Below are 113,552 nucleotides of genomic sequence, written 5' to 3' on the forward strand. Positions count from 1 at the left end.
CCGGAGGTCTTCATCCCGGCATTCGCGCGGGCGGCCCTGCAACCCCAACCAGCGATGCCGCCCGCGCTGGCGCCACGACCATCATTGCACTAACAATCAAATTGGACCCGTCCGTGGGGGCCGATCACGCGTGGTGGGCAAGAAGATCGGCGTCACCTCGAAAGCGGTGCAGGATATGCTGGGCGTGCACCAGCCGGACTTCGGGTTCCTCACCGATCGCATGTGGATCGACGGCGAGACCATCGACATCGCCGCTCACGGTCTGATCCAGCCGCGCGCGGAGGCCGAGATCGCCTTCGTGCTGGGCGCCGACCTCACCGGACCGGGGGTCACCGCCGCCGACGTGCTGGCGGCGACGGCACACATCGCGCCGTGTTTCGAGATCGTTGATTCGCGCATCGCCGACTGGAAGATCGGCATCGTCGATACGGTGGCCGACAATGCGTCGTGCGGCGTGTTCGTGCTGGGCGCGGCGCGGGCCGACCCGCGCGATCACGATCTGCCGGCGCTGAAGGTGACGGTGCGCAAGAACGGCCAGCCGCTGTCGGAAGGGCTGGGCAGCGCGGTGCAGGGCGACCCGGCCCAGGCGGTGGCGTGGCTGGCCAATACGCTGGGGCGCCACGGCGTCACCCTGGCGGCCGGCGACGTCATCCTGTCCGGCTCGCTGGTGCCGCTGGAGCCGGCGGTGGCCGGCGATGTGTTCGAAATGACGCTGCACGGCGTTGGTGACTGCGTGGCGCGATTTGTCTGAAGGAGTGCGCATGGCACGGGTGAAGGCGGCAATCATCGGCTCGGGCAATATCGGCACCGACCTGATGATCAAGATGGTGAAATACCCGCAGAACATGGAACTGGCGGCGGTGGTCGGCATCGATCCCGACAGCGAGGGTCTGGCGATGGCGCGCGCCCGTGGTGTCGCCACCACCCACGAGGGCATAGAGGGCCTGCGCCGGCTGCCGGACTATGCCGACATCGGCATCGTGTTCGACGCGACGTCGGCCTATGCCCACAAGGCGCATGACGCCGCACTGCGGGCCGACGGCAAGCAGGTGGTGGATCTGACGCCGGCGGCGATCGGGCCGTTCACCGTGCCGACGGTGAACATGGAGGCCCACCTCGACCAGCCCAACGTCAACATGGTGACCTGCGGCGGCCAGGCCACCATTCCGATGGTGGCGGCGGTGGCGCAGGTGGCCACGGTGCGCTACGCCGAAATCGTCGCCTCGGTGTCGTCGCGCTCGGCCGGCCCCGGCACGCGCGCCAACATCGACGAGTTCACCCGCACCACGGCGCGGGCGATCGAGGTGGTGGGTGGCGCCGAGACGGGCAAGGCGATCATCATCCTCAATCCCGCCGAGCCGCCGATGATCATGCGCGACACCGTGTTCACCCTGTCGGAAGGGGCGGACGAAGCGGCGATCCGTGCCTCGGTGGCGGCGATGGTGGAGCGGGTGCAGCAGTATGTGCCCGGCTACCGGCTGAAGCAGGATGTGCAGTTCGAGCGCTACGGCGACAACAACCGGCTGCACATTCCCGGCCGCGGCGACTTCACCGGCATCAAGACCTCGATCTTCCTTGAGGTGGAAGGGGCCGGCGACTATCTGCCGTCCTATTCCGGCAATCTCGACATCATGACCGCGGCGGCCAAGGCGACCGGCGAGTTGCTGGCGGCGCGGATCATGGCACGCAGGAGCGCGGCATGACCTTCGACGTAACCCGGGACAAGCTCTACATCCAGGACGTGACGCTGCGCGATGGTATGCATGCCATTCGTCACATGTATGGGCTCGACCATGTGGCGGCCATCGCCCGCGCGCTCGATGAGGCGGGCGTCGATGCCATCGAGGTCGCCCACGGCGACGGCCTGTCCGGCGCCAGCTTCAATTACGGCTTCGGCGCCCACACCGACTGGGAGTGGCTGGAGGCGGTGGCCGCCGTGCTCACCCGCTCGGTGCTGACCACGCTGATCCTGCCCGGCGTCGGCACCGTCGAGGAACTGAAGCGCGCCTGTGATCTCGGCGTGCGGTCGGTGCGGGTGGCGACCCACTGTACCGAGGCGGATGTCTCGAAGCAGCACATCGGCATCGCCCGCGATCTCGGCATGGACGTGGCGGGCTTCCTGATGATGAGCCACATGATCGAGCCGGACGCGCTGGCGGCGCAGGCGCAACGGATGGAAAGCTACGGCGCGCAGTGCGTCTATGTCACCGACTCCGGCGGCGCGCTGGACATGGACGGCGTGCGTGCGCGCCTGGAGGCTTATGACCGGGTGCTGAAGCCCGACACCCAGCGCGGCATCCATGCCCACCACAACCTGTCGCTGGGGGTGGCCAACTCGCTGGTGGCGGCCCAGGCCGGCGCGGTGCGCATCGACGCCAGCCTGGCCGGCATGGGGGCGGGCGCCGGCAACGCGCCGCTGGAGGTGTTCATCGCCGCCGCCGACCGCAAGGGCTGGAACCATGGCTGCGACCTCTACAAGCTGATGGACGCGGCGGAGGAACTGGTGCGCCCGCTGCAGGACCGGCCGGTGCGCGTCGACCGCGAGACGCTCAGCCTCGGCTATGCCGGCGTCTATTCGAGCTTCCTGCGGCACGCCGAAAAGGCGGCGGTGGATTACGGCCTCGACACCCGCGCCATCCTGGTCGAGCTGGGCCGGCGCAAGATGGTCGGCGGTCAGGAGGACATGATCGTCGATGTCGCGCTGGACATGCTGAAGGCGCGTGCCGCCGGCTGAGGTCGTGCCACCGTTGGGAACGGGAAGGAGGACGCCATGCCGGCGGATCGTCTCGATCATCTGTTGTCGCCGGGCAGGATCGGCGGCCTGACGCTGCCCAACCGGATCATCGTCACCGCCATGGGCGTCAATCTCGCCGAGCCCGACGGCACCTGTGGCACGCGCATCCGCGCCTTCCATGAGGAGCAGGCGCGCGGCGGCGCCGGTCTGATCGTCGTCGGCGTCGCGGCGGTGGCCTGGCCGACCGGGGCTGTGAAGCCGTGGCAGGTGGCGATCTCGGAGGATCGGTTCATCCCCGGTCTTGCCGCCATGGGCGAGGCGGTGCATCGCCACGGCGCGAAATTCGCCATCCAGCTGCAGCACGGCGGGCTGGTCGCCATGCAGGACATGCTGGAGGGCCGGCCGGTGTGGACCCCCTCGCTGCCGGAGATGCCGGAAGGCGACTTCACCCAGGCTTTCCTGCTGGAGGAATTGCAGGCCGCGCCGTTCAGCCGCATCACCTCGGTGGACTTCAAGGTGATGACGGTCGAGGACATCCGCCACGTGGTCGGCCAGTTCGCGTCCGCCGCGCGCCGGGCGCGCGAGGCCGGGGCCGACGGCATCGAGATTCACGCCGGCCACGGCTATCTGATTTCGTCGTTCATCTCGCCGCGTACCAACAAGCGTACCGACGCCTATGGCGGCCCGCTGGAAAACCGCCTGCGCTTCCTGCTGGAAATCCTGCGGGCGGTGCGCGAGACGGTGGGGCCGGAGTTTCCGCTGTGGTGCAAGCTCGACGCCGAGGAGGTCGGCCGCCAGGGCGGCATCACGCTGGCGGACGCGGTGGCGTCGGCGCGGCTGGTGGAGCAGGCCGGCGTCGATGCCATTACCGTCACCGCCTATCACAACACCGCCCACGGCAAGCTGCACTCGGCCTCCAACATCCCGCACGAACCGGGCTGCAATCTGCCGGCGGCGGCGACCATCCGCCGGGCCGTCGGCGTGCCGGTGATCGCCTCGGGGCGCATCGAGCCGGCGGTCGCCGAGGGCGTGCTGGCGCGCGGCGAGGCGGATTTCATCGCCATGGGCCGCAAGCTGCTGGCCGACCCGCATCTGCCGCGCAAGCTCGCCGAAGGCCGGCCGCAGGACGTGCGGCCGTGCGTCTATTGCTACACCTGCGTCTCCGCCATCTACACCGGCGAGGCGGTACGCTGCGCCGCCAACCCGCGCACCGGCTACGAGAGCGAGCTGCCCGAGCCGCAGCCGGCCGCCACGCCGCGGCGGCTGGTGGTGGTGGGCGGCGGCCCCGCCGGCATGGAAACCGCGCTGCGGCTCGACCGCATGGGGCACGCGGTGACGCTGATCGAGCGGGCCGAGCGGCTGGGCGGCACGCTGCGGGTGGCGGCGCTCGCCTATGACGCCAACGAGCGGCTGCTCGACTGGCTCATCCGTCAGGTCGAGGCCTCCGGCATCACCGTGCGCACCGGCACCGAGGCGACGCCAGCGCTGCTGGCGAGGCTGGCGCCCGATGCCGTGGTGGTGGCCAGCGGCGCGCGGCGCGACCTGCCGCCGATCCCCGGCCACGACCTGCCGCACGTGTTCAGCGGCGACGACATGCGCCGGCTGCTGTTCGGCGAGACCAGCGATTCGCTCAAACGCAAGACCGGCTGGGCGACCCGGCTGGCGACACGGGTGGGCGCGGCCAGCGGCATGACCGCCAATCTCGACTTCGTGCGGCAGGCGACCCGGTGCTGGATGCCGCTGGGCAAGCGGGTGGTGATCGTCGGCGGCGAGCTGGTCGGGCTGGAGCTGGCGGAGTTTCTCCACGAGCGCGGCCGCCAGGTGACGGTGGTCGACGACGTGCCCCGGCTGGGCAAGGGCCTGACGGTGGTGCGGCGGATGCGGCTGCTCGACGAGCTGCGCGAACACGGCGTGGTGTTGCACGCCGGCGCGCGCGACATCCGCATCGAAGCCGATGCGGTGCGCTTTGTCGACGCCGGCGGCGAGGCCCGGGCGGTGCCGGCCGATCACGTCATCGTCGCCAAGGGCGCGGCGGGCGACGCCACGCTCGCCGACAGCCTGCGCGCCGCCGGCCTGACGGTGCACCTGATCGGCGACGCCGGCGGTGTCGGATACATCGAAGGCGCCATGCGCGACGCCGCCCGACTGGCGGCGACGTTCAACTGAGCGGCCCAACCGGGCGCCAGGGCAAAACGACAAGAGGCAGGGACATGAGCGATCTGGAACAGGGCGTGGCGGTGCTGGAGCGGAGCGGGGTCGCCCGCGCGCGGCCGCTGGTTGTGGCGCTGGGCGGCACGCTGTCGGCCGGCAGCTCGACCGAGAAGGCGCTGCGGGTGGCGCTGGCCGGCGCGGCCGCCGCCGGGGCCGACGTCGAGATCATCAGCGGCGCGGCGCTCGACATGCCGCTCTACGCCTGGGAGCGCAAGGAGCGCACGCCGGCGGCGGCACATCTGGTGGCGACACTGCGCCGCGCCGATGGCGTCATCCTCGGCTCGCCCGGCTACCATGGCGGCATCTCCGGGCTGGTGAAGAACGCACTCGACTATACCGAGGACATGGCCAGGGACGACTGGCCCTATTTCCACGGTCGCCCGGTCGGCGCGGTGGCCACGGGCGCCGGCTGGCAGGGCGCGGTGGCGACACTGATCGCGCTGCGCGGCGTCGTCCATGCCCTGCGCGGCTGGAACACGCCGCTGGGGGTGGCGATCAACACCTCCGAGCGGGTGTTCGACGCCGAGGGCGCCTGCGTCGATGCCAAGATCGACGCCATGCTTCAGGCCATGGGCCGCGAAGTGGCCCAGGCGGCGCGGGTGCGCGCCATGATGCTGCAGGCCGACGCGCCGACCCCCTGAGCCTCCTGACCCCCTGAGTCTCCTGATCCCCTGAGTCTCTGGCGGCCTGTCTCAGGGCCAGCCTCCTGACCATCGGGTGAGGCGGTGCGGCCCCTGGCGCCCAGAACCCCGGCGCCCGATACCCCTGTGCCGGATACCCCTGCGCCCGCTCCCCTTGCGCTGTCTCCATATATTCATTATATGCGAATATATTGAAATATACAGAGACCGTGCCGTCCGGCGTTGCAGGAGACCACCCGATGACCGACCAGACCCTCGCCACCGCCACCCGCCTTGTCGAGGCCGCCGCAGCGGCGCCGGCGGTGGTGCGCAGCTTCTTCGACGAGGCGACGTTCACGGTCACCCATGTGGTCTCCGACCCGGCGACCGGTCAGGCGGCGATCATCGACAGCGTGCTCGATTTCGACCCCGCCTCCGGGCGCACCAGCACCACCTCGGCCGACCGGGTGATCGATTATGTGCGTGCCGAGCGGCTCAGCGTCGCCTGGCTGCTGGAGACGCACGCGCACGCCGACCATCTGTCGGCGGCCCCCTATCTCAAGGAGGCGCTGGGTGGCACGCTGGCCATTGGCCGGCACATCCAGACGGTGCAGCAGGTGTTCGGCGACATCTTCAACGAGGATGCCGGCTTCGCCCGCGACGGCTCGCAGTTCGACCGGCTGTTCGAGGATGGCGACACCTTCCGCATCGGCACGCTGGAGGCGGTGGTGATGCACGTGCCCGGCCATACGCCGGCCGATCTGGCCTATGTCATCGGCGAGGCGGCGTTCGTCGGCGACACCCTGTTCATGCCCGACTATGGCACGGCGCGGGCGGATTTTCCCGGCGGCGACGCGCGCACACTGTTCCGCTCGATTCGCCGCCTGCTGGCGCTGCCGGTGCAGACGCGGCTGTTCCTGTGCCACGACTACAAGGCGCCGGGGCGCGACAGCTACGCCTGGGAGACGACGGTGGCCGCCGAACGGGCCGGCAACATCCATGTCCATGACGGCATGGCCGAGGACGCCTTCGTCGCCATGCGCGAGGCGCGCGACGCCACGCTTGGGATGCCGCGGCTGATCCTGCCGTCGATCCAGGTCAACATGCGCGGCGGGCGGCTGCCGGAGCCCGAGGACAACGGCACCCGCTATCTCAAACTGCCACTGAATCTGTTCTGACATGCTGGTGCTTGAACCCCTGCAGTATCTCATCGGCGCCGCCTCCGGCTCGCTGGTCGGCTTCACGCTGGGGCTGGTGGGTGGCGGCGGTTCCATCCTCGCGGTGCCGCTGATGGTTTATCTCGTCGGCGTGCCGGCCCCGCATGTCGCCATCGGCACCAGCGCGCTCGCCGTTGCCGCCAATGCCGGCGCCAATCTGCTGACCCACGCCCGCCAGGGTACGGTCAAGTGGCGTTGCGCCGGCATGTATGCCGCCGCCGGCGTGCTTGGCGCGCTTGCCGGCTCCAGCCTCGGCAAGGCGTTCGATGGCCAGAAGCTGCTGTTCCTGTTCGCGTTGCTGATGCTGGTGGTCGGTGTGCTGATGCTGCGCGGCCGCGCCGACACCGGCAATCCCGATGTCCAGTGCAAGCGGGAGAACGCGCCGCGCGTCATCGCCTTCGGCAGCGCCACCGGTCTGTTTTCCGGCTTTTTCGGCATCGGCGGCGGCTTTCTCATCGTGCCGGGGTTGATCGCCTCCACCGGGATGCCGATGCTGAGCGCGGTGGGCTCGTCGCTGGTGGCGGTCACCGCCTTCGGCCTGACCACGGCGGCCAATTACGCCTTCTCGGGCCTGGTCGACTGGGCGCTGGCGGCGGTGTTCATCGGTGGCGGCGTGCTGGGCGGCATCGCGGGGGCCGCCGCCGCGCGGCGCCTGGCGGCGCGCAAGGGCGCGCTCAACACCGTGTTCGCCGTGCTGATCTTCGTCGTTGCCGGCTACATGCTCTGGAAGAGCGGCCAGGCCCTGGGCATGTAGGCTTGTGTAGCCTCATTGCCGGCCGGTCAGGGCATCGATGCCGTCGCGCACGGCGGCGCGGGAGATCTCGCCGGTGTGGCGCCTGACGATGCGGCCCTCGGCATCGATGAACAAGGTGGTGGGCAGGGCACGGATGTCCAGCGCCCGGCCGAGGCTGTTGCGTTCGTCGAGATGAATGCCGGCGGTGGTCAGCCGCGCCTGGTGGAGATAGCCCAGCACCTGCGGGCGGGATTCGCCCTGGCTGACCAGCAGCACTGGCACGGTGCCACGGCCTGCCTCCTCGATCAGCATCGGCAGCTCGCGCCGGCACGGCGGGCACCAGGTTGCCCAGACGTTGATGACCAGCGGCCGGCCGCGCAGGCCGTCGAGTGGCACCGGGCGTCCCTGCGTGGTGGTGACAACGATGCCGGCCGGCAGCGGCACGATGCTGACCTCGCGCTTGATCGCCGCGGCACCGAGGCCCAGACCGCCGGCCAGCACCAGCGCACCCAGCAGGGGCATCAACGCCGATGACCGGAAGTGGCGCAATACGATGACGGCGATGGCGGCGCTGAGGCCGGGGCCCGGCGCGAAGCCGCCCTGCCAGAAGTACAGCGCCGACCAGGGATCGTCGGTAAAAGCGTCCCTATGGGTGGCGACATAGCTCAGGCGGGCGAACAGCAAGCCGAGCCCGAGCGCGAGCCATCCGGTCTGTTCCGCACGCGCATCCCGGTGCCGGGCGATCACGCCGGCGAGGATGACGAAGATGGCAATGGCGACCAGGGCCATCAGTCTGTCGGTGGCCAGACTGAGCGGGCCGATGGTCAGGCTGTCGCCCATGCGGTGATCAGTGCTCCAGATCCTCGTCTTCCGGCGAGCGGAACTCATGCCACATGCCGTTGAGGATGCCGAAGGCCACGGCGAGGCCAAGGCCGAGTACCCAGGAGAAATACCACATCGCAGGTGACCCTTTTCAGTAGAAGTCCGGGTTGGTTCGCACGTCCTTCATCGTCACGCGGCCGAACAGCACGCGGTAGACCCACGCGGTGTAGAGCAGCACCAGCGGCAGGAAGATGATGGTCACCACCAGCATGACGAACAGCGTCAGGTGGCTCGACGAGGCGTTCCACACCGTGAGACTGGAGATCGGATCGATCGAACTGGGCAGGATGAACGGGAACATCGACAGGCCGACCGTGGCGATGATGCCCACCGTCGCCAGCGACGAGCCGCCGAAGGCCAGCGCCTCGCGGCCGGCGCGGATGCCCGCCAGCGCCAGCAACGGCCCGATAAGGCCGAGGATCGGTGCCGCCAGCATCCACGGGTAGTGGCGGTAGTTGTCGAGCCAGGCGCCGGCGACGGCGACACTTTGCGTGAGACGGGGGTTGGAGGGACCGGTGGCCTCAACCGCGCCTTCAATGCGCATCCCCATGTTCATCGTTGCCACCATCACGCCGCCCAACGCGAACAGCAGGATGGCGACAAGGGCCGCCCCCTGGCCAATGCGGGCGGCGCGCGCGTGCACGGGGCCGTGTTCGATCTTGATGGCAAGCCAGGCGGCTCCATGCAGCACCAGCATCGCCACCGAAAGCAGGCCGCACAGCAGCGAGAAGGGGTGGAACAGCCCCAGCAGCGTACCATCGTAGAAGGCGCGCAGATCGGAATCGAGCCGGAACGGCACGCCAGTCAGCACATTGCCCACCGCGACGCCGAACACCAGTGCCGGCACGGCGCCGCCGGTGAACAGCGCCCAGTCCCAGCGGGTCCGCCAGCGGGCATCGGGCTTCTTCGAGCGGTATTTGAAGCCGACCGGCCGCAGGATCATGGCCGCCAGCACCAGGAACATCGCCAGGTAGAAGCCGGAGAAGGAGACCGCGTAAACAAACGGCCAGGCGGCGAAGATGGCGCCGCCGCCGAGGATGAACCACACCTGGTTGCCTTCCCAGGTGGCGGCGATCGAGTTGATCGTCAGGCGACGTTCGGCGTCATCGCGGGCGACGAACGGCAGCAGGGCGGCGACGCCGAGGTCAAAGCCGTCGGTCAGCGCGAAGCCGATCAGCAGCACGCCCATCAGGCCCCACCAGATGACCCGCAGCACGTCGTAGTCGAGAGGCAGCTCCATGGTGGTTCTCCTTATTCCGCCGGCAGCGGCGCATAGCCGTGCCGGGTCTGGCCGTCATCGGGACGTGGTGTGTCCTGATGCTCGACAGGTCCTTTGGCGATGGTGGCCAGCATCAGCCTGACCTCGATCACCGCCAGCGTGCCGTAGAGCAGGGTGAAGCCGATGATGGTGGTCCAGAGTTGGCCGACCGTCAGACTGGAGGCCGCGAGGAACGTGGGCAGAACACCCTCGATCGCCCACGGTTGTCGGCCGATCTCGGCGAGAATCCAGCCGAACTCGGCGGCCAGCCACGGCAGCGGGATGATCAGCACCGCCAGTCGCAGGAACCAGCGCACGTCGAAGCGCCGCACGGTGGAAAAATAGAAGGCGAGCAGGAAGAAGCCGATGAAAAAGAAGCCCAGCCCCGCCATCACCCGGAACACCCAGAACATAACCGGCACGTTGGGCACGGTGTTCCACGCCGCCTTCATGATGGTTTCGGTGTCGGCCTGGCGCGGATCATCGACATAGCGCTTGAGCAGCAGCGCATAGCCCAGATCCTGCTTGTACCGCTCGAATTGTTCGCGCGCTGCAAGGTCGGTACGGTCCTGCTTGAGTTTCTCAACGGCATCATAGGCCAGGATGCCGGTTTCGATGCGTTCAGACGCCCGCAGCACCAGATCGTTGATTCCGGTGACCTCGCCGGTCAGGCTCCGGGTCGAGATCAGCCCCAGCACGTAGGGGATTTTCACCTCGAAATGGGTTTCGCGGTCGCTCATGCTGGGGATGCCGAACAGTGCAAGCCCCGCCGGCGCCGGCTCGGTTTCCCACATCGCTTCCAGCGAGGCGAGCTTCATTTTCTGGTTGTCTGTGAGCGCGTAGCCCGACTCATCGCCCAGCACCACCACCGACAGTGAGGAGGCGAGGCCGAAGGCTGCCGCCACGGTCATGGAGCGCCGTGCCACCGCCTGCCAGCGGCCTTTGAGCAGATACCAGGCGGACACGCCCAGCACGAACACCGAGGCCGTGACATAGCCGGCGCTGACGGTATGGACGAATTTCGCCTGTGCCACCGGGTTGAACAGCACCGCCATGAAGTCGGTGACTTCCATGCGCATGGTCTCGGGGTTGAAGGCGGCGCCGGCGGGATGCTGCATCCAGCCATTGGCGACGAGAATCCACAGCGCCGACAGGTTGGAGCCCAGCGCCACCATGAAGGTGGCCAGCAGGTGGCCGCGCTTGGACAGCTTGTCCCAGCCGAAGAACATCAGGCCGACAAAGGTTGCTTCGAGAAAGAACGCCATCAGGCCTTCAATGGCCAGTGGCGCGCCAAAAATGTCACCGACGTAATGCGAGTAATAGGACCAGTTGGTGCCGAACTCGAATTCCATGGTGAGGCCGGTCGCTACGCCGAGCACGAAGTTGATACCGAACAACTTGCCCCAGAATCGGGTGATGGTTCGCCAGATCGGCCGGTCGGTCATCACATAAATGCTCTCCATGATGACCAGCATGAAGGAGAGACCCAGCGTGAGCGGCACGAAGAGGAAGTGGTAGAGGGCAGTCAGCGCGAACTGCAGGCGGGAAAGCTCGACAACGGCCATGTCCATGGCAATGCTCCTGAAGGCCCAGCCTTGGCGCGCGATCGCACCGGCAGCCAGATTCAAATATAGCCTTCGATTATTTGCAAGTGACAGTATCTCATATAAACCGTGACATCGAAATGGCCAGACCGGGCACGCCTGTCCTCTTGTGGTTGATTGACGCAGCGGCGGCAGTGGCATTTGCTGCCGCGCTGTCCGCTGCCGTGGTGCTATGGCAGGCCGGAGACGCGCATTTGCCAGTCATTCTTGTCGGGCTTGTCGCGGCGACGCTGCTGCGCGGCGCGGCGCGCTGGGCGGCGACGAGCAGCGGTCAGCAGGTCGCGGCTCGCATGAAGGCAGACTGGCGTGCTCGGGTCCATGGCCGGATGCTGACCACCGCGCCGGGCACGCGCATCATGCTGGGCGAGCAGGTGGCCGATGCGATCGACCGGATCGAGGGCCTTGATGGCTACTATGCCCGGTTCCGGCCGCAACGCGCCGCGGCGACCATGGCGCCGCTGCTGATTGCGGCGGCCGTCGCCACCGCCAGTCCGGTATCGGCGCTGATCCTGCTCGTTACCCTGTTGCCGTTTGGCCTCGGCATGGCGCTCGCCGGATCGGCCGCATCGCGCGCCGCGACGCGACAGCTTGAAGCGCTCGGCCGGCTGTCCGGGCTGTTCGTCGACCGCCTGCGGCTGTTGCCGGTCATCGTGGCCTTTGGTGCCGAAGCACGTGTGTCCCGGCAGGTGATGCACGCGACGCGCGATGTCGCGCAGCGGACGCTCACTGTGTTGCGTATCGCCTTCGTCTCCAGTGCGGTGATCGATTTCTTCGCGGCGCTCTCGGTGGCGCTGGTTGCCGTCTATTGTGGCTTTTCGCTGCTCGGACTGCTGCCATTTCCGTCTCCCGAGGCACTGGCCCTCGAAGACGCGCTGTTCGTCCTGGTGCTGGCGCCGGAGTTCTATGTGCCCATGCGCCGGCTGGCGGCGAGCTATCACGACAAGCAGACGGGCGAGGCAGCCCTCGACCGGCTGCAGGCGGAAGCCAGTACGCCGGCGGCGCCCGCGCACCCGCCGCTGGTGCGTTCACCGTCGCTGCGCTTCGAGGACGTGGTGGTTGCCTATGGCGACAGCCGGGTCGGTCCGTTCAGCTTCGATGTGCCGGCCGGGCGGATGACGGCGATCAGCGGACCGACCGGCATTGGCAAGTCGAGCCTGCTGCATGCTCTGCTGGGGCTGGTGCCGGTGGCGTCGGGACGTATTCTCGTCGATGGCCGGCCGCTGCCGCCGGGAGGGCTGGCAGGCGCGGTCGGGTGGGCCGGTCAGGGGGTGGCCCTGCTGCCTGGCACGCTGGCCGACAACATCCGGCTGGCACGGCCTGATGCCGATGACGCGAGCGTCGACTCGGTGGCCCGGCGGGTCGGGCTCGATGTGCTGCTGGACGGGCGGCTTTCGGCGGAACGGGGCGCCCTTGATCCGCGCGGCTCCGGGTTATCGGGTGGCGAGCGGCGACGCATCGCGGTGGCACGCGTGTTGCTGAGGGATGCGCCCTTGTGGCTGCTCGACGAACCGACCGCCGATCTTGATGCCGCGTCGGCCACCGCCATCGCCGAGACACTGCGGATCGCCGGCGGTGGGCACACGGTTCTGCTCGTCACCCACACGGTTGCGCTGGCCGCCAGTGCGGACCATCGGGTGGTGCTGGCATGAACCGCTCCGCGCTTGAGACGATGCTGCGCGACGCCTCCCGGCCACTGCGGACGACGGCGATGCGCGCGGCATTCAGCGCGGTCGCGGCGGCGATCGCCGGCGTCGCGCTGCTGGGCGTTTCAGGATGGTTCATCACGGCATCGGCGCTGGCGGGGATGGGCGGGGTACTGGCGGTAAAGGCGTTCAATTACCTGCTTCCCAGTGCCAGTATCCGCGGGCTGACCATTGTGCGCACGCTGGCCCGCTATGGCGAACGCTACTGGAGCCACCGCGCGGCCCTGCTGGCATTGGCCGATGTGCGCGCGCGGCTCTTCGATCGATTGGCGGCGAGGCCGGAGTCGGCAGCCCATCACACGGGTGAACTCACCGCGCGGCTGGTACAGGATATCGATGCGCTGGAGGATCTGATCGTCCGGCAACCGGCTCTGCCGGCAGCGGTCGCGGGCGGTGCCGCGGGCATTGCTTTCAGCCTCCTGGCAGGTCTGTGGCCGGCGATGGCGCTGGCGACGGTGCTGCTGGTGCTGGCGGTCGCGGTCCGCCGGGTGGCGCCCCGGTTGCTTACCCGGCCTGCTCTCACGGCGGCGACCGCGCTCGGCGACCTGAAAGCCGCGTTTGTCACCAGCGCGTCGGCGTCGCCCGAAGTTGCGGCCTATGGTCTGGCGCCAAGAATCACGATGCATCTTGAGAAGGAAGCCGTGCGGCTCGACCGGGCACGGCTGGCATTCGCGCGCGGCGAGGCCTTGCTGGACGCGGCGCTTGGCGTTGGCGGGGGCGTGGCGGCGGCACTGGTCGCCCTGCTGTCGGAGGCCGATGCGGCGCGAACCGTGCTGGCCATGCTGGCGGCTGTGGCAGCCACGGAGGCCCTGACCGCCTATGTGCGCGGCATTGCCCGCGAGGCAGCCATTGCCGCCAGCCTTGATCGGCTTGCCCAACTGCTGGAGGCCGACCAGGCGGCGGCCGTGGACGTGACCACCTCTCCCGCGCTGGCTGGCGACGTACTCACTGTCAGCTACGGCGGGGCGTGCCTGGATCTGGCGCGTGGCGATCGGCTCGCGCTCACCGGCCCGTCCGGCAGTGGCAAGACGCGGATACTGGAGGTACTGGCTGGCTTGCGGGCCGATCCGGGTGTGGCGGGTCTGATGATTGATGGACGACCGCTTTCGGCTGTGTCGCCGGCGCTGCTGCGGCCGTTGATGGCGCTGGCGCCGCAGGACGCCGGGCTGCTGGCCGGCACGGTGCGCGACAATCTGCGGCTGGCCCGTTCAGGCCTCGACGACGATGCGCGGCTGTGGGCGGCGCTGGAGACGGCGTGCCTTGCCGATGCGGTGCGGGCGCTGCCCGAGGGGCTCGACAGCTGGATCGGCGATGCCGGCGCCCGCCTGTCCGGCGGTCAGCGCAAGCGGCTGGCGCTGGCGCGCGCGCTGCTGGCCGGCCGGCCGTGGCTGCTGCTCGATGAACCCAGCGAAGGCCTCGATCCGGCGACCGAGGCGCAGCTGGTGGCCCGTCTGGATGCCTGGCTGGCCGCCACCGGCACCGGGCTGGTGGTGGCGACCCACCGCCCGGCGCTGCTGGCGCTGACCCCGCGCCGGCTCGCCACGGCGTAGGAGCGGTTCCTCAGCGGGTTGGCGCCGGCGCGCCGCCACCCAGCGTCTTGTACAGCGTCATCCGGTTGCTGGCGCGCAGCAGGCGGGCCTGGATCAGCGTCTGACGGGCGCTGTAGAGCGTGCGCTCGGCATCCAGCAGCACCAGATAATCGTCGACGCCGCGCTCGTAACGCGCCTTGGCCAGATCGCGGCTTTCCCGGGCCGCTTCCAGCTGGCGCTCGCTGGCGGTGACGCGGGTGTCGATGGTGGCCCGCACCGCCAGCGCGTCGGCGACTTCGCGAAACGCGGTCTGGATGGTTTTCTCGTAGGTGGCGACGGCGATCTGCTGGCTGGCCTCGGCGCCGCGCAGATTGGCGATGTTGGCGCCACCGGCGAAAATCGGCAGCGAGATCTGCGGCAGGAAGCTCCACGCGCCGGTGCCGCTGGTGAACAGGCCGTCGAGATCGGTGCTGGCGCTGCCGGCGCTGCCGGTGAGGGTGATGCGCGGGAAGAAGGCGGCCCGCGCCGCGCCGATGTCGGCGTTGCGCGCCTTCAGCTCATGCTCGGCCGCCAGCACGTCGGGGCGGCGGGTCAGCACCTCGGCGGGCAGTCCGGCCGGCAGATCGCCGGCGATCGCCGCGTCGTCGAGGTCCGACGGCAGCAGGGCCTCGGGCAGCTCGGCGCCCGCCAGCAGCCGCAGCGCGTTGCGCGACTGGTCGGCGGTGGCGGTGGCGGTGGCAACATCGGCACGCGCCTGCTCAGCCAGCGTCTGGCTCTGGCGCAGCTCCAGCCGCGAGGCGGTGCCGGCGTCAAAGCGGCGCTGGATCACCGCCAGCGCCTCCTCGCGAGTGGCCAGCGTGTCGCGGCTGATGGCCAGCTGCTCGCGGTCGGCCGCCAGCGTCAGATAGGCCGATACCGTCTCGGCGATCAGGCTGAGTTCCACCGAGCGGCGGGTCTCGGCAATGGCGAGATAGGATTGCAGCGCCGAGGTGGTCAGGCTGCGCACCCGGCCGAACAGGTCAACCTCATACGACGTGACGCCGAGGTTGGCCTCATACTGGCGGGTATCGATGCTGGCGCCGGTCGACGACACCGAGGCCGGCGTGCGGCTGCGGGTGTAGCTGGCGCCGGCATCGACGCCCGGCAGCAGGTCGGCTCGCTGGATGCGGTACTGGGCGCGCGCCTTGTCGATGTTGAGCACCGCCACCTTGAGGTCGCGGTTGTTGGCCAGCGCCAGCATCACCAGCTGACGCAGCCGGTCGTCGCGCACCACGTCCTGCCAGGCGAGCCCGGCGGCGGAGGCCGCCAGACCATCCTGACCGGTGGAGGCCGCATGATCCTGACCGGCGGCATCCGGTGTCGGCGCTGCCGCGTCCGCAGGCCAGGCGGTGGCCACCGGCAGGGCGGGGCGCTCATAGGCGGGCGCCATGGTGCAGCCGGACAGCGCGGTGCCGGCGACGAGCAGGATCAGCAGGGGACGGGTCATCGGGATTTTCTCTGTGCGGGTCATCACTGCGCCTCCGGTGCCGGCGCGGTCAGGGCGGTATCGGCCTTGCGCCAGCGCTGGCTGACGCGCTGCACCACCACGTAGAGCAGCGGCACGAAGATGAGCGCCAGCACTGTGGCGCCGACCATGCCACCGACCACGGCGGTGCCGATGGCGTTGTGGCTGCCCGAGCCGGCGCCTGTCGAGACCGCCAGCGGCATGACGCCGAACACGAAGGCCAGCGAGGTCATGATGATCGGCCGCAGCCGCAGGCGCACCGCCTGCAGCGTCGCCTCGATCAGTCCGGCGCCCTTGGCCTGCAGGTCGCGGGCGAACTCGACGATCAGGATGCCGTTCTTGGCGGTCAGGCCCATGGTGGTCAGCAGGCCGACCTGGAAGTAGATGTCGTTGGACAGGCCACGCAGCGAGGTCGCCGCCAGCGCACCGAGCACGCCGAGCGGGATCGACAGGATCACCGCCATCGGGATCGTCCAGCTCTCGTAGAGGGCCGCCAGCAGCAGGAACACCACGATCACCGACAGCGCGTAGAGCGCGGGCGCCTGGGCGCCGGCCTCGCGTTCCTGTTGCGAGATGCCGGTCCATTCATAGCCGATGCCGGCTGGCAGCCGCGCCGCCAGCTCCTCCATCGCCGCCATGGCGTCGCCGCTGCTGTAGCCCGGTGCCGCCGCACCCTGGATGTTCACCGACGGCAGGCCGTTGTAGCGCTCCAGGCGCGGCGAGCCGAAGGTCCAGCGGCCGGTGGCGAAGGCGGAGAACGGCACCATGTCGCCCTGGTCGTTGCGGACGAACCACTTCTCCAGGTCCTGCGGCTGCATCCGCGCCGAGGCCTCGCCCTGGATATAGACCTTCTTCACTCGACCGCGATCGAGGAAGTCGTTGACATAGGCGCCACCCAGCGCGGTGCTCAAGGTGGTGTTGATGTCGCTCATGGTCAGCCCCATGGCACCGACCTTGGCCGGGTCGATGTCGATCTTGAACTGCGCGGCGTCATCAAGGCCGTTGGGGCGCACGCCGGCCAGACGCGGGTCCTGGGCCGCCATGCCGAGCAGCTGGTTGCGGGCGTTCATTAGCGCTTCGTGGCCAAGGCCCGCCTCGTCGCGCAGCTGCAGGTCGAAGCCCGAGGCGTTGCCGAGTTCCTGCACCGCCGGCGGGACGATCGGCACCACCATCGCCTCGCGGATCTGCGAGAAAGCGCCCATGGCCCGCCCGGCGAGGGCGGAGACCTTGAGGTCGCTGCTGGTGCGCTCGTCGAACGGACGCAGCCGCACGAACACCATGCCGGCGTTCTGGCCGGCGCCCGCGAAGCTGAAGCCTGCGACCGTGAAGGCCGACTGCACGACGTCCTTCTCGCGGGTCATGTAATACTGCTGCACCTTGTCGAGCACGGCCAGCGTGCGTTCCTGGGTGGCGCCGGCCGGCAGCTGCACCAGCGTCAGCATCATGCCCTGGTCTTCCTCGGGCAGGAAGGCGCCGGGCAGACGGGCGAACAGCACCGGCACCGCCAGCAACAGCAGGGCGAAGGCGATCAGCCCGCGCCGGCCACGGCCGAGCAGCCGCTGCACGCCGGATTCGTAGCGCGCGGCGGTGCGGTCGAAGCCGCGGTTGAACCAGCCGAAGAAGCCCCGCGCGGCGTGCGGATCGTGCCCGTTGGGCTTGAGCAGGGTGGCGCACAGCGCCGGCGTCAGCACCAGCGCCACCACCACCGACAGCAGCATGGCGGCGACGATGGTGATGGAGAACTGGCGGTAGATCACGCCCTGAGAGCCGCCGAAGAAGGCCATCGGCACGAACACCGCGGACAGCACCAGCGCGATGCCGATCAGCGCGCCGCTGATTTCGTCCATCGACTTGCGGGTCGCCTCGCGCGGCGACAGCCGCTCGGTGGTCATCACCCGCTCGACATTCTCGACGACGACGATGGCATCGTCGACCAGCAGGCCGATGGCCAGCACCAGCGCCAGCATGGTCAGCGTGTTGATGATGAAGCCGGCGGCGGCCAGGATGCCGAAGGTGCCCAGCAGCACCACCGGCACGGCGATGGTGGGGATCAGCGTGGCGCGCCAGTTCTGCAGGAACAGGAACATCACCAGGAACACCAGCACGATGGCCTCGACCAGCGTCTTGATCACATCGTCGATGGAGCGCTGCACGAACGGCGTCGAGTCGTGCGGGATGACGTAGGAGACACCCTCGGGGAACGAGGCCGACATCTTCTCCATTGTCGCCTTGATGGCCTCGGCGGTGTCCAGCGCGTTGGCGCCGGTGGCCAGCTTGATCGCCATGCCGGCGGCGGGCTTGCCGTTGTAGCGGGCGACGCTGCCGTAATTCTCCGAACCCAGCTCGACACGGGCGATATCGCCCAGCCGCACAGTGGCGCCGTCGCTGGCGGATTTGACCACGATGGCGCGGAACTGCTCGGGCGTCTGCAGGCGCGACTGCACCGAGATGGTGGCGCTGATCGCCGTGCCGGGCAGCGCCGGCGTGCCGCCGAGCTGGCCGGCCGACACCTGGGTGTTCTGCGCCTTCAAGGCGGTGACGACGTCAGCGGGCGTCAGGTCGCGGGCGGCGAGCTTGTCCGGGTCGAGCCAGATGCGCATGGCGTACTGGGCATCGAACAGCTGCACGTCGCCGACGCCGTCGAGGCGGCTGATCGGGTCCTGGATGTGGGCGGCGAGATAATCGCCCATGTCCTTGCCGGAATAGCGGCCGTCCTTGGAATACAGCGCCACCACCATGATGAAGTTGCGCGCCGACTTGGTGACGGTGACGCCCTGCTGCTGCACTTCCTGCGGCAGCAGCGGCGTGGCGCTCTGCAGCTTGTTCTGCACCTGCACCTGGGCGATGTCGGGGTCGGTGCCGGCCTTGAAGGTCAGCGTCACCTGGGCCGAACCGCTCGAGTCGCTGGTGGCGCTCATGTACAGCAGGCCGTCGAGACCCTTCATCTTCTGCTCGATGATCTGGGTGACGGCGTCCTCCATGGTCTGGGCGGAGGCGCCGGGGTAATTGGCCGAAACCGTCACCTGCGGCAGCGCGATATTGGGATATTGCGCCACCGGCAGCGAGAAGACGGCAAGACCGCCGGCCAGCATGATGACCAGCGCGATGACCCAGGCGAAGATGGGTCTGTCGATGAAAAACCGCGACAACATGATGGATCAGCCCTTCGAGGTAACCAGCGTCGGTTTCACCGGCATGCCGGGGCGCAACTGCTGCAGGCCGTCGACGATCACCGCGTCGCCGGCCTTGAGACCGCCGGACACCAGCCAGCGGCTGCCGACCGCCTGGCCGACCTGGATCGGCCGCAACTCGGCCTTGTTGTTCGGCCCCACCACCAGCGTGGTGGCATGGCCCTGGGCGTCGCGGCTGACGGCGGCCTGGGGCACCAGCAGGGCGTCGTCGAGGTGCTGCCGCGGCAGTGTCGCGCGCACATACATGCCCGGCAGCAGCAGCCCGTCGGGGTTGGCGAACTGGGCGCGCAGCGTCACCGAGCCCATGGCCGGATCGACCGCGACCTCGCTGAACTTCAGCGTGCCCTTGCCGGGGTAGGCCGAGCCGTCCTCCAGCGTCAGCGCGACGTCGGCCGTCCGGTCGCGCCATGCCGTGCTCCCGTTCATTGCCTTGCGCAGGCGCAGCAGATCGGCCGCCGACTGGGTGATGTCGACATAGACGGGGTCCAGCCGGTGGATGGTCGCCAGCGCGTCGGCCTGGCCGGCGGTGACCAGCGCGCCGGCGGTCACCGTCGATTTGCCGATGCGCCCGGAGATCGGCGCCATCACCCGGGTGTAGCCGAGGTTGATCTCGGCCTGGCGGACGGCGGCCTGCTGGGCGGCGACATTGGCCAGCGCCTGCTGATAGGCCGCCTGGGCATCGTCATTGTCCTGCCGGCTGACGGCGTTGGTGGTCACCAGCTCGCGGTAACGCTCGGCCTTGAGTTTGGCGGCGCCGAGTGTCGCCCGGGCCTGGGCGAGGCCGGCGCGCGCACTGTCGAGCTGCGCCTGATAGGGCGCGGGGTCGATCTGGTAGAGCGGCTGGCCCTGGCGCACCAGCGCGCCCTCGGTGAATAGCCTAGCAGTGACGATGCCGCCGATCTGCGGCCGCACCTCCGACACTTCATAGGCGGTCACCCGGCCGCTCATCTCGCTGGTGAGGTCGACCGGCTGGGGCGCCAGCGTCACCACGCCGACCGGGGTCGGCCCTCCGTTGCCGCCCTGGGGCGCGTCCGACTGGCAGGCGGCCAGCAGGCCGGCGGCAGCCAGCAGGGTGAGAACGGCGGGCGGGGCGGGGCGGGGGGCAGCCATGGGAACCTCGAAATGCGGCGGTGCGACGGACCGCCCGAATATCTGGACAAATCGAAAATGAACGTTCATTCTCATGTTTGGAACTTAATCCCGGCCCGGTTTCGTGTCAACTGCTGGACCCGGGGAGGACGTATGAACGAACAGAACAGTGAGGCCGTGATTCGACGACAGTCGCTGGCGGACAGCCGGCGGGCGCAGATTCTGGAGGCGGCGGAGGCCTGCGCGCTGCGCGCCGGTTTCCATGGCGCCAGCATGGCCGAGATCGCCAAGCAGGCGGGCCTGAGTGTCGGCCAGATCTATCGCTACTTCGAGAACAAGGCGGCGATCATCGCCGGCCTTGCCAAGCGCGACCGCGACGAGTTCAGCGGTTTGTTCGACGCGCTGGAGCATAGCGACGATCTGCTGGGCGGCCTGAGCAACCTGATCATCGACGCGGTGCGGGCGTTCGCCGGCAGCAAGCACGCGGTACTGATGGTGGAAACGGTGGCGGAGACGGCGCGCAACGAGGAAGTGGCGCGCATGGTGCGGCTGACGGATGCCGAGGAACGCCAGCGCCTGCTCGACACGGTGGCCCGCCTGCGCCGGCCGGACTGGAGCGACGACGACGTGCTGCTGCGCACCGAGATGATGGCGATCATCATCGAGGGCATCGCCGTGCGGGCGATCCTGCACCCCGAGCTGGACAAGGAGAAGCTGGCCCAGCTGGCCGGCTGTCTGGTCCGCCATGCGCTCGACAGCGAGTCGGTGGCCGCATTGCGGACGCGCCAGGAAGCGGCGGTCAGCGGCTGAGCGTCAGATGGTGGCGGTGCGCGAGGGACCGCGCGGCTATTCCAGCGTCAGCAGATAGGTCACGACCTCCTGCCGCCGGGCGGCGTCGGCGATGCCCATGAACGGCATCCGGGTGCCGGGAACCAGTTTCTGCGGCGATGTCAGCCAGCGGTCGAGCGTCGCGGCGTCCCAGGTCAGGCCCGACTTTTTCAATGCATCGCTGTAAGCATAACCGGGCACTGAGGCGGCCTTGCGGCCGGCGACACCGGCGAGGCTGGGGCCGAAGCCGTTGCGGCCGGTCTCGATGGTATGGCAGGCGAGGCACTGGGTGAAGGCCGCCGGGCGTGTGGCCGGCGGCGGAGCCGCCGCCGTGTCGGCGCGGGCGGGCATGGTGGTCAAGGCGATGGCCGCGGCAAGCAGGGGAGGGGCGATCCGGACCAGCGCCGGGGTGACGCTACTCGACATGGGCGTTACTCCAACTCATGTTTGGGCATGCGATGATTGAGAAACGGCGGCATCCCGTGATGCCGCCGTCTCCATCGCCGACCGTCGGGATACTACCGGCGGTCAAGCTCCATGACCTTGGTCCAGGCGGCCACGAAGTCCTGAACGAACTTGTCCTTGGCATCATTGGCGGCATAGACCTCCGATACCGCCCGCAGTTCGGAGTGGGAGCCGAACACCAGGTCGACCGGGGTCGCCGTCCACTTGAGCTGGCCATTCTTGCGGTCATACCCCTCGTACAGACCGGCCGTCTTGGTCGATTTCGACCACTTGGTCGACATGTCGAGCAGGTTGACGAAGAAGTCGTTGGTGAGCTGGCCCGGCCGGCTGGTGAATACGCCGTGCGTCGCGCCGCCGGTGTTGGCGTTGAGGGCGCGCATGCCACCCACCAGCACGGTCATTTCCGGCACGGTCAGCGACAGCGTATCCGCCTTGTCGACCAGGGCTTCGGCGGGCGACAGCCGGCTGTCGGGACCATGGTAGTTGCGGAAGCCGTCAGCAGTGGGTTCCAAAACCGCGAAGGACGCAACATCGGTCTGTGCCGGGCTGGCATCCATGCGCCCCGGGGTGAATGGCACCTTGATGTCGTGGCCGGCCAGCTTCGCTGCCTGCTCGATGCCGGCGGCGCCGCCGAGCACGATCAGGTCCGCCAGCGAGACCTTCTTGCCGCCCTTCTGGGCGCGGTTGAAGTCCTTCTGCACCGCTTCCAGCTGCTTCAAGACCCTGGCAATCTCGGCTGGATTGTTGACGGCCCAGTTCTTTTGCGGGTCAAGCCGCAGGCGGCCGCCATTGGCACCGCCGCGGCGGTCGGTGTCGCGGTAGCTCGCGGCCGCCGCCCAGGCGGTGCGCACCAGTTCCGGCACGGTCAGCCCGGTGGCGAGAATCTTCGCCTTGAGCTGAGCGGTGTCCGCCGCGTCGATCAGCGGGTGATCGACGGCCGGGATCGGATCCTGCCAGATCAAGTCCACCTTTGGCGCTTCGGCGCCGAGATAGCGGGCCTTGGGCCCCATGTCGCGGTGGGTCAGCTTGAACCAGGCACGGGCGAAGGCATCGGCATAGGCATCCGGATTTTCGCGGAAGCGCTCGGCGATCTTGCGGTAGGCCGGGTCCATTTTGAGCGACAGGTCGGTGGTGAACATGATCGGCGTGTGCATCTTGCCGGCCACGTGGGCGTCCGGCACGAAGCGGGCGGCGTCGGCATTGCTCGGCACCCACTGGACGGCGCCGGCCGGGCTCTTCGTCTGCACCCAGTCAAAAGCAAACAGGTTGTCGAGATACTGCGTCGTCCACGCGATCGGGTTCGCCGACCAGGCACCTTCCAGCCCACTGGTGATGGTGTCTTCCGAGTGGCCCTTGCCGCATTTGTTCGCCCAGCCAAGGCCCTGCTGCTCGACACTGGCCCCCGCCGGATCGGCACCCAGGCATTCGTCGGGCTTGTGGGCGCCGTGCGCCTTGCCGAAGGTGTGGCCGCCAGCGATCAGCGCCACGGTTTCCTCGTCGTTCATCGCCATGCGACCGAAGGTGTCGCGGATGTCCTTGGCGGCGGCAATCGGGTCCGGATTGCCGTTCGGGCCTTCCGGGTTCACGTAGATCAGGCCCATCTGCACGGCGGCCAGCGGCTTTTCCAGCTTGCGTTCGCCATGGTAGCGCTGGTCGGCGAGCCACTTATTCTCCGGCCCCCAGTAGACCATGTCGGCTTCCCACTCGTCGACGCGTCCGCCGGCGAAGCCGAATGTCTTGAAGCCCATCGACTCCAGCGCCACGTTGCCGGTGAGCACCATCAGGTCGGCCCAACTGATCTGACGGCCATATTTCTGCTTGATCGGCCACAGCAGGCGGCGGGCCTTGTCGAGACTGACGTTGTCGGGCCACGAATTCAGCGGTTCGAAACGCTGCTGGCCGCCATCGGCACCGCCACGACCATCGAAAATGCGATAGGTGCCGGCGCTGTGCCAGGCCATGCGGATGAAGAACGGGCCATAATGACCATAGTCCGCCGGCCACCAGTCCTGCGACGTCGTCATCAATGCCTTGATGTCCGCCTTCAGCGCGGCGAGATCGAGCTTCTTGAACTCTTCGGCATAGTTGAAATTGCCGCCCATCGGATCGGATTCTGTCGCGTGCTGACGCAGCGGGCGAAGGTCGAGGCGTTCCGGCCACCAGTCCTGATTGGACATGGGTTTGCCGGCGGAGTCGCCTTGAACGACAGGTGGCTTTTTACTGGCAAGCGCCGGTGTCACCGTCATCGTGGTCATGGTCACCGCGACAATGGCGAGCAGGGAAACTGATTTGTTGAGCATCATGCCCTCCCGTGGATGTGTGTATTTGCAGGCGGGGCGCACGATACGGCAGACGGCAAATATGAAGGAAACGCATTGTATTCATCAGTGTGATCGAATTCGGCGATGAATGCTTGTGCGACTGCACAATAGTACCCTGAAAACACCGGATACTTTGCGATACTGAGGCGGGCCCGCAATCAAGTATCCGCGATCGTTACGGCGGCGGCTATGGTCTTGGCCGGGCCGCGGGATGATCGCCCGACGGAGGCCGGTGTCACAAGCCGGGATTCTTGAGATAGGCGATCAGCGCGGCGCGATCTTCCGGCCTTGCCATGCCGGTGAAGGGCAGGCAGAGGCCAGGTGCGATCGACTGCGGTCGGTGGAGCAGCCGGTCCAGTTGTTTCTCGTTCCAGATGAAGCTCTGGTGGCGCAAGGCGTCAGTGTAGGTGAAGCCCTCGATCGACGCGACAGGACGATCAACGATCGACGCGAGATGAGGCCCCGCCATCGGACGCGAGTCGGCGCTTGTTGCATGGCAGGCGGCGCAACGGATGAACAGGCGCTGGCCGGCTTCTTCCGCCGATGGTCCGTCGGCACGCGCAGCGGTGCCCGGCAGCGGGTATAGGGACAACAGCAGCGCCGCGACAATGTGGATCGCGTTGGCGCTGGCGCTGCGTGCTCGTGCCGCGCGGGGGCTAACTGACGTGTCGTTCCGGGGTACTGGCATGGCTGCGGCTTCGGATGGGGAACTGTCTTGCGGTGGTCATGCCGCCGTGTCGACTGGCGATGGCGGCGATACGGACCACCACGTTGGGCGCGCTCATCTGAGCGTGGATTGGCACCGCCCTCGGATTTCCCATAGCTGGTGCTTTGCGTCGGGCTGGTCAAGGGTGTCGCCGGATCAACGACCGACACAGCAGGCAGGAAGAGGACAGGATCATGGGCAATCTGACGGGGCGGGTGGCGCTGGTGACGGGGGCTGCCAACGGCATCGGGCTTGCCATCGCGGGCACGCTGGAGGCCGCCGGCGCCCAGGTGGTGACCACCGACATCGTACCGGCGCAGGCGCCGGTCGGACGCTTCCTCGCCCATGACGTGACCTCGCCCGAACAGTGGGCCGGGGTGCTGGCGACCGTCGAGCGCGAATTCGGCCGGCTCGACGTGCTGGTGAACAATGCCGGCATCGTCCATTCGGCGCCGGTGGAGACGACGAGCCTGGAGGACTGGCGGCGGGTGACGGCGGTCAACGTCGATGGCGTGTTCCTGGGCGTCAAGGCGGCACTGCCGCTGATGCGCGCGAGCGCCGCGACGACGCCGTTCGGCGGCTCGATCATCAACGTGTCCTCGGTGGCCGGTCTGGTCGGCGCGCCGCTGTTCAGCGCCTACTGCATGAGCAAGGGCGCGGTGCGGCTGTTCACCAAGGCGACGGCGGCCGAGTTCGGCGTGCTGGGCCACAAGATCCGCGTCAACTCCGTCCATCCCGGTGGCGTCGATACCGCGATGATGGATCGCATCTACGCGCGTGCCGTCGAGCAGGGGCTGGTGGAGTCGGTGGAGGCGGCGCGTGCCGGCGTGGTCGCCACTCATCCGCTGGGCCGGCTCGCCAACCCGGACGACATCGCCAAGGTGGTGCGCTTCCTCGCCTCCGACGATGCCGGCTACATGACCGGCTCGGAAGTGGTGGTGGACGGCGGCCACACCGCGATCTGAGCCCGGCCGGCGGTTGGCGCCGGCATTGCTGTCATCACTCTCAGGCGCTGCCCAGCGGGTAGCGTTCGAGGATGGTGTAGACCGCGCCGTCGCGGCTGAGCGTGCTTTCGTAGAGGCAGAAGTCGTCCACCGGGAAGGGGGGACCGCTGATGCCGCCCTGGTCGGTCATGAAGCCGCCCAGCGGGCCGGTGCGGCCATTCAGGCGGGCGATGGTGATGTGCGGCTTGAACTGGCGCGTCTCCGGCGCGATGCCAACGCGGGCGAGTGCCTGATCGACCTTGTTGTGCAGCGCCTTCACCGCCGCCTCCGGGGTGACGCCGATCCACAGCGCCTCCGGCCGGGTGGGCTTGCCGAACACGCCCGCGCCGGCGAGCGACAGGCTGAAACGCGGGTGGTGGACGCCCGCCAGCGCGGCCGCCGCGTCGGCGGCCTGGTGGCGGTCCAGCTCGCCGAGGAAGCGCAGCGTCAGGTGCAACTGGTCGGCGCTTTGCCAGCGGGCACCGGAGACACCGCCTTGGGCCAGCAGCAGCCGCTGCTTGATGTCTTCCGGCGGATCGAGGGCGACGAACAGGCGCATGGCGGCGAAATCCAGGTGGTCGGGGCGCACGAGTGGGTACGCGTGGCGCTAGCGTAGCGCCTGTTTCACCGCCGGCGCCAGTCTGTCGACAATCACCCGCACGCCCTGGGCGTTGGGGTGCATGCCGTCGGCCTGGTTGAGTTTCGGGTTGGCGGCGACGCCATCGAGAAAGAACGGATAGAGCGCCACGCCATGGGCCTTGGCGAGGGTGGGATAGATGGGATCGAACGCCCGGGCATAGTCCTGGCCCAGGTTGCGCGGCGCCATCATGCCCGCCAGCAGTACGCGGATCTTGCGCCGCTTCAGGTCGCCCAGCATGGCGTCGAGGTTGGCGCGGGTCAGCTTCGGGTCGATGCCGCGCAGCGCGTCGTTGGCGCCGAGTTCAAGAATCACCAGGTCGGGTTTGGTCTTCAGCGACGCCAGCACCCAGGCCAGTCGCGCCCTGCCGCCGGTGGTGGTGTCGCCCGAGACGCCAGCGTTGTGAACCCGTACCTTGAGCCCGTCGGCGCGCAGTTTCGCCTCCAGCCGGGGCACGACGCCTTCGCCGGGGCCCAGGCCATAACCGGCGGTCAGGCTGTCACCGAAGGCGAGAATCAGCTTTTCCGCGGCCACGGCTGGCAGGCTGATGGTTGCGACCAGCACTGCCAGGCTCAGGACGAGTGGATTGAACATCCGCTTGAACACACCATATCCCCGGGTCATGGTTACACCTTCGCAATCGCATCAATTCCAGCACAGGCCTGAAACAATGGGCACTTTGGCGCCGGTCATCAAGTTGCAGTCCGTCCGGCTGAGCCTGACGAGCGGCGCGGGGAGGGTGGACATCCTCAAAGGCGTCGATCTGAGCGTCGGCGCGGCCGAGACGGTGGCGATCCTGGGGCCGTCGGGCTCCGGCAAGTCTTCGCTGATGGCGATCATGGCCGGCCTTGAGCAGGCGAGCAGCGGCTCGGTGCTGGTCGACGGGCAGGACTTCTCGGCGCTGAACGAAGACGCGCTGGCGCGCGCCCGGCGCGGGCGCATCGGCATCGTGCTGCAGGCCTTCCACCTCATCCCGACGATGACGGCGCTGGAGAATGTCGCCGCCCCGCTAGAACTGGCCGGCGCGGCCGACGCCTTCGGTCAGGCGGCCCGCCAGCTCGAAGCGGTGGGCCTAGGGCACCGGCTCGACCACTATCCGGCCCAGCTTTCCGGCGGCGAGCAGCAGCGGGTGGCGCTGGCGCGCGCGGTGGCGACGCGGCCGGCCATCCTGTTCGCCGACGAACCCACCGGCAACCTCGACGGCGCCACCGGCGAGGCGATCATCGAGCTGATGTTCGCCCTGCACGCAAGCGCCGGCATGACGCTGGTGCTGATCACCCACGACCGCGACCTCGCCCGCCGCTGTGCCCGCGTCGTCGAGATGCGCGACGGGCTGATCGTCGCCGATCATCCGGCGGCCCAGTTGCCCGCCAGTGTCCTGAAAGCCGCCGAGTGAGCGGCACCCGTTTTCTGGGCCTGCGCTGGGCGGTGCGCGACCTGCGCGGCGGGCTTGCCGGCCTGCGTCTGCTGTTCATCTGCCTAATGCTGGGCGTCGCCGCCATCGCCGGCGTCGGCAGTCTGTCGGCGAGTATTGTCGCCGGGCTCGCCGACAAGGGCCAGTCGCTGCTGGGCGGTGACCTGGAGCTGCGCCTGACCCAGCGCACCGCCACGCCCGCCGAACAGCAGGCGTTCGGGCGTCTCGGTGAGGTATCGGAGACCGCGCGCCTGCGGGCGATGGCGCGCAACCCGGTCACCGGGGGCGCGCAACTGGTCGAGCTGAAGGCGGTGGATGCGGCCTATCCCCTCTATGGCCGTTTCGGATTGACCGACGCCCGCGCCCTGCAACCGGCGATCCGGTCGGCCGGCGCGGTCATCGATCCGCTGCTGGCGCGTCGGCTGGGGCTCAAGGTCGGCGATACGGTGCAGATTGGCGAGGGCCGCTTCACGGTGCGCGGCCTGATCGCCGACGAGCCGGACCGGGCGAGCGAGGGCTTCGCGCTGGGGCCCTCGGTGCTGATCGCGATGGACGATTTCGTCTCCACCGGGCTGGTGCAGCCGGGCAGCCTGATCCGCTACCACTACCGCATCAAGATGCCGGCGACGGTCGACCCGGCGGCAGCGGAAGCCGGGCTCAACAGCCGCTTCCCCGAGGCCGGCTGGCAGGCGCGCAACCGCACCCGGGCAGCACCGGGGCTTGAACGCTTCGTCGACCAGCTCGGCCAGTTCCTGACCCTGGTCGGCCTGACCGCGCTGATGGTGGCGGGCGTCGGTGTCGGCAACGGCGTCTCGGCCTATCTTGCCCGCAAGAGCGCGGCGATCGCCACCTGGAAGAGCCTCGGCGCGTCGTCGGGGCTGATCTTCCGCGTCTATCTGCTTGAACTGGCGATGGTGGGCGGTGTCGCCATCCTGTTCGGTCTGATGCTTGGTGCGCTGGTGCCGGCCGTCGGCGGCCGGCTGCTGGCCGAGCAGCTGCCGGCGGCGCCCGCCACGGGGCTGTTTTTCTGGCCGCTGTTCAGCGCGGCGGTGAGCGGCGCGCTGGTGGCGCTGGTGTTCGCGCTGGGGCCGCTGATGCGTGCGCGCGCCGTGCCGGCGGCCCGGCTGTTCCGGGATGCGGTGGAAGACCGCCCGCGCATGCCGCTGGCCGCGCTGGCGGTGCAGACGCTGGCGGTGGCGATCGTCGTCGGCCTGGCGGTCTGGGGCGCGGCGCAGCCGCTGCTGGCGGCGGGTTTCGTCGCGGCCGCCGGCGCGGTGCTGCTGGCGTTGCGCGGTGTCGGCTGGCTTGTCGCCCGTCTGGCCGCCCGGCTGCCGCGCCCGCGCCACCCGGTCACCCGGCTCGCCATCGCCAACCTGCACCGGCCGGGCGCGGCAACGGCGCAGGTGGTGATGGGGCTCGGCCTCGGGCTGTCGCTGTTCGCGACGCTGGCGGTGATCGAGGCCAACATGACAGCGCAGATCCGCCGCACGCTGCCCGACACCGCGCCGGCGTTCTTCCTGCTCGACATCGCGCCGGACCAGGTGGCGGCGTTCCGCCGGACGGTGGCGGCGGTACCGGGGGTGGGCGCCGTCGAGACGGTGCCCAGCCTGCGCGGGCCGGTGACCCATGTGAACGGCGTGCCGGCGGAGCAGCTCAAGCCGGCGCCTGAGGTGGCGTGGATCCTGCGTGGCGATCGCGGGTTGACCTATACCGCCGAGGTGCCGGAGGGCAATGTCGTCACCAGCGGCGCCTGGTGGCCGCGCGATTATGCCGGACCGCCGCTGATCTCGCTCGACGAGGAAGTGGCGCGCGGGCTCGGCATTGGCGTTGGCGACACCGTGTCCGTGTCGGTGCTGGGTGTCGACGTCACCGCCCGCATCGCCAACCTGCGGCGGGTCGACTGGGAATCGCTGGGCTTCAACTTCGCCATGCTGTTCGCGCCTGGTACGCTGGAGCAGGCGCCGCACACCTATATGGCGACTGTCGAGGCTGAGGGCGACGCCGAGCCAGCGGTGTTCCGGCTGGTCAGCGAGCGCTACCCCACGGTGTCGATCGTGCGGATGAAGGAGACGCTGGTGCAGGTCGGCGCGCTGCTGGGGCAGATTTCGGTCGCCGTGCGCGCCATGGGCTCGGTGACCATCGTCGCCGGTGTGCTGGTGCTGATCGGTGCCATCGCCGCCGGCCGTCAGGCCAAGACCTATGACTCGGTGCTGCTCAAGCTGCTGGGGGCGACGCGGCCGCAGATTCTCGCCAGTCTGGCGCTGGAGTATGCCGTGCTCGGGCTGGTGACCGGCGTCGTGGCGCTAGGTCTCGGGCTCACTGGCGGCTGGTTCGTGGTCACCCGCGTGCTGGAGCTGGGCTGGCAGTGGGCGGTGCTGCCGCCGGTGCTGACGGTGATCGCCGGTGCCGTGTTCACCCTGATCATCGGCCTGGCGGGCACCTGGAGCGTGCTGGGTGTCAGGCCCAATCAGGTGCTGCGCGCCGCCTGAGCAGGGAAAGCGCTGCGAACGTCTCTTAACAGCCTTGAAAGATGGCTCTGGTACGCCAATATTGTTGGCGTCCGCATTTTGCGGACTTGAGATTGTGAGGGAGAACCTGATGGTGAACCAGATCGACCCGCGTTTCGCCACCGCCCAGACCGGCGGGATGGCCCGGGCCGACATCGACGTTGGCCTGCGCAAGTACATGCTGGGCGTGTACAACTACATGGCCTCCGGCGTCCTGCTGACCGGCATGGTCGCGTTGCTCGTCGCCAGCGTGCCGGCGTTGCAGCAGTTCGTGTTCTTCACCCCGTTCAAGTGGGTGGCGCTGTTCGCGCCGCTGGCCATCGTGCTGTTCTTCAGTGTCCGCCTGCACGCCATGTCGGCGTCGACGGCGCAAGCGGTGTACTGGCTCTACGCCGGCGCCATGGGCCTGTCGCTGGGCAGCATCTTCCTTGTCTATACCGGCGCCTCCATCGCCAAGACCTTCTTCGTGACCGCGACCGCCTTCGGCGCGCTCAGCCTTTACGGCTACACCACCAAGAAGGATCTCTCGGCCTGGGGCACCTTCCTGATCATGGGCGTGGTCGGCCTGCTGGTTGCCAGCCTGATCAACATCTTCCTGAAGTCGAGCGGCCTGGAGTTCGTCATCAGCGCTGCCGGCGTGCTGCTGTTCGCCGGCTTGACCGCCTACGACACCCAGAAGATCAAGGAAATGTATTACGAGGGCGACGGCTACGAGGTCACTGCCAAGAAGTCGGTGTCCGGCGCGCTGGCGCTCTACCTCGACTTCATCAACCTGTTCCTGTTCCTGCTGCGCTTCCTCGGCAATCGCGAGTAGTCGCGGCGGACACAACGGACAAACCCGAGGCCCGGCCATTGCGCCGGGCCTTGTTGTCTGTCCGCCCTTGCTGCCTGGTCGGCTTGACTTGGCCGCCCGGCCTCTCTACCCACCCCGACTGCGACAGGTTCCCCCGCGAGGGGGATGAAAAGGGAATTCGGGAGCCCGGCGTCGCACGTCCCTCGTGGCGTGTGCCGTCAGCAAGGCCGAAGCTGTCCCCGCAACTGTGAGCGGCGAGCCCGCGTGTCACAGGCCACTGAACCTCGGTTCGGGAAGGCGACACGCTCCCCGTCAGGGGGATGGTCCAGGATCGGGCCATCAGGCACTGACCCGCAAGCCAGGAGACCTGCCTGCCGCGGTCGTCCATCGTCCGGTCGGGGTGTGCCGAACGAGCGGGTTCTCCCGTGAGGCGACGCCGTTGGGTCGGGTCGCGTAAGGGCGGGGGTATTTCTCCTCTCATCATGTCGTTCCGGCCTGTGGATCCGTTCGTCCAATGGAGGACACATGACCGATCGTATCACCCTGCCGCTGGCAGGCCTTGCCATCCTGCCGCTCGCCGGCATCACCTGTCTGCCGCTGGCCGCCCATGCCGACGAGGCGGCCGACCCGACCACCGTCATCGTCACGGCCAGCCGCCTCGGCCAGCCGCTGATGGACGTTGGCACGTCCGTCACCGTGCTCGAACAGGCGGAGATCGAGGCCAGCCAGTCGGTCCTGCTGGCCGACCTGCTGGCGCGCACGGCGGGTGTCAGCGTCAGCAGCAACGGCAACCTGGGCTCGGCGACCGCGCTGCGCATCCGGGGCGCCGAGACCGACCAGACGCTGGTGCTGGTGGATGGCGTGCGCCTCAACGACCCCACCGCGACCGGCGCCGGCGTCAACTTCGGCACGCTGACGCTGCACGGGATCGAACGCATCGAGGTGCTGCGCGGCCCGCAATCGACCATCTGGGGCAGCCAGGCGATGGGCGGTGTCGTCAACATCATCACCGAGCGTGGTGACGGCCCGCTGGGCGGGCGGGCCAGTGTCGAGGTCGGCGCGCGGGACACCGTGGACGTTGCCGCGCGCGTGTCGGGCAGCACCACCTTCGTCGATTACGCGGTGGGGGCGGGGCATTTCCGCACCGATGGCATTTCCTCGGCCGACGCCGCCGACGGCAACAGCGAGCGCGATGGCTATCGCAACACCACGGTGCATGCCAAGCTGCGGCTGAAGCCCAGCGAGACGCTGAGCCTCGATCTGCGTGGCTGGCTTGCCGATGCGCGCGTCGAGTTCGACGGTTACCCGGCGCCGAGCTACAGCTTCGCCGATACCGACGAATACGGCAAAAGCCGCGACGCGGTGTTCTATGCCGGCCTCAATCTGGACCTGCTGGACGGCCGCCTCGGCAATCGCCTGGCGGTGAGCTACACCGACACCAGCCGCGACAATTACGACCCGGCGCAGGCCAGCCCCCGGACGTATCGCGCTGACGGTTCGGTGGTGCGCGTCGAATATCAGGGCACGGCACGGATCACCGAGGGTTATACGCTGGTGTTCGGCGCCGAGACCGAGAAGTCGAAGTTCGACACCGAATCGAGCTACAGCGCCGACAAAGCCGACGTGCGCATGGACAGCCTGTACGCGGAGGTCCAGGCCAAGCCGGTGGCCGGCCTGTCGTTGACGGCGGGCGTCCGCTACGATGACCAGTCGCGCTTCGGGGACGCGACCACCGTGCGCCTCACCGCCGCCTACACCCCCAATCAGGGCAACACCATCCTGCGGGCGACCTATGGCGAGGGCTTCAAGGCGCCGAGCCTCTATCAGCTCTACAGCGATTACGGCAACGCGGCGCTGCGTCCCGAGACCGCCAAGGGCTGGGATGCCGGGATCGAGCAGGCGCTTGTCGAGGGCAAACTGCGGGTCGGCGCGACGGTGTTCGGTCGCAGGACGCGCAACCAGATCGACTTCTTCTCCTGCTGGGGCAGCACCAACCCGCTGTGCGACACCCACCCCTATGGCTTTTACGACAATATCGCGCGATCGCGCGCCAAGGGCGTCGAGCTGACCCTGGTCGCCCAGCCGGTGAAGCAGGTGGCGATCAACGCCAACTACACCTACACCGATACCGAGAACCGCTCGGCGGGGTCGGCCAATCTCGGCAACGTGCTGGCGCGTCGGCCCAGGCACGTCGCCAATGTGGCGCTCGACGTCATGCCGTGGCAGGCACTCACCGCGACACTGGCGGTGCAGCATGTCTCGGCGAGCTTCGACAATGCCGCCAACACCACCCGGCTGGCCGCCTATACGGTGGTCGACCTGCGGGCGCGTTACCGCGTCAACGATGTGTTCGGGCTGTTCGGGCGGGTGGACAACCTGTTCGACGTTCGCCGTCAGACCGCCGCTGGCTATGGCTCCATCGGCATCGGTGGCTTCGCCGGCGTCGAGCTGAACTTCTGATGCGAGCGGGCGGGACGATACGTGGCCTGACGGTCGCGGTGCTGGGCGCGGTATCGCTGGTTGTCGCCAGTGGCGCCGCGGCCGGATCGGCGCCGCCGCCGGCCCGTATCGTCTCGCTCAACCCCTGCCTCGATACCATTCTCGTCCACGTCGCCGATCGCGGGCAGATCGCGGCCCTCAGCCATTATGCGCGTGAGCCGGGCGGTTCCACCATCTCGGGCGTCGCGCGCACCCTGCCGTTCACCTACGAGACGGCCGAGGAGGTGATCGCCCGCAAGCCCGATCTCGTGCTCACCAGCCAGCACAGCCAGCCCGGCACCCGGGCGGCGCTGGCCCGCCTGGGCATCCGCACCGCGCTGTTCAAGGTGCCGGAGACGCTGGCGGAAAGCATCGATCAGGTGCGTGACGTTGCCGCCGCCGTCGGTCATCCGGCGCGCGGCGAGGCGCTGGCCCGCCGGATCGAGGCGGCGATGGCGGCGGCGCGCCAACAGGCGCGCGGCGTGCCGCCGATACCCACCGTGGTGTTCCAGCCTGGCGGCTTTTCTCCCGGCAAGGGCAGTCTGCCCGACGCCCTGCTGGCGCTCGCCGGCTTCGACAACGTGGCGGCGCGCTATGGCGTCGAGCACTGGGGCGTCATCCCGCTGGAACGGCTGGTCGCCGACCCGCCGCGGCTGGTGCTGGCAGGCGGGGGCACCCTCGGTGAGCCCTTCCAGCGGACCGGCCTGCTGGCCCATCCGGTGCTGGATCGCTTGGCTGGCCGGCTGACCATCGCGCCCTATCCGGCGCCGTTGTTTTATTGCGGTGGCCCGGCCATCCTGCCGGCACTGGCCTATCTGCAACAGGCGCGCCGCGAGGTTGCCGGCGTCGCCGCCACGTCGATCAAGGGGAGCGCGCGATGACCCGGACATCCCGCCTGCGCCTGCCCCTGGGCCTGTCGCTGGGCCTGTCGCTGGGCCTGGGCCTGCTGATCCTGGTGCTGGGGCTGGCGTCGCTCGCCGCCGGCAAGGTGTGGATTCCGGTCGCTGAACTGCTGTCGCCGGCCGACGCGCCGCGCTGGTTCATTGTCGCCGAGCTGCGCCTGCCACGCGCGCTGCTGGCGATTCTCGTCGGCGCCGGCCTTGGTCTTTCCGGCGCGGTGCTGCAAGGCTATCTGCGCAATCCGCTGGCCGACCCCGGTGTGCTGGGCGTGTCGGCGTGCGCCGCGCTGGGGGCGGTGCTGTCGATCTGGTTCGGCGTCGCCTATGGTGCCGCCTGGGTACTGCCCGCCTGCGCCATGGCCGGTGCGATCGGCGGCATGGGGCTGCTTTATGCGCTGGCGGCGCGGGCCCGCGGCATCACCACCTTCATCCTGGCCGGCGTCATCCTCAACGCGCTGGCTGGCGCGTTGACCTCGCTGGCCATCAGTCTGGCGCCCAATCCTTTCGCCACGGCAGAGATCATCACCTGGCTGATGGGCGCGCTGACCGACCGCTCGTTGCAGGATGTGGCGATGGTAACGCCCTTCGTGCTTGCCGGTGGCGCACTGCTGCTGACCACCGGCCGGGCGCTCGACGCGCTGATGTTGGGCGAGCTCACCGCCCGCTCGCTGGGCATCGACCTGACGCGGGTGCGCTGGCGGGTGCTGCTGGGGGTGGGGCTGATTGTCGGGGCCACCACGGCGGTGACCGGCATGATTGGTTTCGTTGGCCTGGTGGTGCCGCATCTGGTGCGCCCGCTGGCGGGCAATCGCCCGAGTGCGCTGCTGGTGCCGAGCGCGCTTGCCGGCGCGGCGCTGGTGCTGGCTGCCGATACCGTGGTGCGCATTCTGCCCGGTGGCACCGAGGTCAAGCTCGGCATCGCCATGGCGGTGCTGGGCGCGCCCTTCTTCCTCGGGCTGCTGCTGAAGATGCGCCGGGAGATCCTATGAGCATGCTCAGCTGTCGGGATGTGGTGATGACCGCCGGCGGCCGCCGCCTGCTGGGGCCGCTATCTGCCACTTTCAAGGCCGGTGCGGTGACGGCGGTGCTCGGCCCCAACGGTGCCGGAAAATCGACCTGGCTTGCCGCGCTCGCCGGAGTCGCCCGGCCGGCGAGCGGCCAGGTGATACTGGGGGATGCCGACATGGCGGGCCTCGACCCGCTGGTGCGTGCCCGTCGGCTCGGCTTCATGGTCCAGAGCCGCGACATCGCCTGGGGCGTGAGCGTCGAGACACTGGTGGGGCTGGGGCGAATCCCGCACCATCGCTATGTCACCCTTGATGACACGACGGACGCGGCGATGGTGGCGGCGGCGCTGGAGCGCTGCGATCTGGAGGCGTTGCGCCAGCGCGACGTGCTGACACTGTCGGGTGGTGAGCGGGCGCGGGTGCTGCTGGCCCGCGTACTGGCCGGCGGCCCCGACTGGGTGCTGGCCGACGAGCCGCTGGCCGGCCTCGACCCCGCCTACCAGCTCGAAATCGTCCGACTGCTACGCGGGCTGGCCGACGAGGGGCGCGGCGTGGTGGTGACGCTCCACGATCTGACGCTGGCGGGCCGGTTCGCCGATCGGGTGATGCTGCTCAAGGACGGCCGGCTGGTGGCTGAGGGCCCACCCGATGATGTGCTGACCCCAGGGATGCTGGGTGACGTCTATGGCGTCGGCGTCGAGGTGCTCACGGCCAGCGATGGCGCGCGGGTGGTGATGCCCACCAGACGGACCCCACGGGAGTGAGCCGGGGCGATGGACCGGCGGTGAGGCCCTCGGCCGGCGTTGTGGCGCCGGATGCGTATCCCGGGTTGCCGACGCGGCCCTGACTGGCCAGACTCGCCGGGCCGACCGACCAAAGTCGGGCGGACCAGGGCCCGCATCGGTGCTAAAGACACCGCGATGGCCCTGTGAGAGGCGCATTGTTTGGGAGGATGACATGGTGGACACGGCGACAGGCCAGGGCGCGGACTGGTATGGCCGGACCTATGCCGGTTGGATGGCGGACCCCAAGGGTTTCTGGGCCGAAGCCAGCACGGCGGTAACCTGGTCGACACCGTGGACGCAGGTGCTCGACGACAGCGACAAGCCGCTCTATCGCTGGTTTGTCGGCGGAGAACTCAACACCTGTTACAACGTCATCGACCGTCATGTGGAGGCCGGGCGCGGCGACCAGCCGGCGCTGATCCACGACAGCGCCATGACCGGCGTGGTGCGCCAGTTCACCTATGCCGAGCTGCAAACGGAAGTCGCTCGCGTCGCGGGGGCCTTCCGGGCGCTTGGCGTCGGCAAGGGCGACCGGGTGGTCATCTACATGCCGATGGTGCCGGAGGCGGTGTTCGCCATGCTGGCCTGTGCCCGGCTGGGCGCGGTGCACTCGGTGGTGTTCGGCGGCTTTGCCGACAAGGAGCTGGCCAAGCGGGTGGATGACGCCAAGCCGGTGCTGGTGGTGACGGCCTCGTGCGGCCTGGAAGCCGGCCGGGTCGTTGAATACAAGCCGATCCTCGATTCCGCGCTCGACATCGCCGAGCACAAGCCGGCCCACTGCCTGATGCTGCAGCGGCCGCAATGCACGGCCTCGATGGTCGCGCCACGCGACGTCGACTGGCAGGCTGTCATGGCGACCGCCGAACCGGCGGCCTGCGTGCCCGTGGCTGCCACCGACCCGCTCTACATCCTCTACACCTCGGGTTCGACCGGCGTGCCGAAAGGCGTGGTGCGTGACAATGGCGGCCACCTGACCGCGCTGCTGTGGAGCATGGAGCACATCTACGGCGTCAAGGCCGGCGACGTGTTCTGGGCGGCCTCGGACATCGGCTGGGTGGTGGGCCACAGCTATATCGTCTATGCGCCGCTGGCGGCGGGCTGCACCACCATCATGTACGAAGGCAAGCCCGTTGGCACGCCGGACGCCGGCGCCTTCTGGCGGGTGATCGAGCAGCACAAGGTGAAGGTGCTGTTCGTCGCGCCCACCGCGTTTCGCGCCATCAAGAAGGAAGACCCGACGGCGAGCCTGCTGGCGAAGTACGACATTTCCTCGCTGGAAACGCTGTTCCTGGCTGGTGAACGCGCTGACCCGGAGACGGTGAAGTGGGCGCAGGCGACGGTGAAGGTGCCGGTGATCGACCACTGGTGGCAGACCGAGCTGGGCTGGCCGGGGGCCGCCAATTTCGCCGGTTCCCGCCTGATGCCGGTGAAGATCGGCAGTGCCGGGCTGCCGGTGCCGGGCTATGAAATCCACATCCTGTCACCGGCGTCGGAGGTGCTGGAGCCCAACCAGACCGGCGACGTGGCAATCAAGCTGCCGCTGCCGCCGGGCGCGCTGCCGACGCTGTGGAACAACGCGGAAGGGTACAAGAAGACCTACCTCGTCGACCATCCCGGCTATTACATGACCGGCGACGCCGGTTTCATCGATGACGACGGCTACCTCCATTTCATGAGCCGCACCGACGATATCATCAACGTCGCCGGCCACCGGCTGGCCACCGGCGCCATGGAGGAAGTGGTCGCCACCCACCCGTCGGTCGCCGAGTGCGCGGTGATTGGCGTGGCGGACGAGGTCAAGGGCATGGTGCCGATGGCGTTCGTCGTGCTCTATGCCAGCGAAATCCGCTCCAAGACCGACATCGAGCGCGAGGTGGTCAAGAAGGTGAGGGACACCATCGGGCCGGTGGCGGCACTGAAGATGGTGCTGCCGGTCAAGGCGCTGCCCAAGACCCGCTCGGGCAAGATCCTGCGCAAGACCATGCGCCAGATCGCCGACGGCGAGCCCTATCAGGTGCCCGCCACCATCGACGATCCGGCGGTGCTGGCGGAGATCCGCCGTACACTGCATGAGCATGGTTTCGACGTCCGTCACCCGGACTGAGGCTTCGGCGTCCGCCATCCGGACTGAGGCTTCGGCGTCCGCCATCCGGACGGACAGCGCCCGGTTGATGACGCCGCACGGGCGCCCGGTTTCAGCCTGTCGGAACGATCACGCTGGCCAGCCGTTCCACCTCGTCACGGTCGTGGCTGACATAAAGGATGGGCACTCCCAGTTCGTCCCGCAGGCGCTCGATCACGCCCATGATTTCCTCGCGCCGCGGTCGGTCGAGCGATGCTAGCGGTTCGTCCATCAGCAGGAAGCGCGGGCCCGACAGCAGCGCCCTGCCAATGGCGACGCGCTGGGCCTCGCCGCCTGACAGCGTGCGCGGCCAGCGGTCGAGCAGATGGCCGATCCCGAGGAAGCGCGTGGCTTCCGCAAGATCCATCAAGCGGTCCGCCGGTCGCGCCAGTCTCCAGCCATAGAGCAGGTTGTCGCGTACCCGCTGGTGCGGGAACAGCCGGCCGTCCTGGAAGACATAACCGGCGCGGCGCTGACGGGCGGGCACGTCGATGCCCGCCATGCTGTCGAACAGCACACTGCCGCCGACGGCGATGCGACCGGCGTCCGGGCGCAGCAGCCCGGCGATCATCTGGAGGATCGAGGTCTTGCCGGCGCCTGACGGGCCGAACAGCGCCGTCAGTCCGCCGTCGCTGGAGAAAGCGACGCGGATCGTCCGGTCGCCGAGGCGGCGTTCAATCCTGACATCAAAGGACATGGCCGCCCCGTCCAGGCCCGGTGCGCCGGGCCAGTACTTCCGATGCAACCAGCGCCACCAGCGAGAGGGCGACGGCGATCAGTGCCAGGCGGGTGACCACGGCCTCGCTGCCCGGCACCTGCAAGGCACTGTAGATGGCGATGGGCAGCGTGCGTGTCTCGCCGGGGATGTTCGAGACGAAGGTGATCGTCGCGCCGAATTCACCCAGCGAGCGGGCGAAGCCGAGCACGGCCCCCGCCAGAAGGCCGGGCAGCGCCAGCGGCAGGGTGATGGTCGCGAACACGCGCGGGCGCGAGGCGCCAAGCGTCTCTGCCGCCTGTTCGAGCCGATGGTCCACCGCCTCGATCGACAGCCGCATTGCCCGCACCATCAGCGGCAGGGCCATGACCGCCGCGGCCAGTGCGGCGCCGGTCCAGCGGAACATGAAGACGATGCCCAGCGTCTCGGCAAACCAGCGCCCGAGCGGCCCGGTGGTGCCAAAGGCGAGGAGTAGCAGCCAGCCCGTCACCACCGGCGGCAGTACCAGTGGCAGATGGACCAGCGCATCAAGCAGGATTCGCCCCGGAAACCGTCGGCGCGCCAGCAGCCACGCGAGGCCGAAGGCCACCGGCAGGCACGCCGCCACCGCCACGCCGCTAACCTTCAGTGACAGGGTGATGATGGCCCATTCGTCGGGAGAGAGCGCCATGCGGCCTCAGCGCGCCGAGAATCCGCGCCGGACAAAGATCGCCTTGCCCTCGCCTGACAGGAGAAACCGGCGAAACGCTTCCGCTTCCGGATGGGTCGAGGTACGCAGCACGGCAAGCGGGTAGGTGATCGCCGGGTGTGAGCCGGCCGGGAACGTGCCCACCACCCTGATCCGCGCCGACGCCCGCGCATCGGTCGCATAGACGATACCCAGCGGGGCCTCCCCGCGCTCCACCAGGGCCAGCGCCGCGCGGACATTCTCGGCACGGGCAATGCTGCCGGAAACGGACGGCCACACCCCCAGGCTGGTCAGCGCCGCCCGGCCATAGCGCCCGGCGGGCACACTGTCGGGGTCCGCCATCGCCAGGCGGCCCTTGCCCAGCGCGCCCGCCAGCGGGAATCCGGGCCCGATGGTCAGCCGGGCATTCCCGCCGGGTGGTTCGACCAGCACAAGACGGTTCGACAGAAAGGATACGCGGCTGCCGACCCGGATCAGTCCTTTCCTGGCGACATGATCCATCCAGTCCTCGTCAGCCGAAATGAACAGATCCGCCGGAGCACCGGCCTCGATCTGGCGGGCCAGTGCCGACGATCCGGCAAAGGAGATCACCGGGCGCCGATGGCCGCGGGCGGTCCAGGCGTCGGCTGTATCGGTCAGGGCTTCCTGCAGGCTCGCGGCAGCCAGCACCAGGACCCCGCGCGGCCGCGCCTGGGCAGGAGCTGCACCGATGACGGCGGCAAGGAGCAGGAGGAACAGGGTGCGAAGGGGCGACACGAACAGTCATCCATTTTGCTGTGTTGCATGGTATATAGGCTGGTGGCCAGCCGGCCAACCGCAAACTCATGCTTTCTGGCTGGGCTTGGGTTCGGCCCGTATCGCCTGCGCGAGCGCTGCGTGATCCGGGCAAGTGGCCGCGTGCTCAAGCTGCGCCTGCAAACCACGATAGTGTGCGAGGATGTTCTCGCCGAACTCGGTAAGCCGCGCGCCGCCGCCGTGAGCGCTGCCGGGTGCCGTGGCGACCAGCGGCTGCTGCCAGCAGCGGTTCATCGTGTCCACAAGCAGCCAGGCGCGGCGGTAGCTCATGCCCATGGCCCGGCCCGCAGCCGAGATTGACCCCTGTGCCCTGATGGCCTCAAGCAGGTCGGCCTTGCCTGGGCCCATGGCAATCTCGTCGCCGCTGTAGAGGCGGATGACGATCCTTAACGACTGATCTGATCGCATCGCCGCAGGCTAGTGCGGACCGCGCGGCCGGGCAAGCGCAGGACCCTCGGCTTCCAGCAGCGCGAGCGCCGCCATCGCCGGACTTGATCCGGGCATCCACGGACATCGCTTCCACCTGCCGCGCCCTGTCCGGCAAGGCCGCTGCCCCGGCCACCTGCTTACACGGCCTCACCCCGGCACGACAATGCCATGGATAATTCCCCCCCCCTGGGTGGCGGGTCCGGCAGGGGTGGCGGGTCCGGCAGGGGTGCGGGCTGGCGGGGCGGGGGCTGGCGGATGGCGCTGAGCGGATGGATGGTGACCCCGGCAGGACTCGAACCTGCGACCTGCGGTTTAGGAAACCGTCGCTCTATCCGGCTGAGCTACGGGGCCACGGCTGCTGGGCTAGCAACTCCCCAAGGGGCGGTCAACCGGCGCGGTCGGGGCCGCCGGCCGCAAGGCCCCGGCCCAGTGACTTCCGCCCCGTGACTCCGGGCGCTGGATCTCATGTGACGGGCAGGGCGCTGACGGTGCGGAACACGTCCTCGAACATCGCGGTGGTCAGCCGGCCGGTGTTGGTATTGTAGCGCGAGCAGTGATAGCTATCCACCAGCCACAGCCCGGAGGGCAGCTTGTGGGTGGCGTTGTGGGCGAAGCGGTACTTCGGCAGCTTGCCGCCGGCGGCCTTGATCGCCGACTGATGGGCGACCTGGCCCAGCGCCACCATGGCCTTGAGCCTGGGCAGGGCGGCGATCTGGGCTTCCAGGAACGGCCGGCAGGCGTGGATTTCCACCGGCAGCGGCTTGTTCTCCGGCGGCACGCAGCGCACCGCGTTGGAGATGAAGCAGCCACGCAGGGTCAGGCCGTCGTCGGGGCGCTGCAGATACGTGCCGTCGGCCAGGCCGAACTTCAGCAGCGTGGCGTAAAGCAGGTCGCCGGCATAGTCGCCGGTGAACGGCCGGCCGGTGCGGTTGGCGCCCTGCAGACCGGGCGCCAGGCCGACGATCAGCAGCCAGGCATCGGGGTCGCCGAAGCCGGGGACGGGGCCGTTGAACCAGTCGGGGAACTTGGCCCGGTTGGCGGCGCGGAAGCCGGCGAGACGCGGACAAAGCTGGCAATCGGCCGGCGGTTCGGTGGAATGAGGGTTGTGGTCCATGCCCGAGTGGAATAGGGGGCTCGGCCCATGGAGACAATGGTTCTCATCGCGTTGGGTTCAAATCGCCGTCATCCCCGCCATGGCGGCCCGGCCGACGTGCTGCGCGCGGCGATGCGGGAACTGGCCGGCCCGGGGCTGCGCGTCACCGGCGTCTCCCGGCTCTACCACACCGCGCCGCTGGGGCCGCCGCAGCCGGCTTACGTCAACGCCGCGCTGCGGGCGGTGACGTCGCTGGCGCCGGCTGAACTGCTGCGGCGGTTGCAGGCGATGGAGCGGCGCTTCGGCCCCAAGGGCCGCCGCCACTGGGGCGAGCGGGTGCTCGACCTCGACATCATCGGCTACGGCACACGGGTGATCCCCGGCCGGCTGGGCTGGCGCACCGGCCACGGCTTCGCGGTGCCGCACCGGCGGGCCCATGAGCGGGCCTTCGTGCTGCGGCCGCTGCTGGATGTCGCGCCCGCGTGGCGCCACCCGGTGCTGGGTCTCACCGTGCGCCAGCTGGCGGCCCGGGTCGACGGCCGGCGCTGGATCCGCGCGGTCGCCGAGGTCTGAGCGCGCCAGCGGCACGCCCCCCCAGAGTCTGATCAGGGCCCGGCGGGGCCTAGTCCACCAGTGCGCCGCCCTTCATCACCGCCGTGACCTTCGACAGCAGGCCGATGTCGGCCAGCGCGTCGCCATCGATGGCGATCATGTCGGCATAACGGCCGGGGCTGATGGCGCCGACGTCGCGGCTCCAGCCCAGCACGTCGGCGGCGACCACCGTCGCGGCCTGGATCGCCTGCATCGGCGTCATGCCGTAGCGCACCATATAGGGGAACTGGCGGGCGTTGTCGCCGTGGGGGTAGACGCCGGCATCGGTGCCGTAGGCGATCTTCACCCCGGCCTTCACCGCCTTGCGGAAGCCGTCGCGCTGGGCGTCGGTGGTCTCGCGGTTCTTGCGCAGATGGCCCTCCGGCCAGCCCTCGCGGGTGCCGACCTCCTCGATGTAATCACCGTTGTAGATGTCCATCACCAGCGCGACGCCGCGCGCCTTGGCCAGCGCAATGCCCTCGTCGTCGATCAGCGAGGCGTGTTCCACCGAGCGCACGCCGGCGCGGATCGCCGCCTTGATGCCGGCGGCGCCATGGGCGTGCGCCGTGGCATAGCTGCCGTGCTGGGCGGCTTGCGTGACTACCGCCCGCATCTCCTCCTCGGTCATCTCCATCTGGCCGGGCTCGGTGCCCTCCGCCAGCACCGCGCCGGTCGCGATGATCTTGATGGTGTCGACGCCGTGCTGGAACAGATAGCGGGTGCGCACGCGCGCCTCGGCGGCATCGGCGACGACGCCCACCCGCATGTCGGCGGGCACCGCCACGTCGGGGGCAAAGCCGGTCACCTCGCCGCCGCCGCCGGGCGCGGTGATGTAGGCGCCGACCACCGACATGCGCGGCCCCGGCACCCGGCCGGCGTTGATGGCGTCGCGCAGGGCGACATCGGTGAAGGCGCGGAAGCAGCCGACGTCGTGCACGGTGGTGAAGCCGGCCTTGAGCGTGGTGTGGGCGTTCTGGGCGCCGACCAGCGCGATCTCGGCGACCGAGTGCAGCAGCGGCTCGGCGACGTTGCTGGTCTGGCCCCAGTCGGCGAGATGGGTGTGCATGTCGATCAGCCCCGGCAGCACCATGTAGCGCGACCAGTCCACCAGCTTGGCATCGGCGGGCGGCGCGGCATAGGCGGTGACCGCGGTGATTCGCCCGTCCTCGACGCGGATCAGCTGGTCGGTCAGCACGCGACTTTTTTCCACATCCACCAGCTTGCCGGCGCGCACATACAGCGTGTCGGCGCCGGCGGAATGCAGCGGCAACAGGGCAAGGCCCGTGCAGATCGCCAGGCCGAGACGGCGAATGGTCGGGAAGGGGCGGGGCAGCATGGCGACGGGGTTCCTGCTCGGGTCAGTGCATGATTGACGGCGGTTGGTCCGCGTGAATAGCCTCCGGGCATCCGGGGGCCGGATGACCGGATTGGACCGCAAGCGCACGGCGCGGGCAAGCGGGAATCAGCGCCCCGGCCTCTTGCAGCACGCACGCCCTCCGGCGTGCGGCGATACCCAGGGACTGGAGTTTTTTCCGATGATGACGATGCGCAAGGCAGCAGTGCTGGTTTCCACGGCGGTGGTGGTTCTGGCGGGGACGGGCGCGCCGGGCGCGCTCGCGGGCGCCGCCGGCAAGGCCGCGGCGGACGCCGCAACGCAAGCCCAGGCGCGCGACATCCTCGGCCGTTCGGTGGCCTTCCGCACGGTGAAGGGGCAGGGCCAGACGGTGGCCTATGCCAATTACCTCGCCGGTCTGCTGAGGCAGGCGGGCTTTGCCGAGGCCGACATCACCATCACGCCGATGGGCGACACCGCCACCTTCGTCGCCCGCTATCGCGGCACGGGCAAGAAGAAGCCGATCCTGGTATCGGCGCACATGGACGTGGTGGAGGCCTTCCCCAAGGACTGGGAGCGCGATCCCTTCACCATGACCGCCGACAACGGCTACCTGTTCGGGCGCGGCGTCGAGGACAACAAGTTCGACCTGTCGATGGTGATGGCGACGGTGCTGCGCCTGAAGCGCGAGGGCTTCAAGCCCAGCCGCGACATCGTGCTGGTGTTCTCGGGCGACGAGGAAACCGAGATGAAGACCACCCGGGCGCTGGCCACCCAGTTCCCGGATGCCGAGCTGCTGCTCAATTCCGACGGCGGCGGCGGCTCGCTGGCCGAGGACGGCAAGCCGATCGGCTATTATCTGCAGGCGGCGGAGAAGACCTACGCCGACTTCGCCATCACCGTCACCAATCCCGGTGGCCACTCCAGCGTGCCGCGCAAGGACAACGCCATCTACGAACTGGCCCAGGCGATCGACCGCATCGCGGCCTATGAATTTCCGGTACAGGCCAGCGAGCTCACCCGCGCCTCGTTCCGCGCCACCGCCAGGAACACGCCGGGCGACCTGGGCGCGGCGATGACGCGTTTCGCCGACAATCCCGACGACAAGCAGGCGGTGGCCACCATCGCGGCGCACCCGGAATATGTCGGCCAGTTGCGCACCACCTGTGTCGCCACCATGCTCAGTGGCGGCCACGCGCTCAACGCGCTGCCGCAGAGCGCCACGGTGTCGGTGAACTGCCGTATCTTCCCCGGCGTCGCGGTGGAAAGCGTGCGTCAGACGCTGGCGCAGGTGATCGCCAACCCGGCCGCCAAGGTGGTGACGCTCGACGATCCCACCGCGTCGGACGCCTCGCCGCTGCGCAAGGACGTGACGGCGGCGGTGCGCAAGGCGGTGGATCGCGTTTATCCGGGCCTCAACATCATTCCCTCGATGTCGTCGGGCGCCACCGACAGCCTGCATTTCCGCGCCGCCGGTATTCCCAGCTACGGCGTGTCGGGCCTCTACGCCAAGGCGTCCGACGGCTATGCCCACGGCCTCAACGAACGGGTGGCGGAGGCCGCACTGGCGCCGGCGCTCGACCACTGGCACACGGTGCTCACCGAACTGGCGAAATAACCGCCGTCGCGCGGGGGCGGCGTTCAGTCGGTGAGCTGGGTGTGGAGGTGGCGGCGGAACGCCACCTCGCCGCGCGGCGCCTCGTCGAGTTCACGCGCATAGCGATGGCCGGCATAGACCGCGTGCGCGATCAGCCCCGGCGCCAGCGCATCGCCGATGCAGGCCATGGTGCGGACGCCATGGTCCGCCCACGCCGCCTCGCGGGCCTTCAGCGCCCGGTACAGCGCGTCGTCGGGCTGGCGCATGGTCAGCGTCACCAGCGCCGCGCAGTCGAGCGTCCGCGTAGCGCCGGACCACACATGCTCCAGCGTCACCTGGCCGGCGGTCAGCGCGGTGACGTTGTGGGCCGGCAGCTGTGTCACCGCCAGCGCGTACAGCCGCTTCTGGATGTGGCGATAGTCGAGTGTGTTGGCGCCCCACGAGGCGACGGTGTCGTCGGGCGTCACCAGCGTGACGGCGTGGCCGTCGACGCGCAGTTTCTCGGCCAGCACGCTGCTCATGTAGAAATAATCGTCGTCGAAAATCACCACCGGCCCGGCCGGCAGCGCGACGCCGTTCATGATGTCGTCGGGCGTGAACAGGGTCGGGCCGTCGAAGCCCGGCACCGCCGCGCCGTTGGAGCGGCCGTAGCCGTCGCGCCGCCAGTGACTGCCGGTGGCCAGCACCACATGGTCGGCGCCGAACTCCAGCACGTCGTCGTCGCCGAGCCGGCTGTCGCGGTAGATCGAGACGTTGGTCATCCGGTTGAGCTGGCCGACCCGCCAGTCGCGCACCCGGCCCCATTCGGCGAGCCCCGGCAGACGGGCCTCGCGGGTCACCCGGCCGCCCAGTTCGGTGGTCGCTTCCGCCAGGTGCACCTCGTAGCCGCGCTGGCCCAGCGCGCGGGCGGCCTCCAGCCCGGCGGGGCCGGCGCCGACCACCAGCACCCGGGCGTCGGATTTTTTCGGCGCGATGATTTCCGGGTGCCAGCCCTTGCGCCATTCCTCGCCCATGGTCGGGTTCTGGGTGCAGCGGATCGGCGTGATGGTCATGTCGCCCGACACACAGATATTGCAGCCGATGCACTCGCGGATGTCGTCAACGCGCCCTTGCTCGATCTTGCGCGGCAGGAACGGGTCGGCGATCGACGGGCGGGCGGCGCCGATGAGATCGAGCACGCCGCGGCGGATCTGCGACACCATGGTGTCCGGCGAGGTGAAGCGACCGACGCCGACGACTGGCCGGGTGGTGGTCTTCTTGACGAAATCGATGAACGGTTCCTGCGCGCCTTCCGGCGCGAAGCGCGACGGCACGGAATCATTGTACCAGGCGGCGAGGTTGACGTCCCACAGGTCCGGGTGCTCGGCCAGCATGGCGACGATGTCGCGGGATTCCTCCAGCGTCACGCCGTCGGCGCCCAGCAGCTCGTCGGTGGCGAAGCGCAGGGCGACGGCGCAGCGATCGCCCACCGCCTCGCGGGTATCCTCCAGTACCTCGCGCAGCAGCCGCACGCGGTTCTCCAGCGAGCCGCCATATTCATCGGTGCGCTGGTTGCGCCGGCGCTGCAGGAAATGCATGGCCAGGCTCAGATCGTGGGCGGCGTAGACATAGATGATGTCGAAGCCGGCGCGCCGGGCCCGCAGCGCCGCGTCGCGGTGCCAGCGGCGGTAGGCGCGGATGTCCTCCCGGTCCATGGCGCGGGCCTGGTGCGGATAGCCGTATTTGCTCGGCTGGTGGCTGGGCGCCAGCAGTACCTCGCGGGAATAGAGGTTGGAGGCGGTGGGGCCGTTGTGCGTCAGCTCGACCGCCGCCAGCGCGCCATGGGCATGCACCTTGTCGCACATCAGCGCCAGGGCGGGGATGTCGTGGTCGTCCCACAGCCGGGCCTCGACATAGGGCGAGACGTCGCCGGAGGGGTGGATCTCGCATTCCTCGGTCGACACCACCGCCCAGCCGCCCTCGGCCTTGACGCCGCGCATGGCGGCGTGGGCCTGCGGCATGGCGTGACCCATGCCGTTGCAGTGGGGCACCTGGGAAAAGCGGTTGCGCGCTGTCACCGGGCCGATTTGCACCGGCTCGAACAGGATGTCGTAGCGGGGGTCGCGGGTCATGTCGGGTGTCCTCGGGGGTGGTTCAGGTGCTGGCGCGCCGTCCCTTCATCAGGGCATAGACGGGGATGCCCAGCGCCACCAGCGCCAGGCACCACAGGAAGGCCTCCGCCCCGGCGCCGTAGAGCGTCCACAGCGCATAGCCGCTGGCCAGTGCCGCCACCACCAGCAGGGCGATCTGCCGGCCGCTGCTGCCCTGGGGCATCCGGCCCGCCAGCGCCAGCCTGAGCGCCGACAGCGAGACTGCCAGATACATGATCAGGTTGGCCGACGTCGAGATCAGCACGATGAAGGTGAACACCTTCACCATCGAGGCCGAATAGTTCATCAGCACCATGGCGCTGACCAGGGCCGAGGTGATGACCAGTGCGCTGCCGGGCGTGCCGTGGCGGGACTGACGGGCGAACAGGCGCGGAAAAATGCCGTCCTCCGCCAGCACGCGCGGCATTTCGCCCTGCACCAGAATCCAGCCGTTGAGGGCGCCGAAGCCGGAGATGAAGGCGAACAGCGCCAGCAGCGTGGCGGCACCGGCGCCCCAATGCTGCCGCACCACCTCGGCGAACGGCGCGCTGGAACTGGCGGCGACCTCGCGCGGCAGCAGCATCACCACGGTCATGCAGGCGACGATGTAGATCAGCCCGGTCACCAGGGTGCCCCAGATGGTGGCCAGCGGAATGGTGCGGGCCGGGTTGTCGACCTTGTCGGCCGGCACCGTCGCCGTCTCCAGTCCCAGCAGGCCCCACAGCGCCAGGATGGCGGTGGCGGTCATGGCGTCGAGGGTGACCGGTTGCGGCTCGGCGCGGATGGCGTCGGTCTGGCCGCTGCCCAGCAGATAAAGACCAAGCGCGCCCACCGCCAGCAGCGGCATCAGTTTCAGGATGGTGGTGACCATCTGCACCGCGCCCATGGTGCGGGTGCCGCGCCAGTTGACGTAGGTAAGCAGCCAGATCATTGCGGTGGTTACCAGCGCCGGGCCGGAAGGTGTGGCCTTGATGGCAGGCACCAGCTCGGCGAGATAGGCGGTGGTGCCGATGGCCACCGCCGCGTTGCCGACCCAGGTGCCGACCCAGTAGGCCCAGGCGACGAGAAAGCCGACCCCCTCGCCAAAGGCCGCGCGCGGATAGACATAAGGCCCGCCGGCGCCCGGCACCACCCGCGACAGCGCGGCGAACACCAGCGCCAGCATCATCGCCCCGGCGACGGTGAAGGCCCAGCCCCCCAGGCCGTTGACGCCGTAGGGCGCCAGCGACGCCGGCAGCATGAACACGCCGGAGCCGATCATGTTGCCAACCACCAGGGCGGTGCACATCCACAGCCCCAGCGCACGGGTGGATTTTCCCGCCATGGCGTCAGGCGGCGAGATCGGCGGTGGCGTAGGCCTGGCGCAGCAGGTTCTGGAAATGCCAGACGCCGGACTCGCGCCTGGGGCACAGCCGCCCGGCGGTGTAGGAGCCGGACATCAGGCCCTTCTGCACCGCCAGGCAAATGGCGATGTCTTCCTGCTGGATTTCGTCGCTGAACGCCTGGTCGTTGTCGATGCGGGCGGCGACCTCGGGGCTCGGCGTGTAGTAATAGTCGAACTCGACGCGGCAGCGCTCCAGCCCCAGCGGCAGGATGCGGTTGGTCTGCATCCGCCCCGGCATGATGTTGAGCATGACGTTGGGGTAGATGAAATAATACCAGGCCTGGCCATCGCCGTAGATGTCGGTGCTGTTGCGCAGCGGCGAGTGCTGCAGCGAATACCAGTCGAACAGCTCGGTGTCGTAGACGCTGTAGTCCAGCACCCGGCTCAGCCCCGGATGCACGGCCGGCAGGTGATAGCCTTCGAGGAAGTTGTCGATATAGACCTTCCAGTTGCAGTCGATGTCGTAGGAGACACGGTGGTAGAAGCGCATCGCCGCCAGATCGACCGGCCGGATGCGCTCGACAATGCCGCCATAGACCGTCTCGAACGGCGCCACCGCGTCGTCGAGGGCGACGAACACCAGGCCCTGCCATTCGCGCACCTGCACGGTGGGCAGGCGGATGTCGGCGACGTTGAAATCCTGTGCCTCGGCCATTTCCGGCGCCATGCGCAACTGGCCGTCGAGGTCGTACAGCCAGCTGTGATAGGCGCATTTCAGGCGCCTGGCGCCGCGGCCGTTGCAGGTGGCGATCGGGCCGGCGCGGTGCCGGCAGACATTGTGGAACGCGTTGAGGTGACCGTCCTCGTGACGGACGATGAGAATGGGCGTGCCGGCGATCTCGGTGACGACATGGTCGCCGGAGCCCGCGAGATCGCCCGCGTGCGCCGCCAGCTGCCAGGAGCGGGCGAACACCGCCTGCTGCTCCACCGCCTGCCAGCGCGGATCGCGGTAGAACCGGGCATCGAGCGCCAGCGCCTGTTCCAGAGGTTGGGTTTGCAGCAGAGGCGAGGGAGGCATGGGCAGGACCTTGAGAAGAAGAGTCGGCGGCGCGCGGGCTCAAGCGCGCGCCGCCGGAAGGCCGGTCAGAACTTCTGACCGAATTTCAGACCCACGGTACGCGGTTTGATCGGCACATAGTAGGTGTTGTCACCGCAGACCGCCTCGGCGCACTGGGTGTAGCGGGTGACCTGGCCGCGTTCGTCGAACAGGTTGACCGCGTAGAGTTCCATGTGCCAGTTGCCGCGCGCGACGCCGAAGGAGAAATCGAACGTCGTGTAGCTGGGCAGCTTGCCGAGAATCGATCGCTCGAACAGACGCAGATCGGACTGGCTTGCGCTCTGGTGAACGATCGAGCCCTGCACGTGCGCTTCCAGTTCGCCCAGGGCGAACTCGTAACGCGCGGTGGCGTTGCCCTTGAACTTCGGCGTCACCGGCAGGCGGGTGCCCTTGGGCGCTTCAGGGTCGGGGCAGACGGTTTCCGGGTCGCCGTTCTCATCGACGAAGCCGCAGTAATTCTCATGCAGCTTGGCGTCGGTGTAGGCGGCAGCACCGGAAAGAGTAAGGCCGTCGGCAACGGCGATGGTAACGTCGGTCTCGACACCCTTGATGCGGGCCTGGCCGGCATTCTTGATTTCCGTCAGGCCCTGGGCGCCGAGGATGGAGAACTGGAAGTTCTTCCAGTCTTCCCAGTAGAAGGCGCCGTTGAACCGCACCCGGTTATCCAGCCAGCTCGTTTTCCAGCCGATTTCATAGTTGGTCAGGAAGTCCGACTTGTACGGCGGCAGGGTGCCGCGGCGGTTGATGCCGCCGGGCCGGTAGCCGCGCGACCAGGTGGCATAGACCAGCGCATCGTCGGTGATCCGGTAGGTCAGGTTCAGGCGATGGATGAAGTCCGTTTCCTTGGTGCCCTTGTCCAGGTTGGTGCAGGGCGCGCCGGCGACGGTGGGCGGCAGCACGTTGCCGTCGCCGTCGGTGAAGCAGGCTGCCTCGCCGATGCCGCTGTTGTAGCCCGACCCGAAGCCGAAGAAGCCCTCCAGCGTGTTGTGCGATTTGAACACGCGGATGCCGCCGGTGGCGGTGAGCTTGTCGGTAAGGTCGTAGGACAGCTCGCCGAAGGCCGCGTAGTCGCGGTCGATGCGGATCTGCTTGGTCAGCCAGATATTGTCGGGTTTGGTGGAGATGGCCAGGTCGTCGGACAGATCGTCGATGATGTAGTCCTGCTGGATGTTGTGACGCTGGCGCTGGTAGAATAGGCCGCCCACGAAACGCAGGCGGTTTTCCTTCGGCGACGACAGCCGCAACTCGTGGCTCTGCCGGGTGAAGCGGTCGATGCCGTGGATGTACTGCGACGGATTGATGAAGTTGCCGTCGTTGTCATAGATGTAGGTCGAGTAGCCGCAGCACTCGTCATAGAAGAACGAGTAGTCGGAATAGTCCGACTCTGACGTCACCTTGCGCTTGAGGAAGGCGCCGGCATAAACCAGATCGAAGTTGCCGATCCTGCCCTCGACGGTCAGTGTCGCCTGCAGCCACTTGTCGTTGGCTTTCTCCGGATAATAGCGGTTGATGGCAAGGTCGCCGACTTCGGGGTCGTAGGCGAAGCTGCCCTTGCTCTTCTGCACCTGACCCATCAGGCCCGGCGTCACCGTCCAGTTGTCGTTGAGATCGATGCGCAACGCGGCGCGGGCGCCGTAGGTGTCGACCTCGTTGTAGTCGTTGCCGGCGACGCCATCGTTGTTGATGGTGATGTCGTCGTCGGGATAGTCGACCAGCCCGTCTTCCTCCGGATGCAGGATGCGGAAGGTGCGGGTGGCGGCCTTGTTGTCGATGTAGCCCGGCTCGTGGTCGTACCAGGCGACGATCCGGATCGCCGCGTTGTCAGAGACCGGGGCGTTGACGAAACTTTCGGCGATGTAGCCGACGTCGCCGTGGCGGACGCTGTTCACTTCCAGATCGTAGCCCGCCGCAAACTTGCTCGGGTCCGGCTTGTTGGTGATGATGCGCAGCGTGCCGGCCTGGCTGCTGGCGCCATAGAGCGTGCCCTGCGGACCGGCCAGCGCCTCGACACGGGCGATGTCATAGATATGGACGTCAAGCGCGCCCTGGATGGTGGTGATCGGCTGCTCGTCGAGATAGATGCCGACACTGGGCTGCGAGCCGGAGTGGTTGCCGTCGCCGCCGCTGGCGACGCCGCGCATGTAGACCGCGCTGGCGCCCGGGCCAAGCGTCTGGAAAGCGACGCTGGGCAGGAACTTGGCGTAGTCGTTGAAGTTGGAGACCTGCAGCTGGTCGAGCTTCTGGGTGCCGAAGGCCTGGATGCTCAGCGGTACCTTCTGCAGGTTCTCCTCGCGCTTCTGGGCGGTGACGACGATATCGTCGAGACCACCGGCCTGCTGGGCGAGGGCCGGCGACATGCCGGCGGTCAGCATGGTGGTCGCCAGCAATATCGTCATGTGTCTGCATGCGGGACGGGTGGTCCCCGTCGCCTTGATCAAATTACTCATGTTGGTCTCCCTGATGATTCAATGGTCGGTGTTGTTTTTATGTCGTTGCTCTCTGCGGTTCTTCGTCGGTGAGGTCGTGGGCGGGGTGTCAGCCCGTCGCCGGTAGCAGCAATGCGGGAACGTCGGGGTAGGCGGCCAGTACCGGGCCGAGCGCCTGGCGCAGCGGTTCGAGCCAGGGCGCATAGTTCTGCCAGTGCTCGACGGCGTCGGTGAAGATCGGCCGGCGCACCTGTTCGGAGCTGGCGGTGCGCACCGCCCGGTCGTTCTCGTAATAGCGCAGGCACTGCTCCTCGAAGGGCAGACCGCAATAGTCGAGCAGGCGACGGATCTCGCCTTCGGTGTCGGCGACCATGCGCTCGTAAATCACCCGGTGAACCCGCCCAGGCAGCACGGCATCGAAATGCGCCATCAGTGCCACATAGTCGCGGTAATAGCGGCCGATGTCCGTCAGGCTGTAGCTGAAGTTCTGGCCGCGCGCGAAATGCTGCTTGAAGCCGGAGAAGCAGCAGCCCAGCGGATGACGGCGGGCATCGATGATCCGCGCGTTGGGCAGGATCAGGTGGATCAGCCCCACATGCGCGAAGTTGTTGGGCATCTTGTCGATGAAGAACGGCCGGCCCTGCTTGCGCTGGATGCGGGTGCGTTCGAGGAATTCCTCACCCAGCGCCTTGAGCTCGTCGGCATCGAGATCGGCCAGCACCTCGGGATAGGCCGAGGGCTGATTGCGCCGCTTGCGGCCGCCCAGCCGGTTGGCGATGGCGATGATGTCCGGTAGCTCCATGGTGCCTTCCACCATCGAGTGGCTGGCGAGAATCTGTTCCACCAGCGTCGAGCCGGCGCGCGGCAGGCCGACGATGAAAATCGGGTCCGGCGCCGGGCAGCCCTGACCGGCGTGGGCGGCGAGGAAGGCCGGCGTGAACAGTGCTCTGGCACGGTTCATCTGGGCGGTGTTCTCGTCGGCGTCGTAGTGAATTTCCTCCCGCCGCAGCGCGTTGCCGCGCGCGTAATTGTCGAACGATTCCGCATGGGCGCCGGCATCCTCCAGCGCCTTGCCGAGCGCGAAATGCAGGTGGTAGCGGTCCTCGTCGGTGATGTCGGCGCGCGCCAGCTGCTGGCGCATGGTGTCGACCTCGGCGTCGGTGAAACGGAAGGTCTTGAGGTTGGCCAGACTCCAGTAGGCCTCGCCCAGCTGCGGCAACTGATGGATCGCTCGGCGGTAGGCGGCGATGCTGTCGGCCTGCCGGCCCACCGTCTTGAGCGCGTGGCCCAAACTCATCCAGCCCTTGGGCTGGTTGGGATAGTCCTTCAGCACCGCGTCGTAGAGGGCGATCGCCTGCTCATAGTCGCCGACCCGGCTCAGCGCGGCGGCCTTGAGGTTGCGGTAACTGGGGTTGCGCGGGTCGATGGACAGCAGCCGGTCGACCTCCGGCAGCACCTCGGCCGACTTGCTCCGCCGGTGCAGCACGATGGCGTAGTTGTGGCGGGCGGCGGTAAAACCCGGCGCGAGTTCCAGGCAGCGGGCCAGCAGCAGTTCGGCATCCTCCAGCCGGCCGAGCCGGATGCCGATTTCCGCCAGCATGCGGATGGCGGTGACGTCGGTGGGGCTGTGCTTCAGGAAGTCGCGCAGCAGCCGTTCGGCCACCGCCAGCCGCTGCTCGCCCAGCGCCACCGCGGCCTCCAGCAGGCGCGGGTCCTTGGCGGCGGCGGTGATGTGCCGGGTGTAGGCGGCATCGGCGCCGGCGGTGTCGCCCATCAGGGTGAGCTGGTCGCCCAGCGCGCGCCAGCCGTTGGCGAGGTCGGGCTTGAGCGCCACGGCACGTTGCAGCGCCTTCAGCGCCGCCTCGCTGTCGCCGAGGCTGCTCAGCGTCAGCCCGTGTTCCAGCTGGGCCGCCGCCCAGCCGGGGTGGTGGGCGGCCAGCGGTTCGAGAATATCGCGTGCGCCCGCCAGATCGCCGCAGCCGCGCAGGGCCGCCCCCAGCAGCAGCAGGGCGTCGCGCTGGCCGGGCATGACCCGGAGAATCTCCCGCGCCTGGCTGGCGGCGAGACGCGGGCGGCTATGCAGCAGTCGGGCGGTATGGTTGAGGGCCGTCGCCAGCGATCCCCGCGTTTCCCCTTCTCCGGTGTCTTCGGCCGGAGCGATGGTGTCGGGGTCGGGAGCAACGCTCGCCATGCGGTCATCCTGTGACGATCAGATGTCAGAGTAGGAGGGCGGCTTTCGCCTTGTCAACGGCGGCGGCGCGCCTGTCGGCGTCCGGTCGTGCACAGGCCTGTCAGTGATGCCATGATGCAATACACCCCCTTGACCGGGCCGGTGCGCATGTGCCTGTGTGCGCCGCGGCCGGCATCTGCCGGGCCCGGAGGACGTGGACAGGAAAGTGGGCATGCGCGCGCTCGACGATATCGTTGTACTGGATCTGAGCCGGGTGCTGGCCGGTCCTTGGGCGACCCAGACCCTGGCGGACCTTGGCGCCACCGTCATCAAGGTGGAGAAGCCGGGCGACGGTGATGACACCCGTGGCTGGGGGCCGCCGTTCCTCAGCGACCCCGAGACCGGCGCGCGGGCGGATGCCGCCTATTTTCTGGCCGCCAACCGGGGCAAACGCTCCATCACCGTCGACATGGCGACACCGGAGGGGCAGGACATCATTCGTGCACTGGCGCGCCAGGCCGACGTGGTGGTGGAGAACTACAAGCTCGGCGGGTTGCGCAAATACGGCCTCGATCATGAAAGCCTGACCGCCCTCAATCCCCGGCTGGTCTACTGTTCGATCACCGGCTTCGGCCAGACCGGACCCTATGCGCCGCGTGCCGGCTATGATTTCCTGATCCAGGGCATGGGTGGCATGATGAGCGTGACGGGCGAGCGCGACGACCTGCCGGGCGGCGGGCCGCAGAAGGCGGGAGTCGCCATCGCCGATGTCGCCACCGGGCAGTATGCGGCCATCGCCATTCTGGCGGCGCTGCTGCAGCGCCAGCGTAGCGGGCGGGGCCAGCACATCGACCTCGCGCTCCTTGATGTCCAGGTGTTCAACATGGCCAATCAGGCATTGAGCTATCTCGTCAGCGGCCAGGCGCCAGTACGCATCGGCAATGGTCATGCGGCCGTGGTGCCCTATCAGAGCTTCCCCACCAGCGATGGCTTCGTCATCATCGCCGTTGGCAATGACGGCCAGTTCGCCCGGCTCGCCGGCGTGCTGGGAGCGCCGGAATGGGTGACCGACCCGCGCTTCGTCGACAATGCCGCCCGCGTCGCCAACCGGACGGCCCTGGTGCCGCTGATCGAGGCCCGGACCCGGCAGTGGACCATCGACTCGCTGATCACCGCGCTGGGGGAGGTGGCGGTGCCGTGCGGGCCGATCAACACGCTTGACCGGGTGTTCGCCGATCCGCAGGTGCAGGCGCGCGGCCTGCGGGTCGAGGTGCCGCATGGCGGCCAGGGCACGGTGCCGGGAGTGGCGAGCCCCCTGCGGCTGGCGGACTCGCCGGTTGCATATGACCGGGGGCCGCCGCTGCTGGGCGAGCACACCGACGAGGTGCTGGAATCGCTGCTCGGCCTTGACGACGCGGCGCGACAGGGATTGCGGGCGCGCGGCGTCATCTGAAACGGCGCTGGCGCGCGCGTCATCGCGGGCGGGATCGGGCGCGGTGATGAACTTCTTGTGATGCGGCTATTGCGGCTTTCCTTGACCGGCGGGCGGGCTATAAGCTCCCTATGGTAGAACAGACCGCCAGCGAGACGGAGGAAGTTGGCCCGGCGCCCCATGAGGTGCTGGTCGACGGCCGGTTGCGTCCGCAGTTTGTCGCCGAGATCGCCAGCGCGGTCGAGGACGGCGACGTGTCTCGGGTGCGTGTGCTGGTCGAGCAGCTGCACCCGGCCGACATCGCCGACCTCATCGAGCTGATGGACGACGACCATCGCCCCGGCCTGCTGGCGGCGCTGGGCGAGAAGCTCGATGGCGAGACGCTGGCCGAACTCAACGACTGGGTCCGTGAGGACGTGGTGGAGTCGCTGAGCCCCAGTGATCTCGCCAACGCCGTTACCCAGCTGGAAACCGATGACGCGGTTGCCATCATCGAGGATCTGGAAGCCGCCCAGCAGGAGCAGGTGCTCTCCGCCATGCCGGCCGAGGAGCGCGCCGCCATCGAGGAGGCGCTGACCTACCCGGAGGATTCCGCCGGCCGTCTGATGCAACGGGACCTGATCGCGGTGCCGGACTACTGGACGGTCGGCCAGGTCATCGATTTCCTGCGTGAACATCAGGACCTCGCCATCGATTTCTGGGAGATTTTCGTCGTCGACCCCGGCCACAGGCCGGTGGGCACCATCCGGCTGTCGTGGGTGCTGCGTTCGCCGCGCGCCGTCGCGGTCGCCGACCTGATGCAGCGCGAGCAGACGCTGATTCCGGTCTCCATGGATCGCGAGGATCTCGCCCGCCATTTCCAGAAGTACGCGCTGATTTCAGCGGCGGTGGTCGATGGCGCCGGCCGGCTGGTCGGGCAAATTACCGTCGATGACGTTGTGCACATCATCTCCGAGGAGGCGCACGAGGACGCGCTGAAGCTCGCCGGTGCCGGCGAGGGCGACATCAACGAGCCGATTGCGGACACGGTGCGGACCCGGGTGCGCTGGCTGGTCGTCAACTGTGGCACGGCGCTGATCGGCTCGCTGGTGATCTCGCTGTTCGAGGCCTCGATCGAGAAGCTGGTGGCGCTGGCGGTGCTGATGCCGATCGTCGCCTCGCTGGGCGGCAACGCCGGTACCCAGGCGATGGCGGTGGCGGTGCGGGCGCTGGCCACGGGCCAGCTGGGTGCGTCGAATGCCTGGCGCATTGTTGGTCGCGAGGTGCAGGTGGCGCTGGTCAATGGCAGTATCCTCGCGGTGCTGGTGGGGCTGCTGACCACATTGTATTTCGGATCGGTCGGTCTCGGGCTGGTGATCGCCGTCGCCATGATCTGCAACATCGCGGTGGCCGGTTTCTCCGGCGTGATGGTGCCGCTGGCGCTGCAGCGCATGAAGGTGGACCCGGCCGTGGCGTCGTCGGTGTTCGTGACCATGACCACCGATGTCATGGGCTTTCTGGCGTTCCTGGGACTGGCCACCGCTGTCGGTGCCGCCAACCTGCAATAGGAGCAAGATGGCGGTGGAGGACGCGCCCCCTTCGGTCCTGCTGGTGGATGACGAGGCCCTGGTGTCGCGGCTGTACGCGCGAGCCGTGCAGGCCATGGGGTTCCGCACGCAGTTTGCCAGCAATGGCCTGGAGGCGCTGGAGCAGGTGGCGCAGGAGCCGCCGGCGCTCATCATCACCGACCTCAACATGCCGGGTCTGTCAGGGGTCGGGCTGGTGGAGAAGCTGGTTCAGCACGGGGACAAGACGTTTCCGGTCATCCTGGCCAGCGGCGACGACACGGTGCCGGTGTTGCTCAACGGGCTGGCCGCGGGTGTTGACGACTTCCTGGTCAAGGGCATGCCTTTTGCTGTCTTCTCCGAGCGCATCCGCTTCTGGGTCGACGGGCCGTTTCGTGGCCTGCCCCGTCATATCCGCGCCGCCGCCCTCAAGACTTTCAGCCAGCTGGCGCCTTACGGGCCGCCGGTCAAGCGGCTGCGCGCCCCGGCCGACCTGCTGGTGGATCGCGCGCGGGCGACCATGGTCGACCTGCTCGGCGAGGCGGGTGACGGCTTCGGCCTGCGGGAGGTGGACCGCATCCGTTTCCTTGGTGTGCTCGACCAGGTGCTGGCCATCCTCTGCCGCACCAACGGACTGGCGCATCTGCGCCGGCCGGACGCCATGGTGGCGGTGATCAACCGGCTGCCGGTGTTCTGGCGCGCGCGGATCCTGCGTGAAGACGTGCCGCGTCTGGACAGTCTGATTGACGAGCCCACCTTCCGGCACGCTGCAAACAGTCTCGGCCTGCACCCCTGATCGGACGCCGGACTCGCATTCTGCCGGTGCCGGTTGCCGGCGCGGGGGCGACCGCCCGTCGGGGCCTATCGCGTCGTTCCGACGAACTGGATTTCGCCACTGCCGGTGGTCGAGACCTCGCGGCTGGACGGGTTGCCATGGATGTGGATGTCGCCCGAGCCGGCGATCTTGGCCAGGGCGCTGGTGGTGGCGTGCGCCGAGATGTCGCCCGAGCCGGCGATCTTCGCCTCGACCCGCCCGCAGCGGAGGTTGTGCGCGGCGATGTCGCCCGAGCCGGCAATCTTGGCGCTCAGTGTTTCGCAGGTGCCCGATGCCCTGATGTCGCCCGAGCCGGCGATGGCCAGGGTGATGGCCTTGGCCTGGATATTCTCCAGCGTGCCTTCACCGGAGCCCGAGATGGCGAAGCGGGAGATCGCCGGCATGGTGATGTACACGGTCACCGGCGGGTGGCTTTTCACATAGCCGATGACCAGCCGGCGCTTGGGCTTGAGGATGAGTGTCCCTTTCTCGACCACCGGATCGAGCAGGTCGAGCGCTTCACGCGTGCCTTTGGCGACAACGGCGAAGCCGGCGCCCTGCCGGATGATGGCATTGGTTGATCCTTCCACGGCAACGCCCTGGAAGTTATTCAGATCAAGACGCTTTTCCTCTGTTCCAGCGATTGCGCCGCCGGTCATGGCAAGGCCTGCAAGCACAATGATTCCGGCGATACGGGTCCGGTGGTGGTGCATGGTGTTTGCTCCCTTCGTGGAAAATGATCATGGTTGCAGTCGTACCACCTAAAGCCGATGGGAGACAGCGATGAACGGAAAAGCAGTTGTGGCGATGGCAGGGACGGCCCTGCTGGGCGGCGTGGCCGGCACCATGCTGGCACAGCAGCCGGTGCAGGCCCAGATGCCGGCGTCAGGCGCCATCCATGTGGCGGCAACCACCGTTGGCACCACAAGTCACGCCTGGGCGGTCGACCCGCGTACCAGTCTGGTTATACATTGCGTGGCAACCCAGCCGACGTCGGCGTCGTTCACCTGCCAATCGGCGGCACTGCCGGGCATGGGCGCGCCCTGACGGCGGGTGTCCAGTTCTGATCGGGCCGGCCTGATCGGGCTGCCCTGATCGAGCGAGGTCAGGCCAGCGGCCAGGGCGTCTGGGTGGCCAGCACCGTTACCGGGTCGCCGGTCCTGAGCGTGCCGGCCCGCAAGGGTACCCCATTGATGCCGAACAGGACGCCGGTGATGCGCGGGTCAGCCGAGCGCCGCTGCCGTGCCAGCGTCGCCAGCGGCTCCTTGCCCATGCGCGCGCCTGTCGTCTGGTCGGTGGTGGTAACCACGCAGCGGTCGCAGGGTTTGACCAGGGCCAGTTCGATGTCGCCCAGCCGCAGGGTGCGCCAGTGATCCTCGGCCCAGGCGTCTGCGCCGTCGATGACGATGTTGGGACGGAAGCGCGTCATCGGCACCGCGGTACCGCCGGCCGCGACGATCGCCGCGTTCAGCGCCGCCAGTGAGGCGCGATTGGCGACGAGGACCGGGTAGGCATCGGCAAAGCTGACCGCACGAGCATCCGGCGCCCAGTCGGGATTGGGTCGCCGGCTGTCGGTCGATGGTTGCCAGACCAGCCGGACCTCGCGCCCGAGCCAGCAGCCCAGCCAGTCCTGTGCCGTTACCGCGTGGCGGGCGACGAGCGTATCACGCCAGACGGTGACGGCGAGGGTGGGCGCGTCGGCGGCCGGCGTGTCGACATGGCACGTGCCGTAACCGTCAACCGACAGGGTCAGGCCCGCACTGTGGGGGATGGCCTCCAACCGGGCCAGGCGGGGCTCGTCGCGTTGGGTGAGGAACCGCCCGTCGGCATCAACGACCATCCAGCGGCGGTCGCCGGCCAGGCCGTCGACGTCAACGTGTGCCCGGTCGAGCGCCAGGCCCCGGGCGGACTTGAGCGGATAGAGGTGGAGGCTGGCGATGCGCATGGGCCCTTATGCCAGCCCGCCCGGTCAGCGGAAAGGGGTGCTATCGCGGCCTGGGTTCGACGAAGCCGGCGACGAAAGTGAAGATGGGGGCCAGCAGGCCGGCCACGAATACCTCGTACCAGCCGAGGATCACGAACAGGCTGCCGCCCAGCGTGTAGGCCCACAAGATGAAGGCCAGCGTCGAGATGCCGGCGTGCAGTCGCCACGGCTGGTTGGGCTTGCGCTGGCGGTAGAGGTAGATCGGCGTGCCGACGACGCCGAGGCCGAACAGCAGCCAGGCGAGCAGCATCGCCGTCGCCGGCGCGCCCTGCGTCGCCGCCAGCGCCGTACTGTCGAGGCCATATTGCGAGGCCACCAGCTTGTCGGTGAAGGTGTAGAAGGCGACCGATTCGGCCGGGATGTATTTGACCAGGCGTTCCTTGTAGTCGTCGCCCGGTGTGACCGCGCCGGGCGTCGGCACCGACTTGAAAAGACTGGCGCCAGCGGCGCTGGCGGGCATGACGAGTCTCGACATGCGTGTTACCCCCGATCTGGTGTTGGTGAAGGCACGCGCCGCAACACGAAAAGGAGCAACATGGCGTCACACGCCGGCAATCCGGCATATGGGTTCTTACACTGATTCGCCGGTTCCCGCATCCGCAAGCCACAGCTGGAGCGGGCTATGCCGCGCCAGCTGTGTGCCTTGCCGGTTGTGCGTGGCGTCAGTTGTACTGACGCAGTTCCATCTTGGCGATCGCCTGGCGATGCACCTCGTCCGGGCCGTCGGCCAGGCGCAGGGTGCGTTGGCCGGCGTACATCGAGGCGACCGGGAAGTCGTCGCAGACGCCGGCGCCGCCGAATGCCTGGATTGCCATGTCGATCACCCGGCAGGAGACATTGGGGGCGACCACCTTGATCATGGCGATTTCCTTTTGCGCCACCTTGTTGCCAACGGTGTCCATCATGTAGGCGGCCTTGAGCGTCAGCAGCCGCGCCATGTCGATCTGGCAGCGGGCCTCGGCGATGCGCTCGTGCCAGACACCCTGCTCGGCCAGCGCCCTGCCGAAGGCGACGCGCGCCTTCAGGCGCTTGCACATCAGCTCCAGAGCCCGTTCGGCGGCACCAATGGAACGCATGCAATGGTGGATGCGGCCCGGGCCGAGGCGGCCCTGGGCGATCTCGAAGCCGCGGCCTTCACCCAGAAGAATGTTGCTGGCCGGCACCCGGACATTGTCGAACGCCACCTCGAAGTGGCCGTGCGGCGCATCGTCATCGTGGAACACGGTGAGCGGGCGTACCAGTTTCACACCCGGCGCGTCGGCTGGCACCAGGACCATCGACTGCTGGGCGTGGCGCGGCGCGCTCGGGTCGGTCTTGCCCATGAAGATCATGATCTTGCAGCGGGGGTCCCCGGCGCCCGAGGTCCACCACTTGACGCCGTTGATGACATACTCGTCGCCATCGCGGCGGATCGACGATTCGATGTTGGTGGCGTCCGACGAAGCGACCGCCGGCTCGGTCATGGCGAAGGCGGAGCGGATCTTGCCGTCGAGCAGCGGCTCCAGCCACTGCTTCTTGTGCTCCGCCGAGCCGTAACGCTCGATGGTTTCCATGTTGCCGGTGTCGGGTGCCGAGCAGTTGAAAACCTCCGACGACCAGGCGACCCGGCCCATCAGTTCGGCCAGCGGCGCATATTCCAGGTTGGTCAGCCCGGCGCCATGCTCGCTGTGGGGCAGGAACAGGTTCCACAGCCCGTCTGCACGTGCCTTGACCTTCAGTTCCTCAATGATCGGCAGCACCTTCCAGCGGTCACCGCTGGCGCGTTGCTCCGCATAGGTCTTTTCGGCCGGATAGACGTGGGCCTGCATGAAGGCGTTCACGCGGTCGATATAGGATTTGGTCTTGTCGGAATAATCGAAGTTCATTGAAGCCTCCCAAGGTAAAGCACGCAATGCAAGAGCGGGTGTCAATTCGGTGCACGCCTGTGCGGTCTGGTTCGCACCGCACGCACTGTGGCGCATTAAGACGTGGTTGGGCAATGGTGGCATTGCGCTGGCTCAACCCGACCGGCGATCGACAGGAGCCGGCAACGCGCCGCGACGGCCGTCAGTGGCCCGCCTGGTCGCTGCGTGCCGTCAGCGTCCGGTTGACCGCCTCGCCCAGCGCTTCCAGCGTGAACGGCTTGTCCAGGACGTCGGCGATCAGTTCGGAGAGATTGTAGGCGCGCTGACGCTCATGGGCATAGCCGGTCATCATCAGCACCGGCATCTCGGGGAAGTCGGCGCTTGCCTTGAGCGCAAGGGCGATGCCATCCATCACCGGCATCACGATGTCGGTGATCAGCAGGTCGAATGTCGCGCGCCCCAGTTCGCCGACGGCCGCACCGCCATCGGCTACCGCCACCACTTCATGTCCGAAGTGGATGAGGCCGCGCTCGACGAACTCACGCACCGCCGCATTGTCTTCTGCCACGAGGATGCGCGCCATCGGACCGCCTCACTTCCCGTCTTTGCCATTCTCCCCGGCATCGAAACCAATGCGCAGTTTGCGCGCGGTCCGGGGGAAGTCCTGGACACTGGTGTCGAAAGCAACGGACTGGCCGCCAATCAGCTGCTCCGCTGGCGGCGGGAAGGTCCAGGTGAACACCACGTTGCCCTGAGCATCCATCATCGTGCCCTTGAGGTTGGGGATGCGCACGGTCTGGCTGGTGGGGTTCTCGATGGAGCCGGAAATGCGCTGGCGCATGCCGCCGTTTTCCAGCTCCACCGCCGGTGGTGGCGGCGGATAGGCGATCCGCAGCACGTTGGCCCCCGAGGGCTGGTTGACTTCGGGAGCCGTCGACAGCCCCAGCGTGGCGTAGATGCTGCGCATGATGCCGCTCTCCCGCCCCAGCGTGTCGCGCCACACCAGCAGATTGAAGCCGATCAGCACCACCAGGGCGCCACCGGCCAGCCAGGCGTAGAGCTTGGTGGGATTGCGCCGCCGCCGACGGTAGCTCGGGCTGCCGCGCCGGGCCGGCACCGAGGCGCGGCGCCCTGAACCGGAGCCGCGCCCCCGGGTTGGCCGACGCTCGAATTTCGGGCCCTCGTCGTCCGCCTCGGACGCCGCGCTCGTGTCGTGATCCTGCCGCGGGTCGTCGTTGTCGTGCAGCCCGGCGAAAGGCGAGGGCGCGTGCGGCGTCGGCCCCTCGACGGCCGGGGGTGCCACATCGGCATCCGTCGGCGGGGCCGTGCCGCCTGTGGCGGTGGTCGATCCTGTGCCGCCTGTGGCGGTGGTCGATCCTGTGCCGCCTGTGGCGGCGGTCGATCCTGTGCCGCCTGTGGCGGCGGTGGGGGCCAGGGCACTTGTGGCGACGATGTCGCGCGCCGCTTCCTCTTCCGCGGGGGCCTGGAACCAGCTGTGCTTGCACTGGGCGCAGCGCACCGTCCGGCCAGCCGGCCCAATGGCGGTATCGCTGACCAGATAGCGCGTTCGGCAGCTCGGGCAGGTCAGAATCATGCTAAACCGTCGAACTCATTCGTCGAAAATTATCAACCCCTCGTCCCGTCCGGGGGCATTGCCGGGGCCGGACGGTATCGCGGCGCACTATCCACGGCTTCTTGACGGAGTGCAAGCGTCCTAACATGCCATCGTGCTTGGGGTTTGCCTTTGCCGGCGGCCCATGCCAAACAGCCGCAATGTCCGCCCGAAGGCCTGAACCGTGAGCAATGTCGTCCGTTTCGAGAACGTCGGTTTGCGCTACGGCACCAGTGCCGAGGTGCTGCGCGACGTCAGCTTTTCGCTGGAGCCGGGGACATTTCACTTTCTCACCGGCGCCAGCGGTGCCGGCAAGACCTCGCTGCTGACGCTGCTCTACCTCGCCCGCCGCCCGTCGCGCGGGCTGATCTCGATCTTCGGCCATGACGTGGTGACAATGAAGCGCAGCGCGTTGCCGGCGCTGCGCCGCCGCATCGGCGTGGTGTTCCAGGATTTCCGACTGCTGGCGCACCTGTCCGCGCTCGATAACGTCATGTTGCCGCTGCGTATCGCCGGCGCGCCGGAGGCGGCGGTACGCCAGCATGCCGAGGAACTGCTGGCCTGGGTCGGGCTGGCCGATCGCATGAACGCGCGGCCCGCCACGCTGTCGGGTGGCGAGCAGCAGCGGCTGGCCATCGCCCGTGCGGTGATCGGCCGGCCGGACCTGCTGGTGGCGGACGAGCCCACCGGCAACGTCGATCCGGAAATGGCGGCGCGACTGCTGCATCTGTTCCTGGAACTCAACAAACTGGGCACCACGCTGGTGATCGCCACCCACGACCGCAGTCTCATTGACCAGGTGCCGGGTGCGCAGGTGCTGCGGCTGGAGCGCGGCGAGCTGTTCACCCAGCGTCAGATCCGCCCGGATATCCGCCCTGCGGTTGTTCGACCGTCGCCTCAGGAGAACCGGCCATGATCGGCCGCGGCGGCTACCGCTTCCTTCCCGACGGGCGGGAGGCGCGCGGGGTTTTGCCATGGGTGATCGCGATCATGACCTTTCTGGCGGCCCTGGCGGTCGCTGGCGGCCTGATGCTCTACGACGCCACCAGCCAGTGGCGGACCACGCTGTCGCGGTCGTGGACGGTGCAGGTGGTGGAGGCCGACCCCGCGCGACGCGAGGCGCAGGCGCGCGCCGCCGTCAAGCTGCTGACCGAGATCGACGGCGTGACGTCCGTGCGCGCCCTGTCCGATGCCGACGCGCGTGCGCTGCTGGAGCCCTGGCTGGGCGCCGGCAGTATGAGCAGTGACCTGCCGGTGCCGGTGCTGATCGATGTTGCGGTGGCACCGTCGGCCAGCCTGTCCCCCGCGCGTGTCCGCCTCCGCCTTCAGGCGGTGGCGCCGTCAGCCCGTCTTGACGATCACGACCGATGGCTGCGCCAGCTCGGTGCCTTTGCCGGGGCGCTGCAGCTGACCGCCTTCGCCATCGTCGTCGTGTCGTTGCTGGCCACCATGGGCGTGGTGGGCTTCAGTACCCGCGCCGGCCTCATGGGTCATCGTGCCACCATCGAGATCCTGCATCTGATGGGCGCGGAGGACAGCGCCATCGGCCGGGAGTTCCAGCGACAATATCTGTTCCACGGCCTCAAGGGCGGGCTGGCGGGCGTGGCGGCGGCGGTGGCCACCATCGCCGGTCTGGGCTGGATGGCGCAGCGCCTGTCATCGGGCCTGCTGGGCGGCTTCACGCCGGGGCCGCTGGTGTGGCTGTCCCTGGCGGTGCTGCCGCTGGCGGTGGCTGTGCTCACCATGGCGACCGCCCGGCTCACCGTGCACCGGGCGCTGGCCGACTACGTGTAGGGGCAAGGGATGCGCTGGGTTGTCCATCTGTGCGTTGTCGCCCTGGTGCTCTGGTTCGCGGGCTTCCTCTGGTTCTGGCTGACGTTGCCGGCGCCGGCCAGTGGCATGGCGCGCACCGATGGCATTGTCGCGCTCACCGGCGGCGAGGGACGGTTGCAGACCGCCGTGGATCTGCTCGATGCCGGTCGTGCCCGCCGGCTGCTGATCACCGGGGTGCATCCGGAAACCGGCAAGCGGCAGCTGGCGGTGGAGCTGGGCGTCGGCCGCGATCTGCTGGATTGCTGCGTCGACCTTGATCACGAGGCCGGCAATACCGTGGGTAACGCGCGCTCGACGGCGGCGTGGGTCACCCGGCACAAGGTACGCTCGTTGCGGCTGGTGACGTCGGACTATCACATGCCGCGCGCGCTGCTGGAGTATCGCGCCGCCATGCCGGAGGTGGAGATGGTGCCGCATCCGGTGGTTGGCGCGCTGCGGCCGCTGGGGATGATGCTGGAGTACGCGAAATACAGCGTTCGCCTGATCACCATTCGCCTGGACGGAGCGGCGGCGGCATGAACTGGGTGCGTTCGACGCTGTTCAACCTGCTGCTGCCGTTGTGGACGGCGCTGTTGGGAGTGCTCTGTCTGCCTCTGCTGCTGGCGCCGTGGTGGGGGGCGATGTGGGCGATCCGCCAGTGGGGGCGGGGTGTCGCCTTCCTGGCGCGCTGGGTGCTGGGCATCCGTACCCGGTTGATCGGACGGGAGAATCTGCGGCCCGGCTGTGTCATCTATGCCGCCAAGCACCAGTCGGCGTGGGAGACCATGGCGCTGGTGCCGCTGCTGGGCAGCCCGGCCATCGTACTGAAGCAGGAGCTGATGAAGCTGCCGTTCATCGGCTGGTATGCCACTCGTGCCCGGATGATTCCGGTGGACCGCGACGGGTCGACCCGCGCCATGCGCGTCATGTTGCGGGCCGCCGATGTGGCGCGCGCGGCCGATCGGCCGGTGCTGATCTTCCCCGAGGGCACGCGCACGCCGCCGGGTCAGCAGCCCCCGCTGCTGCCCGGCCTGACCGGGCTCTACCGCAGCCTTGGCGTGCCGGTGGTGCCCATCGCGCTTGACTCAGGCCTGCTATGGGGGCGCGAGAGTTTTCTGAAACACCCGGGTACTATTACAGTGGTCGTGCATCCGGCGGTGGCGGCAGCGCTGCCGCGCGAGCATATGGCCGAGCAGGTGCATCGGGCCATCAACAGTTTGTCGGGAGACAGTGCGTGAGTGTGTTGTTCCAGCGTCGCTACCGGCCCTTCCTGATGCTCGCGGCGGTGGGCGTCGCGGTTGGTGCCTACGGCCTCTACTGGTCGAGCCAGCTTGACGAGTTCAAGGCCGCCATCACGGCGCTTGCCGGCCCGTCGGCGCCGGTTGTGCTGTCGGGTGCCGAGCTGGACTATGGCGGTTTTCCCTATCGGCTGTCGGTGACGGTGCGTGACGCGACGCTCACCCGCACGCGTGGCGACTATGAGGTCGCCTTGCGTGCGCCGCAACTGGTGATCGAGCGCCAGCCCTGGAAGCCCGATCTGACGCTGGGCCTGCTGGACAAGCCAAGCATCAGCGTGCGTGCGCCCGATGTCATGGGCGGTGTCGCCGTGACGGCGACCGGCGACAATGGCCGGTTCAGCCTAAAGCTTAACCCGCGGGGTGTCGAGCGGTTGTCGGTGGTGTTCGAGGAGGCTCGAGTCAGCGGCGCGCCCTGGTTCGACAAGCCGCTGCGCGCCAGCCAGTTCGAAGTGCATGGCCGTGAAGTCGCGGCGCTCCGGCGTGCGCCGGTGCCGGCGGGCGGCAACAGCCCGACCGGCGAGGCGGTGCTGGAGCTGTTCATCAACGGTGAGGCGGTGCGGCTGGGCGCGGGAGATCCGCTGGCGCTGACCGGCAATCTGGGCGTGACGGCGATCGGCCCCGCCGAGGCGCTGACGTCGCTGGCGGCCTGGCGTAGCGCGGGCGGCACCGTGGAGCTTTACGGCCTGACACTGAGCGACAAGGTGGAACCCGTGGTGATGACCAAGGGCTCGTTCGCGCTTCAGGCGGATGGCGCCCTGCTGGCCAGCGGCACGCTCAACTCGCCGTGTCCTGATGCGGTGCTCGCGGGCTTCGGTATGGCGCCCTCCGCGGCGGATGCCGCAAGCAGCCAATCGGCGGATGCCGCAAGCAGCCAATCGGCGGATGCCGCAAGCAGCCAATCGGCGGATGCCGCACGCAGCCAATCGGCGGATGCCGCAAATGACGCCCCGGCCGCGCCGGCACGCTACCGTCAGCCGGTGGCGCTGAGCTTCCGCAACCAGATCGACGGGTTCAAGCTTGTCCGGCAGTCGCCGGAGATGGATCTTCCCGCCCGAAATCGGGCCGCGCCGTGTCCTGTCCTGCGTCGATGATGGTGCGGCGGATGTCGCGGGTGCGCGCGAACAGGTTGAACAGGGCCTCGCCGTCGCCCCAGCGGATCGCCCGCTGCAAGGCGGTCAGGTCCTCGTTGAAGCGCTGAAGTATCTCCAGCACCGCGTCGCGGTTGGTCAGGAACACGTCGCGCCACATGGTCGGGTCGCTGGCGGCGATGCGGGTGAAGTCGCGGAAGCCGCCGGCGGAGAACTTGATCACCTCCGACTTGGTGACTTCCTCCAGATCGCTGGCGGTGCCAACGATGGTGTAGGCGATCAGGTGCGGTACATGGCTGGTGACGGCCAGCACCAGGTCGTGGTGCGCCGCGTCCATCAGCTCCACGTTGGCGCCCAGCGCCCGCCAGAAATCCGACAGCCGCTCGACCGCCACCGCCGGGGCCTCCGCCGGCGGAGTGAGGATACACCAGCGATTGCGGAACAGCGCGGCGAAGCCGGCGTCGGGGCCGGAATTCTCGGTGCCGGCCACCGGATGGGCGGGGACGAGCGTGGCATGATCCGGCAGGTGCGGCGCGATGGCGGCCAGTGCGGCCGCCTTTACCGAGCCGACGTCGGAGACGATGGCGCCCGCCTTGAGGTGCGGCCCGAAACCCTTGGCGAGCGCGCCGAAGGTGCCGACCGGCGTGCACAAAATGACCAGATCGGCGTCCTGTACGGCCGTGGCGAGATCATTGGCCACGACATCCGCCAACCCCAGCTCGGCGACGCGGGCGCGTACCGCCGGCGCACCGTCATGGGCGACGATGCGGGTCGGCAGGCCGGCGGCGCGGACCGCGCGCGCGATCGACGAGCCGATCAGGCCGAGCCCGATGATCGCCAGCGTGCCGAAGGCATCCACCGGGCAGGCCGCTGCCGTGGGAGGCGTCGCCTGCGTCACGATTGACGGTCCATGAACGCCCGCAGGGCGGCGACGACACCGCGATTCTCCTCTTCGGTGCCGACGGTCAGCCGCAGGCAGTCCGGCAGGTCCTGCTTGGGCAGCCAGCGCAGGATGAAGCCGGCGTCCTGCAGGTAGAGGTTGGCGGCCTCCGCTGTGCGGCCATCGGTGCCGGGGAAGCGGATCAGCAGGAAATTGCACACCGACGGCACCGTTTCCAGCCCCATGCCGCCGATCTGCTGGGCCAGCCAGGGCAGCCAGTAATCGTTGTGGGCGCGGGCCTGGGCGATCCAGTCCTGGTCGGCCAGCGCCGCCACCGCGCCGGCAATCCCGGCGGCGGTGACGTTGAACGGCCCGCGGATTTTGTTCAGGGCGTCCATGATCGGCTTCGGCCCATAGCCCCAGCCGACCCGTTCGGCGGCGAGCCCGTAGATCTTCGAGAAGGTGCGGGTGGCAACCACGTTGGGGGCGGTGCGCGCCAGCGACAGGCCGCAGTCATAGTCAGGCGCCGAGACATACTCGGCATAGGCCGCGTCCAGCACCAGTACCACGTCTTCCGGCAGGCCGGCATGCAGGCGCGCCACCTCCGACGCCGGCAGGTAGGTGCCGGTCGGGTTGTTGGGGTTGGCGAGATAGAGGACGCGTGTGCGCGGCGTGACCGCCGCCAGCAGCGCGTCGACGTCGGCGGTGTAGGCGCGGTCGGCGACCTCCACCGGCTCGGCGCCGGCGCGGCGGGCCGCGATCGGATAGACCATGAAGCCATGGCGGACATACATCACCTCGTCGCCGACCCCGGCATAGGCGGTGGCGAGCAGGTGCAGCACTTCGTCCGAGCCGGTGCCGCAGACCACGCGCTCGACGTCGAGGTCATGCAGCGCGGCGATCGCCTCGCGCAGCACCGTCGCGCCGCCATCGGGATAGCGGTGGGCGTCGATGCAGGCCGCCTGCATCGCCGCCACGGCGTGCGGGCTCGGCCCCAGCGGCGACTCATTGGCCGACAGCTTGGCGGCGACGCGGCCGCTGCCGGTCCGGGCCTTGCCGGGCACATAGGGGTCGATGGCGTCGATCCACGGCTTGACTTGCGGGCGCTTGACGGACGGGGCGGACATGGAACCTCCAGACTACTGCCGCGGTCCCATACGCCGGGGGGGTGGCCGTTGACAATCCCCCGTGCCCCGACGGCGCGCGGACGACGGGTGTCAGATCGTGCCAAAGGCGGGGCGGTGGATCGCCAGCGGGCTGCCGCGAACCGGCAGCGGGCCGTCGGTCTTGTCGGCGAGCACCACATGGATGCCGCCCAATCCCGGGGTGGCGCGCGCCGCCAGCCGTTCCAGCGGCATCAGCCAGCGGTAGGGCGGCATCACCAGCGCCGGGGTCCAGTCGCGCGGGGCAAACAGACCGGTCTCCAGCAGCTGGCGGAGCTGGGCGCGGCCGAAGGGCCGGCCGTTGCCGAACGGTGTTGCCTCGAAGTGGGTCCATAGCCCGGCCCGGTTGGCCGCCACCACCAGCAGCGTGCCGCCGGGCGCCAGCACCCGCCAGACCTCGCGCAGCAGGCGGCGGGCGGGATCGACGAACTCCAGCGCATGCACCAGCACCACCTGGTCGAACAGCGCATCGGCGAACGGCAGGGCGAGCTCGTCCACCAGCACGCTGCGATTGTCGCCGTCGCGCGGCCAGACACAGGCGCCCTGACGGGCCGGCATCGCCATTGCCAGCCGCTCGACACGGGATTCCAGTCCGGCGAGAAACGGCGGGCAGAAACCCAGCCCGAGCACGCGGTCGGTGGTTCGCTGGCGCAGCAGCGGTGTCATGGCGCGGCGGACCTCGCGCGCCACCCGCAGCCCCAGCGGGCTGGTATAGAAGGCGATCAGATCCTCGGCGGTGGGACGCATGGCGTCATGCTAGACAGCGCGGCGGGGCCGGCCAAGAGCCCGTGCCGGCCGTTGCCGACCGGATCATGTGGCCGGGCGATCGGCGACCTGCCAGCCCAGTCCGGCCAGCGCCGCCTCCAGCGCGTCGGCATCCGCCTCGTGCAGGCCCGGCAGCTGGAACACCCGACTGACCAGGCCCATCTCGGGGTGCTGGCGGGACTGGGCCACATCGTAGCCGCGAAAGCCGCCGGGGCTGGTCCAGCGCTGGATGCCCTGCACCTCGGCCAGCCAGGCGAAATCGTCCCACGTGCCGCCAGCCCCCAGCCGGTGGCCGATACGGTCGGCAGTGAGCACATAGACCAGCGGCGGGCTCAGCCGGCGCAGGATCGGCAGTGCCAGCAGGCCCATGACGAGAATGCCGGTCACGAAGCCGGTGCCGGCGATCATCAGCAGTGCCGAACCGTCGCGCCAGTCGGCGCCGGCGCTCGCCAGCAGCAGCATGCCCGCAAGCGCCACCAGGGCGGTGATGGCGACGACGCCCAGCGGCATCAGCAGCGCCGCCTTGCGCATGGTCGCACGGTCCATGCTGCCCAGCATGACCTCGAAGGTCGCGAGGCTGGCGTCGGGCGTCGCCTGCCACAGAATGGCGTCGGCACTCATGGTGTCGGAAGAACCGGTCGCCGTCGGCGCCGGGGCGGCGGCCGTACTCACCGTTCGACGCAGACCGCGATGCCCATGCCGCCGCCGATGCACAGCGTCGCCAGGCCCTTCTTGGCGTCGCGGCGGGCCATTTCGTGCAGCAGGGTCACCAGAATCCGTGTGCCGGAGGCGCCGATCGGGTGGCCGATGGCGATCGCACCACCGTTGACGTTGACCTTGCTGGCGTCCCAGCCCAGCTCCTGGCCGACCGCCAGCGCCTGGGCGGCGAAGGCCTCGTTGGCCTCGATCAGGTCGAGGTCGGCCAGCGACCAGCCGGCCTTCTCCAGTGCCTTGCGCGAGGCCGGCACCGGGCCGATGCCCATGATCGACGGATCGACGCCGGCCGATGCCCAGGAGGCGACGCGGGCCAGCACCGTGGCGCCGCGGCGGGCGGCTTCGGCCTCGCTCATCAGCAGCACGGCCGCTGCGCCATCGTTGAGGCCGGAGGCATTGGCGGCGGTGACGGTGCCATCCTTCTTGAATGCCGGCTTGAGCGCCCTCATTGCCTCGATGGTGGCGCCATCACGGATATATTCGTCGGTGTCGACCACCACATCGCCCTTGCGGGTGCTCAGCGTGACCGGGACGATCTCGTCCTTGAACCTGCCGGCCTTACGGGCGGCTTCCGCCTTGTTCTGCGAGGCGACCGCGAAGGCGTCCTGCGCGTCGCGGCCAATCTGCCACTTCTCGGCGATGTTCTCGGCGGTGACGCCCATGTGGTAGCCATTGAAGGCATCCCACAGGCCGTCCTTGATCATCGTGTCGACGAAGTTCAGGTCGCCCATCTTCTGGCCGGCGCGCAGGTGGGCGGTGTGCGGGGCGAGGCTCATGCTCTCCTGGCCGCCGGCGATGATGATGTCGGCGTCGCCGTTGGCGATCGACTGCATGCCCAGCGCCACCGAGCGCAGGCCCGAGCCGCACACCTGATTGACCAGCCAGGCTGGCGTCTCGATCGCCAGTCCGGCGGCAATGGCGGCCTGGCGGGCCGGGTTCTGGCCCTGACCGGCGGTCAGCACCTGGCCGAGGATGACTTCGTTGACGGCCGGCGCCTCGACGCCGGCGCGCGCCAGCACGGCGCCGATCACGCTGGCGCCCAGCTTGTGGGCCGGCACGCTGGCGAAGGCGCCATTGAACGATCCTACGGCGGTACGGGCGGCGGCGGCGATCACGACTCCGGTCATGGCAAATTCCTCGGGTTGAACTCTCTCGGATGGCTGTTGTTCTTATGTGCGGTGCAGCATAAGGCCGTTGCGCGACGAATCCAAGTCAGCTCGTCCATGCGGCGCCATGGTGCCCTCAGTTGGCGTTGCCCGGCGCCAGCAGCCAGTCGCGCAGCGGCTCCCACAACAGGCTGCGGGCCCGGGTGCCGACGATCATGCCGACATGCCCGGCGTCAAGGCTGCGCAGCGTCGCACTGGGCAGCCGTTCGGCCAGCGCCGCCGCCGCCGGACGCGGCACCAGCCGGTCGCTGTTGGAGACGATGACAAGCGACGGCAGCCGCAGGGCCTCCGGCGTGATCGGCGTGTCACCGATCCGCCAGCGGTCCTGCCCGGTGTCGTCGTCGCGGAAGAAGCGCTCGAAGCACTGGATGGCGGCCGGCAGGCTGAGCGGCGGCCCGGCGTTGGCCCAGTCCTCCAGCGCCACGAAGTTCTCGGCCTCCGGCGAGGCGGGATCGAGGGTGCCGAAGCGGGCGAACTTGCGTTCCATCAGGTCGGGGTCGAGCGACCAGAAGGCCAGCTGCAGCGATTCCATCGGCAGCACGCCCAGCGACTGGGCCAGCGGCTTGCTGCTGGTCCAGTAGCTGGCGAGGTTGGCCCGCTGCGCCTCGCCATAGAGACTGAACGCCCACGGCGCGGCCAGCGTCGCCAGCCGGACGACGTGCGGACTGAGTGCCGCCGCGGCCACGGTCAGCGTGCCGCCGAGGCAATAGCCAACCAGGGTCACCGGGGCGTCCAGCGCGGCGATCAGCGGCAGCAGGCGCTCGCGGACATAGCCGCCAAGGTCGAGCTGGCGCTCATCGGGGCCGGGTTCACCCCAGTCCAGCAGCATCGGGCGCACTCCCTGGCACGCCAGCCAGCGCAGCAGCGAGTTGTCGGGCGACAAATCCAGTACCCACGGCGGATTGACCAGCGACGGCACGAACAGGGCTACCGGCCCCCTGGTGCCGTTCGTCCGATCATCTGGCGGGGCATAGTCGAGCACGCGGGCGGTGCCACGGCGGGCGACCACGGGCGGTGTGTCCATCGCCCGCCGGTAAGGGTGCTGCTGATAGGCGCGTACGGCAGTGAGGAAGCGCTCGATCCGTGCAGCGCCGTCGGGGTCGCCGGCCGCCGCCCGCACGACGTGGTTGAGGTAGTGCGACAGCGGGTGGGGGCCGCGTTCGGGAATCATGGCACCATGCCTGCTGTAGTGCGTAAGTCTTTATGTGGCACCGCACAAAACTCCATGCTATGCTGCAGCACAAGTACAACGACAACCACAAAGACGATAAGGTGAGAGAGTTTCATGGTTGATACCGCGCAGCAAACGCCTCCTGTTATCATCAAGAAATACGCCAACCGGCGCCTCTACAACACCGAGTCCTCAAGCTATATCACGCTCGACCATCTGGCGCAGATGGTGCGCGACAACCGCGAGTTCAAAGTGGTCGACGCCAAGTCCGGCGACGACATCACCCGCAACGTGCTGACCCAGATCATCGTCGAGGAAGAGTCGCAGGGGCAGAACATGCTGCCGGTGCCGTTCCTGCGGCAGCTGATCTCGATGTATGGTGACAATCTGCAGTCCATGGTGCCGCAGTATCTTGAGGCCAGCATGGAGGCGTTCCGCCGCAATCAGGAGCAGTTCCGCAAGGCGCTGGAAGGTGCGTTCGGGCAGGGCGCGTTCACCCCGGGCAGCTTCAATCCCGCCAGCTTCACGCCGGGATCGTTTGGGCCGTTCGAGCAGCTGGCGAAGCAGAACATGGCGATGTTCGAGGCGGCGACCGGTATGTTCACCGGGCGCGGCGGCAAGCCGGGAAAGTCGGGCGAGAAGCCGGCCGAGGCAGCGCCGTCGAGCGGTAATGACGAACTGGCCGAACTCAAGGCCCAGATGGCCGAGTTGCAGAGCAAGCTGGAAAAAATGTCGCCGCGTTGAGGCCGCTGCCCGGCGACCGGGTCGCCGGATCGCGGCTCAGCCGCGGGGATCTTAGTTTCGCCGCTCAGCCGCCGGGGTCTTAGTTTCGCCGCTCAGCCGCGCAGGGAGCCGCGCACCTTGGACACCCGGCTGGGCAGGGTGAGGCCGCCCAGGCGGCGACTCATGGTTTTCAGCGCGGCGCCGATGTGGGCGGTGGCGTCCGTGCCCGAGAGCGCCCTGGAAAACAGGTAGCCCTGGCCGAGCTGGCAACCCAGCGCGCGCAGCGTGTCGGCCTGGGCTTCGGTCTCGATGCCCTCGGCGACGGTCTCCTTGCCGAGGTTGCGGGCCAGCGACAGGATGACGTTGACGATCTTGTAGTTATCCTGGATCGCCAGCATGTCGGCGATGAACGAGCGGTCGATCTTGATCACGTCGATGGGGAAGCGCTGCAGGTAGCTCAAGCTCGAATATCCGGTGCCGAAGTCGTCGAGCGCCAGTTCGACATTGAGCGACTTGAGCTGGTCAAGCACGTCCTTGGCCAGATCGGGGTTCTCGACAATCGCGCTTTCGGTGATTTCGAGTTTCAGCCGGTCACCGGGTACGCCGGAACGTTGCAGGGCGCCGGTGACCGCCGCCGCCAGATCGTCACGGGCGAACTGTACGCCGGACACGTTGACGCTCATCTGCAGATGCGCGGCAGCGTCGCCGAACGCGCGGCGCCAGTCGCCGAGCTGACGGCAGGCCTCATCCAGCGACCAGCGACCGATGGGAATGATCAGCCCGGTTTCCTCCGCCAGCGGCACGAAGTCGGCGGGAGACACGTAGCCGCGTTCCTTGTGGTGCCAGCGGGCCAGCGCCTCCATGCCCATCAGGGCACCGCTCTGGAGATCGACGATCGGCTGATAGTGCAATTCCAGTTCGCCGCGATCGACCGCCTTGCGCAGGTCCGTTTCCAGCTGGAACAGGCTGCGGGCCTGGCGATGGAGGTCGCCGTGGTAGACCTCCGTGTGGGCGCCGCCGCGGTTTTTCGCCCGGTGCATGGCGAAGTCGGCATCGCGGATCAGATCCTCGGCATAGAAGCCCGACGTGCTGGTGGACGCCACGCCGACGCTCAGGCTGGTGAACAGCTCCTGACCCGAGACCATGAAGGGCGCCCGCAGGTCCGCGTGAATGCTGTCCGCCAGCGCCAGGGCATCCTCGATGCGGCCGACTTCGCACAGAATGGCGAATTCGTCGCTCGACAGGCGGGCGAGGATGTCGCCCGACCGCAGGCAGCTCACCAGTCGCCGGCCCAGCGAAATCAGCAGTTCGTCGCCCGAGACGTGGCCCATGCTTTCGTTGATCAGCTTGAAGCGATCGACGTTGAGCACCAGCACGGCGGCGGCGCGGCCTTCGGCCCGTTCGGCGTTGGCCACCGCCTGCTCGACCCGCTCCGAGAACAGCACCCGATTCGGCAGACCGGTGAGGCTGTCATGCGATATCAGGTGCTGGCGATGCCGGTCGGCCGCCTTCTCGTGCGTCCGGTCGGTGATTGACACCATGACGTGGGTGGGGCGCTCCTGCTCCCAGGCCAGCGGGGCCAGCTCGCAGGTGAAGTGACGCTCGAAGGGGGCTTCGCGATAGCTCGTTTCCAGTGAGCCGGCGTTGCCGGTATCGAAGCAATGCTGCAGCGCGCTCAGGCACTGGCTGCTCATGCACCCCTGGGCCAGATCGGCGGGCGTCAGGCCGATGGCGCTGAAGCGCTTGAGGTCGAACATCTCCTCATAGGCGCGGTTGGCCATGTAGCAGACGATCTGGTCGTGGGGGTTGCGCTGGAACAGCAGCACACCGACGTGCAGGCCATCGAGGATCGTCTGCATGCTGGGCACGGGCATCGGGTTGCCGCGCGACAGTGCTGTCAGCGCATTCCCCTCGTCTCCGACCTGTTGATACGACACTACAGACACGCCCTGACATCAGCCCGTTGAGTTTTCTTGAGGTCGTGTCCCGCCCGGACCGGACAGGCATTTCCCCGTATTGAACAGGCTATGGCACGACGGCGATTAATAGCGAGTAAAAGCCGATGCGAATGTACGCATAAGTCGTGTTCCTCGGCGCGTGATATCCGGCGGCACGATCAGGTCGGCGACGAGGGCACCCACGGCGGGATCAGGAACAACCGGTGGTCGCGCCGCAGCTGTCGCATTTCAGGCAGGTGCCGTTGCGGACCAGGGTGAAGTTGCCGCATTCCGGGCAGGCGTCACCCTCATAGCCCTTCATGCGCGCATCGGCCCGGCGCTGCGCGGTGCTGGCGGCGGTGGCCATGCCGATGGTGATCGGCGCGGCGGCGGCCGGCGCGTGGCGCGCGGCCTCGGTTCCGGGGCCGCTGGTGGTTTCGTTGTCCGGCTCGCCGCCGCCCGGCCCATCCGTGCCGGTGGCCCTGCGGGCGGGCTTGACCACATAGAGCTGGGCGCCGCGCAGATAGCCGGTGGAGGCCGCCTGGTTGAGCGTGGCGGCCGTCTCGTTGTCGTCGCGGGGCGCCCGGGGCTGGCCCAGCGCGCCGACGTCGTCGGGCTTGAGGTCGTCGGGTTTGACGTGAGCGAGGTCGTCGCGGCCGAGGTAGGAGATGGCCAGCTCGCGGAAGATATAGTCGAGCACCGAGGTCGCCATCTTGATGACGTCGTTGCCCTCCACCATGCCGGAGGGCTCGAAGCGGGTGAAGGTGAAGGCGTCGACGAACTCCTCCAGCGGCACGCCGTACTGCAGGCCGATCGAGACGGCGATGGCGAAGTTGTTCATCAGGCTGCGGAAGGCGGCGCCTTCCTTGTGCATGTCGATGAAGATCTCGCCGAGCTGACCGTCGGCATATTCGCCGGTGCGCAGATAGACCTTGTGGCCGCCGACCACCGCCTTCTGGGTGTAGCCCTTGCGCCGGTGCGGCAGGCGCTGGCGGGCCGGCGCCGCCACCTTCTCGACGATGCGCTCGACGATGCGTTCGGCCACCGCGCGCGCCTTCTCGGCCGCGGGCTGTTCCTCGGCGGACAGCTCGGCGAGGTCGGCGGGGTCGAGCAGGCCGGAGGCCAGCGGCTGCGACAGCTTGGAGCCGTCGCGGTAGAGCGCCACCGCCTTGAGCCCCAGCCGCCAGGCGAGGTCGTAGGCGTCCCGGCAGTCGGCGACCGTGGCGCTGTTGGCCATGTTGATGGTCTTGGAGATGGCGCCGGAGACGAACGGCTGGGCGGCGGCCATCATCCGCAGGTGCGCCTGGGTCGACAGCGCGCGGGTGCCGCGCTTGCCGCACGGCGTCGCGCAGTCGAACACTGGCAGGTGGTCCGCCGCCAGGTGCGGCGCGCCCTCCAGCGTCATGGCGCCGCAGACATGGGTGTTGGCGGCCTCGATGTCGGCCGGGGTAAAGCCCAGATGCGCCAGCAGGTCGAACGTCACGTCGGCCAGCTGTGCGGCGTCGAGGCCCAGGGTGGTGCGGCAGAAGTCGTCGCCCAGCGTCCAGCGGTTGAACACGAAGCGGATGTCGAAGGCCTGCGGCAGGGCGGCCCGGATCGCCGCCAGCTGGTCCGGCCCGAAGCCGCGGGCGGCCAGCGCCGCCTCGGTGAGGGCGCCGTCGGTCGGCAGGGTGCCGTGGCCCACCGCATAGGCGTCGATGGCGGCGATCTCGGCCGGGCTGTAGCCCAGCGTCGCCAGCGCCAGCGGCACGATGCGGTTGATGATCTTGAAATAGCCGCCGCCGGCCAGTTTCTTGAACTTCACCAGCGCGAAATCCGGCTCGATGCCGGTGGTGTCGCAGTCCATCACCAGACCGATGGTGCCGGTGGGCGCGATCACCGACACCTGGGCATTGCGCACGCCATGCTCGCTGGCGGCCTGCAGCGCCAGATCCCAGGCGCGGGTGGCGGCGGCCAGCAGGTCGGCGTCCGGGCAGCGGGCATGGTCGAGCGGCACCGGGGCCACCGACAGGCCCTCATAGTCGGCGCCGATGCCATAGGCGGCGCGGCGGTGGTTGCGCAGCACCCGCAGCAGCGCCTCGGCATTGTCGCCATAGGCCGGGAAGGCGCCCAGCTCGCCGGCCATTTCCGCCGAGGTGGCGTAGGCCCGGCCGGTCATCAGCGCGGTGATGGCGCCGGCCAGCGCGCGCCCGGCCTCGGAATCATAGGGCAGACCCAGGGCCATCAGCAGGCCGCCGAGATTGGCGTAGCCCAGCCCCAGCGTGCGGTAGCGGTAGGACAGCTCGGCGATGCGGCGGCTGGGGAACTGCGCCATCAGCACCGAGATTTCCAGCACCATCGTCCACAGCCGGACGGCATGTTCGAAGCCGGCGACGTCGAACCGGCCGTCGGCCTGACGGAACGCCATCAGGTTGAGCGAGGCCAGGTTGCAGGCGGTGTCGTCGAGGAACATGTATTCCGAGCAGGGGTTCGAGGCCCGGATCGGTCCGCCGGCGGGGCAGGTGTGCCAGTCGTTGATGGTGGTGTCGAACTGCACGCCGGGGTCGGCGCAGGCCCAGGCGGCCTCGGCCACCTTGTCCCACAGCGCGCGCGCCTTGACGGTGCGGGCGACGGTGCCGTCGCGCCGGTGCACCAGCGACCAGTCGTCGTCGTTCGCGACCGCCGCCATGAAGCCGTCGGTGACGCGCACCGAGTTGTTGGAGTTCTGCCCCGACACGGTGGCGTAGGCCTCGGAGTCCCAGTCGGTGTCATAGACCGGGATGTCGAGGTGGGTGTAGCCCTGGGCCGCGAACTGGATGGCCTTGTTCACCGCGGCGTCGGGGATCATCGCCTGCCGGGCGGCCAGCAGCGCCTTGCGCAGCGCCTTGTTGGCCCTGGGGTCGGTGGCGGCCGCCGGGTCGAGGCCGCCGCTGTGGCAGGCGGCGAGCACGGCGTTGAGGTGGTGCTCCAGCAGCCGCGAGCCGGCCACCAGGGCGGCGACCTTCTGCTCCTCGACCATCTTCCAGTCGATGTAGGCCTCGATGTCCGGGTGGTCGATGTCGACGATCACCATCTTGGCCGCCCGCCGGGTGGTGCCGCCCGACTTGATGGCGCCGGCGGCGCGGTCGCCGATCCTGAGGAAGCTCATCAGCCCCGACGACTTGCCGCCGCCCGACAGCCGCTCGTTCTCGCCGCGCAGGGTGGAGAAGTTGGTGCCGGTGCCGGAGCCGTATTTGAACAGCCGGGCCTCGCGCACCCACAGGTCCATGATGCCGCCCTCGTTGACCAGATCGTCGGTCACCGACTGGATGAAGCAGGCGTGCGGCTGCGGCCGTTCGTAGGCGCTGGCGGAGGGCAGGGCCTCGCCGGAGACCGGGTCGACATGGAAATGCCCCTGGGCCGGGCCGTCGATGCCATAGGCCCAGTGCAGGCCGGTGTTGAACCACTGCGGGCTGTTGGGGGCGGCCATCTGGCTGGCCAGCATGAAGCACAGCTCGTCGTGGAAGCTCAGCGCGTCGGCCTCGCTGTCGAAGTAGCCGCCCTTCCAGCCCCAGTAGGTCCAGGTGCCGGCCAGCCGGCCGAACACCTGCCGGGCCGAGGTCTCGGCGCCGAACCGCTCGGGTTCCGGCAGCGCCGCCAGCGCGTCGGAGTCGGCCGCCCGTCGGGCCAGCCACGCCGGCATCGACGGCTCATCGACGGCCTTCAGCCGGGCCGGCACGCCGGCCTTGCGCAGATACTTCTGGGCCAGCACGTCCACCGCCACCTGGCTCCACGCCGCCGGCACGTCCAGCGACTCGGCGGCGAACACCACCGAGCCGTCGGGATTGCGAATCTCCGACGTGGCCTGGCGAAAGGCGATGCCTTCGTAAGGCGACTGACCAGCAACAGTGAACCGCCGGGTGATCCGCATGGTTCTCCCCCTCAGACGCGACGACAGGACTCGGTGACAAGTGACTCGACCAGTCTGCGCGCCGGGTCATGGTAAATCAAGATATAGAAGCTGCGGCGTAACGGCCTCCCACATGTGGGTGGTTGCGGCCGGTGCCCTGCCGGCCGGGCTGGACAGGGGGGGTGGGGGCCGGTAAGCGCCCTTCGCGCGGTCGTCAGTACCGCCAGAGGGGATGCGGATCATGAATCACGGCGTGCCGGCCTGGCTGGGCGAGGGACAGGCCCATCTATGGCGGCCCTATACGCAGATGAAGACCGCACTGGCGCCGCTGCCGGTGGTGTCGGCCCAGGGTTGCCGGCTGCAGCTGGCCGATGGCCGCGAACTGGTGGATGGCATCGCCTCGTGGTGGACCGTCGCCCACGGCTATCGCCACCCGCACATCGCGGCGGCGGTGGCGGACCAGCTCGACCGGCTGCCGCACGTCATGCTGGGCGGGCTGGTGCACGAGCCGGCGAGCACCCTGGCGGCGCGGCTGGCGCGCCTGCTGCCGGGCGACCTCGGCCATGTGTTCTTCAGCGAATCCGGTTCGGTGTCGGTGGAGATCGCCATGAAGATGGCGGTGCAGTACTGGCTGAACCGCGGCGAGCGGCGCACCCGCTTCCTCAGCTTCCGCGCCGGCTACCATGGCGACACCTTCGCCACCATGAGCGTGTGCGACCCCGACGAGGGGATGCACAGCCTGTTCGCCGGTGTGGTGCCGGACCAGATCGTCGTCGACCTGCCGCGCGATGACGCCTCGGCCGCCGCGCTGGAGGCCGTGCTGGCGGATCAGGGCGGAGAGATCGCCGCCGTGCTGGTGGAGCCGCTGGTGCAGGGCGCCGGCGGCATGCGCTTTCATGACGCCGAGGTGCTGCGCCGCTTGCGCGCCGCCTGCGACCGCCATGGCGTGCTGCTGATCTTCGACGAGATCTTCGTCGGCTTCGCCCGCACCGGCCTGGCGCTGTTCGCGGCGGAGGCCGCCGGTGTGCTGCCGGATATCCTCACCCTGTCGAAGGCGCTGACCGGCGGCACCCTGCCGCTGGCCGCCACGGTCGCCCGCCGGCACGTGTTCGAGGCGTTCTGGAGCGACGATCCGGCCCGCGCGCTGATGCACGGCCCCACCTACATGGGCAACGCGCTGGCCTGCGCCGCCGCCAACGCCTCGCTCGATCTGTTCGAGCAGGAGCCCCGGCTGGACCAGGCGCGCACGATCGCGGCGCAGCTCGCCACGGCGCTGGCGCCGGCGCGCGACCTGCCGGGCGTCGTCGACGTGCGGACGCTGGGCGCTATCGGCGTCATCCAGCTGACCCGGCTGGGCGACGCGGAATGGCTGAAGCAGCGGCTGATCGACCATGGCGTCTGGCTGCGGCCGTTCGGCGACATTCTTTACACCACGCCGCCGCTGACCATCGCCGCCGACGAGCTGGCGCGGCTCACCGACGCCATGCTGGCGGTGACCGGCGAGTGGTCGCGGCGTTTCGGAAAGGATCCAGAATGAGTGCGTCCCTGACAGCGCTGGCGGCCGACAAGCTGGCCGATCTCGAAGCGCGCAACCTGCGCCGCTGGCTGAAGGACAGCCCGCGCGACGGTGGCAGTGTCATCGTGCGCGACGGTCGGCGGATGATCTCCTTCTGCTGCAACGACTATCTCAATCTCAGCCAGGACCCGCGGGTGATCGCCGCCGCCAACGCCGCCACCGCCCGCTACGGCACCGGCTCGGGCGGCTCGCGGCTGATCACCGGCAACTATCCGCTGCTGGGCGAGCTGGAGGCGCGGCTGGCGGCGCTCAAGGGGGCGGAAGACTGCATCGTCTTCGGCTCGGGCTATCTGGCCAATATCGGCATCATCCCGACGCTGGTGGGCAAGCAGGACGTCATCCTCGCCGACGCGCTGATCCACAACTGCATGATCGCCGGCAGCCGGTTGTCCGGGGCGGCGTATCACCAGTTCAGGCACAACGATCTCCAGCACCTGGAGACTTTGCTTCAGGAACTGCGTGAGACGCATCGCCATTGCCTGATCCTCACCGATGGCGTGTTCAGCATGGACGGCGACCTGGCCCCGGTGCCGGCGCTGCTGGCGCTGGCCGAGCGCCACGACGCCTGGCTGCTCACCGACGATGCCCACGGCATCGGCGTGGTCGGCGGCGGCCGGGGGTCGAGTTTCGCCTTCGGCGACAAGGTGGAGGTGCCGCTGCAGATGGGCACGCTGTCGAAGGCGGTCGGCAGCTACGGCGGCTATCTGTGCGCCGACCGGCCGGTGATCGACCTGATGAAGACCCGCGCCTGGTCGATGGTCTATTCCACCGGCCTGCCGCCGGGCGTTGTCGCCGCCTCGCTGGCGGCGCTCGACATCATCGAGAACGAGCCGGACTATTGCGCCCGGCCGCTGGCCAACGCCCGGCTGTTCTGCGACCTGCTCGGTCTGCCGGCGCCGGAAAGCCCGATCGTGCCGATCATCCTCGGCGCCGAGACGCGGGCGCTGGAGGCCAGCCGCAAGCTGGAGGCCGAGGGTTTCCTGGTGTCGGCCATCCGTCCGCCGACCGTGCCGGCGGGTACCGCCCGGCTGCGGCTCACTTTCACCGCCTGCCATGAGGAAGCGGACATCCGCCGGCTGGCGGCCGGTGTCGCCACGGTGCTGGAGGCGGCGGCGTGAGCACGCTGTTCGTCACCGCGACCGGCACCGACATCGGCAAGACCTATGTCTCGGCGGCGCTGATCCGCCAGCTGCGCGCCCGCGGCCGCAGCGTCGAGGCGCTGAAGCCGGTGCTCAGCGGCTACGATCCGGCGGCCCCGGCCGGCAGCGACGCCGCCGTGCTGCTCGACGCGCTGGGCGAGCCGGTGACGGCCGAGACGCTGGATGCCATCACGCCGTGGCGCTACCGGGCACCGCTGTCGCCCGACATGGCGGCGGCACAGGAGGGCACGACGCTGCCCTACGAGGCGGTGGTCGCCCACTGCCGGGCCCGCATGGCGCGCGCCCGCGACATCCTGTTGATCGAGGGCGTCGGTGGCGTCATGGTGCCGCTGGCCGGCCGGCTGACGGTGCTCGACTGGCTGGTGGCGCTGCAATGCCCGGCGCTACTGGTGACCGGCAGCTATCTCGGCACGCTCAGCCATACGCTGACCGCGCTGCTGGCGCTGGAGAGCCGGGGTGTGCCGCTGGCGGGCATCATCGTCAACGAGACCGCTGGCGCCACCGTCGGGCTGGCGGAGACGGCAGCGGCTCTGGCCCGCTTCACCACGGCGCCGATCCGCATCGTGCCGCGCGCCGCGCCGGTGCCCGACCTTGCCGAGCTTGTGACCGATTGACCAGGGCGTTCGGCCGTGGTTGGACTGGACGAGCGCGACGCTAGCCGCTAAAGCCCGCTACAGATCGTTTTTCATGATTGCCGAGGACCGCGATGGGCCTGTTTCTACGGACGTTCACCTGGTGGCATGGCCAGACCTGGGGCACGTGGCTGTTCACCAGGCGCCGTGGCGAATGCGTCGGCGAGGACGCCGGGGGCAATCTCTATTACCGCGATCGCAAGGGCCCCAGGCGCTGGGTGATCTACAACGGCGAGGTCGAGGCCAGTCGCATTCCCCCCGAGTGGCACGCCTGGCTGCACCACACCGTCGACGCGCCGCCGAGCGAGAAGCCGCCGGTGGTGAAGCCGTGGGAAGCGCCGCACCATCCGAACATGACCGGCACATCGGGCGCCTATGTGCCGCCTGGCGCGCTGGCGGCGGGCGGCCACCGAGCGCCGGCGACCGGCGATTACGAAGCCTGGCGGCCGGAATAGCGGGCCGGCGTGGCGCGGGAGCACCGGACGTGCAGCTGAAGGAAAATTTCGTCGAGGCCCTGATCGGTGCGGTCGTGCTGATCGTGGCGGCGTTGTTTGTCGGCTACGCCTACACCCGCACCGAGATGGGGCAGGGCAGTGGCGGCTATCAGCTGGTTGCCCGGTTCCCCAGCGCGGTCGGAATCAATGTGGGCACCGACGTGCGGGTGTCGGGAATCAAGGTCGGTGCCGTGGTCGCGCAGGAACTTGATCCCCAGACATTCCAGGCACGTGTCCGGTTCACTGTCCGCAAGGGTGTGGAGCTGCCGGTCGACACGGTGGCCAAGATTGCCTCGGAAGGGTTGTTGGGCGACAGTTACATCGCCCTGTCGCCGGGCGGCGAAATGGATGTGCTGAAGCCGGGCGAGGAGATCGAGCAGACCCAGGGCTCGGTCGATCTCATGGGCTTGATCGGTCAGGCGATCTACAGCGTCGGCGACAAGAAGGACGACGCCTCTCCGGCGCCGGCGCCGGAGAGCCAGCCGTGACAGGCCGGCGGGCCGCCGGCCTGGCGATCCTGTTCGCCGGAGCCGGCCTTTCAGCGACATCGATCGTCGCTGCGCAGCAGTCGCCAGGCGCCGGCCCTGCGCCATCAAAGGCTTCGGCACCCGCGACGACCGGCTCTGATACGCGTCCGGCCGCCGCGACCACCGATCCGGCGGGTCCGACGCCGGTCGCGGCGCGCGTCGCCACGCTGATGACGCTCGACAAGCTCACCGGCGCCACCCGTAAGATCGAGGCCCATCCCGGCGAGGCGGTGACGTTCGGCCGGCTGACCATCCGCGTGCGCACCTGCGAGACCGCCCCACCATGGGAGCGACCGGAGGCGGCGGCCTTCTTGCAGGTCGACGAAACCCTGCGCACCGGCGAGGTGCGGCGGATCTACTCGGGCTGGATGTTCGCCGGTTCGCCGGCGCTGCATCCGTTCGATCACGCGGCTTATGATGTCTCCTTCAAGAGCTGCAAGATGAGTTTCCCGGAGATGGGCGCCGAGACTTCGGTCTGGCGGGCGCCGTCACCGCCACCGCCACCGGCGGCAGAGATGCCTTCTCCCGCCAGCGAGACGCCACCCCCGGCGGAACCGGCCGCCGCGCCATCGGCCACCGCGACGCCGCCGCCCAACGGGTAAGCCTCGATCGCCCGGAAATCGGCGGATACGGTGAGCGCCTGACGCAGTCGCCGGACATAGGTGGCTTGCGGAATTTCCTCGGTGCCGAACTGGCTGAGATGTTCGGTCCAGAACTGGGTGTCGAGCAACTGGTAGCCGCCCTGGCGTAGCCGCGATACCAGGTGTACCAACGCCACCTTGGAGGCATCGGTCGCCCGGCTGAACATGCTCTCGCCAAAGAACGCGCCCCCCAGTGCCACGCCGTAGAGGCCGCCCACCAGTGTGCCGTCGTGCCAGCACTCAATCGAGTGGGCGAAACCCAGCTGGTGCAGTGCGGTGTAGGCATCAAGGATATCGTTGTTGATCCATGTTTCCTCGCGACCCGGCTTGGGTTCGGCGCAGGCTGTCATGACATCGCGGAAACAGGTGTCGGCGGTCACCTGGAAGCGGTCCTGCCGCACCACCTTGGCCAGCGAGCGCGGTAGGTGGAAGTTCTCCAGCGGGATGACGCCGCGCCAGCGCGGCTCCACCCAGTAGACCTCGGCGGCGTCGCCATGCTCGGCCATCGGGAAGATGCCGGCCGAATAGGCGCGGATCAGCAGTTCGGGCGTCAGCGAGGGCGAAGCGGGCGCGTGCATACCGGTCATCATACTATGCGATCAGAGGCCGCGTCGCGGTGATTTCGTTCGTCGCCGGGCAGGCCGCTACCGGGTGTCCGGTGTGGGCGGGGGCGCTCCCTTGCCGGTCTTCCGGTAGGGGTTTTCAGCCTTGGTCAGCGACTTGAACCGGCACACCTGGTCACGCACGACGATGCCGCTGTAACGGTCCAGCTCGCCGGTCGGTTCGACCAGGAAGCCGATGGCGTTGGCATAGGGCAGGTCGATGCAGGCACCGAACAGCTCGGCTCTGTACCACTGGCCGCGCGGCCCCTCGATCAGCAGCGCGTGGCTGTCGATGGCCTTCCAGTTGCGCACGCCGCCGTGGTTGGCGAAGGGGATGGATACCTGTTCCGCCTGTGCGGCCGTGGCATCCGGTGTCGCCTCGGCGGCGGGTCGGGTCGCCGGCCCGACGGTGTCGGGAATCGGGTCGGCGGCTGCCGCCGGCGTGGCGGCGACGGCCAGCAGCGCGACTGTATGGATGATGACGTTGTTCATGAACCACCGCCTCCAACGGACTATCCCTCCGGTGGGGAAAGATAGTCCGTCAGGCTGAACCGGCGATGACTGACATCAGAGGCAGGCTTGCGGCTCAGCCCTGATCCGCCAGCCACTTCTCCAGCCACTTGATCGAGTAGTCGCCGTTGATGAAGTCCGGGTTCTCGATCAGTGCCTGATGCAGCGGGATGGTCGTCTTGGGGCCGTGGATGACATATTCCTCCAGTGCCCGCCGCAGCCGCATCAGACAGTCGTTGCGGTTCTGGCCATAGACGATCAGCTTGGAGATCAGGCTGTCGTAGTGCGGCGGGATCTTGTAGCCGTCATAGAGCGCGCTATCGACGCGCACGTGCAGGCCGCCCGGCGTGTGATAGTCGGTCACCGTGCCCGGCGACGGCGCGAAGGTCCTGGGATCCTCGGCGTTGATGCGGCATTCGATGGCATGGCCCTCGAAACGGATCTGGTCCTGGCTCACCGACAGCGGCAGGCCGGAGGCGACGCGGATCTGCTCGCGCACCAGGTCGATGCCGGTGATCATCTCGGTCACCGGATGCTCCACCTGCAGGCGGGTGTTCATCTCGATGAAGTAGAAGCGGCCGTCCTCGTAGAGGAACTCCATGGTGCCGGCGCCGACATAGCCGAGTTTCGCCACCGCCTGGCGGACGACCTCACCCATTTCGGCCCGCTGGGCGGCGTTGAGCGCCGGCGAGGGAGCTTCCTCCAGCACCTTCTGGTGGCGCCGCTGCAACGAGCAGTCGCGCTCGCCCAGATGGATGGCATTGCCGTGGGAGTCGCCGAACACCTGGTATTCAATGTGGCGCGGGTTGCCGAGGTACTTCTCAAGGTAGACCGTGTCGTCGCCGAAGGCGGCCTTGGCCTCCGACTTGGCCTGGCTCATCAGCGATTCCAGCTGGTCGGGGCCGGGAATCACCTTCATGCCGCGCCCGCCACCGCCGGCGGCGGCCTTGACCAGCACCGGGTAACCGATCTCGGCGGCGATCGCCTGGGCTTGCTCGACGCTCTCCAGCGGACCGTCGGAGCCGGGCACCAGCGGCAGGCCGAGCTGGGCGGCCGTCTTCTTGGCCATCACCTTGTCGCCCATCATTCTGATGTGCTCAGGGCTGGGGCCGATCCAGGTCAGGCCGTGGTCCTGCACGATCTCGGCGAACTTGGCGTTCTCCGACAGGAAGCCGTAGCCAGGGTGGACGGCGTCGGCATGGGTGATCTCGGCGGCGGCGATGATCGACGGCACGTTGAGGTAGGACTGGGCGGCGGACGCCGGCCCGATGCACACGGCCTCGTCCGCCAGCCGAACATGCATGGCATCGGCGTCGGCGGTCGAGTGGACGGCGACCGTCTTGATACCCATCTCACGGCAGGCGCGGTGGATGCGCAGCGCGATCTCACCCCGGTTGGCGATCAGAACCTTCTCGATCATGCCGCTCACTCGATGACCAGCAACGGTTCGCCGAATTCGACCGGCTGTTCGTTGCTGACGATGATTCTCCTCACCGTACCGCCGCGCGGCGCGGCGATCGGGTTCATCACCTTCATCGCCTCGATGATCAGCAGGGTGTCGCCTTCCTTCACGGTGGCGCCCTCGCTGACGAAGGCCGGCTTGCCGGGTTCCGGCGCCATGTAGACGGTACCCACCATCGGCGAGGCGACAACGCCGGGGTGCTTCATGATGTCGGCGTCCGCCGCGGGCTCGGCGGCCACCGGGGCGGCAGCGGCGACAGGGGCGGCGGCCGGCCCGGCGACGGCCATGGGGGCCGGCACGGCGATGTTGGCCACCGTCGCCTGGCGGGCGACGCGGACCCGGCGTTCGCCGTCGACGACCTCGATCTCGGTGAGGTCGGTTTCCTTCAGCAGTTCCGCCAGCTCGCGGACAAGACCCTTATCAACCTGCATGGTGGTCGCAGCTCCCTTCTCGGGCATCATTCTTCCTTAATCACTCGTGAACAGGTGGCGGACGAAATCAGAATTGTGCCGCCGCTTCAAGCGCCATGAGATAGCCAAAAGCGCCAAACCCCTGAATCACGCCACGGGCGACCGGCGACACGAACGATGTGTGCCGGAATGATTCCCGGGCGTGCGGGTTGGACAGATGCACCTCGATGACCGGCAGTTCAATCGCCTTGATGGCATCGTACAGCGCCACGGACGTGTGGGTGTAGGCACCGGGGTTGAAGATCACCGACTCGCACCAGCCGCGCGCCTCATGCAGCCAGTCGATCAACTGGCCCTCATGGTTTGACTGACGGAATTCGATGGAAAGAGAAAGGGTTGCGGCCTTCTCCTGCATCATCCGTTCAATGTCGGCGAGCGTGGTGGCGCCGTAAACCTCGGGCTCGCGGGTGCCCAGCAGGTTGAGGTTCGGCCCGTTCAGCACGAGCACGCGGCGGGTATGGCGTTCGGCCATGCAGTCAGGTCTTTCCCCGGTTGGCGTCCCGCCCTTATAGAGAGGCTGACGCAACAAGCAAATCGGCCAAGTGGAACCCCATGTCCAGCATGACTGCCCCCAGCGCATCGCTTCCTGTCGAGATCACCGTCAACGGTGAACCCCGCCGGCTGGCCGGACCAACGACGGTGGCCGGCCTGCTCGCCGAGCTGGGGCTGGAGCCGACCAGGGTGGCCGTCGAGCGCAATCTGGAGATCGTGCCCAAGTCCACCTACGCCGAGGTGCCGGTAGCGGCCGGGGACAGCTTCGAGATCGTCCACTTCGTGGGCGGTGGCGATCATGGCCCGGCGGCCCCCGGGACGGCGGCCGACAGCTGGAGCGTCGCCGGCCGCACGTTCGCCTCCCGCCTGATTGTCGGCACCGGCAAGTACAAGGATTTCGCCCAGACCGCCGCGGCGGTGGAGGCCTCGGGCGCCGAGATGGTCACGGTGGCGGTGCGTCGGGTCAATGTCTCGGACCGCTCGCAGCCGCTGCTGACCGATTATCTCGACCCCAAACGCTACACCTATCTGCCCAACACCGCCGGCTGCTACACCGCCGCCGACGCCATCCGCACGCTGCGACTGGCCCGCGAGGCGGGCGGCTGGAACCTGGTCAAGCTGGAAGTGCTGGGCGAGCAGAAGACGCTCTACCCCGACATGGTGGAAACGCTGGAAGCGACCAAGGTGCTGGTCAAGGACGGCTTCGACGTCATGGTCTACTGCGCCGACGATCCGATCATGGCCAAGCGGCTGGTGGATGCCGGCGCCTGCGCCATCATGCCGCTGGGGGCGCCGATCGGCTCGGGGCTTGGCCTGCAGAACCCGGTGATGATCCGCCTGATCGTCGAGGCGGCGCCGGTGCCGGTGCTGGTGGACGCCGGCGTCGGCACCGCATCTGACGCGGCGGTGGCGATGGAGCTGGGCTGTGACGCGGTGCTGATGAACACCGCCATCGCGGAAGCCCGCGACCCCGTTGCCATGGCCCGGGCGATGAAACTTGCCGTCGAGGCCGGTCGGCTGGCCTATCTGGCCGGCCGGATGCCGAAAAAGCGCTACGCCGACCCGTCGAGTCCGCTCGCCGGCCTGATCTGACGGCTCAGCCGGCGGCGACGGCCAGCAGGCGTGCGGCCATGCCGACCACGTCGCCGATCGCCTTGATGACCCTGGCGATCGCGGCGGTCTGCTGGCGCAAGGCCTCGACAGCCAGGTTGGCGGTCCGCAGCTGGGCCAGGGTCTCCTCGGCCAACGGGGTTTGCGCGGTGAGCGTCTTGGTCAGCGCGGCATTGTAGATGCGTTCCAGCGACTGGAAGTTGGTGTCGACGTCGAGCGCCTGCGCCGGGGTGCGGGTGCGTGCCATGTCGGCGTGGTAATTGCTGAGGGCATCGAGAAAAGCACCCTCGATAGCCGCGAATCGTTCAGTGTGATCCGACACATGAGCCTCCCTATGGCTGAGCAGCGACGGTCGCGCGCAGTGCCTCGATCTTCTGGAGCAGATCAGCCAGCGAAAGCGGCTGCTCCTGTTCGAATTCCTCGTGGCGCCGCCGCAAGGCGGCGATCACGGCCACGGAGGCGTCGTAGCCGCGGACGATGGCTGACAGATTCTGGCTGGTTTCCCACAGGCGATAGTTGTCGATGGCGTCCCGCAGGCGCGGAGTCCTGGCGTAGCGGCCGGCGACATCGGGGGCGGGCGACAGGTCGCCCAGTTGGGCAAGGGTGCCGAGATACGTCGAGGTGTCCGCCAGTCCCTGCCGCATCAGCGCCGATTGCAGGCCGGCCAGCATGGTCGCGTTGACTTTCTGTGCCGACACCACGCCCGGCCGATAGGCGATCATGCTGGCTTCCACCCGATCCAGTTCGCCCCGGATCAGGATGCTGGCCGCTTTGAGGTTGCGGGCCTTGATGTGCTCCGCGAACTGCCGGAACAGGGCGTCGAGCACGCCAATGGCCCGGCCCTGGGGTAGTGCGGACAGGTTTACCTGACCGCTCGTGTCGCCACGGGCTGTGTTGATCAACGTTTCGATCGACGACACGGTGGCCTGAAAAGACGCGCCGACATCGGCGCTGGCGTCGTAAGCGGCGAGCTGCGCCATCTGGGCATAGAGCGTTTCAAGCTCGCCGAATATCTGGATGCGCAGGCGCAGGGCCTCGGCGGCGGATGCATAGGCATCTGGCTGGTTGCGGCACAGTGTGGCGAGGTCGCCGGCGCCATCCATTGAATCAAGGCACTTCTTCAGCGCCCCCCGTCGGGTGTTCAGAGCATAGCTATCCGCCGTCTGGCGGGCCTCGGTGCGCATGGCGGCGGTGGCCGCCTGGCCGCTGGTCGCCAGCGCCGCGCCGGCGGGAACATCGACCGACGCGCAGCCAGCCAGAAGCAGTGCCAGCCACAGTATGGCAATGGCGGGCGCGGGGACGCGCCCAGGCATCGGTCTCGTCATGGAAGGAACCCCTGTTGCGATAAGCACGACATGCACGCGCCGCAACAACCAGGGGGTGATGATAGTGGAATATCAGGCAATCTGAAAGGGCGTTGTTGTGGCCGTGTTCATCCACCCGCGCACCCTGTCATCTCCGCAAGGTGCGTCGGCGGCACGGGCGGGGTAGCGTGGCGGTTCAACAACGAACGCGGGAGGATTGCGATGGGTCAGCTAGAGGGCAAGGTGGCGGTGGTGCTGGGCGCCGCCGGCAAGGACAATATGGGGCAGACCATCGCCCGGCGGTTCGCCCGCGAAGGTGCCAAAGTGGTTGTCGCTGGTCGTAAGGAAGAACCGTTGAAGGCGCTGGCGGCGGAGATCGGCGGCACCTGGGTGCTGTGCGACATCACCCGCAAGGCCGACATCGAGGCAATGGCCAAGAAGGCGCTGGACAGCTACGGCAAGGTCGACGTGGCGGTCAACGCCACCGGCTGGGGCCTGCTGGTGCCGCTGCTGGAGACCACGGAAGAGCAGATGGATGCCATCTACGCTCTCCAGTTCAAGGGTCCGCACTTCTTCTTCCAGGTGTTCACCGAGGCGATGACGCATGGCGGTTCGGTGATCCAGATCACCTCGGCGACCACCGATCGGGTGATCGACAACCATGCCGCCTATATCGGCACCAAGGCCGGCGCCGACGCGCTGGTCCGCTGCTTCGCCAACGAGTTCGGCGCGCGCGGCATCAAGTTCAACTCCATCGCGCCGGGCATCACCGACAGCCCGATGACCGAGCAGGCGATGGCGACGCCGGGTCTGCTGGAGACCTTTGTGAAGGAGTATCCGCTGGGTCGCATCGGCACCAGCGACGACATCGCCGACGCCGCGGTGTGGCTGGCCGGCGATGGCAGCTTCATCACCGGTCAGGTGCTGCACGTCAACGGCGGCCTGACGCTGCGGCGCAACCCCACCGGCGCCGAGATGGGGGCGGCGATCGCGGCGGCAAGCGCCAAGGCCTGAGTCATCGTCTCAAACAGCAAAAGCCCGGCGACACCTTGGTGGCGCCGGGCTTTTGCATTGGCGGAGATACGTGTGTCAGCGGGCGGCGACGCGGCTGCGGTCGCGCGCGCGCGCCACGGCGGCCTTGAGCGCGTCATAGCCCACCGCGCCGGAGATGATCTGGTCGCCGATGATATAGCTCGGCGTGCCAGAGAGGCCGAGATTGCGGCCGAGCTGCAGATTCTTGTCCACCTCGGCGGCGAGTTCTGCGCTGTCCATGTCTCGCACCGCCTGACGCTCATCGAGGCCGGCGCCGCGCACTGCTGCCACCAGCAGCTCCTGGCTGAGGCGGCCCGGCAGGTCGAACAGGCGCTTGTAGAAGTCGACGTACTTGCCCTGTCTGGCGGCGGCGAGGGCCGCGAGCGCGGCGCGGCGTGACAGCGGCTCGCCGCCCCGGTCGAGGACCGGAAAGTCGCGATAGATCACCCTGATGCCGGCATCCTCGTCGATCAGCCGCTGCACGTCCATGGCCGCCTGGCGGCAGTAGGGGCATCGAAAATCGAAGAATTCGACGATGGTGACGTCGCCCTCGGGATTGCCCGCGACGGTGCCGGGGAAGGGCGTTTCGATGTCCTGGCGGTAGCTGTCGAGAATCTTCACCGCCTCGCGGCGCTGCAACTCGGTGATGGCCTCGGGGATGATCTCGGGGTGTTGCAGGATGTACTGGCGAACCAGGGCCTCGATCTGCTGCTGCTGACGCAACGTGAAGTCGGTCTGTACCGCCCCGTTCTGGGCCGCGCGCGGCGTCTGGGTGAGCGCGAACAGACCAACAGCGGCTGCCAGCAGCAGCGACAGGAACGCACCGAACTTTTTCATGAAATCACCAGCATCCGATTGGCAGGGCAGCACTGTTGACGCCGGGGCGAGGTTCAACCGCGTCGCCGGCCCTGTTGCGTTTTGAGGGTTTCCTGCGCGATGAGCAAGAGATCCTGCGCGCGAATCCAGTCCGGCGTCCCCTGCGGGAGGCCACGCATCGCGACCTGGGCACTCTGCGCGATGTCGCGGGCGTTGCCCTGGCTCATGCTGAGCCGTTCCGCCGTGGCGAGCGCGGCGCGAGGTTCGTCGCCGCTGCGGGAATAGGCCATGCCGAGCTGATACCAGGCAAACGGGTTCTCGTCGTCCAGCGCGATCACCCGACGCAGGATGGCGATGGCTTCCGGCAGATCGGCGGCATTTTCACTGGCGACGAGTGCGTGCCCCAGCGTGGTGGCGATGAGCGGCTCCGCGGGGGCCAGGGCGACAGCGCGGCGCAGGGTCGGAATGGCGTTGATGACATCCCCTGACTCCATCAGGACCTGGGCTTTTATTTCAAGTACATAGGGATCGTCAGGGTAAACGGCGAGCAAGGCATCGATCTCGGCTACGGCCTTCTCGCGATTCGCCTGTTTGTGATAGGCGTAGGTGCGTGCAAGCCGCGCCGCCGGCGAGGTGTCGGACGGCGGATACTGCTGGAAGGTCAGCCCCGGGTCGTTGACGTAGCCGGCGAGCTTGGCCTTGATGCGCAGGAAACGTTCCTGCAGTGCCGGATCGGCCGGCTTGGCATAGACCGGCGATGCCTTCACGCGCTCTTCCAGCTTGGCGATGCGGTCTCCGGTGAGCGGGTGGCTGCGGGCGTAGGCGTCCATCGTGTAGCCGTAACGGAACTCCTGCTCCTGCAGCTTGCGGAAGAAGCCCAGATAGCCTTCGCCGGAGATGCCGGCACGGTCGAGAAAGTCGGCGCCGGCCTGGTCGGCGGCGGCCTCCTGCACCCGGCTGTAGGCGAGGAAGTTGCCCTGGGCGGCCGATTGTCCGGCACTCAGGATGGCGACCCCCGCGTCGCCGGCCCCGGCGACCATGGCGGCCACCCCGGCCAGCATCGACAGGATGCTGATGTTGCGTGCGCCCTTGATGCCGTCATCGAAGCGTACCAGATGGCCGCCGGTGATGTGGCCGGTTTCGTGGGCGATGACGCCCACCAGCTGGTCGACGTTATCGGCGGCAAGAATGAGACCGGAGTGGACAAAGATGTTCTGGCCCCCGGTCACGAAGGCGTTGATGCTGGGGTCGCCGACCAGATAGAAGTCCACCGCGCGCGGTTTCAGGCCAGCGGCCTCGAAGATCGGCCGGGAAACGTCATGCAGGAAGCGCTCGGTCTCGGCGTCGCGCAGCAGCGACTGGGCGCGTGCCGGCAGGCTGGCGAGCACCAGCAACGCCAGCAGTGTGGCAAGCCACGCCGCGCCCCGGGCAAGCGGGCGGCGCGGGCGGAACAGCAACAGGGGCAGGGCGAGACGCATGGCCTCAAGGTGGCGATGCGCCGCCGCCTCGTCAATGCACCGTAGGCAGTCCGTCGCCCGGCTGCGGCCAAATACGCCCTTGAAGCGGCCCGCGCCCCGGTCCGGCCGGGCATTTCATGGAAAACGGGCCGCCGCACGGTGCGACGGCCCGTCTAGCCGATCAGATGAAGGGCATGAGCCTCAGTCGCCAAATGTCCGCTGCCACCAGCCTCGACGGGCCGGGCGTGGTTCGCCGGCTTCTTCCTCCGTCGCACCGTCGGCGGTCGCCTCGGCCGGGGCGGGCTCGGGCGCTGCCGCTTCAGTGGCGGTTGCCTCGGTGGGGGGTGCCTCGGTGGCCGCCGCTTCGACCGCCACCGGCCCGACCGCTGCCTCGACGGGCGCGGCGGCGGCCTCGGCAGCGGCAGCTTCCGCGGCGGCAGCTTCAGCGGCGGCCTTCTTGGTCACGCGCTTGCGCCGCGCCGGCTTGGCCGGCTTTTCCTCGACAGCCTCGGCAACAGGTGCAGCCTCGACCGCCGCCGGCGTTTCCGCTTCGGTTGCCGCCGGCGCTTCGACCGGAGCCTCGGGCGCTGGCGTCACCTCGGCAGCCGGACCAGCCTGGGCTTCCGTGGTCGCGTCGGTGGTGTCTCCCTCGGGAGCGGTCTCGCCACCCTCGGTCGCGGCCTCCCGGTCGCCCGGCCGGCGGCTGCGCCGGCGCCGACGACGGCGACGCTCGGTCTCGGCCGAAGTCTCGGCATCCCCGGCACCGGCCTCGATGCCCGCCTCGGTCGTGGACTCGCCAGTGGATCCGGTGTCTTCCGCGTCCTCGCCCGCGGCGGCGTCGGCCTCGGCGCCAGCGGTGTCGTCACGGTCACCCGGCCGCCGCCGACGGCGGCGACGGCGGCGGCGACGGCCACGCTCATCACCATCGCCACGGGTTTCGCGCTGGCGCGGTGCCGCTTCCTCGGCCTCGGCCTCGATCTCGCCCTCGACCTCGTCCTCGATCTCCTCGTCGGGAATGGCGAGATCGGCCTCGTCGGCTTCAAGTTCGGCCGGCAGCGGCTTGAGGGGCTCAAACGCGACCGGCGCTGGTGGCGGGCCGGAACGTTCGATTTCATACTGCGGCACGATCAGGTCGCCCTTGGGCTCGACCTCGACGGTGATGCCGTAACGCATCTCGATATCGATCAGCTCGGCGCGCTTGCGGTTGAGGATATAGATCGCGACCGGCTCGGGCACCTTGAGTTGCAGGTAGGATGCGCGGGCCTTGATCGCTTCGTCTTCCAGCGCCCGCAGTACGTGCAGGGCGGACGACGGCACGGTGCGCAGGAAGCCGGTGCCGTTGCAGTGCTCGCAGACATGGGTGGACGCTTCCAGGACGCCGGTGCGCAGGCGCTGGCGCGACATTTCGAGCAGGCCGAAGTTGGAGATGCGCCCGACCTGGATGCGGGCGCGGTCGTTCTTCAGGGCATCCTTCAGCCGCCGCTCGACGTTGCGGACGTTGCCCTTGTCCTCCATGTCGATGAAGTCGATCACCACCAGGCCGGCCATGTCACGCAGCCGCAGCTGGCGGGCGATCTCGTCGGCCGCCTCAAGATTGGTCTTGTAGGCGGTTTCCTCGATATTGTGTTCCTTGGTCGCCCGACCGGAGTTGATGTCGATGGAGACCAGCGCTTCCGTCGGGTTGATGACGATATAGCCGCCCGAGCGCAGCTGCACCGTCGGCCGGTACATGCTTTCCAGCTGGGCCTCCACCTGGTGACGGTGGAACAGCGGCACCCGGTCGCGGTAGAGGTGGACCTTCTTCGCGTGGCTGGGCATCAGCAGCCGCATGAAGTCCTTGGCGGCGCGGTAGCCGGTCTCGCCCTCGATCCAGATTTCGTCGACGTCACGCGAGTAGATGTCGCGGATTGCCCGCTTGATCAGGCTGGAGTCCTCGTACACGAGGCATGGCGCCACCGAACTCAGTGTCTGTTCGCGGATTTCGTCCCACAGCCGGGTGAGATAGTCGAAGTCGCGTTTGATCTCGGTCTTGGTGCGCTTCAGGCCGGCGGTGCGGATGATGCAGCCCATGCCGGCCGGCAGTTTCAGGTCCGACATGATGGACTTCAGCCGTCGCCGGTCGGTCTGGCTGGAAATCTTGCGCGAAATGCCGCCGCCGTGGGTGGTGTTGGGCATCAGCACGCAGTAGCGCCCGGCCAGCGACAGGTAGGTGGTCAGCGCCGCGCCCTTGCCGCCGCGCTCTTCCTTCACCACCTGCACCAGCAGGATCTGGCGGCGCTTGATGACTTCCTGGATCTTGTAACGGCGACGCAGCGCCATGCGGTGGCGGCGCAGGGCCTCCTCGGCCTCGTCCTCATGATCGTCGTCGTCGGCCTCCGTGCCCTCGCCATTGGCGGCTTCGGCCTTGGCGTCGCTGACATCCTCGTCGGGGACGGTGCTGGCTTCCTCCTCTTCCCGCAGCAGGGCTTCGCGGTCCTCGTGCGGGATCTGGTAATAGTCGGGATGGATTTCGCTGAATGCGAGGAAGCCGTGGCGGTTGCCGCCGTATTCGACAAAGGCCGCCTGCAGCGAGGGTTCGACCCGTGTCACCTTGGCGAGGTAGATATTGCCTTTAAGCTGTTTCTTGGAAGCCGCTTCGAAATCGAAATCTTCAATACGCGTACCGCGAACGACCGCGACCCGGGTCTCCTCCGGGTGGCGGGCGTCGATCAACATGTGTGTGGGCATTAGAAATACTCCGTGCGCGCGGCCGCGCGGGCGCCGGAAGGCACCAGTCACTGCAGGCCGCGTGTGTCTTGGACGAACGCTGATCGCTCGCGCGACCAGTCGGGAAATGTTGCAGGGTTCGATGGTTCAGCCTGACGGGCCGCCCGCGCGCACCGGGGAGGGTGATCAAACCCCACTCCACCATTCGTGCGTCCGTTAACCGGCTCATCTACAACAACCTTGATCATCAGGCCTGACGCGTGGCAGTAGCCCCGGTGGCCTTATTCACTTCGGGCGAGCAGCCGATGGCAACCACCCGAGCTGAACGTCGAAACTGTAACAACCGGACTGCTAACACCAATTGCCGCAGTTCACAACCCAACTTGACGTCGCGCGCGTTCATCCCTTGTTCCGAGTCGCCGCCACGTCTAAGGTCGCACGCCAGCAATGAGTGTCATCACGCAGGGATGTAGGCAGCGCGGTCGTGTTGGCGCAATTACTCCAGGGAGACGCAACCACCGGCACGCCCCGTTCGCCGGGGGCGTGTCGCCGGACTTGCCGCGCCATCGGCGGCCTGTGGGCGCTGCTGTTGCTGCTGGTCGCCATGCTGGGCGCTGTCACCGTCGCGCGGGCGGCCGCCATCACCACTGTGGAAGTGCGGGCGGAGGCGGATGCCACCGTGGTCACCCTGACCTTTGACGGTCCGTTTCAGGTGCCCGCAGCATTCTACATGGCCGATCCGCCGCGCATGGTGCTCGATTTCGCCGACATCAGGACACCGGCGCCGCAGGCCCACGCCGGTGCCGGTGCCGTGCGTGGCGCGCGCCAGGCGCAGTTCCGGCCCGATGTCACCCGGCTGGTGCTGGACCTCGCGGAGCCGGTATTGCCGGTTGCCGTCAGCGGGGACAGCCCGATCACCGGCAGTGCCTACGCGCTGACGCTGCGGTTGCGACCCACGGCCGCCCGGGCGTTCTCGCAGGCGGCGGCGAAGGGGCGGCAGACACTGGTGCCGGGCAACGCCACCGCCGCGGCGGCGCTGGCGCCATCGTCGCCCGCGACCGCCCCGACCGCCCCGACCGCTGTGGCGCCCGGCGTCGCCAGCAAGCCGACGGACGCTGCCGTGTCGAGACCGGCGGCCGCCAGGCCGGAGCCGGTCAGGTCGTCACCGGCCAGGCCCGCACGGTTGCCGGTGGTGGTGATTGACGCCGGCCATGGTGGGCAGGATCCGGGCGCGCCCAGCGTCATCCCCGGCCGCTACGAGAAGGAAGTGACACTCGCCATCGCCAAGGCGATCAAGGCGGAGCTCGACAGCAGCGGCAAGTTCAAGGCGGTGCTGACCCGCTCGACGGACGTGTTCATTCCGCTGGGTGGCCGCGTCGCCATCGCCCGCCAGGCTGGCGCCGACCTGTTCATCTCCATCCACGCCGACTCCATCGGCAGGCCCGATGTCAGGGGTGCCACCGTCTACACCCTGTCGGAGACCGCGTCCGACAAGGAGGCCGAGCGACTGGCGGCGAAGGAAAACAAGGCGGATATCATTGCCGGTATCAACCTCGGCGCGGAAAGCGCCGACGTCACCAACATCCTTATCGACCTGGTGCAGCGCGAGACCAAGAACTACTCGGCCGAGTTCGCCGGCATTGTCGTGCGCGAGGTGTCCAACTACATGCATTTCCGCTCGAATCACCACCGCTTCGCCGGTTTCGTGGTTCTTAAGGCACCCGACGTGCCGTCGGTGCTTTTCGAGACCGGCTACATGTCGAACCTTGAGGATTCGCAGTATCTGTTCTCGCCCGAGGGGCAGGCCGCGATCGCCAAAGGCGTGCGCCGTGCGGTGGAAGCCTATTTCCAGCGACGCTTCGCGACTCTCGCCAGCCCGTGACACCCACGCGGTCGGTTGCACCGCCCGCTGATCCGCCGTAAACGAACCGGCCTTGACCAGTCGAGAGATCACCCGTGGCCGCCGCCGATGACGATGATGACAATCGCCTGACCGCCGACCCCGAGGCGCGCCGCCGCTGGCGGCGCCTCGGTTTGTGGCTGGGGGGGCTTGCCCTGTTCGGCATGGTGATCGCGGGCGCCGGCTACGCCTATCTGGCGCGCGGTCTGCCCGATGTCGCGCAACTGCAGGCGTACGAACCGGCGTTGCCGACCACGGTGCTGGCGGCCGATGGTACCGTGCTGACGGTCTTCCAGCGCGAGCGGCGCATCTGGACTCCCTACGACCAGATACCGGAGACGGTCCGCCACGCATTCATTTCCGCCGAGGACAAGACGTTTTACGAACATTCGGGGCTGGATTATCCCGGCATCCTGCGCGCCATTCTCACCAACATAAAAAACCGTGGCACCGACAAGCGGCCAGTGGGCGCCTCCACCATTACCCAGCAGCTGTCGCAGGCGATGCTGCTGGGGCGCGAACTGAGCTACATTCGCAAGCTGCGCGAAATGATTCTCGCCCGCCGTGTCGAGGCGGCGATGTCCAAGCAGCGCATTCTGGAACTCTATCTCAACCAGATATTCCTGGGTCGTAACAGTTACGGCATTGGTGCCGCCAGCCTGTCCTACTTCGACAAGACGCTGGATCAGCTGACGCTGGATCAGGCGGCTTTTCTCGCGGCCCTGCCCAAGGGGCCGAGCCTCTACAGCAGCCAGAAACGCAAGGCGCAGGCGATCGAGCGGCGCAACTACGTGCTCGAACAGATGTTGCTCAACGGCTACGTCACCCGCGCGCAGCATGACCTCGCGGTGGCGCAGGATCTGCGGTTCGCGCCGATCAAGGCCCTTAAGCGGTCGCGTCTGGGGGACTATTTCGTCGAGGAGGTGCGCCGGGAGCTGCTCGACAGATATGGCGAGGATGGTCTCTATGGCGGCGGCCTGTGGGTTTATGCCACCATCGACCCGTCGCTGCAGAAGGCCGCCGAGAAGGCGATGCGTGACGGCTTTCTCGCCTATGAGCGCGGCCGCGACTGGCGTGGTCCCTACGCGCATATCGATCCCGGCGAGGGCTGGCATCGGCGCCTCAACGCGCTCGACGTGCCGGTCGGCTATGCCGAGTGGCAAGCCGCGGTGGTGCTGGCCAAGCAGGGCTCGACCTCGCGGCTCGGGTTCGTCGACGGCAGCACCGGGGTCATGCCCGCGCATCGGGCCGAGCGTCGCAAGGGTGGCAAGGCGGCCTGGCAGCTGCTCAAACCCGGCGATGTCATTCCGGTGATGAAGGCCTACGATGGCTCGGGCGAATACGCACTGCGGCAAATTCCGCTGATTTCCGGTGGATTTGTCGCGCTTGACCCGGAGTCCGGCCGGGTGCTCGCCATGGTTGGCGGCTTTGACGCCCGCAAGAGCCAGTTCAACCGGGCGACCCAGGCGCTGCGCCAGCCTGGCTCCGCTTTCAAGCCGTTTGTCTATGCCGCGGCGCTGGACAACGGGTTCACGCCGTCGTCGGTCGTGATCGACGGCGACTTCTGTGTTGATCAGGGCGCAAGGCTTGGCACCAAGTGCTTTCGCAACTTCGGCGGGCGCGCGACCGGTGCCCAGACACTGCGCACCGGGCTGGAGATGTCGCGCAATCTGATGACGGTCCGCCTTGCCAATGCGGTGGGCATGGAGAAGGTTGCCGATGTCGCCGTGCGGCTGGGCATTCGCGATACCATGAGCCCGGTGCTGGCAATGTCGCTGGGGGCGGGTGAAACCACCGTGATGCGGCTTACCAACGCCTACGGCATCATGGCCAACGGCGGTCACGAGATGCGCCCGACGCTGATCGATCGCATTCAGGATCGTCACGGCAAGACGATCTTTCGCAGTGATGAACGGGCCTGTCCCGCGTGCGCCGCCGTCGAGTGGCAGGGCGAGGGGATGCCCCGGCCGGTGGAGACCCGCCGCCAGGTCATGGACCCGCGCACCGCCTATCAGGTGATTCACATGCTGGAGGGCGTCATTGATCGCGGCACGGCGACCAATCTGCGGTTCCTCGAACGACCGATGGCCGGCAAGACAGGCACCACCAATAACTCCACCGATGTCTGGTTTGTCGGCATGACGCCGCACCTCGTGGCCGGACTCTATGTCGGCTACGATCAGCCGACGCCGCTGGGGGGGTATGCCCAGGGCGGCACCGTGGCGGCCCCTATCTGGGGCGCGTTCGCGCGCGTGGCGCTCAAGGACATGCCCAAGCAGCAGTTTCGTGCACCGGAAGGGTTGCGCTTCGTCAAGGTCGATCGCAAGACCGGCAAGCTCGCCCAGGGTCCCGAGGGTGGGTCCGTGATCTGGGAGGCCTTTCGTCCGGGTACCGAGCCGCGCCGTTACGTGATGCTGGCCGAGGGGCAGTTGGTCCGTTCGGACGCTGATTTCGCCGAGACCACGGGTGGCATTTACTAGGTGCCTGCGCGGGGTGCCGGCGGCGTACGACAGTTGACAAGCCAGGCCCGGTCCGCCATCTCCCGTTGCCCTGACGTGGAAGGAAGAACATGCGCGCGGAAGCGGAAAAGCTCGTCGACCAGATCAAGCAGGCGATCGCCCTGCTGAGGAGGTTTCTTTGACTGGGATCGCGCGCTCCGTCGACTCGATGAACTGAACGCCGCGGTTGAAGACCCCGCGCTGTGGAATGATGCCAGGAAGGCGCAGGACCTGATGCGCGAGCGGCGCCGCCTCGACGAGGCGATTACCGCGACCCGCGCCATCGAGAAGGATCTCGCCGACACCGTCGACCTCATGGAGCTGGCGGAAATGGAAGGCGACGAGGCGCTGGTCGACGATGGCGTCGCCGCGCTGGAGGCACTGGCCCGCAAGGCGGAAACCGACAAGGTCGCCGCCTTGCTGTCGGGCGAGGCGGATGCCTCGGACGCCTATCTGGAAATCAATGCCGGTGCCGGCGGCACCGAGAGCAACGACTGGGCGGAGATGCTGCAGCGCATGTACATGCGCTGGGCCGAGCGCCATGGCTACAAGGTCGAGATCATCGACCAGCACCCCGGCGAACAGGCGGGCATCAAGTCCTGCACCCTGCTGGTCAAGGGCGAGAACGCCTATGGCTGGGCCAAGACGGAATCGGGCGTGCACCGGCTGGTGCGCATTTCGCCCTACGATTCCAACGCGCGGCGCCACACCAGCTTCACCAGTGTGTGGGTCTATCCGGCGATTGACGACGACATCGAGATCGAGGTCAACGAAAAGGACCTCAAGATCGATACCTATCGTTCGTCCGGCGCCGGCGGCCAGCACGTCAATACCACGGATTCGGCGGTGCGCATCACCCACCTGCCCACCGGCATCGTGGTTGCCTGCCAGAACGAGCGCTCGCAGCACAAGAACCGCGCCACTGCCATGAAGATGCTGAAAGCCCGGCTGTACGAGGCCGAGCTGCAGAAGCGCGAGGCGGAAGCGGCGGCGACCAATGCGTCGAAGACGGATATCGGCTGGGGCCATCAGATCCGCTCCTACGTGCTGCAGCCCTATCAGATGGTGAAGGACTTGCGCACCGGTGTCGTCAACACCCAGCCGCAGCTGGTGCTGGATGGCGAACTTGACGCCTACATGGCGGCGGCGCTGAGCCAGCGCGTCACCGGCGAGAAGGTCCAGGTCGAGGATATCGACTGACCATCCGTGCGGACCGTCGCCGGGAGACCGGCGACGGCGCCTTGCCGACGCGCCAGGCGGCAACCGCCGACCCCACCCGCCGAACGATTTCCTCCCCGCCCTGAAATGCTCTAGACCTTGATCGCTCCAGGTTGAATCAGGCTGGAGCGATCAAGGTCTGACTTAATATCAGTAGCCTGCTTCACGCATGCGCTGGGGGCGCTCACGCTTCCATCGCCCGCGATCAGGCTACAGGCACGACGGATTATCAGCACTTTTTTATTTCCGGGGAGGAATTCATGGGAACTTTGACGGGTTATCGCATTCTTGAAATCGCCGGTATCGGGCCGGGGCCGTTCGCCTCGATGATGCTGGCCGATCAGGGCGCCGACGTCATCCGCATCGACCGGCTTGGCGGCAAGGCGGCCGGGGTCGCCACCGATCAGACCCGCGACATCCTTGGCCGCTCGCGGCGCTCGATCGCGGTCGACCTCAAGAGCCCCGAAGGTGTGGCGCTGGTGCTCGACCTGGTGGCGCAGGCCGACGCGCTGGTCGAGGGCTTCCGGCCGGGCGTCATGGAGCGGCTGGGCCTCGGCCCCGACGTTTGCCTCAAGCGCAATCCCAGGCTGGTCTATGGCCGTATGACCGGCTGGGGGCAGGAGGGGCCGATGGCCCCGGCCGCCGGGCATGACATCAACTACATCGCGCTGGCCGGCGCGCTGGCCCATTACGGCCGGGCCGGCGAGAAGCCGACGCCACCGATCAACATGGTCGGCGATTTCGGCGGCGGCGGCATGCTGATGGCCTTCGGCGTCGTCTGCGCGCTGCTGGAGGCGCAGAAGTCGGGCCAGGGCCAGGTGATCGACGCGGCGATGGTCGATGGCGCGGCGCTGCTGATGAGCATGATCTGGACCTTCAAGGCCATGGGCATCTGGAGCGAGAAGCGCGGCGTCAACCTGCTCGACACCGGCACCCACTTCTACGACACCTACGAAACCAGCGACGGCCGCTTCATCTCGCTGGGCGCCATCGAGCCGCAGTTCTATGCCGAGTTCCGCGCCCGCGCCGGGCTGGCCGAGGACAAGGACTTCGACGCCCAGATGAACCCGGCCAGCTGGGGGCCGCTGAAAGCCAAGCTCACTGACCTGTTCAAGCAGAAGACCTGTGATGAATGGTGCGCCATCCTCGAAGGGTCGGATGCCTGCTTCGCGCCGGTGCTGACCATGAGCGAGGCCGCTCGCCATCCGCACAACGTGCAGCGCGGCACCTTCGTCGAGGTGTCGGGCATCACCCAGCCGGCGCCGGCGCCGCGCTTCTCGCGCACCCCGGCGGGCACGCCGCGTCCACCCGTCGCACCGGGCGCACATACCGACGCTGTGCTTGCCGACTTCGGCTTCTCGGCCGATAAGATCGCCACTCTCAGGCAGGCGAAGGTGGTAGGCTGATGCGGGCACGGGCGTTTCTGGCTATCCTGACCCCGGCGCTGCTGCTGGCAGCCCCGGCGACCGCGGCCGAGAAACGCCCGAAGCCGGCCCGCAAGGAGGCCGATCTCAACGATCCGGCGGTTCAGCTCCAGCTGGGGCAGCGGCTGGAAGCGCGTGGTGACGTGGCGGCGGCGCTGCAGCTTTATCAGGCCGCGCTGGCCGCCCGCCCCAATGATGAGGCGGCGTTGCGCGCTGCCGCCAATGCGCTGATGCGTATGGGTTTTCCCGCCGCCGCGCACGATTATCTGGCGGCGCTGGTGCGGCTGCGGCCCAATGATGCGCCGGCACGGCTGGCTCTGGCGGCGGCACTGAATGCCCGCGAAGAGCCGACGGCGGCGCTGGAGCAGTTGCAGGCGGCCGAAGCCGCCGGCGCGCCACCGGCGCCACTGTGGACCCAGCGTGGCATCGCCTATGACCTCTCGGGCGACCAGGCCCAGGCCCAGCAGGCTTACAGTCGGGCGATAAACGCAGCGCCGGGCGATTTCACCATTCCCCTGAAGCTTGCCCTGTCGCTGGCGATCTCGACGGAATACCCGGCGGCGTTGCAGATCCTGCAGCAATGGGCCAACAACCCCGCGGCGGTGGATCAGGTGCGCCGTACCCTGGCGATGGTCTACGCCTTGTCTGGCCAGACCGATTTCGCCGTCGAGATCGCCCAGTCCGTCATGGCCAAGGACGCCGCCGAGGCAATGCGGCCGTTCTATGCGAGAGTGGCTGGATTGCCACCGGCGCAACAGGCCCTGGCAGCGCACTTCAATCGTCTGCCGCCGGTCCAGGCGCAGGCGCAGGCGATCATCGAGCAGGCGCCCCAGCAGCCTATCACCCAGCCGCCCATCACCCAGCCGCCCATCACCCAGCCGACCCTCGCCAGGCCGGAGCCGGTACAGGCCGGGCCCGAGCCGGCGATGCCGTCACACCCGCGCCCCGAAGCCCGCTCCGAGCCCGCGCCGCCTGCGGCCGCCGCATCGGCCACCGGCCAGCCGCCGGTGGTGGTGACGGGTATCGGCAAGGCCGTGGTCGTGCCGGCTGCCCCGGCGGGTGATCCTGGTGCCGGCGGCAGGCGCGACGACAAGGGGGTGGCGGTGAGCACCGGTGTCGATCGCCAGGCGCCGGATCAGGCCCCGGCGGCGTCCGCCGAGGGAGCCTTCTGGGTCCAGGTGGCCAGCCTGCCCAGCCGCGACGGGCTGGTGGCGGAGTGGACCCGGGTGCGCGAGGCCGGCGGTGTCGCTGTCGCCAAATGGGTGCCGCATGTCGCCGAGGCGGATGTCGGGGGAGTCAGGCGCTACCGGCTGCTGCTGGGGCCGTTTGCCTCGTTCCAGGAGGCCGGCGGCCTGCTTGGCGACCTGTCGGCCAAGGGCCTTTCCGGTGTGGTCAAGAAGGCAACGGTGGCGCCCGAGCCGCTTCATCGCTAGACAGGCTGCCATGCGCGCCGTCCTTGCCCCCTATGCCGCCAACCCGGCCGACAGCCGGGGTCGGCTTTACCTGCAGCCCGAAAGCGTCGGCCGCGACGCTTTCCAGCGCGATCGCGACCGCATTATCCATTCCACGGCCTTCCGCCGGCTCAAGCACAAGACCCAGGTGTTCGTCTCGGCCTTCGGCGATCATTACCGCACCCGGCTCACCCACAGCCTGGAGGTGGCGCAGATCGCCCGCTCCATCGCCCGCCAGCTTGACCTCAACGAGGATCTGACGGAGGCGCTGGCGCTGGCCCATGACCTAGGCCACACCGCCTTCGGGCACACGGGAGAGGATGTGCTGGACGCCAAGATGGCGCCCTTTGGCGGCTTCGATCACAACGCCCACACCCTGCGCATCGTCACCGAACTGGAGCAGCGCTATGTCGATTTCGACGGCCTCAACCTGAGCTGGGAGACGCTGGAGGGGCTGGCCAAGCATAACGGCCCGGTGACCAGCCCGCCGTGGGCACTGGCTGACTATGTGGCGCGCCACGATCTCGAACTGGGCACTTTCGCCGGCGCCGAGGCGCAGGTGGCCGCGCTCTCCGACGACATCGCCTACAACACCCACGACATCGATGACGGCCTGCGCGCCGGGTTGTTCTCGCTCGATGAGCTGCTGGCCGAGGTGCCGCTGGTGGCCGATACCTGGCGGACGGTGGAGCGGCGGCACCCGTCGGCGCCACGGGCGCGGCTGGTGGCCGAGCTGATCCGTGACCTGATCGGCCGGCTGGTCGAGGACGTACTGGCGGAAACCCGTCATCGCCTGCGGCGGCTCGCGCCGGCGAGCAGCCGCGACATCCGCGCCGCCGACCATGCCGTGGTGGCCTTCTCGACCGCGCTGGCGCCGGCCGAGAAGGAGCTCAAACACTTCTTGCGCACGCGGATGTACCACCACTACAAGGTCACGCTCAAACGGGAGGCGGCGAAGCAGATCATCGCGACGCTGTTCGACCGCTACTTCGAGGAGCCTTCAGTGATGCCGGCGGAGTGGTCGGCACGGCTGGCGGCGGCGGAGGAGCGTCAAGCCGCGGTGGGCAGGGCACGCACGGTCGCCGACTTTATCGCCGGCATGACCGACCTGTTCGCCATCCGCGAGGTGGAACGACTGACCGGGCAGGTGCCCGGCGATCTTTAGGTCTGGCTGTAGGTCTGAGCAGTTCATGAATATCTTTCACGTGTTCGAGGAGCGGGTCCGGGCAGCGCTGGCGGCGCTGGCGACGGACGGCCATCTGCCGGCGGGGCTGGAACTCAAGGCGGTGACCGTCGAACCACCGCGCGATCCCGCCCATGGCGACCTCGCCACCAACGCGGCGCTGGTGCTGGCCAAGCCGGCCGGCAAGCCGCCGCGCGCCATCGCCGAGCTGCTGGCCGAACGGCTGCGCGCCGACGCCGACGTGGCGGCGGTGGAGATCGCCGGCCCCGGCTTCATCAACCTGCGCCTCAATACCGGCTTCTGGACCGCCCAGGTGGCGGCCATTCTCGCCGGCGGCGACGGCTATGGCCGCTCCAACATCGGCGGTGGTATGCCGATCAACGTCGAGTATGTCTCGGCCAATCCGACCGGCCCCATGCACATGGGCCACTGCCGCGGCGCGGTGGTGGGCGACGCGCTGGCGAGCCTGCTGGCGGCGGCGGGCTATGTCGTCACCAAGGAATATTACATCAACGACGCCGGCTCGCAGGTGGACACGCTGGCCCGCTCGGCACACCTGCGCTACCAGCAGGCGCTGGGCCGCGACATCGGCGAGATCCCCGAGGGCTTCTACCCCGGTGACTATCTGATCCCGGTGGGCGAGGCGCTGGCCAAGACGCACGGGCAGCGTTACCTCGACGCGCCGGAGGCCGAGTGGCTGGACCTGTTCAAGCGCGCCACCGTCGATTTGATGATGGACCTCATCCGCGCCGACCTGGCGCTGCTGGGTATCCATCACGACGTGTTCTTCTCCGAGCGCTCGATGCACGACAGCGGCGTGATCGGCGAGACGCTGACGGACATGGAGGCGCGCGGACTGGTCTATGTCGGCACGCTGGACAAGCCCAAGGGCGAGGTGCCGGAGGACTGGGAGCCGCGGCCGCAGACCCTGTTCCGCGCCAGCGACTTTGGCGACGACACCGACCGGCCGCTGAAGAAGTCCGACGGCTCGTGGACCTATTTCGCCGCCGACATCGCCTACCACCGCGACAAGCTCAGCCGCGGCTTCAAGTCGCTGATCAACATCTGGGGCGCCGACCATGGCGGTTACGTCAAGCGGATGGCGGCCGCGGTCAGTGCGCTGTCGGGCGGGGCGGTGCCGCTGGACGTCAAGCTGTGCCAGATGGTGCGCTTGTTCCGCAATGGCGAGCCGGTGAAAATGTCAAAGCGTTCCGGTAGCTTCGTGACGTTGGCTGATGTGACGCGCGAAGTTGGCAAGGACGTCGTGCGGTTCATGATGCTGACCCGCCGGTCGGACGCGCAGCTCGATTTCGACTTCGCCAAGGTGGTCGAGCAGTCGCGCGATAACCCGGTGTTCTATGTCCAGTATGCCCATGCCCGTATCCGCTCGGTGCTGCGCAAGGCGGCGGACGCCGGCATCGCCACCGCCGACCTCGGCAACGCGGCGATCGAGCGGCTGACCGCGCCGGAGGAAGTGGCGCTGATCCAGCTGGCCTGCCAGTGGCCGCGTCAGCTGGAAGCGGCGGCGCTGGCGCACGAGCCACACCGTATCGCCTTCTATCTCTACGATCTGGCGGCGGGCTTCCATGGCCTGTGGAATCGCGGCAATGATGAGCCGGGTCTGCGCTTCATCGTCGAGGACGCGGCGCTGTCGCGGGCCCGGGTGGCGCTGTGTGCGGCGGTCGCCCAGGTGATCCGCAACGGCCTGGCGATCATGGGCGTCGAGCCGGTCGAGGAGATGCACTGATGGCCAGCGGGCGCGGTATCGGGCGCAAGGGCGGCGAGGGCGACGACGAGGATCGGCTGCCCTGGCTGGAGCCGGCCGATATAGACTATGACGATGAACCGGTGCTGGCCCGCAAGTGGATTGTGCTGGGTGCCGGCGTGTTCATCGTTGCCCTGGTGAGCACCGTCAGCTTCATCTATTCGCGCGCCGATGACGCCGACACCATGGTGGCGACCGGCAATGGCGAGCCGCCACTGATCGCCGCGCCCGCCGAGCCGTTCCGGCAGCGTCCGGAGAACCCCGCCGGAGCAGTCGCCGGCGAGGGCCTGCTCCTTGATCATTTGTCGCAGGGCGGCGAGCCGGGTGGCGAACCCCAGCTCGGTACGGCTCCCGAACAACCCGTCGCCCGTCCGGCACCGGAGGCGCCGCCGGTGACGGCCGCTGCGCCGTCATCGCCAGCTCCTGCCGGGACAGGCAAGGCCGCGGCGGCGCCGACGCCGTCGCCGAGCACGCCCGGGGCCGTGAAGCCGGTCGCACCTGGTGCCGCGGCGGCAAAGGCACCTCCGGCGGCGGCGGTGCAGCCCGCGTCGCCACCCAAGCCGGAGCGTAAACCCGCCAATCCGGTTTATCTGGTTCAGCTGGGGGCGTTCTCAACGGTGGAACGGGCACAGGCCGGGTGGATTGAGTTTTCGCAAAAATATGATGAACTCAAGGGGTTGTCGGCAGATATTCAACCTGTATCGACGGGCGTCAAGACCATGTATCGGCTGCGGGGTGGTAGCATCAGCTACCGTCCGAAAGCGGAGTCCATCTGTGGCAAGCTGAAGGCCGCCGGTCAGCCCTGCATCATTGTCGAGAAGTAGAGGGTCGCCTGTGATCCCGGTGATTTTCGGACTGGCAGGCCCTGAACTGGGCGTCGACGAGCGGGCACTGTTTCAGAAATACCCGCCGGCCGGCTACATCCTGTTCCAGCGCAACTGCGTCGACCCTGACCAGATCCGCGCGCTGACCGCCGAACTCAAGGCGCTGGCCGGCCGCGACGACGTGCCGATCCTGATCGATCAGGAAGGTGGCCGGGTGGCGCGCCTCAAGCCGCCACACTGGCCCGAGTTTCCGGCCGCCCGGCGGTTTGCAGAGCTGTACGCCAGGGCGCCGGTGTCGGCGCTGGACGCCGCCCGGTTCAACGCCCGCGCCATTGCCGAGACCCTGCGGCTTCTCGGCATCACCGTTGACTGCCTGCCGGTGCTCGACGTGCCGGTGGAAGGCGCCCACGACATCATCGGTGATCGCGCCTATGGCGCCGAACCGACCCAGGTGGCGGCATTGGGACGGGCGACACTGGAGGGGTTGCGCCAGGGCGGCGTGGTCGGTGTGGTCAAGCACATTCCCGGTCATGGCCGGGCGCGTGCCGACAGCCACCTTGAACTGCCGGTGGTGGAGGCCAGCGCGGCCGAGCTGGCGCAGGATCTGGCACCCTTCACGAGCCTCGCCGATGCGCCGATGGCGATGACCGCGCACGTGGTCTACACCGCGCTTGACGCCGACCGCTGCGCTACCGTGTCGCCGGTCGTCATCGAACGGGTCATTCGCGGCGAGATCGGCTTCCAGGGGCTGCTGATGTCCGATGATCTCGGCATGAAGGCGCTGGCCGGCAGCTTCGCCGACAAGGCGCGCGCCTGCCTGGCGGCCGGTTGCGACGTCGCGCTGCACTGCTCGGGTGACTTCGCGGAAATGCGCGAGATCGCCGAGGCGGTGCCCGCCATCTCGGCGCCCGCCCGCGACCGGCTGGAGGCCGCGATGGCCTGGCCGCGCCGGACCCTGCCGCTGGACGTCGACAAGCTGGCGCAGCGCCGCGATGCGCTGCTGGCGCTTGCCTGAGGCGGCCGGCGCGCGTAGCTGGTCAGCATGACGAACGCGGTTCCGCCAGAGCAGGCCGACCCGGAGGCCATCGCGGACTCTCCGGAGGCGTTCGACGCGCCCGTGCGCGACCGGTCGGGTGCCGGCGGCGGCGATGACGGGGCGCTGGTGGTGCGACTGGACGCCTATGAAGGCCCGCTCGATCTGCTGCTGCAGCTGGCGCGCACCCAGAAGGTCGATCTGGCGAAAATCTCCATTCTGGCGCTGGTGGAACAATATCTCGCCTTCATCAACGAGGCCCGCCGTTTCAAGCTGGAACTGGCGGCCGACTATCTGGTGATGGCGGCCTGGCTTGCCTATCTGAAATCCCGCCTGCTGCTGCCGCCGGAGAAGGATGACGAAGAGCCCTCGGCCGAGGAACTGGCGGCCCGCCTGCAACTGCAGCTGCAACGGCTGGAAGCGATCCGCGATGTCGCTGCCCGTCTGCTGGGGCGCGACCGGCTCGGCCGCGACGTGTTGCCACGGGGTGCTCCGGAGGGGCTGGCCATCGTCAAGCGCGCGGCCTTCGACTGCACGCTCTACGAACTGCTCAAGGCCTATGCCGACATCCGCACCAAGGGCCAGGCGGCGACCTACCAGCCCAGGCGCCGGCCGGTCTGGTCGCTGGAGGCAGCGCTGGAACGGCTGGAGCGGCTGATCGGCCGCACCATCCAGTGGACCGACCTGATGAGCTTCCTGCCCGATGGCGGCGACGCCGACTTCCGCCGCTCGGCGCTGGCGTCCACGTTCGTCGCGACGCTGGAGATGGCACGCCTGGGGCGGGCCGATCTGCAGCAGCTTGAACCCTTTGGCCCCTTGTACCTGAAGAAGCGGGAGGGCGAATGACCCTGGACCCCCAACATCTGCGCATGGCGGAGGCGATCCTGTTCGCGGCGACCGCGCCGCTGAAGGACAGCGAGATCGCCGATCGCCTGCCAGACGGCGCCGACGTGCCGGCGATCCTCGCGGCGCTGGCCGACCAGTATGCCGGCCGCGGCGTCGAGTTGGTGAAGCGCGGGCCGGTGTGGCTGTTCCAGACCGCGCCGGATCTCGCCTTCCTGATGCGCAAGGAAGTCGACGAGCTGAAAAAGCTCTCCCGCGCGGCAGTGGAGACGCTGGCGATCGTCGCCTATCACCAGCCGGTCAGTCGCGCCGACATCGAGGACATTCGTGGTGTCTCGCTGTCCAAGGGCACGCTGGACCTGTTGCTGGAGGCCGGCTGGGTGAAGCCGGTTGGCCGCCGGGAAGCGCCGGGCCGGCCGGTGATCTACGGCACCACCGTCGAGTTCCTCGCCCATTTCGGCCTGGAGTCGATCAAGGACCTGCCGGGTCTGGAGGAGCTCAAGGGCGCTGGTCTTCTGGAGCCGCAGGAAGTCAGCCTCGGCGAGGCGATGGGGGTTGAGCGTACGGTGCCGGAGGACGTCGAGCTTGAGCTGCCGCTGCCGCCGGAGGACGAGGAAGGCTGACGTGTGTCGTCGCGTTATCACATGTCCGCTGTAGCAACGACGGGCGATTGCGCCTAAATACGGGCTGGAAATGGGCGTGGCACGCGCCAGCCCGACGAGGAGAGTAAGATGGGTCTGGGAAGCATCTGGCACTGGATGGTGCTGATTCTGGTCGTGGTGCTGCTGTTTGGACGGGGCCGGATTTCCGACATCATGGGTGATGTCGCCAAGGGGATCAAAAGCTTCAAGAAGGGGCTTTCCGACGAGGCCGAGCCCGCACCGCCGGCCGAGACGCCCCGTGTTGTCTCCGGCAATGCCATCGACGCCAAGGCGGAAGTCAAGGACGAGGTCAAGGGCTGAGGCTCATGGCGCGGGCCCGGCACTGGCTTCCCCAGGGGGCCAGGCCGGCGTGAAGGACTTCGTGCATGTTTGACATCGCTCCTTCCGAGCTGTTGCTGGTTGGCCTTGTCGCGTTGATTGTGGTGGGTCCTAAGGATCTGCCGAGGTTGATGCGCACCATTGGCAAATGGGTCAGCCACGGACGGGGGCTGGCCATGCAGTTCCGGGCCGGCTTCGACCAGATGATGCGCGAGGCGGAACTGGCGGAGGAGCGGGAGAAGGCCGCCGCGACGACGCCGCACGTCACGTCTCCGGCCATAGCGCCCGAGACCGCGCCACCGCTGCCGCCGGAAGGAGAAGCTGGGACGTCGACGGCGACACCCGCCGCCCCCGGCTCCCGCGAGGAGGCGCTGGCGGCCTGGAACGCCCAGCAGGGCCAACCAGCCGCGAGCAGCCCCGGCGAGACCGTTGCCGAGGAAGCGCCATCCGAGACGCTGGCGGCGGAGACCCCGGACGTTGCCGGCGGCGCGGGCCCGGCGCCGGAGGTCAAGCCATGATCGGGGATATCGACGACACCAAGGCGCCATTGATGGAGCATCTGGTGGAGTTGCGGCAGCGGCTGCTCTACAGCGTGCTGGCGCTGGTGGTGACGTTTTTCGTCTCGTTCTACTTCGCCGACGAGGTGTTCGCCTTCCTGGTGCAGCCGCTGGCGAAGGCCTTTGGCGGCCAGCACGACGCGAAACTGGTTTACACCAAGCTCTACGAGGCGTTTTTCGTCCAGCTCAAGGTGGCGCTGTTCACTGCGGGCTTCGTGTCGTTTCCGGTGATCGCCAACCAGATCTGGCTGTTCGTGGCGCCGGGCCTCTATCGTAACGAGAAGCGGGCGTTGCTGCCGTTTCTGGTGGCGACGCCGGTGCTGTTCCTGTCGGGCGCGGCGCTGGCCTATTACTTCGTCATGCCGACGGCTTTCCGCTTCTTCCTCAGTTTCGAGAACAAGGATCCGGTGGAGGGACTGTCGCATGAGGCCTTGCCGGCGATG

The 113,552-nt window shown here is 68.4% G+C and carries 99 protein-coding genes, 1 tRNA gene, 1 pseudogene and 1 riboswitch (1 of these 102 running past the window's edge); of the genes and pseudogenes, 53 read left to right on the forward strand and 48 right to left on the reverse strand.

The annotated features are described in order from the left end of the window. Positions 1-133: 133 nt before the first annotated feature. The 7 genes from ABU113_RS06530 (at position 134) to ABU113_RS06560 (ending at position 7,536) form a co-directional block, all read left to right on the forward strand. Positions 134-751, forward strand: coding sequence for a fumarylacetoacetate hydrolase family protein (locus ABU113_RS06530; RefSeq protein WP_454558693.1), 618 nt, complete (start codon positions 134-136; stop codon positions 749-751). A 10-nt stretch (positions 752-761) separates the two neighbouring features. Then, positions 762-1,703, forward strand: a complete 942-nt coding sequence (locus tag ABU113_RS06535) for an acetaldehyde dehydrogenase (acetylating) (protein WP_454558694.1) — start codon at positions 762-764, stop codon at positions 1,701-1,703. After that, positions 1,700-2,734 carry a 4-hydroxy-2-oxovalerate aldolase gene (gene dmpG, locus ABU113_RS06540; RefSeq protein ID WP_454558695.1) on the forward strand — a complete coding sequence of 345 codons (1,035 nt, stop codon included), beginning with the start codon at positions 1,700-1,702 and terminating at the stop codon, positions 2,732-2,734. The genes ABU113_RS06535 and dmpG overlap by 4 nt, the downstream gene beginning before the upstream one ends. A 36-nt stretch (positions 2,735-2,770) precedes the next feature. Then, the gene (locus ABU113_RS06545) at positions 2,771-4,900 is read left to right on the forward strand and encodes an oxidoreductase (protein WP_454558696.1); all 2,130 of its coding nucleotides are present in this window, start codon (positions 2,771-2,773) and stop codon (positions 4,898-4,900) included. 44 nt (positions 4,901-4,944) lie between these two features. Further along, complete coding sequence (locus ABU113_RS06550) at positions 4,945-5,586, forward strand: NADPH-dependent FMN reductase (RefSeq protein ID WP_454558697.1); 642 nt, start codon at positions 4,945-4,947, stop codon at positions 5,584-5,586. A gap of 239 nt (positions 5,587-5,825) precedes the next feature. Then, positions 5,826-6,743 (forward strand): MBL fold metallo-hydrolase, encoded by a 918-nt coding sequence (locus ABU113_RS06555; protein ID WP_454558698.1) that lies wholly within the window; start codon positions 5,826-5,828, stop codon positions 6,741-6,743. Position 6,744: 1 nt separating this feature from the next. Continuing rightward, a complete protein-coding gene (locus ABU113_RS06560; RefSeq protein WP_454558699.1) occupies positions 6,745-7,536 on the forward strand; it encodes a sulfite exporter TauE/SafE family protein in 792 nt (263 codons plus the stop codon). A gap of 12 nt (positions 7,537-7,548) precedes the next feature. Here the strand turns inward: ABU113_RS06560 and ABU113_RS06565 are convergent, their stop codons facing one another. The 4 genes from ABU113_RS06565 to ABU113_RS06580 are packed head-to-tail and all read right to left on the reverse strand — an operon-like array spanning position 7,549 to position 11,226. Further along, entirely contained in the window at positions 7,549-8,355 is an 807-nt protein-coding gene (locus ABU113_RS06565) for a prolipoprotein diacylglyceryl transferase family protein (protein WP_454558700.1), read from the reverse strand. A gap of 7 nt (positions 8,356-8,362) precedes the next feature. Further along, complete coding sequence (cydX, locus tag ABU113_RS06570; RefSeq protein ID WP_454558701.1) at positions 8,363-8,473, reverse strand: cytochrome bd-I oxidase subunit CydX; 111 nt, start codon at positions 8,471-8,473, stop codon at positions 8,363-8,365. A gap of 15 nt (positions 8,474-8,488) precedes the next feature. Continuing rightward, positions 8,489-9,637, reverse strand: coding sequence for a cytochrome d ubiquinol oxidase subunit II (cydB, locus tag ABU113_RS06575; protein ID WP_454558702.1), 1,149 nt, complete (start codon positions 9,635-9,637; stop codon positions 8,489-8,491). An 11-nt stretch (positions 9,638-9,648) separates the two neighbouring features. Beyond that, the gene (locus tag ABU113_RS06580) at positions 9,649-11,226 is read right to left on the reverse strand and encodes a cytochrome ubiquinol oxidase subunit I (protein ID WP_454558703.1); all 1,578 of its coding nucleotides are present in this window, start codon (positions 11,224-11,226) and stop codon (positions 9,649-9,651) included. A 113-nt stretch (positions 11,227-11,339) separates the two neighbouring features. Between ABU113_RS06580 and cydD the strand changes: the two genes are divergently transcribed. Continuing rightward, a complete protein-coding gene (gene cydD / locus ABU113_RS06585; RefSeq protein WP_454558704.1) occupies positions 11,340-12,908 on the forward strand; it encodes a thiol reductant ABC exporter subunit CydD in 1,569 nt (522 codons plus the stop codon). Continuing rightward, positions 12,905-14,512 carry an ATP-binding cassette domain-containing protein gene (locus tag ABU113_RS06590; protein ID WP_454558705.1) on the forward strand — a complete coding sequence of 536 codons (1,608 nt, stop codon included), beginning with the start codon at positions 12,905-12,907 and terminating at the stop codon, positions 14,510-14,512. The genes cydD and ABU113_RS06590 overlap by 4 nt, the downstream gene beginning before the upstream one ends. 10 nt (positions 14,513-14,522) lie before the next feature. On the opposite strand, the gene ABU113_RS06595 is transcribed toward ABU113_RS06590, so the two are convergent. From ABU113_RS06595 to ABU113_RS06605, 3 genes are read right to left on the reverse strand one after another with little or no spacing between them, the layout of a single operon-like run. Then, complete coding sequence (locus tag ABU113_RS06595; RefSeq protein ID WP_454558706.1) at positions 14,523-15,977, reverse strand: efflux transporter outer membrane subunit; 1,455 nt, start codon at positions 15,975-15,977, stop codon at positions 14,523-14,525. Positions 15,978-16,000: 23 nt separating this feature from the next. Beyond that, entirely contained in the window at positions 16,001-19,144 is a 3,144-nt protein-coding gene (locus tag ABU113_RS06600; RefSeq protein ID WP_454558826.1) for an efflux RND transporter permease subunit, read from the reverse strand. Between the two features lie 9 nt (positions 19,145-19,153). Beyond that, positions 19,154-20,296, reverse strand: a complete 1,143-nt coding sequence (locus tag ABU113_RS06605; RefSeq protein ID WP_454558707.1) for an efflux RND transporter periplasmic adaptor subunit — start codon at positions 20,294-20,296, stop codon at positions 19,154-19,156. Positions 20,297-20,428: 132 nt separating this feature from the next. Between ABU113_RS06605 and ABU113_RS06610 the strand changes: the two genes are divergently transcribed. Then, a complete protein-coding gene (locus tag ABU113_RS06610; RefSeq protein WP_454558708.1) occupies positions 20,429-21,085 on the forward strand; it encodes a TetR/AcrR family transcriptional regulator in 657 nt (218 codons plus the stop codon). Between the two features lie 36 nt (positions 21,086-21,121). Here the strand turns inward: ABU113_RS06610 and ABU113_RS06615 are convergent, their stop codons facing one another. From ABU113_RS06615 to ABU113_RS06625, 3 genes are all read right to left on the reverse strand, one after another. Next, positions 21,122-21,529: a c-type cytochrome gene (locus tag ABU113_RS06615; protein ID WP_454558709.1), complete on the reverse strand. Its 408-nt coding sequence runs from the start codon at positions 21,527-21,529 to the stop codon at positions 21,122-21,124. Between the two features lie 92 nt (positions 21,530-21,621). Then, positions 21,622-23,868 carry a catalase/peroxidase HPI gene (gene katG / locus ABU113_RS06620; protein ID WP_454558710.1) on the reverse strand — a complete coding sequence of 749 codons (2,247 nt, stop codon included), beginning with the start codon at positions 23,866-23,868 and terminating at the stop codon, positions 21,622-21,624. A 256-nt stretch (positions 23,869-24,124) separates the two neighbouring features. Continuing rightward, on the reverse strand, positions 24,125-24,577 hold the full coding sequence (locus ABU113_RS06625) for a c-type cytochrome (protein WP_454558711.1): 453 nt from the start codon (positions 24,575-24,577) through the stop codon (positions 24,125-24,127). 212 nt (positions 24,578-24,789) lie between these two features. On the opposite strand from ABU113_RS06625, the gene ABU113_RS06630 reads away from it, so the two are divergent. Next, entirely contained in the window at positions 24,790-25,560 is a 771-nt protein-coding gene (locus tag ABU113_RS06630) for an SDR family NAD(P)-dependent oxidoreductase (RefSeq protein WP_454558712.1), read from the forward strand. A 40-nt stretch (positions 25,561-25,600) separates the two neighbouring features. On the opposite strand, the gene thpR is transcribed toward ABU113_RS06630, so the two are convergent. Both thpR and ABU113_RS06640 read right to left on the reverse strand, forming a co-directional pair. After that, positions 25,601-26,167 (reverse strand): RNA 2',3'-cyclic phosphodiesterase, encoded by a 567-nt coding sequence (gene thpR, locus ABU113_RS06635; protein WP_454558713.1) that lies wholly within the window; start codon positions 26,165-26,167, stop codon positions 25,601-25,603. An 18-nt stretch (positions 26,168-26,185) separates the two neighbouring features. Beyond that, positions 26,186-26,839, reverse strand: coding sequence for an arylesterase (locus tag ABU113_RS06640; protein WP_454558714.1), 654 nt, complete (start codon positions 26,837-26,839; stop codon positions 26,186-26,188). A 46-nt stretch (positions 26,840-26,885) separates the two neighbouring features. Between ABU113_RS06640 and ABU113_RS06645 the strand changes: the two genes are divergently transcribed. From ABU113_RS06645 to ABU113_RS06680, 8 genes are all read left to right on the forward strand, one after another. Further along, entirely contained in the window at positions 26,886-27,611 is a 726-nt protein-coding gene (locus tag ABU113_RS06645) for an ABC transporter ATP-binding protein (protein ID WP_454558715.1), read from the forward strand. Further along, complete coding sequence (locus ABU113_RS06650; RefSeq protein ID WP_454558716.1) at positions 27,608-30,118, forward strand: ABC transporter permease; 2,511 nt, start codon at positions 27,608-27,610, stop codon at positions 30,116-30,118. Before ABU113_RS06645 ends, ABU113_RS06650 begins: the two co-directional genes overlap by 4 nt. A gap of 109 nt (positions 30,119-30,227) precedes the next feature. After that, positions 30,228-30,950 (forward strand): Bax inhibitor-1/YccA family protein, encoded by a 723-nt coding sequence (locus ABU113_RS06655; RefSeq protein WP_454558717.1) that lies wholly within the window; start codon positions 30,228-30,230, stop codon positions 30,948-30,950. A gap of 108 nt (positions 30,951-31,058) precedes the next feature. Beyond that, a riboswitch (cobalamin riboswitch) is annotated at positions 31,059-31,318 on the forward strand. 136 nt (positions 31,319-31,454) lie between these two features. Then, positions 31,455-33,389, forward strand: coding sequence for a TonB-dependent receptor plug domain-containing protein (locus ABU113_RS06660; RefSeq protein ID WP_454558718.1), 1,935 nt, complete (start codon positions 31,455-31,457; stop codon positions 33,387-33,389). Beyond that, entirely contained in the window at positions 33,389-34,288 is a 900-nt protein-coding gene (locus ABU113_RS06665) for an ABC transporter substrate-binding protein (RefSeq protein ID WP_454558719.1), read from the forward strand. The genes ABU113_RS06660 and ABU113_RS06665 overlap by 1 nt, the downstream gene beginning before the upstream one ends. Further along, positions 34,285-35,295, forward strand: coding sequence for a FecCD family ABC transporter permease (locus ABU113_RS06670; RefSeq protein WP_454558720.1), 1,011 nt, complete (start codon positions 34,285-34,287; stop codon positions 35,293-35,295). Before ABU113_RS06665 ends, ABU113_RS06670 begins: the two co-directional genes overlap by 4 nt. After that, complete coding sequence (locus ABU113_RS06675; RefSeq protein ID WP_454558721.1) at positions 35,292-36,077, forward strand: ABC transporter ATP-binding protein; 786 nt, start codon at positions 35,292-35,294, stop codon at positions 36,075-36,077. The genes ABU113_RS06670 and ABU113_RS06675 overlap by 4 nt, the downstream gene beginning before the upstream one ends. A 193-nt stretch (positions 36,078-36,270) precedes the next feature. Beyond that, complete coding sequence (locus ABU113_RS06680) at positions 36,271-38,202, forward strand: propionyl-CoA synthetase (RefSeq protein ID WP_454558722.1); 1,932 nt, start codon at positions 36,271-36,273, stop codon at positions 38,200-38,202. Between the two features lie 91 nt (positions 38,203-38,293). On the opposite strand, the gene ABU113_RS06685 is transcribed toward ABU113_RS06680, so the two are convergent. The 6 genes from ABU113_RS06685 to ABU113_RS06710 form a co-directional block, all read right to left on the reverse strand. Then, on the reverse strand, positions 38,294-38,917 hold the full coding sequence (locus tag ABU113_RS06685) for a molybdenum ABC transporter ATP-binding protein (protein WP_454558723.1): 624 nt from the start codon (positions 38,915-38,917) through the stop codon (positions 38,294-38,296). Continuing rightward, entirely contained in the window at positions 38,907-39,605 is a 699-nt protein-coding gene (modB, locus tag ABU113_RS06690) for a molybdate ABC transporter permease subunit (protein WP_454558724.1), read from the reverse strand. The genes ABU113_RS06685 and modB overlap by 11 nt, the downstream gene beginning before the upstream one ends. Before the next feature lie 6 nt (positions 39,606-39,611). Further along, positions 39,612-40,385 carry a molybdate ABC transporter substrate-binding protein gene (gene modA / locus ABU113_RS06695; RefSeq protein ID WP_454558827.1) on the reverse strand — a complete coding sequence of 258 codons (774 nt, stop codon included), beginning with the start codon at positions 40,383-40,385 and terminating at the stop codon, positions 39,612-39,614. A 60-nt stretch (positions 40,386-40,445) separates the two neighbouring features. Further along, a complete protein-coding gene (locus ABU113_RS06700) occupies positions 40,446-40,826 on the reverse strand; it encodes a winged helix-turn-helix domain-containing protein (protein ID WP_454558725.1) in 381 nt (126 codons plus the stop codon). A 295-nt stretch (positions 40,827-41,121) separates the two neighbouring features. Beyond that, positions 41,122-41,198: transfer RNA gene (locus ABU113_RS06705), tRNA-Arg, on the reverse strand. Positions 41,199-41,310: 112 nt separating this feature from the next. After that, complete coding sequence (locus tag ABU113_RS06710; RefSeq protein WP_454558726.1) at positions 41,311-41,961, reverse strand: uracil-DNA glycosylase; 651 nt, start codon at positions 41,959-41,961, stop codon at positions 41,311-41,313. Between the two features lie 27 nt (positions 41,962-41,988). Here ABU113_RS06710 and folK point away from each other — a divergent pair, with 27 nt between their 5' ends. Further along, entirely contained in the window at positions 41,989-42,513 is a 525-nt protein-coding gene (gene folK / locus ABU113_RS06715; RefSeq protein ID WP_454558727.1) for a 2-amino-4-hydroxy-6-hydroxymethyldihydropteridine diphosphokinase, read from the forward strand. 49 nt (positions 42,514-42,562) lie between these two features. On the opposite strand, the gene ABU113_RS06720 is transcribed toward folK, so the two are convergent. Beyond that, complete coding sequence (locus ABU113_RS06720; protein ID WP_454558728.1) at positions 42,563-43,867, reverse strand: Xaa-Pro dipeptidase; 1,305 nt, start codon at positions 43,865-43,867, stop codon at positions 42,563-42,565. Positions 43,868-44,075: 208 nt separating this feature from the next. On the opposite strand from ABU113_RS06720, the gene ABU113_RS06725 reads away from it, so the two are divergent. Continuing rightward, entirely contained in the window at positions 44,076-45,482 is a 1,407-nt protein-coding gene (locus ABU113_RS06725; protein WP_454558729.1) for a M20/M25/M40 family metallo-hydrolase, read from the forward strand. A 23-nt stretch (positions 45,483-45,505) separates the two neighbouring features. On the opposite strand, the gene ABU113_RS06730 is transcribed toward ABU113_RS06725, so the two are convergent. From ABU113_RS06730 to ABU113_RS06750, 5 genes are all read right to left on the reverse strand, one after another. Further along, positions 45,506-47,572, reverse strand: a complete 2,067-nt coding sequence (locus ABU113_RS06730) for an oxidoreductase (protein ID WP_454558730.1) — start codon at positions 47,570-47,572, stop codon at positions 45,506-45,508. Positions 47,573-47,594: 22 nt separating this feature from the next. Continuing rightward, complete coding sequence (locus ABU113_RS06735) at positions 47,595-48,914, reverse strand: amino acid permease (protein WP_454558731.1); 1,320 nt, start codon at positions 48,912-48,914, stop codon at positions 47,595-47,597. Positions 48,915-48,918: 4 nt separating this feature from the next. Next, positions 48,919-49,992, reverse strand: a complete 1,074-nt coding sequence (locus ABU113_RS06740; protein ID WP_454558732.1) for an aromatic ring-hydroxylating oxygenase subunit alpha — start codon at positions 49,990-49,992, stop codon at positions 48,919-48,921. 65 nt (positions 49,993-50,057) lie between these two features. Next, the gene (locus ABU113_RS06745) at positions 50,058-52,427 is read right to left on the reverse strand and encodes a TonB-dependent receptor (protein WP_454558733.1); all 2,370 of its coding nucleotides are present in this window, start codon (positions 52,425-52,427) and stop codon (positions 50,058-50,060) included. A 139-nt stretch (positions 52,428-52,566) separates the two neighbouring features. Further along, positions 52,567-54,648 (reverse strand): sulfotransferase, encoded by a 2,082-nt coding sequence (locus tag ABU113_RS06750; RefSeq protein ID WP_454558734.1) that lies wholly within the window; start codon positions 54,646-54,648, stop codon positions 52,567-52,569. Between the two features lie 211 nt (positions 54,649-54,859). On the opposite strand from ABU113_RS06750, the gene ABU113_RS06755 reads away from it, so the two are divergent. The 3 genes from ABU113_RS06755 (at position 54,860) to ABU113_RS06765 (ending at position 58,399) form a co-directional block, all read left to right on the forward strand. Continuing rightward, positions 54,860-56,080 carry a CaiB/BaiF CoA transferase family protein gene (locus ABU113_RS06755; RefSeq protein ID WP_454558735.1) on the forward strand — a complete coding sequence of 407 codons (1,221 nt, stop codon included), beginning with the start codon at positions 54,860-54,862 and terminating at the stop codon, positions 56,078-56,080. 110 nt (positions 56,081-56,190) lie between these two features. Beyond that, positions 56,191-57,606 (forward strand): magnesium transporter, encoded by a 1,416-nt coding sequence (gene mgtE, locus ABU113_RS06760; RefSeq protein ID WP_454558736.1) that lies wholly within the window; start codon positions 56,191-56,193, stop codon positions 57,604-57,606. A 7-nt stretch (positions 57,607-57,613) separates the two neighbouring features. After that, positions 57,614-58,399 (forward strand): response regulator, encoded by a 786-nt coding sequence (locus ABU113_RS06765; RefSeq protein WP_454558737.1) that lies wholly within the window; start codon positions 57,614-57,616, stop codon positions 58,397-58,399. Positions 58,400-58,464: 65 nt separating this feature from the next. Here the strand turns inward: ABU113_RS06765 and ABU113_RS06770 are convergent, their stop codons facing one another. Continuing rightward, positions 58,465-59,076 (reverse strand): head GIN domain-containing protein, encoded by a 612-nt coding sequence (locus tag ABU113_RS06770; RefSeq protein WP_454558738.1) that lies wholly within the window; start codon positions 59,074-59,076, stop codon positions 58,465-58,467. A 124-nt stretch (positions 59,077-59,200) separates the two neighbouring features. Here ABU113_RS06770 and ABU113_RS06775 point away from each other — a divergent pair, with 124 nt between their 5' ends. Then, a complete protein-coding gene (locus ABU113_RS06775) occupies positions 59,201-59,464 on the forward strand; it encodes a hypothetical protein (protein WP_454558739.1) in 264 nt (87 codons plus the stop codon). A 58-nt stretch (positions 59,465-59,522) separates the two neighbouring features. Here the strand turns inward: ABU113_RS06775 and ABU113_RS06780 are convergent, their stop codons facing one another. From ABU113_RS06780 to ABU113_RS06800, 5 genes are all read right to left on the reverse strand, one after another. Then, the gene (locus tag ABU113_RS06780) at positions 59,523-60,362 is read right to left on the reverse strand and encodes an MOSC domain-containing protein (protein ID WP_454558740.1); all 840 of its coding nucleotides are present in this window, start codon (positions 60,360-60,362) and stop codon (positions 59,523-59,525) included. Positions 60,363-60,402: 40 nt separating this feature from the next. After that, positions 60,403-60,876, reverse strand: a complete 474-nt coding sequence (locus tag ABU113_RS06785) for a hypothetical protein (protein ID WP_454558741.1) — start codon at positions 60,874-60,876, stop codon at positions 60,403-60,405. Between the two features lie 187 nt (positions 60,877-61,063). Beyond that, entirely contained in the window at positions 61,064-62,266 is a 1,203-nt protein-coding gene (locus ABU113_RS06790; RefSeq protein ID WP_454558742.1) for an acyl-CoA dehydrogenase family protein, read from the reverse strand. Between the two features lie 181 nt (positions 62,267-62,447). Beyond that, a complete protein-coding gene (locus ABU113_RS06795; protein WP_454558743.1) occupies positions 62,448-62,828 on the reverse strand; it encodes a response regulator in 381 nt (126 codons plus the stop codon). 9 nt (positions 62,829-62,837) lie between these two features. Further along, complete coding sequence (locus tag ABU113_RS06800; RefSeq protein ID WP_454558744.1) at positions 62,838-63,839, reverse strand: MJ0042-type zinc finger domain-containing protein; 1,002 nt, start codon at positions 63,837-63,839, stop codon at positions 62,838-62,840. A gap of 202 nt (positions 63,840-64,041) precedes the next feature. Here ABU113_RS06800 and ftsE point away from each other — a divergent pair, with 202 nt between their 5' ends. Genes ftsE through ABU113_RS06825 form a run of 5 tightly spaced genes read left to right on the forward strand, consistent with a single transcriptional unit; the run spans position 64,042 to position 68,058 of the window. Continuing rightward, positions 64,042-64,773 (forward strand): cell division ATP-binding protein FtsE, encoded by a 732-nt coding sequence (gene ftsE / locus ABU113_RS06805; RefSeq protein ID WP_454558745.1) that lies wholly within the window; start codon positions 64,042-64,044, stop codon positions 64,771-64,773. Further along, positions 64,770-65,651 carry a cell division protein FtsX gene (locus ABU113_RS06810; protein WP_454558746.1) on the forward strand — a complete coding sequence of 294 codons (882 nt, stop codon included), beginning with the start codon at positions 64,770-64,772 and terminating at the stop codon, positions 65,649-65,651. Before ftsE ends, ABU113_RS06810 begins: the two co-directional genes overlap by 4 nt. 9 nt (positions 65,652-65,660) lie before the next feature. Continuing rightward, positions 65,661-66,209: a YdcF family protein gene (locus tag ABU113_RS06815; RefSeq protein ID WP_454558747.1), complete on the forward strand. Its 549-nt coding sequence runs from the start codon at positions 65,661-65,663 to the stop codon at positions 66,207-66,209. Next, a complete protein-coding gene (locus ABU113_RS06820; protein ID WP_454558748.1) occupies positions 66,206-66,907 on the forward strand; it encodes a lysophospholipid acyltransferase family protein in 702 nt (233 codons plus the stop codon). Before ABU113_RS06815 ends, ABU113_RS06820 begins: the two co-directional genes overlap by 4 nt. Beyond that, positions 66,904-68,058 (forward strand): DUF2125 domain-containing protein, encoded by a 1,155-nt coding sequence (locus ABU113_RS06825; RefSeq protein WP_454558749.1) that lies wholly within the window; start codon positions 66,904-66,906, stop codon positions 68,056-68,058. Before ABU113_RS06820 ends, ABU113_RS06825 begins: the two co-directional genes overlap by 4 nt. Here the strand turns inward: ABU113_RS06825 and ABU113_RS06830 are convergent. From ABU113_RS06830 to ABU113_RS06855, 6 genes are all read right to left on the reverse strand, one after another. Next, positions 67,979-68,953, reverse strand: a complete 975-nt coding sequence (locus ABU113_RS06830; RefSeq protein ID WP_454558750.1) for a prephenate/arogenate dehydrogenase family protein — start codon at positions 68,951-68,953, stop codon at positions 67,979-67,981. The two genes, ABU113_RS06825 and ABU113_RS06830, sit on opposite strands and share 80 nt — an antisense overlap. Beyond that, positions 68,950-70,062 carry a pyridoxal phosphate-dependent aminotransferase gene (locus tag ABU113_RS06835; RefSeq protein WP_454558751.1) on the reverse strand — a complete coding sequence of 371 codons (1,113 nt, stop codon included), beginning with the start codon at positions 70,060-70,062 and terminating at the stop codon, positions 68,950-68,952. Before ABU113_RS06835 ends, ABU113_RS06830 begins: the two co-directional genes overlap by 4 nt. Before the next feature lie 90 nt (positions 70,063-70,152). Continuing rightward, positions 70,153-70,845 carry a class I SAM-dependent methyltransferase gene (locus tag ABU113_RS06840; protein WP_454558752.1) on the reverse strand — a complete coding sequence of 231 codons (693 nt, stop codon included), beginning with the start codon at positions 70,843-70,845 and terminating at the stop codon, positions 70,153-70,155. A gap of 63 nt (positions 70,846-70,908) precedes the next feature. After that, a complete protein-coding gene (locus ABU113_RS06845) occupies positions 70,909-71,484 on the reverse strand; it encodes a hypothetical protein (protein ID WP_454558753.1) in 576 nt (191 codons plus the stop codon). Between the two features lie 47 nt (positions 71,485-71,531). After that, complete coding sequence (locus ABU113_RS06850; RefSeq protein WP_454558754.1) at positions 71,532-72,704, reverse strand: acetyl-CoA C-acetyltransferase; 1,173 nt, start codon at positions 72,702-72,704, stop codon at positions 71,532-71,534. Positions 72,705-72,819: 115 nt separating this feature from the next. After that, complete coding sequence (locus ABU113_RS06855) at positions 72,820-73,914, reverse strand: alpha/beta fold hydrolase (RefSeq protein WP_454558755.1); 1,095 nt, start codon at positions 73,912-73,914, stop codon at positions 72,820-72,822. Positions 73,915-74,028: 114 nt separating this feature from the next. Here ABU113_RS06855 and phaR point away from each other — a divergent pair, with 114 nt between their 5' ends. After that, positions 74,029-74,658, forward strand: coding sequence for a polyhydroxyalkanoate synthesis repressor PhaR (gene phaR / locus ABU113_RS06860; RefSeq protein ID WP_454558756.1), 630 nt, complete (start codon positions 74,029-74,031; stop codon positions 74,656-74,658). Between the two features lie 92 nt (positions 74,659-74,750). On the opposite strand, the gene ABU113_RS06865 is transcribed toward phaR, so the two are convergent. Both ABU113_RS06865 and ABU113_RS06870 read right to left on the reverse strand, forming a co-directional pair. Next, a complete protein-coding gene (locus ABU113_RS06865; RefSeq protein WP_454558757.1) occupies positions 74,751-76,511 on the reverse strand; it encodes an EAL domain-containing protein in 1,761 nt (586 codons plus the stop codon). Between the two features lie 274 nt (positions 76,512-76,785). Next, the gene (locus ABU113_RS06870; RefSeq protein ID WP_454558758.1) at positions 76,786-80,463 is read right to left on the reverse strand and encodes a vitamin B12-dependent ribonucleotide reductase; all 3,678 of its coding nucleotides are present in this window, start codon (positions 80,461-80,463) and stop codon (positions 76,786-76,788) included. A gap of 220 nt (positions 80,464-80,683) precedes the next feature. Here ABU113_RS06870 and ABU113_RS06875 point away from each other — a divergent pair, with 220 nt between their 5' ends. From ABU113_RS06875 to ABU113_RS06900, 6 genes and pseudogenes are all read left to right on the forward strand, one after another. Continuing rightward, entirely contained in the window at positions 80,684-81,979 is a 1,296-nt protein-coding gene (locus ABU113_RS06875) for an adenosylmethionine--8-amino-7-oxononanoate transaminase (protein WP_454558759.1), read from the forward strand. Further along, complete coding sequence (bioF, locus tag ABU113_RS06880) at positions 81,976-83,136, forward strand: 8-amino-7-oxononanoate synthase (RefSeq protein ID WP_454558760.1); 1,161 nt, start codon at positions 81,976-81,978, stop codon at positions 83,134-83,136. Before ABU113_RS06875 ends, bioF begins: the two co-directional genes overlap by 4 nt. Then, positions 83,133-83,792 carry a dethiobiotin synthase gene (bioD, locus tag ABU113_RS06885; RefSeq protein WP_454558761.1) on the forward strand — a complete coding sequence of 220 codons (660 nt, stop codon included), beginning with the start codon at positions 83,133-83,135 and terminating at the stop codon, positions 83,790-83,792. The genes bioF and bioD overlap by 4 nt, the downstream gene beginning before the upstream one ends. 92 nt (positions 83,793-83,884) lie before the next feature. Continuing rightward, a complete protein-coding gene (locus tag ABU113_RS06890) occupies positions 83,885-84,265 on the forward strand; it encodes an NADH:ubiquinone oxidoreductase subunit NDUFA12 (RefSeq protein WP_454558762.1) in 381 nt (126 codons plus the stop codon). A gap of 29 nt (positions 84,266-84,294) precedes the next feature. Next, complete coding sequence (mlaD, locus tag ABU113_RS06895; protein ID WP_454558763.1) at positions 84,295-84,792, forward strand: outer membrane lipid asymmetry maintenance protein MlaD; 498 nt, start codon at positions 84,295-84,297, stop codon at positions 84,790-84,792. A gap of 209 nt (positions 84,793-85,001) precedes the next feature. Continuing rightward, positions 85,002-85,208: pseudogene (locus ABU113_RS06900) on the forward strand (DUF2155 domain-containing protein); the annotation flags it as partial. Between the two features lie 35 nt (positions 85,209-85,243). Here the strand turns inward: ABU113_RS06900 and aat are convergent. The 5 genes from aat to aroQ form a co-directional block, all read right to left on the reverse strand. Then, on the reverse strand, positions 85,244-86,050 hold the full coding sequence (gene aat / locus ABU113_RS06905; RefSeq protein WP_454558764.1) for a leucyl/phenylalanyl-tRNA--protein transferase: 807 nt from the start codon (positions 86,048-86,050) through the stop codon (positions 85,244-85,246). A gap of 66 nt (positions 86,051-86,116) precedes the next feature. After that, positions 86,117-86,566 (reverse strand): DUF6491 family protein, encoded by a 450-nt coding sequence (locus tag ABU113_RS06910; protein WP_454558765.1) that lies wholly within the window; start codon positions 86,564-86,566, stop codon positions 86,117-86,119. A 94-nt stretch (positions 86,567-86,660) separates the two neighbouring features. Continuing rightward, positions 86,661-88,004 carry an acetyl-CoA carboxylase biotin carboxylase subunit gene (gene accC, locus ABU113_RS06915; RefSeq protein WP_454558766.1) on the reverse strand — a complete coding sequence of 448 codons (1,344 nt, stop codon included), beginning with the start codon at positions 88,002-88,004 and terminating at the stop codon, positions 86,661-86,663. Positions 88,005-88,009: 5 nt separating this feature from the next. Then, positions 88,010-88,477, reverse strand: coding sequence for an acetyl-CoA carboxylase biotin carboxyl carrier protein (gene accB, locus ABU113_RS06920; RefSeq protein ID WP_454558767.1), 468 nt, complete (start codon positions 88,475-88,477; stop codon positions 88,010-88,012). A 67-nt stretch (positions 88,478-88,544) separates the two neighbouring features. After that, positions 88,545-88,988: a type II 3-dehydroquinate dehydratase gene (aroQ, locus tag ABU113_RS06925; RefSeq protein WP_454558768.1), complete on the reverse strand. Its 444-nt coding sequence runs from the start codon at positions 88,986-88,988 to the stop codon at positions 88,545-88,547. Between the two features lie 80 nt (positions 88,989-89,068). Here aroQ and thiS point away from each other — a divergent pair, with 80 nt between their 5' ends. Next, positions 89,069-90,100, forward strand: a complete 1,032-nt coding sequence (gene thiS / locus ABU113_RS06930) for a sulfur carrier protein ThiS (protein ID WP_454558769.1) — start codon at positions 89,069-89,071, stop codon at positions 90,098-90,100. 4 nt (positions 90,101-90,104) lie between these two features. On the opposite strand, the gene ABU113_RS06935 is transcribed toward thiS, so the two are convergent. Both ABU113_RS06935 and ABU113_RS06940 read right to left on the reverse strand, forming a co-directional pair. Beyond that, positions 90,105-90,440, reverse strand: coding sequence for a hypothetical protein (locus ABU113_RS06935; RefSeq protein ID WP_454558770.1), 336 nt, complete (start codon positions 90,438-90,440; stop codon positions 90,105-90,107). A gap of 10 nt (positions 90,441-90,450) precedes the next feature. Then, positions 90,451-91,431: a hypothetical protein gene (locus ABU113_RS06940; RefSeq protein ID WP_454558771.1), complete on the reverse strand. Its 981-nt coding sequence runs from the start codon at positions 91,429-91,431 to the stop codon at positions 90,451-90,453. Positions 91,432-91,644: 213 nt separating this feature from the next. Here ABU113_RS06940 and ABU113_RS06945 point away from each other — a divergent pair, with 213 nt between their 5' ends. Then, positions 91,645-92,436 carry an SDR family NAD(P)-dependent oxidoreductase gene (locus ABU113_RS06945; RefSeq protein WP_454558772.1) on the forward strand — a complete coding sequence of 264 codons (792 nt, stop codon included), beginning with the start codon at positions 91,645-91,647 and terminating at the stop codon, positions 92,434-92,436. Between the two features lie 75 nt (positions 92,437-92,511). On the opposite strand, the gene ABU113_RS06950 is transcribed toward ABU113_RS06945, so the two are convergent. From ABU113_RS06950 to ABU113_RS06960, 3 genes are all read right to left on the reverse strand, one after another. Next, complete coding sequence (locus ABU113_RS06950; protein ID WP_454558773.1) at positions 92,512-93,291, reverse strand: DsbA family protein; 780 nt, start codon at positions 93,289-93,291, stop codon at positions 92,512-92,514. Between the two features lie 53 nt (positions 93,292-93,344). Continuing rightward, a complete protein-coding gene (locus tag ABU113_RS06955; protein WP_454558774.1) occupies positions 93,345-94,748 on the reverse strand; it encodes a M48 family metalloprotease in 1,404 nt (467 codons plus the stop codon). Positions 94,749-94,928: 180 nt separating this feature from the next. Beyond that, positions 94,929-97,442 carry an Rne/Rng family ribonuclease gene (locus ABU113_RS06960; RefSeq protein ID WP_454558775.1) on the reverse strand — a complete coding sequence of 838 codons (2,514 nt, stop codon included), beginning with the start codon at positions 97,440-97,442 and terminating at the stop codon, positions 94,929-94,931. A 475-nt stretch (positions 97,443-97,917) separates the two neighbouring features. Here ABU113_RS06960 and ABU113_RS06965 point away from each other — a divergent pair, with 475 nt between their 5' ends. From ABU113_RS06965 to tatC, 14 genes are all read left to right on the forward strand, one after another. Further along, the gene (locus tag ABU113_RS06965; RefSeq protein ID WP_454558776.1) at positions 97,918-99,315 is read left to right on the forward strand and encodes an N-acetylmuramoyl-L-alanine amidase; all 1,398 of its coding nucleotides are present in this window, start codon (positions 97,918-97,920) and stop codon (positions 99,313-99,315) included. A 74-nt stretch (positions 99,316-99,389) separates the two neighbouring features. Then, positions 99,390-101,813: a penicillin-binding protein 1A gene (locus tag ABU113_RS06970; protein ID WP_454558777.1), complete on the forward strand. Its 2,424-nt coding sequence runs from the start codon at positions 99,390-99,392 to the stop codon at positions 101,811-101,813. An 89-nt stretch (positions 101,814-101,902) separates the two neighbouring features. Further along, positions 101,903-103,031, forward strand: a protein-coding gene (gene prfB, locus ABU113_RS06975; RefSeq protein WP_454558778.1) for a peptide chain release factor 2 whose coding sequence is annotated in 2 segments (ribosomal slippage) — positions 101,903-101,971 and positions 101,973-103,031 — 1,128 coding nt in all. Because the reading frame shifts where the segments join, the coding sequence is not laid out codon by codon here. A gap of 278 nt (positions 103,032-103,309) precedes the next feature. Then, on the forward strand, positions 103,310-104,455 hold the full coding sequence (locus tag ABU113_RS06980; protein WP_454558779.1) for a CaiB/BaiF CoA transferase family protein: 1,146 nt from the start codon (positions 103,310-103,312) through the stop codon (positions 104,453-104,455). After that, the gene (locus tag ABU113_RS06985; RefSeq protein WP_454558780.1) at positions 104,455-105,906 is read left to right on the forward strand and encodes a tetratricopeptide repeat protein; all 1,452 of its coding nucleotides are present in this window, start codon (positions 104,455-104,457) and stop codon (positions 105,904-105,906) included. Before ABU113_RS06980 ends, ABU113_RS06985 begins: the two co-directional genes overlap by 1 nt. A 10-nt stretch (positions 105,907-105,916) precedes the next feature. After that, positions 105,917-107,089, forward strand: coding sequence for a deoxyguanosinetriphosphate triphosphohydrolase (locus tag ABU113_RS06990; protein WP_454558781.1), 1,173 nt, complete (start codon positions 105,917-105,919; stop codon positions 107,087-107,089). A 25-nt stretch (positions 107,090-107,114) separates the two neighbouring features. Continuing rightward, positions 107,115-108,854: an arginine--tRNA ligase gene (argS, locus tag ABU113_RS06995; RefSeq protein ID WP_454558782.1), complete on the forward strand. Its 1,740-nt coding sequence runs from the start codon at positions 107,115-107,117 to the stop codon at positions 108,852-108,854. Further along, entirely contained in the window at positions 108,854-109,696 is an 843-nt protein-coding gene (locus tag ABU113_RS07000; protein WP_454558783.1) for an SPOR domain-containing protein, read from the forward strand. The genes argS and ABU113_RS07000 overlap by 1 nt, the downstream gene beginning before the upstream one ends. A gap of 10 nt (positions 109,697-109,706) precedes the next feature. Next, positions 109,707-110,711: a beta-N-acetylhexosaminidase gene (nagZ, locus tag ABU113_RS07005; protein WP_454558784.1), complete on the forward strand. Its 1,005-nt coding sequence runs from the start codon at positions 109,707-109,709 to the stop codon at positions 110,709-110,711. Positions 110,712-110,738: 27 nt separating this feature from the next. Then, a complete protein-coding gene (locus ABU113_RS07010; protein ID WP_454558785.1) occupies positions 110,739-111,575 on the forward strand; it encodes a segregation and condensation protein A in 837 nt (278 codons plus the stop codon). After that, a complete protein-coding gene (gene scpB, locus ABU113_RS07015) occupies positions 111,572-112,195 on the forward strand; it encodes an SMC-Scp complex subunit ScpB (protein WP_454558786.1) in 624 nt (207 codons plus the stop codon). Before ABU113_RS07010 ends, scpB begins: the two co-directional genes overlap by 4 nt. Before the next feature lie 108 nt (positions 112,196-112,303). Further along, positions 112,304-112,534 (forward strand): twin-arginine translocase TatA/TatE family subunit, encoded by a 231-nt coding sequence (locus ABU113_RS07020; RefSeq protein ID WP_454558787.1) that lies wholly within the window; start codon positions 112,304-112,306, stop codon positions 112,532-112,534. Between the two features lie 65 nt (positions 112,535-112,599). Then, the gene (gene tatB, locus ABU113_RS07025; RefSeq protein ID WP_454558788.1) at positions 112,600-113,070 is read left to right on the forward strand and encodes a Sec-independent protein translocase protein TatB; all 471 of its coding nucleotides are present in this window, start codon (positions 112,600-112,602) and stop codon (positions 113,068-113,070) included. Further along, positions 113,067-113,552: the 5' portion of a twin-arginine translocase subunit TatC gene (gene tatC / locus ABU113_RS07030; RefSeq protein ID WP_454558789.1), read on the forward strand. Its footprint extends 327 nt past the window's final position; 486 of the gene's 813 nt are visible here — the first part of the coding sequence; its start codon is at positions 113,067-113,069; its stop codon lies off the right edge, out of view. The genes tatB and tatC overlap by 4 nt, the downstream gene beginning before the upstream one ends.

Source organism: Parapedomonas caeni, from assembly GCF_041060555.1.
Lineage (GTDB): Bacteria > Pseudomonadota > Alphaproteobacteria > Sphingomonadales > Sphingomonadaceae > CAUJIW01.

Excerpts from the sequence above, each read along its gene's own strand:
- ABU113_RS06535 (WP_454558694.1), top strand. The coding sequence starts at position 762 with ATGGCACGGGTGAAGGCGGCAATCATCGGCTCGGGCAATATCGGCACC.
- dmpG (WP_454558695.1), top strand. The coding sequence starts at position 1,700 with ATGACCTTCGACGTAACCCGGGACAAGCTCTACATCCAGGACGTGACG.
- ABU113_RS06545 (WP_454558696.1), top strand. The coding sequence starts at position 2,771 with ATGCCGGCGGATCGTCTCGATCATCTGTTGTCGCCGGGCAGGATCGGC.
- ABU113_RS06550 (WP_454558697.1), top strand. The coding sequence starts at position 4,945 with ATGAGCGATCTGGAACAGGGCGTGGCGGTGCTGGAGCGGAGCGGGGTC.
- ABU113_RS06555 (WP_454558698.1), top strand. The coding sequence starts at position 5,826 with ATGACCGACCAGACCCTCGCCACCGCCACCCGCCTTGTCGAGGCCGCC.
- ABU113_RS06560 (WP_454558699.1), top strand. The coding sequence starts at position 6,745 with ATGCTGGTGCTTGAACCCCTGCAGTATCTCATCGGCGCCGCCTCCGGC.
- ABU113_RS06565 (WP_454558700.1), bottom strand. The coding sequence starts at position 8,355 with ATGGGCGACAGCCTGACCATCGGCCCGCTCAGTCTGGCCACCGACAGA.
- cydX (WP_454558701.1), bottom strand. The coding sequence starts at position 8,473 with ATGTGGTATTTCTCCTGGGTACTCGGCCTTGGCCTCGCCGTGGCCTTC.
- cydB (WP_454558702.1), bottom strand. The coding sequence starts at position 9,637 with ATGGAGCTGCCTCTCGACTACGACGTGCTGCGGGTCATCTGGTGGGGC.
- ABU113_RS06580 (WP_454558703.1), bottom strand. The coding sequence starts at position 11,226 with ATGGACATGGCCGTTGTCGAGCTTTCCCGCCTGCAGTTCGCGCTGACT.
- cydD (WP_454558704.1), top strand. The coding sequence starts at position 11,340 with ATGGCCAGACCGGGCACGCCTGTCCTCTTGTGGTTGATTGACGCAGCG.
- ABU113_RS06590 (WP_454558705.1), top strand. The coding sequence starts at position 12,905 with ATGAACCGCTCCGCGCTTGAGACGATGCTGCGCGACGCCTCCCGGCCA.
- ABU113_RS06595 (WP_454558706.1), bottom strand. The coding sequence starts at position 15,977 with ATGACCCGTCCCCTGCTGATCCTGCTCGTCGCCGGCACCGCGCTGTCC.
- ABU113_RS06605 (WP_454558707.1), bottom strand. The coding sequence starts at position 20,296 with ATGGCTGCCCCCCGCCCCGCCCCGCCCGCCGTTCTCACCCTGCTGGCT.
- ABU113_RS06610 (WP_454558708.1), top strand. The coding sequence starts at position 20,429 with ATGAACGAACAGAACAGTGAGGCCGTGATTCGACGACAGTCGCTGGCG.
- ABU113_RS06615 (WP_454558709.1), bottom strand. The coding sequence starts at position 21,529 with ATGTCGAGTAGCGTCACCCCGGCGCTGGTCCGGATCGCCCCTCCCCTG.
- katG (WP_454558710.1), bottom strand. The coding sequence starts at position 23,868 with ATGCTCAACAAATCAGTTTCCCTGCTCGCCATTGTCGCGGTGACCATG.
- ABU113_RS06625 (WP_454558711.1), bottom strand. The coding sequence starts at position 24,577 with ATGCCAGTACCCCGGAACGACACGTCAGTTAGCCCCCGCGCGGCACGA.
- ABU113_RS06630 (WP_454558712.1), top strand. The coding sequence starts at position 24,790 with ATGGGCAATCTGACGGGGCGGGTGGCGCTGGTGACGGGGGCTGCCAAC.
- ABU113_RS06640 (WP_454558714.1), bottom strand. The coding sequence starts at position 26,839 with ATGACCCGGGGATATGGTGTGTTCAAGCGGATGTTCAATCCACTCGTC.
- ABU113_RS06645 (WP_454558715.1), top strand. The coding sequence starts at position 26,886 with ATGGGCACTTTGGCGCCGGTCATCAAGTTGCAGTCCGTCCGGCTGAGC.
- ABU113_RS06655 (WP_454558717.1), top strand. The coding sequence starts at position 30,228 with ATGGTGAACCAGATCGACCCGCGTTTCGCCACCGCCCAGACCGGCGGG.
- ABU113_RS06660 (WP_454558718.1), top strand. The coding sequence starts at position 31,455 with ATGACCGATCGTATCACCCTGCCGCTGGCAGGCCTTGCCATCCTGCCG.
- ABU113_RS06665 (WP_454558719.1), top strand. The coding sequence starts at position 33,389 with ATGCGAGCGGGCGGGACGATACGTGGCCTGACGGTCGCGGTGCTGGGC.
- ABU113_RS06670 (WP_454558720.1), top strand. The coding sequence starts at position 34,285 with ATGACCCGGACATCCCGCCTGCGCCTGCCCCTGGGCCTGTCGCTGGGC.
- ABU113_RS06675 (WP_454558721.1), top strand. The coding sequence starts at position 35,292 with ATGAGCATGCTCAGCTGTCGGGATGTGGTGATGACCGCCGGCGGCCGC.
- ABU113_RS06680 (WP_454558722.1), top strand. The coding sequence starts at position 36,271 with ATGGTGGACACGGCGACAGGCCAGGGCGCGGACTGGTATGGCCGGACC.
- ABU113_RS06685 (WP_454558723.1), bottom strand. The coding sequence starts at position 38,917 with ATGTCCTTTGATGTCAGGATTGAACGCCGCCTCGGCGACCGGACGATC.
- modB (WP_454558724.1), bottom strand. The coding sequence starts at position 39,605 with ATGGCGCTCTCTCCCGACGAATGGGCCATCATCACCCTGTCACTGAAG.
- ABU113_RS06700 (WP_454558725.1), bottom strand. The coding sequence starts at position 40,826 with ATGCGATCAGATCAGTCGTTAAGGATCGTCATCCGCCTCTACAGCGGC.
- ABU113_RS06710 (WP_454558726.1), bottom strand. The coding sequence starts at position 41,961 with ATGGACCACAACCCTCATTCCACCGAACCGCCGGCCGATTGCCAGCTT.
- folK (WP_454558727.1), top strand. The coding sequence starts at position 41,989 with ATGGAGACAATGGTTCTCATCGCGTTGGGTTCAAATCGCCGTCATCCC.
- ABU113_RS06720 (WP_454558728.1), bottom strand. The coding sequence starts at position 43,867 with ATGCTGCCCCGCCCCTTCCCGACCATTCGCCGTCTCGGCCTGGCGATC.
- ABU113_RS06725 (WP_454558729.1), top strand. The coding sequence starts at position 44,076 with ATGCGCAAGGCAGCAGTGCTGGTTTCCACGGCGGTGGTGGTTCTGGCG.
- ABU113_RS06730 (WP_454558730.1), bottom strand. The coding sequence starts at position 47,572 with ATGACCCGCGACCCCCGCTACGACATCCTGTTCGAGCCGGTGCAAATC.
- ABU113_RS06735 (WP_454558731.1), bottom strand. The coding sequence starts at position 48,914 with ATGGCGGGAAAATCCACCCGTGCGCTGGGGCTGTGGATGTGCACCGCC.
- ABU113_RS06740 (WP_454558732.1), bottom strand. The coding sequence starts at position 49,992 with ATGCCTCCCTCGCCTCTGCTGCAAACCCAACCTCTGGAACAGGCGCTG.
- ABU113_RS06745 (WP_454558733.1), bottom strand. The coding sequence starts at position 52,427 with ATGACGATATTGCTGGCGACCACCATGCTGACCGCCGGCATGTCGCCG.
- ABU113_RS06750 (WP_454558734.1), bottom strand. The coding sequence starts at position 54,648 with ATGGCGAGCGTTGCTCCCGACCCCGACACCATCGCTCCGGCCGAAGAC.
- ABU113_RS06755 (WP_454558735.1), top strand. The coding sequence starts at position 54,860 with ATGCGCGCGCTCGACGATATCGTTGTACTGGATCTGAGCCGGGTGCTG.
- mgtE (WP_454558736.1), top strand. The coding sequence starts at position 56,191 with ATGGTAGAACAGACCGCCAGCGAGACGGAGGAAGTTGGCCCGGCGCCC.
- ABU113_RS06765 (WP_454558737.1), top strand. The coding sequence starts at position 57,614 with ATGGCGGTGGAGGACGCGCCCCCTTCGGTCCTGCTGGTGGATGACGAG.
- ABU113_RS06770 (WP_454558738.1), bottom strand. The coding sequence starts at position 59,076 with ATGACCGGCGGCGCAATCGCTGGAACAGAGGAAAAGCGTCTTGATCTG.
- ABU113_RS06775 (WP_454558739.1), top strand. The coding sequence starts at position 59,201 with ATGAACGGAAAAGCAGTTGTGGCGATGGCAGGGACGGCCCTGCTGGGC.
- ABU113_RS06780 (WP_454558740.1), bottom strand. The coding sequence starts at position 60,362 with ATGCGCATCGCCAGCCTCCACCTCTATCCGCTCAAGTCCGCCCGGGGC.
- ABU113_RS06785 (WP_454558741.1), bottom strand. The coding sequence starts at position 60,876 with ATGTCGAGACTCGTCATGCCCGCCAGCGCCGCTGGCGCCAGTCTTTTC.
- ABU113_RS06790 (WP_454558742.1), bottom strand. The coding sequence starts at position 62,266 with ATGAACTTCGATTATTCCGACAAGACCAAATCCTATATCGACCGCGTG.
- ABU113_RS06795 (WP_454558743.1), bottom strand. The coding sequence starts at position 62,828 with ATGGCGCGCATCCTCGTGGCAGAAGACAATGCGGCGGTGCGTGAGTTC.
- ABU113_RS06800 (WP_454558744.1), bottom strand. The coding sequence starts at position 63,839 with ATGATTCTGACCTGCCCGAGCTGCCGAACGCGCTATCTGGTCAGCGAT.
- ABU113_RS06810 (WP_454558746.1), top strand. The coding sequence starts at position 64,770 with ATGATCGGCCGCGGCGGCTACCGCTTCCTTCCCGACGGGCGGGAGGCG.
- ABU113_RS06815 (WP_454558747.1), top strand. The coding sequence starts at position 65,661 with ATGCGCTGGGTTGTCCATCTGTGCGTTGTCGCCCTGGTGCTCTGGTTC.
- ABU113_RS06820 (WP_454558748.1), top strand. The coding sequence starts at position 66,206 with ATGAACTGGGTGCGTTCGACGCTGTTCAACCTGCTGCTGCCGTTGTGG.
- ABU113_RS06835 (WP_454558751.1), bottom strand. The coding sequence starts at position 70,062 with ATGTCCGCCCCGTCCGTCAAGCGCCCGCAAGTCAAGCCGTGGATCGAC.
- ABU113_RS06840 (WP_454558752.1), bottom strand. The coding sequence starts at position 70,845 with ATGCGTCCCACCGCCGAGGATCTGATCGCCTTCTATACCAGCCCGCTG.
- ABU113_RS06845 (WP_454558753.1), bottom strand. The coding sequence starts at position 71,484 with ATGAGTGCCGACGCCATTCTGTGGCAGGCGACGCCCGACGCCAGCCTC.
- ABU113_RS06850 (WP_454558754.1), bottom strand. The coding sequence starts at position 72,704 with ATGACCGGAGTCGTGATCGCCGCCGCCGCCCGTACCGCCGTAGGATCG.
- ABU113_RS06855 (WP_454558755.1), bottom strand. The coding sequence starts at position 73,914 with ATGATTCCCGAACGCGGCCCCCACCCGCTGTCGCACTACCTCAACCAC.
- phaR (WP_454558756.1), top strand. The coding sequence starts at position 74,029 with ATGGTTGATACCGCGCAGCAAACGCCTCCTGTTATCATCAAGAAATAC.
- ABU113_RS06865 (WP_454558757.1), bottom strand. The coding sequence starts at position 76,511 with ATGCCCGTGCCCAGCATGCAGACGATCCTCGATGGCCTGCACGTCGGT.
- ABU113_RS06870 (WP_454558758.1), bottom strand. The coding sequence starts at position 80,463 with ATGCGGATCACCCGGCGGTTCACTGTTGCTGGTCAGTCGCCTTACGAA.
- ABU113_RS06875 (WP_454558759.1), top strand. The coding sequence starts at position 80,684 with ATGAATCACGGCGTGCCGGCCTGGCTGGGCGAGGGACAGGCCCATCTA.
- bioF (WP_454558760.1), top strand. The coding sequence starts at position 81,976 with ATGAGTGCGTCCCTGACAGCGCTGGCGGCCGACAAGCTGGCCGATCTC.
- ABU113_RS06890 (WP_454558762.1), top strand. The coding sequence starts at position 83,885 with ATGGGCCTGTTTCTACGGACGTTCACCTGGTGGCATGGCCAGACCTGG.
- aat (WP_454558764.1), bottom strand. The coding sequence starts at position 86,050 with ATGCACGCGCCCGCTTCGCCCTCGCTGACGCCCGAACTGCTGATCCGC.
- ABU113_RS06910 (WP_454558765.1), bottom strand. The coding sequence starts at position 86,566 with ATGAACAACGTCATCATCCATACAGTCGCGCTGCTGGCCGTCGCCGCC.
- accC (WP_454558766.1), bottom strand. The coding sequence starts at position 88,004 with ATGATCGAGAAGGTTCTGATCGCCAACCGGGGTGAGATCGCGCTGCGC.
- accB (WP_454558767.1), bottom strand. The coding sequence starts at position 88,477 with ATGCAGGTTGATAAGGGTCTTGTCCGCGAGCTGGCGGAACTGCTGAAG.
- aroQ (WP_454558768.1), bottom strand. The coding sequence starts at position 88,988 with ATGGCCGAACGCCATACCCGCCGCGTGCTCGTGCTGAACGGGCCGAAC.
- thiS (WP_454558769.1), top strand. The coding sequence starts at position 89,069 with ATGTCCAGCATGACTGCCCCCAGCGCATCGCTTCCTGTCGAGATCACC.
- ABU113_RS06940 (WP_454558771.1), bottom strand. The coding sequence starts at position 91,431 with ATGCCTGGGCGCGTCCCCGCGCCCGCCATTGCCATACTGTGGCTGGCA.
- ABU113_RS06945 (WP_454558772.1), top strand. The coding sequence starts at position 91,645 with ATGGGTCAGCTAGAGGGCAAGGTGGCGGTGGTGCTGGGCGCCGCCGGC.
- ABU113_RS06950 (WP_454558773.1), bottom strand. The coding sequence starts at position 93,291 with ATGAAAAAGTTCGGTGCGTTCCTGTCGCTGCTGCTGGCAGCCGCTGTT.
- ABU113_RS06955 (WP_454558774.1), bottom strand. The coding sequence starts at position 94,748 with ATGCGTCTCGCCCTGCCCCTGTTGCTGTTCCGCCCGCGCCGCCCGCTT.
- ABU113_RS06960 (WP_454558775.1), bottom strand. The coding sequence starts at position 97,442 with ATGTTGATCGACGCCCGCCACCCGGAGGAGACCCGGGTCGCGGTCGTT.
- ABU113_RS06980 (WP_454558779.1), top strand. The coding sequence starts at position 103,310 with ATGGGAACTTTGACGGGTTATCGCATTCTTGAAATCGCCGGTATCGGG.
- ABU113_RS06985 (WP_454558780.1), top strand. The coding sequence starts at position 104,455 with ATGCGGGCACGGGCGTTTCTGGCTATCCTGACCCCGGCGCTGCTGCTG.
- ABU113_RS06990 (WP_454558781.1), top strand. The coding sequence starts at position 105,917 with ATGCGCGCCGTCCTTGCCCCCTATGCCGCCAACCCGGCCGACAGCCGG.
- argS (WP_454558782.1), top strand. The coding sequence starts at position 107,115 with ATGAATATCTTTCACGTGTTCGAGGAGCGGGTCCGGGCAGCGCTGGCG.
- ABU113_RS07000 (WP_454558783.1), top strand. The coding sequence starts at position 108,854 with ATGGCCAGCGGGCGCGGTATCGGGCGCAAGGGCGGCGAGGGCGACGAC.
- ABU113_RS07010 (WP_454558785.1), top strand. The coding sequence starts at position 110,739 with ATGACGAACGCGGTTCCGCCAGAGCAGGCCGACCCGGAGGCCATCGCG.
- scpB (WP_454558786.1), top strand. The coding sequence starts at position 111,572 with ATGACCCTGGACCCCCAACATCTGCGCATGGCGGAGGCGATCCTGTTC.
- ABU113_RS07020 (WP_454558787.1), top strand. The coding sequence starts at position 112,304 with ATGGGTCTGGGAAGCATCTGGCACTGGATGGTGCTGATTCTGGTCGTG.
- tatB (WP_454558788.1), top strand. The coding sequence starts at position 112,600 with ATGTTTGACATCGCTCCTTCCGAGCTGTTGCTGGTTGGCCTTGTCGCG.